Below are 115,343 nucleotides of genomic sequence, written 5' to 3'. Positions count from 1 at the left end.
AAGTCCTTTACAGTTCTGATGCACCTCAAGCCCAAGAATTTTTGCGCTCCTGTTTTCCTGAAGGAATTGTACCTCTAAAATCAGAGTTGGGGATTAACTACAATTCTTTGCAACAGCTACTAGCTGTTCAAGACTTCCAAGCAGCCGATCGCCTCACCATCGAAAAAATGTGCGAACTGTCAGGGCCTACGGCTGTACAACGAAAATGGTTGTACTTTACTGAGGTAGAAAATATTTCGGCTGTTGACTTGCAAACCATTAACAACCTCTGGTTAGTCTACTCGGAAGGTAAATTTGGCTTTTCAGTGCAGCGAGAAATTTGGTTAAGTTTGGGTAAAAATTGGGAAAATTTCTGGCCGAAAATTGGCTGGAAAGCAGGTAATAACTGGACGCGATATCCTAACGGGTTTACCTGGGATTTGAGTGCGCCTAAAGGTCACTTACCCCTCTCTAATCAACTCCGGGGAGTACGAGTATTTGCTTCTTTACTTTCTCACCCAGCTTGGTTGAAGAATCCAGAAAAATGATTTTGAGCCTACGGACAAACAGATTATGATCGATCCCACCAACCGAGAATTCTACGTCATCATTGAACGAGATGAAGATGGTTACTATGTTGGAGAAGTTCCTCAGCTAAAAGCCTGTTACAGTCAGGGAGAAACAATTGATGAGTTGATGGCTAATATGAAAGAAGTAATTGAACTTTGCTTAGAAACAAAAAGTGATGAAGAAATACCAGAATTTATAGGTATTCAAAAGGTAGTAATTTAATGCCAAAATTACCAGTTTTAACAGGTAAAACAGTTATTAACGCCCTTGAAAAAATAGGTTTTCAGGCGGTACGTCAAAAAGTATCTCATGTAAAATGCAACATGAGGATGGGCGGTTAGTAACTATTCCTATTCATGCTGGTAAAACAATAGGTAAAGGATTACTACGCAAAATACTACGCGATATTGAACTTACAAGGGAAGAGTTTATAGGTTTGCTGGAATAATAGAGTTGGGAAGTTTTCCACTAATTCCAAATCCACAATCTTAAATTAGATAATGGCAAATGTTCGTCTAGAAGATATTAAACGTAGATTCAATAATGTCACTGCGATTGAGGACATTACTTTTGAAATTCCTGATGGCGAGTTTTGGGTTTTAGTTGGGCCATCTGGTTGTGGTAAGTCTACAATTTTGCGAACGATCGCCGGTTTAGAAACCGCTACATCTGGCAAACTCTACATTGGCGATCGCTTGGTAAATAATATTCCAGCCAGACAACGGGATGTGGCGATGGTGTTCCAAAACTACGCTCTCTATCCTCACATGAGTGTGGCCCAAAACATCGCTTTTGGCTTGCAAATGCGGAAAGTTGACCGAAAAATTATTCAAGAACGAGTAATGAATGTGGCGCGATCGCTTTCTCTGGATCATTTGCTGGATCGTAAGCCGAAACAACTTTCTGGGGGGCAGCAACAAAGGGTAGCATTAGGGAGAGCGATCGCTCGCGAACCCCAAGTCTTTTTACTTGATGAACCTTTATCTAATTTAGATGCCCAACTGCGCGATGATACCAGGGCAGAATTGAAACAGCTACATCAAGAGTTAGGCATTACAACAATTTACGTCACTCACGATCAAGTTGAAGCCATGACTTTGGCCGATCGAATTGTCGTGCTAAATCGCGGACGGATTCAACAAATTGGCGATCCTCAAACTATTTATGCAAATCCTGCTAATCAGATGGTGGCAAGTTTTTTGGGCAGTCCGCCAATGAATATTTTACCTGCAATCTATGAAAATAATGGTTTCGATGTGAGCGGACAGTTATTAGCAATCCCAGCAGTTGTGAAAGGAAAATTACAGTTGCGTCAAGGACATAGTTATGATTTGGGGATTCGTCCAGAGCATATAAAAATAAACACTAATTCAGAACGGGCTGAACGCCCAGTTACCGCTAACAGTACTCAAAACTCAGGATTATTATCGGTTGAAGTTAAAGTTGTAGAACCTTTGGGAAGAGAAACTTTGATTCGTGCTGGTTTACCCGGTTCGGCGGTGATGCTGAATATTCAAGTAGGCTCTGATGTGCGTTTTCGTCGAAGCGATCGCCTTTCTCTACAGCTGGATTTAAATCAGTTATTTGTATTCGATCCCAAAACTGGGGACAGAATCTTATAAAGAGTTTCTTAAACTGCCAGAAATAATCGCTAAATTCTAATTTTTTGTAGCCAGAATCTAAGAAAATAAAAACTGCAATAGATACTTCATGGATTAGCTGCAAAAACTTATATGACTATTAATCGACGCCATTTCTTGTTTTTACTGACATCAGGTGCCGGTGTTTTTGCATTAGACGCTTGTGCATTGGCAGAGAAATCTCCTGATGGAAATACTGCAACACCAAATACAACCGCAAATACAACACCCAATATAACAGCAAATACAACAGGGGCTATCCAATTACCACCTTTACCTTATGCCTACGAAGCACTGGAACCACACATCGATACCAAAACGATGCAATTTCACCACGATAAACATCACGCAACTTATGTGAAAAACCTGAATGCAGCCTTAGAAAAACATCCAGAACTCAAAGGTAAAACAGTTGAAGAACTGTTGCAAAAACTTGACAATGTACCACAAGATATTCGCAAAACAGTACGTAATAATGGCGGTGGTCATGTGAACCACTCAATGTTCTGGCAAATTATGAAGCCAAAAGGTGGGGGAGAACCAACAGGAAATATCGCCTCCGCAATTAATCAAAATTTTGGCTCTTTTGCAGCTTTCAAAAAACAGTTTAATGAAGCTGGCGCTGGTCGTTTTGGTAGTGGTTGGGTTTGGCTAGTACGTAACAAGGGTGGCAAGTTGGAAGTGACAACTACAGCTAACCAAGATACTCCCTTAAGTGCAGGTAAATATCCTATCCTGGGTAATGATGTATGGGAACATGCATATTATCTCAATTACCAGAATCGCCGCGCTGATTATTTAGATGCTTGGTGGAACGTGGTTAATTGGGATGAGATTAACAAGCGGTTTGCAGCAGCAAGTAAATTTGCCTGAAACCAGACAAAAATTTAGAGTTATAGGCGCTTAAAAATTGGCGACAGAAACAATATTCTGTTGCCAGTTTTATGATGTAATAATCTAATTATTATTCATCTTTTGAAAATAATTTGCTTTAATAATTATTCTTCAATTATTGCAGGTATTTTTTTTCTTTTTTGAGATTTAATATAGCTTGATTTTCCGTTAAAAATAAGAATATATCTCAATAAATCTTGTAACTGATCTTACTTTTATAGTGCTAAACTACTGATGTTGACAAAATTTATATAAGATTGCAATTTCAAATTTCATCATCACAGTACATGAAATTTAGAACCTTTCTTTAAATGTCGAATTTGAATTTGAATTTGATTATAAGGAGGATGTTCTTATGAAGATTGGTTGCAAATTATTTACGGTTGCTTTAACTGTTCCATTACTTCTTGGAATTTTAAATTTTAAAGCACAAGCTGAAGTGACTAGACAATGGGGTGTAGGTGGCGATATTCCCGTTCCTGGCGATTATGATAATGATGGTAGAACTGATTATGCAGTCTGGCGACCGAGTAATGGAACTTGGTATGTGATTAACAGTTCAACAGGTGTAGCAGTTACTAGACAATGGGGCGTCGGTGGCGATATTCCCGTTCCCGGCGATTATGATAGCGATCGCAAAACTGATTATGCAGTCTGGCGACCAAGTGATGGAACTTGGTATGTGATTAACAGTTCAACAGGTGTAGCAGTTACTAGACAATGGGGCGTCGCTGGTGATGTTCCTGCACCTGGGAGATACGATAATGATGGTAAAACTGATTATGCAGTCTGGCGACCAAGTAATGGCACTTGGTATGTGATTAACAGTTCAACAGGTGTAGCAGTTACTAGACAATGGGGCGTCGGTGGCGATATTCCTGTTCCCGGCGATTATGATAATGATGGTAAAACTGATTATGCAGTCTGGCGACCGAGTAATGGCACTTGGTATGTGATTAACAGTTCAACAGGTGTAGCAGTTACTAGACAATGGGGCGTCGGTGGCGATGTTCCCGCCCCTGGCAAATACGATAATGATGGTAGAACTGATTTTGCAGTCTGGCGACCAAGTGATGGAACTTGGTATGTGATTAACAGTTCAACAGGTGTAGCAGTTACTAGACAATGGGGCGTCGGTGGTGATATTCCTACCCCTGGCAATTATGATTTCTCTATTAGGAATGACTTCGCAGTTTGGCGACCGAGTAATGGCACTTGGTATATTTTTGGGAATTAGGGCTAATACTTTGTCCTTTTTCCCACACTTACCCCTCAAAGAGGCTTTTGAGTCGGTACACCTACAGCACGAGGAAAATTAGCTGGAGTGGTAGCTACCTTACGCAAATACACACAGTGGCGGATGCTGTGACTCAGAGGTGTCGTAAATTGTTCGATTGATTCAATCACGCCACCCAACTGGTTCACAGCATTCTTTAAAGCAGCTGTTTCATCCTCAGTCCAATTACCGCGATAAATTATAGCTAAACCTCCCTGTTTGAGCAGTGGTAGGGTATATTCTGCACAGACAGAGGCTGCCCCTACAGCACGGATCAATGCAATATCATAAGCTAGTCGATGCTGGCGGTGCTGACCGATTTCTTCAGCCCTACCAACAAGAGTTTTGGCATTGATAAGGGCAAGTTCAGTTAATATATTGTCGAGAAAAGTAATTTTTTTCCGAGTGGAATCGAGAAGAGTAATTGTGCAATTAGGTACTGTAATTGTCACTGGAATACCTGGAAAACCTGCACCTGTACCAATATCGATGATAGTAGGGGAAGCAGGGGAGAAATTTGCTGATAACAGAGGTGCAATTCCTCGCAGAGAATCCCAGAGATGTTTTTCCCAAAACTCTTGAGGTTCAACGATCCGAGTTAAATTTTGTTGGCGATTACCTTCTAGGATTAACTCATAAAGCTTTTGAAATTGCGCTTGTTGTTGAAGAGTTGGTTGCCAATTGAGAGTTTTCTGCCAGATTTCTGCCATCTCAGGCAATAAGTTTGTCATTTGTCATTTGTCATTAGTTATTCTCCCCTGCTCCCTGCCTCCCCTGCTCCCCTGCTCCCCATGCTCTCACACCGTTGGTAGAGGTTCTTTAACTTTGGATTCTAGTGACTTTGGGTCTACTGATTCTAGTTCACCGTGGTTGAGTGTCCAGCAACGGTCTGCGATTGCTAACAGATCCCCAGCATCGTGTGTCACAATTAACAATGTCCAATCTTGTTTGAGTTTTGCTAATAAATTTATCAATTGCCGACGCATTGACCAATCTAAACCAGCTGTTGGTTCATCCAATAACAGTAAATTTGGCTGGCGAATTAATTGGACTGCCAAAGCTAAACGTCGTTGCTGACCACCACTCAAAGCATAAGGGGCAGCAGAAAGCGATAAATGCTCTAATCCCACTTCACTTAGCGCCTGTCTGACTCTTTCTGACCCTAACTCAGGATGTCCTAAACGCAATTCTTCTAAAATCGAACCACCGCAAAAGTGCCGCTCTGGAAACTGAAATACTAACCCGGCTAATTGTTGTAGCTGTTCGGCTAGAAGTTCTTGTTCCCGCCAGAAGAGAGCGCCAGTAGTGGGTTCGGCTAGTCCCGACAAAATTTCTAGTAAGGTACTTTTACCGGAACCACTCGGGCCAATAATCAGACCTAGCTGCTGGGGTGCTAATTCTAAATTGATCGATTTGAGAATCGCTGTTGGGCACGCTGTGGGATGATAATTTACATTTCGGAGATAAAGCATTTGTTAAGATTACCAAAAAGTCAGCAAATTACTGATTAGCTACACTGAGAGTGTCTGGAAAATTCTAGAAAAATTTACAGCGTATTACCTGAATTAACAGCTTAATTTAGCAGCAAGAATTATCCACTTTTTCTCCATTGTGGCAGACTAAGCCTGAAATAATGGCTAGAGCAAGCCTGGAAACATGGAAAGATTACCAATATATAAGAAAATTTTGGTTGAAGCAAAGGCAAGTTGAAATTAACCATTTTTGCATTCTAAGTAACACATACAACTATTTCAACCGCAATTATTCTGAGGGTAAAAATGATTAAAAGGTTTTTTTCGCCTCAATTCGTAGTGTCTGCTCAACTCACTACCCTTGCTCAGACTGCTTTTGCAGGTGCGTTCGCCTTTGGCGTTGCCCCTTGGGCAATCGCACTTAATGTCTGGGTAAATCCTTCTCTGGCTGGCGATCCGTTTCGCAATAGCGAACCTCATCAAATTGGCGACCAAACAGAAGCAGCTTTTAAAGCAATTTTCCAACAGGGCAACTATCCAGCAGCACAGCGTTATCTGGAACAAGCACTATCCAAAGAGCCAAATGAACCTCTAGCTTATGCCATGAGCGCATCTTTAGCATACGGAAATAAGGATTGGGCTAAACTAGATACCTACAGCCAAAAAACTCTAGAAACTGGACAAAAACTGATTTATAGCGATCCATTGCGTGGTAATTTATACACTGCTGTTGGTCATTTTTTAGAAGGTGCAACAATTATCACCCGTGAGGGTACAGTCAACGGTGTGCCGCAAGCCTTTAGTCGGTTGCGGCAAGTTTATGAATATTTAGACAAAGCCGAAGCAATTTCTGCCAACGATCCAGAACTGAATTTAATCAAGGGTTATATGGATTTATTGTTAGCAGTTAATTTGCCTTTTGCTAGCCCAGATCAGGCAATTGGACGCTTAGAACAAAATGCTGCTCCTCAATATCTAGTGGATCGGGGTATTGCTCTTGCTTACCGCGATTTAAAACGGTATCCACAGGCGCTAGAGTATGTCAACCGGGCGATTAAAACCACATCCGATAATCCAGAAATTTATTATCTTAAAGCCCAAATACTGAAGCGACTGGGGCAAAGAGAAAAAAGCCAGCAGATGATCCAGGAAGCGATCGCTAATTTTGACAAAGCATTGACTAAAAAATCTCAACTCCCAGGCGATTTAGTCAAACAAATTGAACGCGAACGCAAAAATGCTGTTAGCCTTAACAATCCTGGGTAATTGGGCATTGGCGATTAGGTTTTTTTCTATCCCCTATGCCCCATGCCCCATGCCCTACTTTGATATGCTTATTCGCAGAAGAGTACTGGAGATATTAGACCAAAATGGAGATTCAGTTCCGCGAAATTAATCCTTTTGATATGTGGATTTGGCTGAAATTCAGCACAAATCCTTCTGCGCGTGAAAAGCAATATGTAGAAGAAGTCTTCAATTCCTGGTTTTATTTAGGTAAATTGGGCGCATTTAATGCAGAAAACCTCCAAGTGCAGGATACTGGACTCGATATCAGCTACATGAATTATGATGCACAAGGGTATGACAAAAGTCTACTAGCACTGATGCATAACATGGGTGAGTTTGAATATGAGGGTCAGTGGGGGCGTTGTTGGTTTGACTTAGGAACCAGTGATGCGATCGCATTGGATATTTTAATCAACGCTCTCACCCAGCTAAGTCAGGAATATGTCACCATTGAAGAATTGTACATCGGTGGTGAAAATCCAGATTGGCCTATTGAGGATAGCGAAAGTCGTCCTCAGTCTATTTATGATAATTAGTTATAAAAATGAATAAAGCTGGCGAAATTCGGGTAATAGCCTTGGGGTTAATTCGGAATGGCGAACGCATATTTCTTTCTGAAGGCTACGACCCCGTAAAACAAGAAACATTTTATCGAGCTTTAGGCGGTGGTGTCGATTTTGGTGAAACCAGCCACGCCGCCTTAAAACGGGAATTTCAAGAGGAAATTCAGGCAGAATTAACCAATATTAAATATTTAGGTTGTATAGAAAACCTATTTATATTTAATGGTAGGCAAGGTCATGAAATTATTCAGCTTTATCAATGTGACTTTGCTGATTCAAAATTTTATCAACTAGAAAGTTTAGTTTTTTCCGAATCACCACATCATAAACATAGAGCCTTATGGATAGATATCTCTCGCTTGAAATCTGGGGAATTACGATTAGTACCTGAAGTATTTTTTGACTATTTATAACTGAAGATTTAAATAATATTCTAAGGATGGCTTCTCAATCTGCTGGTTCTTCTGGTTCAGTGTCTTCATCAATCCACTCTTCTAAATTTAATAGCTCAACTATTTGCTGTACATAGACTCCTTTAACTTTTTGTCCTCCTGTTTTGGGTACAATGATGGTTTTACCTTGGGTTGGGAGTCTCGGAAGCTATGATGGCTACCTTTAGACCTTTTACAAGCGAACAAAAATGGGGTTATTGGGCATAAAAAACCTTTGAATTTTCTTAAGTGTCTTAACTGTCCTTGCTTTTACATGGAAACTATGAAAATATGCAAATGACAAATTGACAGAAATAAATATGTCTATTTCAAATGGGAATTACATTTTAAATACGGGCGGAGCCAACACGTCGGCGATCGAGAGCAAGGTATACGCAGTATTACTTGAAGAACCGCCCGTAGAGAAATGGCTGATTACCTCCATCCCCGCAAGTGGCGACGATGTGGTGATTATCCAGACGAATGATGGATCAAAGGCTTGGGCTGCTCCGAGTCAGGTAGAAGCTCAAGTCACGGTTGAGCCTTTGAATCCTAATTCCCCCGCACCAAACCAACTCTTTCGCATTGTGCCAGAAGATCCTGACGAAGAGGGTCAGTACTTCATACAGTCGAAAAGCTCTGACAACATTATCGGGAGATATCCTATAGAAGATAGATCCTTAATGCCCAAACGTATCGTATTAATTCCACAAGGCTTACAGACCTCGCCGTGGATTATAAAAAAGGCGTAGGATTGTAGCCTACATAGAGCGAAATAGGTGACTGCTGTGTTGCCTCTTTACCTATCGAGTCCATCATGCTGAATCCAGCGTGGTGGTTTCGCCAGAAGTGTAGATTCTGAGAACTAATTGTAACAGCGATCGCAGCAATCTTATCCTTGCTGCTGGCAACTTCAAGCCAACCTTCAATAGCATCCTTTAAATTAGCGATTACCTCTTCTCTGGTGTCTCCTTCAGTAATACAACCGGGAAGTGCGGGAACCTCTGCCCAATAGCCGCCTTCTTCTGCTGGATGAATGATTGCTTTGATTTTCATAAATATGTTGAGCTAATTTGTGAGAATATGCTAATAAGCATACCTATTTGCTCGTAACTGTGGCTATTAAAATTAATATTTTCCACTGCAACAGAGTGTTAGAGTACTCTAACTGACTGCCTACACTTCTCTTTAAAGTTCAAGTATATCTAGCAGATTATAGTCATTTATTCTCCCTTTTTTTAAATCTAAATATTCTTGATATGTTTTGAGATTGTGTTGCTCAACTTCTCTAACAAATCCTTTTTTCTCACTGTTAATTTTTCTCATCAAAGTTATCGATCCAGAACTGAGGCAGAAATCAATCTCTCCAATTTGAGCAACTTTCTCAGACAGCCCACCTTTACGGTTTACCTGCTTTAATTTCCCGCTTTTAGAAAGATGGTTTAACTTCAGAGATAGAGTCTCCTCTTCTTCCCCCAAAAAATATTCACAATAATGATAAATTCTAAATCCATAATCTTCTATATCTACAGATGAATCTTCTAAATTATTATGTTGTTTGATCCTCTGAATGCATTCATCAAGTAAGTCTGCCATACGATCGCAAACAAACTGACATATATCTACATATTCAAGTCGATTTTTTGGAAAGTAGTCAATCTGAGAACGAAAAGAAACTGCTGAACCAGATATTCGATATCCCCAAACAACAACTTCTCCCTCATCCTCCCAAGAATCAGGACGCTTAATTTGATTTCCGTACATATCCGTGCTATCAAAAATACCCTCAATACCAAGGTATGTTGGGCCAATGTGAAATTTTTCTTTTTCCATTGTTGGTTGTCCGTGCTATAGAAACTTAGATGCCTAATCTCTCACAGACAAAACTAACTCACCACCGAAATTACACAGATAACAGCGATGTCTACGACTGGCTATGCCTACACACACACTTTGCTTTTTACTCAAAACGTGTCAGTGTCGGGTATCTATTAACGTGTGTAGGGCTGTATCCTCTGTAAGTTTGGTTCTAAATTGATGAAACTTGAGCAAAACTGATCAAACAACAGCAGCCTCTGGAATCGCACCTTGCATTCTCCCAAAAGCATCAATCAAATTTTGCAATTGTTGATCTGCTTTAAAAACTCCTAATCCGCGTACTGTCACTTTACCAGGAGAATACACAAAGCGCGTTTTGAGATTGTCTGGTAAATTCGCCGCCAACAAGTTCCAAGCGGGTTCTTCCATCGGCGTTTCTAAAACGACGTGCTGCTTGTTTTCTGGTTTAATCCGGCTAAATCCGAGTTTTTTCGCTAGCTGTTTGAGTTCCATGACTCGCAAAAGTTGATTTGCAGGGACTGGTAAACTACCATAGCGATCGCTCCACTCGGCTGCAATCTGCTTTAATTCTGATTTAGATTTAGCTGTCGCTACCGCCCGATATGCACTCATCTTTTGATCCAAATCGGTGATATAGTCCGCCGGAATAAATGCTGTCAAGTTGAGGTCAATCTGGGTATCCTCCACTTTCGGAATTTCTTGTCCGCGGATTTCCCGAATTGCTTCTTCAAGCATTTCCATGTATAAATCAAAACCGATGGCATCCATTTGACCGGATTGTTCTGCACCTAGCAAGTTACCCACGCCTCTGATTTCCATATCGCGCATCGCTAGCTGATATCCAGAACCTAGCTGAGTAAATTCCTGAATCGCTCGTAATCGTTGCCGTGCTGCATCAGATAATGCTCGTTGCTTCGGATAAAATAACCAAGCATGAGCTTGGATACCTGCACGCCCCACACGACCGCGTAATTGATACAGTTGTGCTAATCCAAAGCGGTGAGCATCTTCAATCAAAATCGTGTTGACTCGCGGAATATCTAAGCCAGATTCAATAATTGTCGTACAAACGAGGATATCTGCATCGCCATTACTGAAGGTGAGCATGGTTGATTCTAACTCGCTTTCATCCATTTGACCGTGAGCGATCGCAAACCTAGCTCCCGGTATCACTTCTCGTAAATTGGCTGTTGTCTCTTCAATGCCATCTACTCGTGGAACTACATAAAATACTTGCCCACCTCTGTCTAATTCTTGACGAATCGCAGTGCGGATACTTTCGGAATTTATTGGCGATAGATGAGTTTTAATCGGTCGTCTGGTTGGGGGCGGTGTGGTAATCAAACTCATTTCCCGAATTCCCGACAATGACATATACAAAGTTCGGGGAATAGGTGTGGCTGAGAGGGTAAGCACATCCACTTGAGTTTTCAAGCTTTTAATTTTCTCTTTCTGGTTTACCCCAAATCGCTGTTCTTCATCTACTACCAATAGTCCTAAATCCCGGAATGTCACGCCTTTACCTAAAAGTTGGTGTGTACCAACCACTACATCTAATTCACCCGTTGCCAATCGCTTTTGAATATCGCGGCGTTCTTCAGCAGAACGAAAACGGTTGAGCAAACCGACATTTACCGGGTAGGGAGCAAAACGTTCTTTGAGTGTATGGTAATGCTGCTGTGTTAAAATTGTCGTTGGCGCAAGGAGTGCCACTTGTTTCCCGGCGGTGACTGCTTTGAAAATAGCACGAATCGCCACTTCCGTCTTTCCGAAACCGACATCGCCACAAACTAAGCGATCCATTGGGCGATCGCTTTCCATATCGCGTTTTACATCTTGTACAGCTTTAAGCTGATCCGTCGTGGGTTGGTAGGGGAAAGAGTCTTCCAATTCTTCCTGCCAAGGCATATCACTTGGAAAGCTAAAACCTTGTTGTTGCGATCGCGCTGCATACAGTTTCAACAAGTCCACTGCCAATTTTTTAATCGCTTTGCGGACTTTGTTCTTGGTGTTTTCCCAAGCTTTACCGGTCATTCGGTTGAGTTCCGGTGCTTTATCACCTCCGGCGCGGAACCGGGATAAAGCACCTACTTGATCGGCTGCGACTCTGAGTAACCCATCAGCATACTGCACCACTAAATAATCACGGGTTTCGTTATTAATCGTCAAACTTTCCAGCTTGACAAATTTACCAACACCATGATTTCTGTGAACCACATAATCGCCTGGACGCAGCTTATTGGGATCGACTTGCTTAGAAGTAGCTTTGTGGCGCTTGCGGATATAGCCGGGAGTCGCCAAAGAATGCTGCCCAAAAAATTCCCGATCTGTGACGATTACGATTCGGTATGTAGGCAGGATAAAACCTTCTAATTCCGCCAAACCAGAATATTTTAAGGCTATAGGAGTATGGTTGATTTGCAGCTTATCTATTGCTTGGTAGTCGCGGGGATTGGGGATAAACTGAGCCGGACAATCATGTTCTTGTAACAGCGAGACAGAACGGGAAGGTTGAGCAGAAAGTAGCCAGATCGAGAAATTGCGATCGCGTTCTTGGCGGATAGTTTCAGCTAGTTTAGCAAACTGGTGTGGCGTAGCTGGAACAGGACGGCTGGCAAGATTGATCCCATCATTTTCCTCTGACAGTTCCGACAAATATAATGTTTTAAATCTGGCAACATCAGCCAAACACTCATCAAACGAACGGTGAATTTTCGGCAATGTTAGGGGAGTTGATTCTTCCCCATACGGCATTCCCCATTGTTCCTGGGCATTTTCTACCCAGCGATCGCTATGAGCATGACACTGTTCTGGCTCATCAATGGCAATCAAAGTATTTTCTGCTAAGTAGTTTAGCAGAGATGCTGGTTGCTCGAATGCTAACCCCAAAAAACGACGGCTACCTTCAATCAGCGATGAGTGCTGAGTGCTGGGTGCTGAGTTAAATTCTGACTCAGCACTCAGCACTTGGAACTGGGCACTATTTTTCAGTGCAGCCATCACGATGGGAGTAAAGCTAGTGGGGGTAAGAATTAACTGCTCAACTTTGTCAAGGGCGGAACGTTGGGTTGCTGGGTCAAATTCCCGCATTTGCTCGATTTCATCACCAAACCATTCCAACCTGACTGGAAATTCCGAGGAAACCGGGAACACATCAACAATATCGCCCCGCCGACTCCATTGCCCTTCCATTTCCACCAAAGGAACTCTTTCATACCCCAAAATAGTTATTTTCTCACTGAAGCTATTCAGGTCTAATTCCATACCTTTTTTTAGGGTAAGACAGAATTGCCCAAAAGCTTCTGGCGGAGGTAAATGAGGTTGCAGCGCCCCTTGAGTAGCCACAATCGCTAAATTTGTTTTTTGTCCTACCCTGCGGGAAGCCGCTGGCGCGTCTATGTCCTTTGTCATTTGTTTTTGGTTTGTTTCTAATGACAACTGACTAATACTTCGACTACGCTCAGTACAAGTGACTAATGACTCTTGATTTTTGAGTAAATCTGCCAATACCTGCATTTGCCCCCAACTCATTTCAGTTTCCGGGTCAAAAGGTTCGTAGGGAGAAGCCTCGGAGGTGGGGTAAAAATGTACTGTTTGCCATCCCATTGCTTCCAGTTGTGCGTAAACGCGTCCAGCTTCTTCTAGGGTGGCGCAAACCACAAACAAATCTTTACCCTGAGACTGCGCTAATGCCGAAGCCACTAGAGTCTTGGGCAGCCTGGGAATGCCATTTAACCGCAATTCTTGTTGTCGATTCAGCTTAGAAATAAATTCACTGGTGAGCGGCGATCGGCCTAAGGCACGCACAATAGAAGAAAATGACATAAGTACTACTAGCGATGAGAGTCTTTGTGGATCAGCAAATCTTGAGGCAGTTTATGTCAACTATTTTAAAAGTGTTAACAGCTTTCTTATTCTTGCGGTAGAAGAATAATGCACAGTGACTAATAAACTTAAGAACTATAACTACTACTTTGTGTATAGTCAAAGTATTTATCGAAGCACCTTTAATACTAGATACTAGGTATTGAGCTACATTCGCTCTGATAAGCGGCAATTTTAAACATGTCCCCCATCACTTTTGAAATTTCAATCATTTTGGTGCTAATTATTGCCAACGGCGTGTTTTCTATGTCTGAGATGGCGATTGTCTCGGCACGGAAAGTAAGGTTACAACAGCTTGCCAATCAAGGAGATGCCAAGGCAATGGCAGCATTGAAATTAGCAGAGTCTCCCAATCATTTCCTGTCAACTGTTCAAGTGGGTATTTCCTTAATCGGTATCTTAACTGGTGCTTTTGGAGGAGCAACAATTGCCAACCGACTGGCAGTCTATGTGCGACTTGTACCTTTGTTAGCACCTTATAGCGAACCGATATCTTTTGGAATAGTGGTTTTGATCATTACCTATTTGTCACTCATTGTTGGCGAATTGGTACCAAAGCGTCTGGCATTAAATAATCCAGAAAGGATTGCCTCGATTGTAGCGATTCCGATGCAAGCCTTGGCTGCGATCGCTTCTCCAGTAGTCTTTCTTTTAAGTGCTTCTACAGATTTGATCTTGCGAGTGCTGGGAATTACAGCTTCTACTGAGCCGCAAGTCACCGAAGAAGAAATTAAAATCTTAATCGAGCAAGGCACTGAGGCGGGAACCTTTGAGGAAGCTGAACAGGATATGGTAGAGCGAGTCTTTCGTTTAGGCGATCGCCCTGTTAGTTACTTAATGACACCCCGTCCTGATATTGTTTGGCTAGACTTAGACGACTCTGCCGAAGAAAATCGCCTTAAAATGGTTGATAGTGCTTATTCTCGGTATCCAGTTTGTCAGGGGGGACTTGACAATGTGCTGGGTGTTATTCCTGTCACTGACTTATTAGCCAGGAGTTTCCGAGGGGAACCACTAGACTTGACCATCGGATTGCGACAGCCTGTATTTGTGCCAGAAAGCACCCGTGGCTTGAAAGTTTTGGAATTGTTCAAGCAAACTATCACTCACATGGCGCTGGTAGTGGATGAATACGGCGTAATTCAAGGATTAGTTACTCTCAACGACATCATGAGTGAAATCGTGGGTGATGTTCCTTCAACGGATGGACAAGATCAACCACAAGCTGTACAACGCGAAGATGGTTCCTGGCTTTTGGATGGGATGTTGCCTGTAGAGGAGTTTTTGGAACTTTTTGGTATGGAAGAATGGGAATCTGAAGAACGCGGCAGTTATCAAACATTAGGCGGTTTTGTGATTACCCATTTAGGTCGTATTCCTGCCGCAGCAGATCATTTTGAATGGCAAAGTATGCGAATTGAAGTGATGGATATGGATGGTAATCGCGTTGATAAGGTGCTAGTCGTACCGAAGGCAGTTAAATCAGCAGATACGAAAAAATCTGATTAGCATTGGGCATTGGGCATTGGGTATTGGGCATTGGGCATTGGGCATTGATAATTATTGTCTCCTATTTCTCATACGCCATAACCAATGCCCGATCTATGCATATCAAGTGCGAGATAGACGTTTGACAGCTTCACCCGCCAACAAATGATGAGCTTGTTCCAGAAGTTGGGGGATTTTTTCAGCGTAGGGATTATGGACGAGACATTGCCGCAAGTCTAATTCATCTAGCCGATCGGCTTTGTTGCCGGGGAACCAGTGGCCGCCATTACCAAGCAGATTGTAGCGCATTTTAGCGTAGTCTACTAAATCGTAGGCGATCGCTAAATTCCGCAGCCACAAAATCACCCGAATATTTACCTCACCAGGGGTTTCGTCAAAATTTGGTAGATTTGTTTCCCAAGATTTTACCCAATTTTCTCCCAAAGTAGCGATCGCTTCTTGTTCCAATCTTGATAAAATTGGCGGCAAAATTTCTGATGCTCGATCTAGTAATTCTAAAGTCTTCAGATGTTCATCAAAATCTTGTGGTTTTGCTGCTCCCAAACTTAGGGTATGTACCTCTTGATGACTCAAACAAAACAAATCATTAAACACCATTGGACTCAATGGAGCGCAAAGATTGACTAATTTTTTGGGAGGCTCATACAACAAACCTCCTTTATTAGAAGGGCTAATAATAAACACCCCCATATCGTGGCGTTTAGCTGCTTCGATTGCCGCCCAATTCCATTGATTAATGTAGTACCAGTGCAGGTTCACGTAATCAAATTGATTGGTATTAATTGTCTGCACAATTATATCTGTCGAGCCGTGTGTGGAAAAGCCGATAAATCTAACTTTTCCTTCTGCTCGCAACTGCTGCGCTACTTCCAAACAGCCGCCGGGACGGATGCTGTCCTCTAACGACTCAGGATGATTAATGCCGTGCAACCCTAAAAGGTCAACATAATCTAGTTGGAGATTTTTCAAAGATTGTTCGAACGTCTCTCGGAATTCTTTCGCATCTGCCTTTGGATTGATTTTCGTCTGAACAATCAACTTTTCGCGGGGAAATTTGGGTAATATTCTCCCCAATTGCATTTCAGAAGTGCCATAACCACGAGCAGTTTCAATATGATTAATTCCAACTTCGACTGCCCTTCTAATAGTCGTTTCCAAATTTGCCTGGTTATCAGCAGGAATTTCATGATTGGGAACATCTTCCCATTTGAACTGATATCTCATGCCACCGCAGGAAAACACTGGCATCTGTAATTCTGTGCGCCCAAATCTTCTATATAGCATCAGTGGATTGTGGATTGCTTACCAACTTAAAATCTAACAACGATAGTCATTTCAGCTTTTAGTGCCACAATCATTTCCTCTGTTCAATCTGTGACACTAGCAATATTCATCGCATTCTTAAATCGGTCAGGTCTTTTGGTTATTGGATTTTTACCTACCAATATTCTAGTTCCACAGAATAATTATCTCATACTGTTAGTCTGTCAGGGTTGAAACGAGGGACAGAGTTGTTTAAGCTTAATGCGTGCATCAATAGTTGTAAAACGCCAGTTTGCTAGAGCATTAGTTTCTCAAGAGTTGCTAAGTAAGCTTCAGGATTTCGACGGAATCGTAGTTGTTCAATTTATTGCCTAAACGTGTTTATCGAACCAATCCTAGAGTTATCAAAAAACCTGTATCAAAGTTCGCTCAAAAAAGCTTAAACACCGAAGTATTAGTACTAAAACGAATCCTCCTGTTTTCCTTGTTATTAGCACTGCGTAGTCCTAACTGAACCGTATTGGGCTATAGTTAGGCGATTTTTATGGGCTAGCACTTTTTCAACTTCTCCTGAAACCACTCAAATGATAAAAGTCCCTCGTCTTTTATTTGAGCGTTTAAGAGATATTGCTGTTTACTCTGCTTGATTGAATCAAAAATGGATAAATTCAAGCTTAGGCCGTTAGAGAGATAAAAATCGACAGCAAATCTATTACCAATAAATAAACAGTAGCAAAACTGGCATTTTACTATTTTGGTGGGTATGGATACAATAGTGGGACTGTGCAGCACGCAGGGTTGGACAGCACAGCTTGTCATCGCTCAAGAATTTACGGCTTCAGAAGATGCTGCGCTTTTCTTCTCAGGCACTCAAGGTTTTTTAGTCTTGATAGCTGGACTGTTGCTGGCCTTTGCCTTTCAGCTGCTGCTAGCTAACTTTTTCATTGCCTTGGGAATTTCATACTCCACTCCTGAGCATGAATCAGATACTAACAGCCAAGCATTGATGGACGATAAGATTAATCAAGTTGGGATAATAGTTGGGTTGCGAACCTTAGGAACTGTAAGCATTACATTATTTCTTGCTTGTTTTCTAGCGGTGAAACTTTGCCCATTACATGACCCGCTATTGGCAGCAATTATTGGTCTGCTCATTTGGGCAGCCTACTTCTTTTTACTGGTATGGGTCAGTGCTACTACGGTAGGCTCGGTACTCAGTTCTGTTTTAGATCGGGCAACTTCTGGCTTGCAAGGCATTATTGGTACAGCAACTATAGCCTTTGGTGCGAAGACGATCGGCGATCGCGTTGTTTCCACAGCAGATGCAGCGGCAACCGCAGTTCGTAACGAACTGGGTTCAGCGGTAGATCGAACCAGTATCCGCAAGGCAATAGACAATTATTTAAACCAGCTACAACTATCTCAGGAAGAGCGACTAGAAATTGAAGATGAGTTTGAAAAATTAGTCGCCCAACCAGAAATGCAATCTCTCAGTAAGGAGAATTACTTACGCAATATCGGTCGTAAAACCTTTGTGGATATAGTCGATAGTCGTACAGATTTGTCAAAACAAGACATTAATTGGTTTGTAGACTCTTTTGAAGGCTTTTGGCAGCAGATTTGGGGTCAGCAACCCCAAAAAGTGCAAACTAATGGATTGCCGATCGCTCTAAAGTCTGGCGAACCAGACGAGCTAAAGCCCGAGCGACTGAGTGCCAAGCTAGAGCAATTCATTAACCAAATTAGCCAGCAGCAAGCTAGACAGCAAGCGGAAGCTACCCAAAAGGTGGCAGAAACTGCTGCTTGGTGGCTGTTTAGCACGGCTTTTTTCTCTGCTGCTGCTGCTGCAAGTGCTGCTGCGATTAGTGTAGCTGTTTAATTTTCTCCAACCAAGCTAATTAAAACGTATACACCAGCCCAGAGCGCTTTTGCCATTCGTGGTAAACGGTTTCTAGTAGCACCACAGCAACAATAGAATCCGTTGCCATTTAAATTTTTGACTATTTTGCATTGTGGTTTTTCATTTTAATTCTTTGTAGACTGAGACTGCGCCTGAGTTAAGCAATTTCTCAATTTTTCAGCTAACACTTGTACATGAGGTTCTTTAAGTATGTCAAGGTGAGATCCGGGAATGTAATCGATATCTAATCCTCCAACTACTATGTCACGCCAGCCAAATTGAGGATCGTATTCTATGCCTATAGCTTCGTCCCGATTTTTATCCTCTGTCCGCAAAAGAATAGCTCGACCAAGATAAGGTGAAAAAATATAGTCACTAAGAGCTTGAGTGTTAGTATCTATAATCTTTAAATGCTTGTCAGTTTCAGGTACATGAAGTACGTCTTCCAAGTAACGGTTATATGTATTTTGCAGTTCTCGCTTACGCCAATAACTCCATCTCACAACTTTTTGCCAAAGGTAGTTAGGCCCTTGTTGAACAATATTATTTAAATGCAAAAACACTCGCTTGAGAAATGGCGCTTGCCAGCTATAACCTATACGACAACTATCAAGCATAACTAAAATGCCAACTTGTTCGCCTTGCTTTTGGAGTTGTCGAGCCATCTCGAAGGCAACTGTACCCCCAAAAGAATAACCTCCGAGAAAATAAGGGCCATGAGGTTGAAGGGTTTGAATTTCTTGAATGTAGTGCGCTGCCATATCTTCAATGCGGGTATGGAAAGGATGTTTTCCATCTAATCCCCGTGGTTGTAATCCGTAAAATGGTTGTTCTGTCCCCAGATGCAATGCCAATTCCCGGAAACACAAGACTTCTCCACCCAGCCCGTGAATACAGAAAAAAGGTGGCTTGGAACCGTTGGATTGAATTTCTACTAAGGATGACCAAGATTTTGATTGGTCTAAGGTATTTACTAAAACCGAGTTTTTTGTTAAATCTTCTTGGCAAATTATTTTGGCTAGAGCCTCTATAGTACCTGACTGGAAAAGAATAGCAAGCGGCAGGTTTTTATTAAATGTCTTTTCAATTTGCCAAAATAGTTTTACTGCTAGGATAGAATGTCCTCCTAGCTCGAAGAAGTTATCCTTAACACCAATCGGTTGGACGCCTAAAATTTGTTCCCAAATCTGGGTTAATTGACGTTCCACTTGATTGCGGGGAGCAACAAAGCTGGCTTCTGGCTCTTGCCTTGATAAGTCTGGTGCTGGTAGAGCGCGACGGTCTACCTTGCCGTTGGGGGTTAAGGGCATGGTGTCCAGCACAACGAAAGCCGAAGGTAGCATGTATTGTGGCAATTTTGTCAACAGGAAACCCCGGATATCAGTAATCGCAATTGCTGAGTCTTGATTCGGTATAATGTAAGCCACTAAACATCTCTCGCCGCGAACATCTTCACGAGCAATCACTACAGTCTGGAGTACATCTGGGTGTTGGGCTAACACCGTTTCAATTTCCCCTGGCTCAATGCGTATCCCCCGGATCTTGACTTGATGATCTTGACGACCGAGAATTTCTAGAGAGCCATCTGGACGATAGCAGCCGCGATCGCCTGTATAATAAAGCCAATCGTGGCGATCGTTCCGAAAAGGGTTCTTGACAAATCGAGAACGGTTTTCTTGCTGGGCATTGATATAGCCCAAACTGCGGAATGGAGTTCGGATTACAATCTCGCCCGGTTCGCCAATACCGCATGGTTGGTTATTTGATGTGAAAACCAGTGCTTGGGTTTGAGGCAGCGACAATCCTACTGGCTGTACGCCAGGGCTACACTCAACAGGTACTCGGTAATAACACTTTGCCAAGGTTGTCTCTGTCGGGCCGTAAAGATTAACTATTTCACCAGATTCAGGAAAAGCATCCCGCCAGCGAACTACAAGGGTTTCCTTCAGAGGTTCTCCAGCCAAGAACAACCAGCGTAAGTTACGTAAAGAGACTCCTGACGGCACATTCGCTAACCATAATTGCGCCAGCGAAGGAACTGTATGCAGTACAGAAATTTGCTCATTTTCCAAATAACGCAGAATTCTCGTTGGTTCTAGGTTATCCTCTTCTTCTGGCAAGCATAGGGTTGCACCACTAGTTAAAGGTAAAAAGATATCTCTAAGAACGACATCAAAAGAAAGACCAGTTAATTGAGCAACGCGGTCTTGCTGATTAATTTCAAAGGTCTGTCGCTGCCAGTTGAGAAAATGCGCCAACCCTTTATGACACCCCAGCACTCCTTTGGGTACACCAGTAGTGCCGGAAGTAAAGAAAATATAAGCTGCATCGTCGGCAGCGATGTCAGGTAAATTTACCGCTTCAATCCTCTTTTGGAAATTTATAGCTTCTCCTGTGTCTCGGTTAACACAGATGCTAGTTAAAGACTCCCCTATATTTTCGTCTTCTGGACGCTGACCATCAATATATAATATGTATTTAGCTTTAGCTTCTTGTAGCATCAAGCGCTGGCGATCGCTAGGAAGTTTCGGATCGAGGGTGAGCAACACACCACCACTCAAGAGTACGCCCAGCATACTGGCAATTAGCCCAAAGCTGCGTGTACCATATACGGCTACGACATTTCCCGGCTCTACTCCGTGAGATAACAAAACCTGTGCTAAAGTTTGAGCTATTTTGCCCAATTCCCCATAATTCCAAGTACGAATTCCTTGACGAAGTGATGAATGTTCTGGGGTACGATTTACCCAAGAGGTAAACATTGTTGTTGTCAATTCATACTCTGGTTCTGGCAAAACTGCCCTTGGCTCTGGCAGCAAAAGTTGTGCTTTTGGTGTCACCAGAGAATATAAACTAATTTTCCTTTCTGGAGCAGCAACAATTTGATTTAGCAAATGATGGAATTGATGAAGCATTTCCATCATCCGTTCTGAAGTAAACAGATCGGTGTTGTAAACTAAATCAAGTTGGATTCCTTGATTTTGTTCTGTAACGTAAAGGGTTAAGTCGAACTTAGAAGCTGTTTCTAGGATCGAGACTGGTTCGATAGCCACTCCAGGTAGTTCTAGTTGGATGTCCCTTAAGTTGAGCATATTAAACCACACTTGAAACAGTGGGTTGCGACTGGTATCTCGCTCTGGTTGCAGTTCTTCTACCAGTTTCTCAAAGGGCATATCTTGATGGGCATAAGCAGCTAATGCCATCTGGCGGACTCGATTTAGCACTGAACGAAAACTGGGGTTCTCGGTAAAATCAGTCCGTAAAACAACGGTGTTAATAAAAAATCCAATTAACTCTTCAATCTCAGAACGGTTACGTCCGGCAATGGGAGAACCAATAAGAATGTCTTCTTGCCCTGTGTAGCGGTGCAGTATTGTCCCAAAAGCTGCCAGCAATGTCATGAATAGAGTGACACCCTCTTGATGCGAGAGTTCTGTGAGTGATGCACTCAAAGTCTGCGGTAGCATCAGAGATTGAGCTGCTCCTTGGTAAGTTTGCACTGGCGGCCGTGGTCGGTCGGTGGGCAATTCCAGTACAGTGTTAGCACCTGCTAATTGGGTTTTCCAATAGTCAATTTGCTTGGAAAGTACCTCACCTGATAGCCACTGGTGCTGCCACACAGCAAAATCTGCATACTGAATGGGCAATTTTGCTAATGGGGAAGGCTTACTACTCAAAAATGCTTTATAAAGGGCTATTAACTGCTGCCAAAGAATACCAATTGACCAACCATCTGAAGCGATGTGGTGCATCATTAACAAGAGTATATGCTCCTGCTCGTCTACTTGGAGCAAAGTAGCACGCAGCATCAAGTCAGATTCTAAGTTGAAGGGGCGTTGCACCTCTTGATTGAGAAGAAATTCTACTTGCTCTTTTGTTACCTGAATGATTTTAAGTTCTACTGGCCGAGGCGTGCCAATTACTTGTATGGGGCTACCATCAAGTGATGTAATAAAGTTGGTTCGCAATGCCTCGTGATGGACAACGATCGCATCTAGTGACTGTTGTAATATACCCAGGTTTAACTTGCCCGTTAAGCGTTGTGCATTGGAGACTATATATGCTCGGCTGTTGGGTTCCAACTGCTCCAAAAACCAAACTCGCTGCTGGGCAAAGGATAGAGGTGCTGATTGCCGATTGGCTATTTGAGGAATAGTCTGATTTTGGGGATCGTTTTCTGGAGTTTGGTTTTGGGCGTTCCCGCTTCGGGTTGCCGTAGGCATCGCTTGAGCTAAAGTAGCGATCGTGGGATTCTCAAATAAGAGTTGCAACGGTATTTCTATTTGAAAAGCTTGACGAACTCTAGACATCACTTGAGTGGCCAGCAGTGAATGCCCTCCCAATTCAAAAAAATTGTCATGGATGCCTACTTGTTCCAGACGCAAAACTTTTGCCCAAATGCCAGCCAAGACTTCTTCTGTCGAATTCTGAGGTGGAACAAAGTTAGTTGACAGCTTAATATCAGATGTATCCGGTGCAGGTAAGGCGCGGCGGTCTATTTTACCGTTGGGATTTAATGGTAGGGTGTCCAAAAATACAAAGAAACTAGGCACCATGTATTCAGGCAACCGAGTTTCCAAAAAGCGACGCAATTCAGCCTGGCTAGGAATTTGCTCTGGACGGGTAACAATATATGCTACTAGTCGCTTGTCCCCAGGAACATCCTCTCTAGCTATGACTAAAGTCTGTGTCAGTGCCGGATGTTGAGCTAATATAGCTGCAATTTCTCCTAATTCAATTCGGAAGCCACGTATTTTAACTTGATCGTCAATGCGACCGAGAAATTCGATATTACCATCGCTCAAATAACGTGCTAAGTCCCCAGTTTTGTAAAGGCGCGCCCCAAGTTCAGAGCTAAAGGGGTTAAAAATAAACTTCTCTGTGGTCAATTCTGGACGGTTAAGATAGCCTCGCGCTAGACCAATACCGCCAATATGCAGTTCACCTGATTCACCAATAGGCACTGGCTGCAAGTTGTCATCAAGGATGTGAATCTCTGCATTGGTAATCGGACGGCCAATAGGTGAAGTAGCATAATTACTGTCTCGTTGGCAACTCCAGAAAGTAGTATCAATAGAAGCTTCTGTCGGGCCGTAACAATTATGTAAAACATTGTCCAAATTCAGTTGGGCAAAGAAGCGTTCTATAAGTTCGCCAGGTAAAGCTTCACCACCGCAGGTAATGTGTCTGATAAATCGACAATTCTCAATTCCCTTCTCTTCCAATAAGACACGCAGTATGGAAGGTACTAAAGCCAAAACTGTGATTTGCTGCTCAGAAATCACCTTCACAAGGTAGGCTGTGTCTTGATGTCCACCAGGGCGAGCCATAAATAATTGCCCCCCAAAGCACAATGGCCAGAATATCTGCCACACTGAGGGATCAAAGCTAAAAGAAATAGTCAGTAAAACTTTGTCTGCGTGAGTTAATCCAAAAGTTGTTTGCTTCCAGTGGAGTTGATTGCAGATACCACGGTGAGGGATCATTACACCCTTGGGCTGTCCTGTAGAACCAGATGTGTAGATTACGTAGATGAGGTTATCAGCCGTAGTTTGGTTGACAGGATTTTCTTGACTATTTTGAATATTCCCTTGCCAGTCTAAGTCCAGACAAATCACTTGCGCCTGATGCGGTGGTAAGTTCTTTACCAATTTTTCTTGGGTTAACAATACTGGTGTCTGGGTGTCTTCCAAGATAAAAGCTAAACGTTCTGAAGGATATGCCGGATCTAAAGGCACATAAGCGCCTCCAGCTTTGAGAATGCCCATTAGTCCTACAATCATCTCTAAAGAGCGCTCTAAGCATATACCTACAAGTACTTCCGGCCCAACGCCTAAAGAACGTAGGTAGTGCGCTAGTTGATTCGCCCGCTGATTTAACTGTTGATAAGTAAGTTGTTTATTTTCACATACTACTGCAATGGCTTGGGGCGATCGCTCTACTTGCATCTCAAACATTTGATGAATGCACAGATCCTGACTATCAACTACTTGGGTATCATTTAATTCTTGTAAAACTTGAGTGTCGATGATATTAGTTAAGGTATTTAAGGTAATATTTTGCTTATATTCTGATGTCTTACTATTTATCTGCATTTTCTATATTAAGTTCCAGTGGGCATAAATAATTAAAGGTTTATGACTAAAAAAGATATGAGCAAATACAGCTCTCTATCTCTAGAAAATGAGCAGAATCTACTAATATCACATAACCAACATATAGCAATCTTGAATGATACAAACACTAGGAGCACACACATATGTTGTGCGCCCCTACTAATTATTTTTACTCCAAATAATTGCAAATAGCTATAAAACTTATCAAACTAAAAAGTTGCTCTTTAGTTTTTGACTATTACCAGTGCCTTCATTTCAGCATTGAGCAGAGGTTGATGATAATTTTTTTGCAGGTCTGGCACAGGTTTCCCATCTACAATAACCTTGTAGATTTTTGCGTAGCAGTTGCTAGGTAAGTTATCAAGAATTCTTGTTTTAAATGCAGCAGGACTATAAGTTCTAGCAAAGCCTTCATATGCACCCCATCCAGCAAAGCTTGCAGTATTGTCAAAAATTGTGATTGCTTTGTCAACATTGGGCTTCTGAATTCGTTTATTGTTCCAGATTTCCGCATATTCGTTAGTTAAAAATAGCGGTGCAATGACAAGTTTTCTGCCCGCTTTCAATAAACGTACTGCCTCTTTAATAAACTTAATATCCAAATCATCTCGAAAATGTTCAAAAGAGTGATGACAGCTAATTCCATCTAAAGATTCATCTGGGAGAGGGATTGCATCAATAGATCCACCAATGTACTTAATTCCATCTGTGACTTTTCCATCCAATAAGGAGTCTTGACAGTAAGCATTCAATTTGAACTTTGAAACTGCCATTAAAGCCTTTATATATTCAGCTTTTTCACCACCAGCAGCATCTAGTATTTCATCACCTTCTTTCAAATCTAATAGAGTCATTGTCGTTAGATATTCAAGTGGCTTGGAATGGATGTAATCAAGTTGATTATATTTAGTTAATACATCCGAATTTATAAAATCCCTATAATCTTTTTCAGAAAAATATAAATTGTTTATTTCTATTTTTACTTCGCCTATCTCCGAATCATTTGTTGCTCGTAAAATTTTATTAACTTTTAAATTGTTTAGACGCAAATTTGTCAACAAACGCCACTTTTTATTGTTTAAAAACCTGCCCAATCGATCTACTATATCTAATTTAATAGTCACCATACTTTCACCCTGTGTTTTATTGATTGAAATGAAACTCGAAATTCTTACAGTTGAATCCCAAAAATTAAATTTCTGTTTTACCGAATAAATACAAACACTTACACGTAATTATAAAGGTACATTATCCTATCTCAGTAAAATCTACTTGATGAAAGATAGTTTTTACAAAATCTTCATTTTGCCTTGAATTATATAAATTTAATGTAAAGTCATAATCTTATTTTTTTGGATAATTCACGCAACCCTATAAAACCCAACTATGTTTGTAACATCAGTCTTCTAATCTAAACTACAGCCTCATCGTTAAGGTTGCTGCCCTTTTAAGACTTCATTTAGAAATGTTTTTGAAACTGACTTGAGTCAACAATGTAAAGTTTTGTTGCAAAATTCAAATTTTTAATGCATTTTGTTATAGGTTATGTAATATAATTTCTAATCAGTAATTATGCGTAAAAACAACAGATATAATAAGACAACTTTATATTCAAAGCTGAATTAGTCTAAATAAATATGCTAGAGTAATTTCTGAGGTTATATAAATAATTGTATACCTCGAAGAAAGAAGTGAAACTCTCCAAGATATCTGCGATATCCATAATTAAGCTGATGTATTAGCGATCTGAAAAATCATCATACTTTATTTTTATTTTGCCTACTTGCTTGATTTTTAACATCAGCAGTTTTGTTTAACTACTAATAATCTAAATTGACCAACAAATCTTTTTTTCATTAATTTTTACAGACTAAAATGTGATTATATACTGCAACTAAACCAAGGTATCTCGGTAGTAAAACAGTACTAAAACCGACCTAGAGAATATTTTTAATCGAGAACTTAAAGTTACTCCAAAAAAAATGGTTAAGACCAAGACTAAAAAGTCAAGTTTTCTTTGCAAATAAAAATAGTGAGATAGCCAAATTGTCTTGTATATTTAAGCTCCTATCAGATTTTACCTACACCAAGTGTTCCTACTTATGAGTCATCAAAGCATTACAACAAATAAATTCAGTGAAGTACCTTTGGATTTACGTGCATCGACATTTGTCACGGTACGTAAGGGTTCGTGGTGGTTGAGATTAACAACATTATTCTTAGTAGACTGTACTCTTTTATTTCTAGCTTGGGTTTTAGCAGCATATCAATCTACTTACGGACACTTTAGTTGGTATACAACGAGTCATTATCTACCGATTTTAACAGCTATTGGGATTCAAATAGGATCGCTAGCTGTCGAAGGTATTTATCGAGAAGGTCAAAAACGTTATGACTATTTCAATATTATCAAATCGCTAACTTTTGCTCATGGATTAATACTATTAGTTAGCTTTTTGTATAAACCAGTTATTGATATAACACGTCCAAACTTAATATTATTACCTTGGTTGCTAAGTATATTTTTTGTTTGTACTGGTAGATATGCTGTAAATATTACTCTAGAATATCTACGCAAGCAAAAAAAATAGTTCGTTCTTCTGTTTTCATTATTTGCGATCCTCAAGATCGCGAGCAAATTGAGAGTTTTATAAAAAAAGAAAAGCATTACATTATATCTGGAACTGCGAATGCCAATTCACTAGACAGATATCAGCGTCAGCAAACATTGACTCAGCTTAATCAACTAGGGGTGACAGAAGTTTTTATATCTTGGGATGCGCTAAAAAATAGAATGTTTTTGTGCTGGTTATTTCAAGCATCTGGAATACAAGTACATATTTTACCGATGGAATTAAAACCAATTTATAAAAACGTACAATTCAACAAAATAGGGGGAATGCCTTGTCTAAGTTTGGATTGTCCGATAATTACAGGTAAGGATTTTTGGATAAAGCGTAGCTGTGATTTCTGTTTTGCGACTTTATTTGTAATGTTATTCTTCCCCATTTATATAGCTATAGCTATAGCTATAAAACTTGACTCTCCAGGTACAGTATTCTACAAACAAACGCGTATAGGTTTACATAGTCAACAGTTTAAAGTATGGAAATTCAGAACAATGAGGTCTGACGCAGAAAAGTTACAAAAAGAATTAGAAGCATTAAATGAAACAAAAGATGGGATTATCTTTAAAATTAAAGATGATCCTCGCATTACCCGTGTTGGAAAATTTCTCCGTCGTTACAGTTTAGACGAATTACCTCAACTTTTTAACGTTATCCTTGGAGAAATGAGTATAGTAGGACCTCGCCCTTTACCTACTAGAGATGTTGAAAAGTTTTCTGAACATCATTTTATTCGACATGAAATATTACCTGGTATTACCGGTCTTTGGCAAGTTTCAGGTCGCTCAAATATTTTAGATTTTGAACAAGTGATTCATCTCGATATGAACTATATCGAAAATTGGTCACTTAAGTTAGACTTTGAAATTCTCCTTAAAACAGTTATGGTGGTTTTGCGAAAAGATGGTGCTTACTAACGAGGAAAAATCTATAGCTGGGCAGCTATGATTAAAGAATTTCCTTTTCGGATAAATCAATAAATTTATTGCAGTTTCAGTTTAATTTGTGGCGGATTCAATTGAGATTTTTTTACATTACACTGAGTAATTAGTTACTTGTTTTGCTTGAAAACACTCTAGAAAAATCTATAAGGATGTATCCGAAAAAATCATGGTGACTCCAAATAAAAGAATTAAGCTGAATTAAGAATTATAAGAATGGTAGAAAAGTACAAATTCATAAGTAATTCCTTCTCAATGATACTCAATCGGTTAGTACAAAGTGTTACAGCCTTTGTGTTAACCGCTTCTATTGCTCGTACTCTAGGAGCCGAGGCTTTAGGACAGTATCTACTAGCATATAGCTACTATTTTATTTTTGTAGGCATTGCTTCACAAGGGCTAAAAACATTGTTTACTAGAGAACTAGCTCGTGAACCACAAAAAACATCAGTCTATTTAATGAGTGGTACTTGCTTACAGCTAATATTTAGTTTTTTCAGTTATGGAGCATTGGTGATTGTAGTATTTTTACTTCCCTATAGTACCAAAACCTCAATTGTTTGTTACATAATGGGTTTAACGATCATCCCCTTTGCGCTTTCTAATATCACAGAGGCAATTTTTCAAGCGAAAGAAAAGATGCATCTGATTGCGATCGCTACAGTGCCAGTTTATATTTTACGCCTAATAATCATGATTTGGGCGATGCAACTAAAATATGGAATTGAATATTTGGGGGCGATCCTAGTTTTTTCTGAAACATTAATTTTGGTAATTGAATGGATTTTTATCGCTCGCTTAGTAAAAATTAAATGGCAAATTGATAGGGATTTTGTCTTAAATACAATCAAAAATGCGCGCACATTTTTTGCTATTGAAGCAATAGCTGTAGTAATTGGCAGAATTCAAATACTGATCCTTTCATTATTAGGAAATGAGTTTTTAGTAGGTTTATTTGGCGGAATAACACAATTATTACAACCCTTTATGATTATTGCTAACAGTATGAGTTTAGCAATATTTCCAAGGCTTTCAAAAGCAGTAGAACTAGGAAGAGAAAAGCAGAAGCAGATAGCTGAAAATATTATCGAAATCTTACTCATCATCGCACTGCCCTTGTTTCTTGGGATATTATTATTTGGCAAAGATTTATTAGTTTTTCTCTATAATGCTAGCTTTGCTGAAGCAAATATAGCTCTTACGATCAGCGCCGCGTCACTGATTTTTTTGCCGTTTACACGCTCACTGACTTATTTACTGGTAGCCAATGGTTTCGAGATAGTGAACTTACGTGAAGTAGTTATTACTAGTACATTAGGGAGCTTAGGAGGTGTGGTATTAGTTTCGCGCTATCAGTTACTAGGTGCAGCTTTAATGGCATTATTGATGACTATTTCTGGTTTTAGCCAGTATATTTATTTCACCTATACTCGCCTATTTTCATTAAATTTATGGCGAATTGTACGCCGACCATTAATAATAACTATTGTGATGCTACCTATATTAATATTTTTACAAAAACTTAGTTTAAACTTTATATTAACTCTAATTATTGCAACTTGTGTTTATACTTTATTTGTGATTTATTTAGGTATTCGTGCATTTGGAGGGTTTCGGTTTTTATGGTTTAAATTGTTAAGGTCTCAGTAATTAGTTTCAAATAAATTATTATTAACTCATAAAATAAAATTATAAAAACTGATGAAATAAATAATCTAAGAGGAAGGATGTAATTTTAATTATGATTAAAGTTGCTTTATTACATTTTAGCTTTGAAGATTACACCATTGAATTAGCAAACAGTCTGGTTAAATATGTTGATTTAACGCTAATTCACCCGGAAAAAGTTTCAAATGTTTGTAGCAATGTTCTCGATCCTAACATCCGCGTAATTAGCTTTAAAAAACCACGGATTCGCGACCCACGCAACCTATTGTCGATGTACGAGATGATGCGTATTATCAAAGACATACAGCCGGATATCTTGCATGTGCAAGAAACTAACGATCCTTGGTATGATTGGACTTTGTTACTCAACAAAATGCCGCCATTGGTGACAACTATCCACGACATATTCCGTCACCCAGGAGATAGCATGGCTGTATTCGGTTCAGAGTATACTAGGCGTATTGCCTTCTATCGTTCCCAACAATTGATTGTCCATACTCATCAACTAAAAAAGATTCTAATTGAACAATTTCATATACCTCAAGAGCGAGTCAATGTTTTACCACATGGGGAACTTGGTAGTTTGTATCAGCGTCGGGGTACGAAGTATAGTCAGACTCGCGAGCCAAATACGTTACTATTTTTTGGCCGCATCTGGCCATACAAAGGATTGAAATATTTACTTCAGGCTATGCCTTTAATTGCTGAACGTATACCTGAAGTCAAACTGATTATCGCTGGACGGGGAGAAAATATCAAACAATATTTCCCTAATGGTTATGATGAGAAACGTTACGAAATTATCAATGACTTTATCCCCCTTGAAGAAGTCAGTAATTTATTTCAACGCAGTACGATAACAGTTCTACCATACATAGAAGCCTCTCAAAGTGGAGTGGCAGCCTTATCTTATGGCATGGGAACCTTGGTTGTAGCCTCTGAAGTAGGGGGATTAAGTGAGATAATTCAGCATAAAAAAGATGGGTTGTTAGTTCCACCTCGTGATGTTCAATCTTTAGCTGATGCCATTATTTATTTGTTAAGCGATCGCGATTTGCAACAACGTATGCAAACTGCAGCATTAGCTCGCTGTCAGGAAGATTTAAATTGGTCAAATATTGCCGCTCAAACAGTCCAAGTTTATTATAAAGAACTGAATATGCAAAATAAATAAATATTAGTTAATTTATTATGAAAAAAATACTAATTTTTGAACAGGTATTCACAATTATGAGCTTGCTGATGTATTCAGGGGCAGTTTTTGTTGTTGTACTGTCAGGAGGAGCAGGACAGGGTGATTTAGTAGAATATGATAGCTCTGTGATTCGGATTATTTATTCTTTCATCTACCTAGTTACCTTAGTACTACTAGTTTTACGTTGGAAGAAAACTCTTTATTTCCTTAGGAAAGACTTTTGGCTTTATTCTTTAATTTTATTGTCAGCTGTTTCTATTATTTGGTCTTTTGAACCCTCAACAACATTAAAAAATAGTTTTTCCCTGATTAATTCCAGTTTATTTGGACTATATTTTGCTTCGCGATATAGCTTAAAACAGCAGTTACATTTACTCGCTTGGAACTTTGCAATTATTATAATACTCAGTTTTGTTTTTGCCATAGCTTTGCCTAAATACGGAATACAGAGCGATTTGGATGGTTCAAAGTGGCGTGGAGTATTCACACACAAAAACGGTCTGGGAGCAAGAATGGTAACAAGTAGTATGACTTTTTTTATACTTGGTTATCAAATTCAAAGACGTAGTTGGCTTTTCTGGGCAGGGTTTGGCTTGTCACTACTACTCTTACGGCTTTCTGCTTCCGGTTCATCTTTAGTTAACCTATTAATCATAATATTGACATTTTTTGCTTTTCAAATTTGGCGTTGGTCTTACCAATTCATGGTACCAACCCTAATAATGATAGCTACTATCAGCCAAAGCTTATATTTTTGGTTGTCTAGTAATGCGAATGTCCTGTTCAATGCAATTGGTAAAGATGCGACGCTAACGGGTAGAACAGAGTTGTGGCCATTAGTAATTGATAAGATTTGGAAACATCCTTGGCTTGGTTACGGTTATGGTGGATTCTGGCAAGGATGGAATGGCGAATCTGCCGATATTTGGCTTGCAGCTGCATGGACGCCAAGCCACCCCCACAATGGATATCTGGCTCTTTGCCTAGATTTGGGTCTTTTGGGCTTAGCAATCTTCTTTTTTGGATTTTGGCGCAATTATCTGCAAGGATTTGCTTGGGTACGTAGTAGCAAAACAGCATTTGATATTTGGCCACTTATACACATGACATATATACTTTTATCTAGCCTCACTGAGTCTAACTTAATGGAATCAAATAGTTTGACTTGGATACTGTATGTGGCGGCATCTCTCTCAGTCAAAATGTAAAAAGTCAGATGATTAATCAATATACTTGTAACCAGCTAATAACAGCAAAATTGATAGCTGTCATCATGTGTATATGCATATTTATTACTTAAGCCAGTTTCGCCAAGTTATGAATATAAGTTCCAGAAATAAGGTATATTTTAGACTTGACAACTGAGTGTTTTACTAAAGTAGCGTTTCACATTTACCCTGCCTATACTCATAAATTCAGGGTTTCAACCATTTTTCCGAGTAAGTGAATAATTACTTACTAAACTAATTAAAAATTGAAATTATTATGGCATCACCGAAAAAAGTACTAATTATTGTTGAAAATCTCCCAGTCCCCTTTGATAGACGGGTATGGATGGAAGCAACTACTTTACAAAAAGCTGGGTATGAAGTTAGTGTAATTTCGCCTACGGGTAATGGCTTTGAAAAAGATTACGAAATTATTGAGCAGATTCACATTTACCGTCATCCCCTACCACCGGAAGAAAGTTCTGTCATTGGCTATCTTCGAGAATACAGTTGGGCAATTAACTGGCAATTCCGTCTAGCTCAAAGGGTATGGCGAGAGCGTGGTTTTGATGTCATACATATTTGTAATCCGCCCGATTTACTTTTCTTGGTAGCAGTATGGTTTAAATTATTTCATGGTATATCTATTATCTTCGATCATCATGACCTCAGTCCAGAAATGTATGAAGCTAAATATCGTCGGCGCGATATTTTTTATTATGGATTACGGTGGGCTGAACGCTTAACCTATGCCACAGCAGACATGGTAATTTCAACGAACGAGTCACACCGAGAGGTAGCTCTTAAGCGTGGGCACAAGAAACCAGAGAACGTATTTGTAGTTCGTAGTGCGCCGGATCTTTCGCGCTTTCGCCGAATGCCTCCAAACCCCAATTACCGCAGAGGTAGAAACTACTTGATAGGTTACATGGGTGTCATGGGAGAACCAGAGGGTATTGATTATCTATTAAGAATGGTATATTACATTGTCCACAAAAAAAATCGCTCTGATATTCACTTTATGCTAATTGGTAGTGGCCCTATGGCAGAAAAGCTCAAGGACTTATCCAAAGAGTTAAAAGTGAATGAGTTTGTAGAATTTACAGGGTTTAAGCAAGGTGAAGAACTTTTAGAGCGGCTTTCCAGCTGCGACGTGTGTGTAGAACCTTCTCCAACATCTGCTTATAACGAAAACTGCACTATGAATAAAATCCTTGAATATATGGCAATGGGAAAAGCAATTGTCCAGTTTGATTTGCGAGAGGGAAGACGTTCTGCACAAGAAGCGTCTCTTTATGCAAAGCCTAATGACGAAGTAGAATTTGCCGAGAAAATTTTGGAACTTCTAGATTCTCCTGAACGTAGACAAAAGATCGGAGCCGAGGGCCGACGCAGAATGGAGGAAATTCTTGAATGGCAATATCAAGCTCCAAAACTGTTAGATGCTTACGATAAAGTTTGGCAAAGTAGGTAGCTACTTCAACTTTCAGAATTACTATATTAAGTAGTAAGTAAGTTGAGTAATAAGTAGATGTTTGCGATCAAAAATTACAAAATGACAAAATAAAGAATTTTTTACTTGACTTTGAAATTTTTGCTTTAGCTAAGATATTTCATATGACAAGGAATCTAGCCGTATAATATTCAAGGAAAAAATCAAGTCTTTGATAATCCAGAAATAAATTTGAATGAATATTAGTGGTTGATGGCTAATGCAGAAAAAATTTTTAATTGAACCTCCTGTTACTAAAGGGTTGATTTATGGTAAGGCAGTTATAGTTAGAACGTAGTTAACTCACCTGAAATCCCAAAAGTAACAAAAGTTTTGCTCAATAAAGGTACCAGCACCGTTACACATCTGCACTCAATGGAGACTAAATTTTTACTTAAAAATATACTATAATACATTTCATTTAAACACTTCTTGCTTCTTTGGCGGTTTCGTTAAAAAAAGGATTTCGATAAAGAGTAAAGCTTTAACTGAACCGTATTCGTCTATAGTATATTTTATATTGTAAAATTATACATAATCGGTATTGTCAATTGCACTGGTTTGTGACTGTTATAAGTCAATTTTGAGTTTCTTGCTTAAGACCTGTACTTTGGAAGATTTATGTCAGAAAAATCTATGGAATCTAGAGAATCTATTGATTTAGACCTTAATCGTTACTTATTGATATTGAAACGCTGGTGGTTGCCTGCTTTCAGTATATTTGTGGCGACAGTTATTCTGAGTGCTATATCTACACAATTTCTGAAGCCAGACTATGAAGCAGAAGGAAAACTGTTATTCAGAGTTCCCAGTTTTAAAGTAGCAGGCAATAATCTTTCCCCTACTGCCTCTGAAGGAGGAGACTCAGGAGATTTGAAACCATTGGTAGCAACTCAAAATCCCATAAGCAGTCAGATAGAAGTTATTTCTTCCCCAGCTTTATTACAACGGACAATAGACAAACTACAACTCAAAGACAACGAAGGTAAACCTTTGGAGGTGAAAGCACTACTAAAAGCCCTGAACCTAAAAATTATTGGTGGGACAGATGTATTGCGTATTACTTATAAAAGTCACGATCCTGAAGAAGCAGCGGCAGTAGTCAACACAATTATGAGGTTTTATTTAGAAAATGATATTCTGACAAATCGCTCTGAGGCAGGAGCAACTCGTCAGTTTATGGCCAAGCAACTTCCTACAACTCAAGCTGCTGTTAATAATGCAGAAGTAGCGCTACGTATATTTAAACAAAAGCATCAGATTGCAGATTTATCAGAGGAGACAAGGTCAGCTGTTGCGACTATTGGAAATCTAGACAATGAGATGAATACTGTCAAGGCTCAACTGGATGAGGTAAATGCCCAAACCAATCAACTACGGCAGAAAGTAGAGCTAAATTCTCAGGAAGCGATCGCTGTGAGTGCCCTTAGTCAGTCACCAGCAGTACAGGGAATTCTTACACAACTTCAAGAGACCGATCGGCAGTTGGCAGTTGAGCGCAGCCGTTTTCTAGATGACAACCCTATAATTATTAACCTAGAAGCAAAAAAAGCGAATTTAAAATCTCTCTTGCAACAGCAAGTTGGTCAGACTATTGGCAATCAAACACAAGTTCCCCAGAACCTATTGCAGATTGGAGAACTCAGACAAAGCCTGATACAAAACTTTCTGCAATCAGAAATACAACGTTTTGGCTTAACTCAAAGACTCTCGTCCTTATATAATTCTCGTGCCAGCTATGAACAGCGGGTGAAACTCATACCCCAGTTGGCACAAAACCAGCGGGAGTTAGAACGGAAAGTTGAAGTTGCAGAATCGACCTATCAAACTCTATTGAAAAAGGTTCAAGAATTACAGTTAGTTGAAAATACAAATACCCCTAGTTCCCGAATTATTGCTCAGGCTTTAGTGCCTGAAGATCCTACATTAACCAAAAAAATAATTGTTTTGGTGCTAGGAGTCATGTTCGGTTTGTTTTTTGCTACCACAACTGTACTTTTTCTCGCGATGAGAGATAGATCTCTAAAAACACTTAAAGAAATTAGAGATGTATTTGGATATACTTTGCTAGGAATTGTTCCTTTGTCTGTTAAAAAGCTTCGTTCCCGTGATTCAAATGCAGAATCAACGTCTCAAACAGTTGCCGTCAGAGATACTCCCCACTCTTTAACGAGTGAAATGTATCGGATGATTCAAGCAAATCTGAAATTCTTAAGTTCAGATAAATTGCTTAAAACCATTGTGATAACTAGTGCAATTCCTAAAGAAGGCAAGTCTACAGTTTCAGCTAATTTGGCAGCAGCGATCGCTCAACTAGGACGTCAAGTTTTATTAATAGATGCAGATATGCGAGTTCCTTCTCAACATCATCTTTGGCAATTAACCAATGAGGTTGGTTTGAGTGAGGTTCTCGTAGGTCAGGCTGAATTTAACATTGCTGTATCTAAGGTAATGGACAACCTTGATGTTTTAACTGCTGGAGTTAGGCCTCCCAACCCACTTGCTTTGCTTGACTCAAAACGGATGGCATCACTCATTGATAGTTTCTCATCCCAGTATAAGTATGACTTTGTAATTATTGACGCTCCTCCACTGCTTTTGGCAGCCGATGCTTTGACTTTAAGCCAAATGACTGATGGTATTTTGTTAGTAGCTCGACCCGGAGTCATTGATTCCAACAGTGCTAATGCTGCTCAAGAGATATTAGAGAGATCCAATTACAACGTTCTAGGTTTAGTAGTCAATGGAGTCATTGATAAAAATGAATCTAGTAGTTATCGATATCATTCTCACGAATACTTTAACCCAAGAGAGTTGAAAAAAGAGCTTAAGGGACTAGCGAAGAAATAAAGCTTCTAAAAAATTATTTTAGGAGTTACATCAAGTCCGGATAAATATTTATTAATAAAGATTGAGGTAAAGACGCCATAAGTTTTAAATAATAAGTAATTAACCGGACTAAGAATTATTGATATAGCGCTCCTAGATCGGATAAGAGATATCTTCACTGTTTTGCTTTGTGGCTCTTGCTGGCCTTCTCCAATTGGGTTGTAGACAAAACCTATATATCAATAAGAACTTTATCCTACAACCCAATGCCATACTTTTAACTGCTACCGATTTTCGTATGCTCCTCTATCAGGTGCATAACCGGACACACGAGAATTGCCTAGAAAATCGGTTTTCAAACTACTCCATTTTAAACCACTATTAATAGCCGGACTTGTTGATTTCAATCTAAAGTCACGAGCCGAGGCATTAACAAACTGTGGATCTGCAATCATATCGTTAGGTCCTGTAATCTTGATCGTCGAATTATTGCGATAAACATTGTAGTCATAACTGACGTTGACATTTTTCATATTGCTATTCACAGCATTACCAGGGGAAGCATACATAATGTTATTGAAAATTTTGACATCAGACGAATAACCCGCATAAATTTCGCCTTTTCCCTTTTTTTGAACTTCTGGACTTTGCTGATTCAAATATGCCGTATTGTTGATAATATCGATATGCTGACTCTCATGGGAATGAATACCTGAACCGCCATTATTGTAGGTGAGATTGTTCGCAATTAAAATCCGTCCTCTATATCCTTTTGAAACATCAACAATAATACCATTACCGTCTGAAATCGTTCCGGAACCAATCCAAGGAACGTACATTCGATTATTGTAGCTTCTGTTATTGGTCACAAATATCTTGTATCCCTTGTTATTGTCAGAACTCCAATTATTAAGCATGGAAATGCCACTGCAACCATGAACTGTGTACCAAGCGTTATTGTATACAGTGTTATTATCCACTTTCACATAATCAGCTTGGATTGCTGAGATACCTGCTCCTCCACAATCATGCACTTTGTTGTTTAGAATATTTATGTGATGGGAACGGCCTTTATTTCCTCCCTCAATGCTTATGCAATTTCCGCTAGTAAGCGGATTTGATGTGTTATATTTCTGACTTAACGCATAATCACGGGTGATATTAGCATTGTTCCCTATAACCTCCAGCCCGTTAATCTCGATGTATGAAGCTCCATTTGAAATCGAGATCCCATTCCATGTATTGTGCTGAATTTTTGGAGAATGCCCAGGATATGCTTCAAATTTAATCCATGCATTTGCAGTTCCAGAACGTTTAATACTTAGTACAGCACCGTTTTTGGGCCCATTCTTGTATTGCCCGTTCATAATAAGTACCGTGTCGCCAGGATTAGTCAGGTTTGCTGCCCTTTGAAGTGTCCTAAAAGCAGATGAGGTAGAGAGTCCGCTATTTCTGTCGTTTCCGTTACCACTAACATAGTATGTTGTCTCAGTTGAAATACCACTGATCAGCTTGCGGTTAGGTAGTGGTGTTTCCTGAATAGTGGATGGCTGAGGAACATCTTTAAAAAAAGACTCTGTTATTCTCTGTCCTTGAACCAGACCTGTTAATGCCCAGGGAAGTACAAGAGATGCGCTCAAACTGAGAAAACCGAAACCATGAATCATCATAGGGAAAAAATAGGGTATGTTGCAAAAACTCAATCGTTAACGGTTAGTAACTCTAGCCTTAGTTAATAACCCAGTATTGGATACGGTCGTATCACTGCCACTTGTAAGTTTATACACGGTTTTATAGGTTTAAACCTGCGCATTTTCGCGTAAATATGGCTGAACCACCTTTTGAGCTTGTGTTCCAAAAAATCGCAAACATCTGATAAAATCACTGAATAAAAAATATCAGTATCCAGAGTTACCCCATTCATGAACACCAAGCAACCGTACAAATGGCGTCATTTCCAATTCGACATCATTCTACTGTGTATACGCGGTATCTGTGGTTAAAATAGTATATCTGTCATCAATTAGTTGATTTACTTAAATAATTCTTATGATAATAATAATCACTGAATAACTAAAAATCAGTGATTAACTAGTATTTACGAAATCTGCTTTCTAAAAGATTCTCATTATCATAAGAAATCCGAGTACCTACAATAAAGATTTCAAAAATCTATCAATGCACATTATGAATTTACAGTAAGAGTTTTAAAGTTTACAGTATTTCTTTATGAGTAATATTACTTAAAATTATTATAATGACGGATATATAAAAGTGGTCAGATAGCTTAAAACATTGGCAAATCAGAAAAGAGCGGCTGTCAAAGTATTTATAGCAGACTTGTCCTAACCAGGATCGCAGCATTTAGAAAACGCAATTTGGAAGGAGCGATGTCTTGTGAAGCGTTTGTTATGTGTAACTTGTTTTTAATCAAAGGATAGTGCAATTTTAGGGACGAAGAGGGTTGACCAACGCCCCCAATTTACATCTATCTCTTAAATTAGAGTCCGAATAAGTTCAGAAGATTAAGGATAATACCTAGAGGTCCAGTTACAGTGTTGACGGTATCGCCAGTCTTAGCTGCACCAGATCGGTTTACTACTACAACGTCATTATTGCGGAGTATGGGATTAGTTTGCTCATTAATCCCAGCAGAGAAATCCACTTTTACTATACGTTTAGTGACAGAACCATTAGGATTGAGGCGAATTAAATCAACAGCACTACTACTAGCTCTGGCATCATTAAATCCGCCAGCAGCGAGTATAGCTTGATTTAAAGAGCTATTTGGTTGAACGTCTGTTAGACCTGGTTTTTTAACTTCGCCAACCACACCAACCTGAATTCGTGTAGGAGACAAAGTAGTGGTAGCTAATTGAGTCGCTTCTGCGGGGTTAATTTCAGTTGCCGTCGGAATAACAATTGTGTCTCCGTCTTGCACAATGATGTCTTGATTAGCATCACCACTCTGTAACAGTTGCCAAAGATTAATATCTATAGATTGTTCTGAGCCTGTTCTTGTAGGTCGGCGTAGCTTGAGATTACGCACATCAGCTTGTGCTGTAATCCCGCCAGCTAATTGAATTACCCGTGTCACATTTGGTAAACCAGTGGGACTGGCAGTGCCACTGTTAGGGGTTGCGCCCACTTGGCTATCTGTATTTCCTGGGGTGACAAGATACGAACCAGGACGGTTAACTTCACCAATAATTGTTACTGTGCGGGGTGTGGTTTGACTGGCAGCAAAGTTGGATGCAAATATATTGCGAGATTCTGCAACGTTGAAGTTGGTTGCTGTTGGCACAACTATAGTGTCTCCATCCCGCAAGGTAATATCCTGCGATAACTTGCCTGTTTGAATGAGTTCTTTCAAATTGAGGGTGACAGATTGCTCTGAAGAACGTCCGATTCTACGCCGTAATTGAACTTGAGTCACATCCGCAGCTAAAGTTACCCCCTGCGCTGTTGTTAATGCGGCTAATACAGTGGGGTATTGTACGCCTGGATTGTTCCCGGCGCCTCCGCTCAAGTTTAGAGTGTAAGCTCCAGGACGTGTTACCTCTCCAGCAACAAAAATATTTATAGGACGAGGAGACAAGAGATTGACTGAGATCAAGGGACGTTTGAGGAAGCGAGCATATCTTCTAGCTATTTCGTCAGAAGCTTGTTCAGTTGTTAGCCCTAATACCGATACACTACCAATTAAAGGTAGGTTGATTGCTCCACCGGGGGGAATTTGGTATTCACCTGTATATTCAGGTACTTCAAATACATTTACACGGATGAGATCGCCGCCTCCTAATGAATAATTAGTATCTAATTGTGTTTGTGTAATTGGTGGTTGTGTTGTTGGTGGTAACGGTTGTCCCTGAGCTAGACTGGCAGATGACACAGCGGCATTGACAGCAGTTAACAAAGCCATACCTACAGTTGGCTGAATTAGGAATTTAGACAAACTTTTGTTAAGCATATTTACCTGAGATTCTGAAACTACAATCAATAAAGTACTGTCTAAACATTTTTATTTTGACTATACCTAAATATTCAAGTTCCCCGACACTCTTATTTTCCTAGAAAAGTGTTATTTTCCGGAGGAAATTTGTTTATTGAACTTAAATTTTTAGTGAAGTTAGCTTAAAGTTAATGTTGCTTGAATAGAGTAATATCAAAAAATGTAGGATTTACGCAATTAAATCCAGTTTCTACAAGAAATTGTCTGTTAGCCAACAATCAAGTAGTCGCGAATAAAGTTTTATTGTCAAAGTTAATTTGATGACATTTAAAATCTGCAATGAGTAGTAAGGGACTACTAAAATTAGGAACAAGTTCATTAAATAAATACAAATAAGCTTGAAAAGATGTCGGAATTTTATTTTTTGTGGATTGTGTTGGGCAAAGGAACTTAAAAAGGCAGAATTTTGGGTTTTGTTCTTCAAGCCAGTCGACAATTTACTACTTGGCAACAAGACTAATTCAAGGGGTTGTTTTTTCTTTGGATCTGTTGAATAAAAAATTCTTCTAGGGATTGACGTGACAAGTTAATGGCGATAATTTTACCTTCCATAAGACGAAGACTGGCAAGAAAATCATAGTAACCATCTTGTAGTGTACCGTGCCAGGAACCATCAGGCTCAAATATGAGAGTGGGTATCCATTTTTTAAGAATTTCCCAGTCACCACCTTGACCTTTTACTTGATATGTGTCATTTACGCCTAAAAGTTCATTGAGGGAACCAGAGCAAATTAGTTCACCTTGAGCGAGAATGGCAATGCGATCGCAAATCTGTTCTACTTCACTAAGAACGTGGCTGTTGAAAAAAATCGTTTTACCAGCAGCTTTGAGCGCCAGAATAATTTCTCGCATTTGGTAGCGCCCCACCGGATCGAGACCAGACATAGGTTCATCCAGAAAAACTAAATCTGGCTCGTTAATTAGTGCCTGTGCCATCCCAACACGCTGTAGCATTCCTTTGGAATAGCGGCGCAGCAGTTTTTTACGGGCATCGGCTTGGGATAAACCGACCAATTCCAGTAGTTGGGGAATGCGCTGGCGTTGGACACTTTGGGGAATTTGGAATAAGCCAGCAGCAAGCTGTAAAAATTCCCAACCAGTGAGATAGTCATACAAATAGGGATTTTCCGGCAGATAGCCAATATGTTGCTTAACACTGCGATCGCCTATTGGTTTACCTAACAACGATCCGCGTCCGGAAGTGGGATGAATAATTCCCAGCAACAATTTTAAAAGGGTAGTTTTCCCAGCACCATTAGGCCCCAACAAACCAAAGGTTTCGCCTTTGTAAACCGTTAAAGAACAGTTTTTGAGAGATACGACTTTTTGATTTAGCCAAAAACCAGTGCGATAGACTTTTCGCAACTCAGAAGTTAGGACTACTGGTGGAATGTCTGCCGTATTAAGTTGAGAATTAGAGTCATCTGCAACAGATTTCATCTCGGTTAAATCACTATTTATCAGCTTGGCATCAATTAAAAATTACCCGGTAGGCTGATAATAACCATCAACAACTCGTGTGTCAATTATCCGAAATGGGGGACTGGGGAAGAAGCAGGGGAGCAGGGGAGCAGGAGAGCAGAGGAGAAGAGAAGTTGTAGTAAGTTTTCTCCCCTCTGCCTCTTTTCAATGCCCAATTTGACTCTTTTCATAGAACTCCCTTAGAACTGGGAATTAAGCCAGCACGTCGAGGGTCAATTTCCACTGCCTGCCGTGTTGCTCTTGCAAAGGCTTTAAATGTTGCTTCAATGATGTGGTGAGAATTAATGCCATCCAATTGTCGAATGTGCAGTGTCATTTGGCTATGGTTAACCAAAGCCACAAAAAATTCTCGCACCAGTTGGGTGTCATAGGTTCCTACCCTGTGAGTAGGAATTTGCAAGCCGTAGCTGAGGTGAGGCCGTCCAGAAAAGTCTAGCGCTACCTGAACTAAGGCTTCATCCAGTGGTGCAAGAAAATTACCAAAGCGGACAATACCTTTTCTGTCGCCTAGTGCTTGGTTAAAAGCTTGCCCTAAAGTAATGCCTACATCTTCGTTGGTGTGATGATCGTCAATTTCCCAGTCTCCCTTGGCTTGAACATCTATATCAATCAGCCCGTGGGAGGCAATTTGATGCAACATGTGATCCAAAAACGGAATACCTGTTGCTGCTGTGCAAGTTCCTCTACCATCCAGATTGATGGTAACTTGCACATTAGTTTCACCAGTGGTGCGGTGAACAGTGGCAATGCGAGGGGTTTGGGTTAAGCGATCGTAGTTTGAATTAACTTGGCGATTGGTTGTTTGCATGGGGAGTGGAAAGAGTTAAAAGTTAAGAGTTATCAGTTAGGAATTAAGAACTATGAGTTATGAGTTATAAATTTTTAACTCTTAACTCCTCACTTCTAACTCCTAACTTTCTTACTCCTAACTTTATCGCGTCACATTCCCATAATTTCATATCCTGCATCTACATAGAGAATTTGTCCGGTAATGCCGCTGGACAAATCACTACACAAGAAAGCCGCAGCGTTGCCTACTTCTAACTGAGTGACGGTGCGTCGTAGAGGAGCTACTTCTTCTACATGATGAATCATATCCAAAATCCCACCCACTGCTGAAGATGCCAAAGTACGGATGGGACCTGCGGAGATGGCATTCACACGAATATTTTGCGGCCCTAGTTCAGCAGCTAGGTAACGCACACTCATTTCTAAACCCGCCTTGGCAATTCCCATAACGTTGTAGTTGGGGATTGCCCTAACACCACCTAAATATGTCAGAGTGACGATGCTACCTCCCTCTGTCATCAAAGGTTTGGCTGCACCACTTAACTGCACCAATGAGTAGGTACTAATTTCTAAGGCGGTGTTGAAGCCAGAACGAGAGGTTTGGCTAAAATCTCCACTTAAATCGTCTTTGCTGGCAAAGGCCAGACAATGGATCAGGATATCTAGCTTTCCCCACTGTTCGCGGATTGTCTCAAAAGTAGATTTAATTTGGTCTTCATCTTGGACATTACAGGGAAGAAATAAGCTGGGGTTGAGAGGTTCTACCAATTCCGCAACTTTTTTCTCCATCTTGCCACGTTCATCCGGCAGGTAGGTAATACCCAGGTTTGCTCCGGCTTTGTGCAGTTGTTGGGCAATGCCCCAAGCGATCGAGCGGTTATTGGCAATACCTGTAACAAGGGCATTTTTTCCAGTCAGATTTAGCATATAAATTGTTAATGCGATCGATCATTAGGAGCATACTAGAATCTGAGGCACGTTTAGTCTTTGTTTTATACAGGATTGACAAAAATGAATATTGCTAAGGGTGTTTGCCGTGACAAAAATCTTGATTTTTTATAAAGATATTCTCAAGATATCTTTATTTGTTCTTCAAAAAACCTTTTAAATATAGTTATTGGAACTACTTATCAACAATTAGTAGCTGAAAGGATCAACAATTATGTATCATTATAAACAAAGAGTTATGAAGAGATTAGTTTGAGTATAGGAAAGTACAGAAAGGTTGACGGTGCTTTATTCATTTTTCGGGTGTATTCTTAGGTAATCAGTTTTTGTTTTTCCGGCATTGGGTAGGGGAAGGGAGATGATCGTGACACAAGATAAAGCCCTAGCAAATGTTTTTCGTCAGATGGCGACCGGGGCGTTTCCGCCAGTTGTGGAAACGTTTGAACGCAATAAAACGATCTTTTTTCCTGGCGATCCTGCCGAACGAGTTTATTTTCTTTTGAAAGGTGCTGTTAAACTTTCCAGGGTGTACGAGGCAGGAGAGGAAATAACGGTAGCGTTGCTGCGGGAAAATAGTGTTTTTGGTGTATTGTCATTGCTGACAGGAAATAAATCGGATCGGTTTTACCATGCGGTTGCATTTACTCCTGTAGAATTACTGTCGGCACCAATTGAACAGGTGGAGGTAGCACTTAAGGAAAATCCAGAATTATCAATGTTAATGCTGCGAGGTCTGTCTTCGCGCATTTTACAGACAGAGATGATGATTGAAACTCTTGCTCACCGAGATATGGGTTCTAGATTGGTGAGTTTTTTGTTAATTCTTTGTCGGGATTTTGGCGTTCCTTGTGCGGATGGGATCACAATTGATCTGAAGTTATCTCATCAAGCGATCGCAGAGGCAATTGGTTCAACTCGTGTTACCGTTACTAGGCTCCTGGGAGATTTGCGTGAGAAAAAAATGATTTCTATCCACAAAAAGAAGATTACTGTGCATAAACCTGTTACCTTAAGTAGGCAGTTCACATAAAAACAATTGGAGAAAGGGGAATCGGCGCGTGTTCTATTTTGAAAAATGACACTAATAGCTAGAGGTAAATCTAAAATTGAATAATTTCAGCTATTGCCAATTCCCACTTCTTTCCAGACAATGCTTAAAAGTAGTAGGCTGTATCTGGAAGGATTTCGGTAGCTAAAGATGACCACCGGATACATCCTCATCGCAGCAATTTTGATTCTGGGAGGCGTAATTGCCACCGTGGGCGATCGCATCGGCACACGAGTTGGCAAAGCCCGCCTCTCACTTTTTAAGCTTCGTCCGAAAAACACTGCTGTATTAGTAACAATTTTTACTGGTGGTTTGATTTCAGCATCAACTCTAGGGATTTTATTCGCTGCCGACGAAGGTTTGCGCAAAGGAGTCTTTGAGTTAGAAGATATTCAAACAGACCTCAGACAGAAGCGGGAACAGCTAAAAACCGCAGAAACGCAGAAAAGTCAGGTAGAGGGTGAGTTAAATCAAGCAAGAATTGCCCAAGCAAAGGCACAACAAGACTTGCAGGCAATTAATCAATCCTTGCAGGCGGCAAACGCCAAACAGAGGGAAACGCAAGCCCAGCTGAACCGCACCATTAGTCAACAAGCCCAAACCCAAACTCAACTCCAACGCACTCAAGGTCAGCTAGATCGAGTTGTAACTCAATATCAAAAAGCCATAGCTGAATTGCAAAGCGTTTACGACCAGAGAAAGGAACTACAGGCGGCAGTTGAACTGTTGAAGACAGAACGTCAAAGACTTTATGCAGAAGCGAAAAAAGCCATTGACGAAGCCAAAACAGCAATTGAAAAACGCGATCGCGAACTTGCTAACCGTCAAGAAGCCATAGAAGCGCGCGATCAAAAAATTGCTCAACTGGATCAACTAATTCAAAAACGTAATCTAGAAGTTGTAGCACGAGAGCAAGTGATTGCCAAACGGGAATCGCGCCTCAAAGAATTGGAAGCACAACAGGAGGAACTAGAACAGGAAGTTGCCAGACTGGAAAAATATTATCAGTCCTACCGCGACTTGCGTTTGGGTAAGCTGGCCTTAGTTCGCGGTCAAGTTCTGTCCGCTGCTGTAATTCGTGTTACTCAACCTGCCGCCGCTCGTCAAGCAGTGGTACAACTTTTACAAGAAGCCAATCGCAACGCCAACCTCGAACTAAGCGAACCTGGTGCAAATTCGGCAAATTTAGAGCTGTTGCGCGTGACCCAGGATAGAGTCGATCAATTAAGCAAGCAGATTGAGGATGGTAAAGAATACGTCGTGCGAATTTTCTCTGCTGGTAATTACGTCAGGGGAGAAAAGCAGATAGAATTTTTCGCGGATACAGCCCAGAATCAACTGGTTTTTTCGGGAGGCGCGGTGTTAGCCACGACTACTGCTGATTCCAAAACCATGACATCTTATCAGTTACAGCAGCGGCTAGAAATACTGATTTCTGCTTCCCAATTTCGTGCCCGTAATGCCGGAATTGTCGAAAATGTGCAAGTAGAGGGGACTTTTCTGCGCTTTGTCAGCCTACTAAGACAGTATAATCAACCCTTGGAGATCAAAGCGATCGCAGCAGAGGATACTTATACAGCCGGACCATTGAGAGTAAAATTGGTGGCGATAGTTGACGGAAAAATTATTTTTAGTACTTAAAAAATTATTTGCACACTGTTATTAGTAAGATTTAAACACATTGAACAGCAGTCAAAATAGTTGCTGTAGCTGCATTTTTTATCTAGCAGATACTATACGTAGCAAGATCCTTGTAAGGGTACATTTCTAATTTTTAATTAATTATGAATCTCCGTGAATTTTCACCAACGCAACCAGTCATCTTGGGGTTTGATCCAGGTCGAGATAAGTGTGGTTTAGCGGTGATGGGACTCGATCGGCAACTGTACGATCATCAAGTTGTGTTAGCAAAAGAGGCGATCGCTAGCATTGAGACACTGCGCCAAAGGTTTCCGATTTCTTTGATGGTCATGGGCGACCAAACTACAGCCAAACAGTGGAGACAGAGATTATATCAAGAATTAACAGAACCGTTGAGTATTATTTTAGTGGATGAGCGCTACACAACCTTAGAAGCACGCGATCGCTATTGGCAAATGTTCCCGCCCAAAGGGCTAATCAAGCTATTGCCACAGGGTCTACGACAGCCTCCAAGACCCATAGATGACATTGTTGCCATCCTCTTAATCGAAAGATACTTAAATCGCCTTACTGAATGAGCAGCCAGCCAATTTTAGATTTTTTCTTCAATCCAAAATCTAAAATCCAAAATCCAAAATTGAATAACTCTTAACTTTTAAAGTTCCGCCCGAATCGTAAAAGCATAGTCTCCTCCAGGCTCTAGCTGGTAATCTTGTTGCTCTAAGAATCGACCGAGAGGTTCTTTGATTAAGGCGCGACCTTGGGAAGGCTTGACGGCAAGTTCTCCCCGACGAAAATGCCACTGGAAATGCCACTCAAACTCACCCGCACTCACTTCACCCTCAAGGAAGCCGTGTTGCCAGGATTGACGGGTAATTCTGACATGGGCAATGGTTTCTGGCAGACGTTTTGCACTCACAATGCTTTATGTCAAGTGTGGAATAACAGCCGATAATGTAGGCTACTTATTTTATTTACCAAACATATCTCAATTAGACAAACTGACAAAGTGGGTATTTGTAGTTAACTGTCTGGCAAGTCAACAATGCTTGGTGAGGGCTGGGGAAAGGGGAAAGGGAAAAGGGTAAGGGATTTAAATCCTTTCCCCCTTTACCCCGCTTGCGTCACGAAAGCGAACTACTAGTACAGTACGGCGTCAATAAACCGCCCCTGACGCTCGGTCGCTCTTAGCGTCTCCTAGAGAAGCGTTAGCGAGTTTTACTTCGAGGGTCATAGTTCGTCATAGATATTGGAAAATAAATCAAACGAGAAATGCTAATTTTTTCGTTGCTTCTAGCGATCGCATTTCAACTACTGGTACATTTCAGAAATCGTTTCCACTCGCAATGTGAAGCAGTCTTTAGCGTAAATACCCAAATAGCAGTGTCTAACACTCCTATGATAATTGTGTTGCTGAAAGTCTTTGTTGGGAATCCACAGTATATTTCTGCCGCAAGATAGCTGTTTTTTGAATCTATATGTACTCTAAATGTTGGGCAAAAGTATCTAAAGTGTACAATAAATTAAAAACTACAGATAAAAAGATTTCGTGAATTACGCATAGACGCTTGTACAATCGAGCAGTCTTACTAAAATAACTATGTCTAACATCAATGCCTAAAAAAGCAGCGTAAATGTCTTGTGGAGTCCTCATCACAAACTCAAAAATGCTTTTTAAAAGTTAGTAGTTTCTCAGTGGATTTTCATAAAAAGCTTTATATGTTTTTGCATTTTATTTAGTTTTACGTCCTTAATAATTTGTCAATAATGATTTAGATATAACTATTAGTTATTACTATTTATGTAATGCTCAATTCCCTAACTCAAGTAAGATGTGCGCTCACTATCAAAATCGATATTATATTTCTTAAAGGTAAATTTCAGTTTCCGTAACGAGGTAAATAATGGCAATTAAATTGAAAGTTCCCAATATTAAAGGTAATGAGTGCGCCCAGAAAATAACTAAATCTATTCAGACTATGGAATCTGATGCCAAAGTAGATGTGAACGTTGAGACTAAAACTGTCACTGTAGATGCTGCCGCTTCTGAAGAGTCAATTAAACAGATAGTTCAGTCTGCTGGTTACACTATAGAGGGCTATTAACTAAATCTCTAAGTTTTCTAAGAAATTTAGAGGAAATAATTTAGTCAACACAATTGTCTAAGGATATTTACGTCCGTTTGACGGGCGTAAATATTAATATATTACTCTACTCGCTCGCAATTATTCTTTCTCTGACAGCAGGGCAAAAAATCTAAATATTGGTAAGCATCAATAAGAATTAAGTTTGCCAAGACCACAATCAAATATAACTTTCAGAGAATTAAATCTTAAATCTCATATTAAAAATTCTTAGGTCGAAATTAAAGGATGTTTTAAAATTTATTTAGTCGGTAACAAAACGTTTTAGTTCTCCATAAATCCCCCTTATTCAGGGAGGTTAGGGGGCATATAGAAGTGCCTAAATTACAGTTGAACGACATTCCTGGATGGTACAAGCCCCTAGATTCATCTATGGAGTTAATCTAAAATCTAAAATTCGCAAGCCCCTAGATTTATCTATGGGGTCAACTGTCAATCCAAAATCCCAAATCCCAAATCTAAAATCCAAAATTGTCTGACCGACATTCCTGGATGGTACAAGCCCCTAGATTCATCTATGGAGTTAATCTAAAATCTAAAATTCGCAAGCCCCTAGATTTATCTATGGGGTCACTGTCAATCCAAAATCCCAAATCCCAAATCTAAAATCCAAAATTGTCTGACCACTTTTAAAATATCCTCAGTCTATGAGGATTGTCTGTTAAATAATGTGGTATTTTCACACATAGCAGAAAGAAGAATTACATTCACTTATCCTCAAGTCTAAGTACTAGGGAGGATTTCTGATGAATAACTAACTGATAGATAATTGAGGCAGAAAGCTATAGCTAGAATCATGGAAACCAAACAGCTAGGAAAAACTGGTATCTTTGTGAGTGCAATTGGTTTGGGTGGTATGCCGATGTCAATTGCTAATCGTCCTCCTGAATCGGAATCAATCCAAGTTATTCATCGTGCCTTGGATTTGGGTATTACATTTATTGACACTGCCGATGCTTACTGTAAAGATGAGTCAGATAAGCACCACAATGAGCAGCTAATTCACAAGGCAGTTAGTAGTTACAAAGGCGATGTTAGTCAAGTAATTGTAGCAACTAAGGGCGGGTTGATGCGTCCCAATGGCAGCTGGACAAGCAACGGCAACCCAGAACATTTGCGCCAAACAATTCGAGCCAGTTTTGAGGCTTTGGGCGGTGCTAAACCCATCGATGTTTGGCAATATCATTCTCCCGATCCTAATTACACCATTGAAGAATCTCTTGCGCCAGTTAAAGAAGCAGTGGAGGCTGGTTTGATTCGGTTTGTAGGAGTTTCTAACTTTTCCGTTGAACAAATTAAGCGGGCGCAGGATATTGTCGATATTGTTTCGGTGCAGAATCAATACAGCCCTTGGCAGCGACAGCCAGAAAATGACGGCGTATTAGAATATTGCGAACAGCAGGGATTGACCTTTTTACCTTGGAGTCCCTTTGGTGGTAGGCGTCGCCATCAGGATTTGCAAGATATTTCTGCGATCGCTAAATTAGCTAAAGAAAAAGGCGTGTCGGTGTACAATATCGTTTTGGCATGGTTGCGTTCCAAGTCGCCTATTATTTTGCCTATTCCTGGTGCTAGCAAGGTTTCCAGCATTGAAGACTCAACACATGCTATCAACGTGAAATTATCTGACGAAGAAGTGCAAAAAATCGATCGGGCAACTTAATTATTCGGCGTTACTAATTCAATTTATGAATCTGAGTGTAAAGACGTTGCCATGTAACGTTTTTACAAAGATTTTTAAATCATGCAAAAGCATTTTCATACCTGAATTCAGCAACGTCAATTATTCCACTGGCTAATGAAAATATGGTAGAACTTGCCTATAAAAAAAGACATGATATTAGAAACACACCGCTTGCTAATGCGTGACTTTATAGAGACAGATTTGCAGGCGGTTTTTGCCTATCAATCCGATCCTTTGTATTTGCGTTATAACTACTGGACACAACGCACACAGAACGATGTTTGTGAGTTTATCCAGATGTTTATCGATCAGCAAAAAGAGCAACCCCGGACTAAGTTTCAGTTAGCTGTTGTCCTCAAAAAAGAAAATCGGCTGATTGGCAATTGTGGTATCCGTGTAAACGATCCAGAAATGCGGGAAGCAAATATCGGCTATGAACTAAATACTCAATATTGGGGACAAGGTTATGCAACAGAAGCGGCACAGGCAATTTTAAAGTTTGGCTTTGAAGAATTGAGAATGCATCGTATCTGGTCTTGGTGTGTTTCAGAGAATGTTGCTTCTGTAAAGGTATTAGAAAAAACTGGTATGCGTCGTGAAGGTCATCTGCGAGAAAAAGAGTTAATCAAAGGCAGATGGTACGACAACTTTCTTTACGCTATCCTTGACCACGAATGGAAAGCAAAGTAATACTGCTTCTATGAGCTACCTCAGAGACAATATCATAAATTACTGAGAAATTGAGGGTAAGACAAGTTCAGAGGGCCGCACAGATGACCAACCCTATCCTCAATTTCCAAACAGCTACGGAACACGAAGTATTAGCAGCAGCGGGTAAAAAGTATCTGCGTTCTGGTAGACGAATAGCTACAAATAAATTATCTCAGGGGGCAAATCAGCCTGGAAGATTATCAACTTTTATTTACAGTTCATAATCCTAAAGTACTATGAATTGGTGTTTTTGTCTTGATATCTACTAATGCACCTGATGCTTGAAAGATTGAAGAAAACCTGACATTTTTGCTCCCCATCTCAGAGAAAGTCACAGATAAAAATTAGTTAATTTTGGATTCTAAAAAAATGCGATCGCTACTTTTAACTTTTGCTGAAAATTTAAATTTTTCTGAAACTCAGTTGGAGGAAATACTCTCACAGCCTCTAACTAAAGTTCTCAATTCACCTGAATTGCAACAAGAATTAAACAGCTTAGATACCAATTTGCTTAAGGAAACTTTACCCACCGCTGGAGGAGTTTTAGCTAAGGAATTACCACCTTTTTACAACTGGCTAAAAAATGAGTTGGGAGTCAAACGGGTTCCTGATAGTCCCGATCACACTACAAGATGGGTAATTGGTTTTGTCCATAATCAAGAAAGTTTAACTCATTTGGTTGAGTTACACCGTCCAGTACCTCGTCTGGCTTTAGAAGCTTCTATTCCCCGCTTGGTAGGGTTGTTTGAAGGTGTCGAAGACGCGCAAGTTCGGCAAGAATGGCAAAAAGCGATCGCAGCTCTATGTCTAGTTTTAGTTGTGGCTGCACGCGAGCAAGATAGAGCAGCTGTAGCAGTCTGAATTGCTGTCCCCCGCGTGTAGTGGCGCACAGATGTGCGCCACTACTAATCTATATCTCCAGATGCGATGCCTGCGGCGGTAAACTACGCATTCAATTTTTCAGCATCAAGGATCGTAATCTCCAGATGCGATCGCATCCAATTTTTCAGCATCAAGGATCGTAATCGTCCCACCCCGACGATAAGCAATTACTAACTTGAGACTTTTAATTAATCGCACGCATTCTTCGTAAGTAATGCCGCTACTTCGAGCCATCCGATAATAAGATAATTTAACTTTTAAACACTCGCCTTGTGGACTAGATTCAGTTCCAGATTCAACAACAAAATATTGAATTAATCTCGCAAGGCGAACAATCGCTCTTTCAGAAACTAATCCGTGGACTGTTTCATGTAATTGCTGAATCCGACTGTTAAAAACCATCAGCATTCGTAAGGCGATTTCAGGATTTTCGTCAATAGCTTTTAACAAAGCATCTCGCTCTACAGTAAGAATTTCACAATCAGATTCAGCAGTGACAGTTGCCGGAGAAATCCCATTTCCCAACAAAGCAGGAGCCGCAAAAATTTCCCCAGCAGCTAAGGCACGGAGAATTGTTTCTTTCCCGGTTGTTGCTGTTTTGGTAACTTGAATCGATCCACTGACAACAGCATAGAGTTTTGCTGGTAAGCGATCGCCTTCATGGAGAATAATCTCTCCTTGACGATAGCCTTGCACCTGAGTGTAAGGTTGCAAACCTATCTTCTCTGCCGTTTTTAAACCTGCAAGCACAATAATTTGCGAAAGTTGTTCCAAGGATGCCTGCACGATCAGCCTGATATTGCCCAGGCTGGACGATGATGAATCCAAGGATTAGCCGCTTCTAATTGTGCTGCTAGACTGATGATTGTGGCTTCAGCGGCAGGTTTACCAATTAGCTGCACACTGATAGGTAAACCCTTACTATCAAAGCCAACAGGAATGGCGATCGCAGGTTGTCCAGTTGCATTCGCAGGCGGACAAGGGGCAACCCACTCAATAATATTTTGGAATGTCTCTTCTGGACTGAGCGAAGCCCATTCCCCAACACGGATAGGTGAATGTAGATAAACTGGCAATACCAGCACATCCACGGTATCGAAAAACGCCACAATCTGACGTGCCACTACCTGCATTTGGGAAACTGCTTGCAGGTATTCTCCAACGGAACCTGTGCGTGCAAATAGCCAGCGATTCAATGGCTGCAAAGCTTCAACAGGAAGTCCCGATGCAGCTACCCCAGCTTGCCAAACGATTTGAAATGGTTCAACTAAACCACTAAAATCTGGGGATTTTTGTTCAACGTGGTGGCCGAGTTTTTCTAATAACTGGACTGTTTGGCGGACACCTTGCTGACAGTTGGCATCAGCTTCTCCCAAAGGAGAAATACTAGTGTCAAAGGCAATTCGCAAAGCACCGAGTTTTGTCCCAGTTGCCGCAAGAAATGATGGTTCGGGATCTGGCAACCAGTAAGGATCGCCTGTCATGTAACCAGATATGGTATCCAAAAGGGCAGCAGCATCAGCGACAGTCCGGGCGATTGGCCCGTTAACGGCAATTCCAGCGAGGCGTTCGCCTACGGGTGCTTTACTCACCCTACCCCTAGATGGTTTAATTCCCACCAAACCACAACAAGCCGCAGGACCCCGAATTGAACCACCACCATCAGAACCTTGAGCGATCGCACACAATCCCGCTGCTACCGCCGCCGCCGCACCACCACTGGAACCGCCAGGGGTGTATTCTAAATTCCACGGATTTCTGGCTGGGGGAAAACCCATAGGTTCGCTGTAGGGAAAAGAACCTAATTCGGAAGTGGCTGTTTTACCAAGAATAGTAAATCCAGCCTGCTTAATCCGCGTTACAACCCCATCATCATAATTAGGGATATTGTTCAGTAATGCTGGATTTCCATAAGTACAGGTAACACCTGCTACAGCATTGAGGTCTTTAATGGAAATCGGCACGCCAAAAAATGGCGGTAGTTCTGAGGTAGTTGTTAATAATTCTGTTTTGGCTTTGGCATCTGCGATCGCTAATTCTGCCGTCACCGTAAAATAACTTCCTAATTGAGGATTTAATTGCTCAATCCGTTCTAAATATATTTCTACCAACTCTAGCGGTGATATTTCCCGGCGACGAATTAATTGCGCCAACTCTAGTGCTGGGGTAAATGCTAAATCAACTTCATTCATAGGTTAGTGAATGGGTAATTTTGTCTTTACTCTGGGATTTTTAAACTGAAATTGTTACTTTAGCAGGATTTCGGGGAACTATACATTTTATAGCTCCTGAGATTTGCCACTCATTTAGGATACTCAGATGCAATAGGCGTGGTTACGTTCTTACTCAAGCCATTTTAATTGTTCTGCATAAACTTTCGACAAATCCCTAAAGGGTATTTATGGCTAACCTAGAAATACTTGTTAGTGAATTGCCAACATTGATTCAGAGTCTAAAACTTACTATTGGCGATTCTAATCAAATCATGGAACAAATTATCCCGATTAATAATGCTCAAGAACAGCTACGGAATATTAAAAAATTAATCGTTCAAGAATTGAGACTTGAGAACGTCAAAAATTCTGCGATCGCTACACTTCCTCGAATAAGTACTGTAGGTGTTTTATTTATACCTGGTGTAGGATTAGTAGATCCAGCGATCGCAGATAAATTTGGAAATTCAGAAACTAAAATTTCATTGACTGATTTACAATCAAAAATTGATGATTGGCTTGAATGGGGTTATTTTTTGCAAGCAATAGCCGCTGATATTCTTAGCGATATTCAATTAGTAAATCAGCTAAATTCTGATATTATTAATTTAAGTATCTCCAATCAATTTCAAACCTTAAATAACAGCTTAAAAATTGACTTAGCCTTAGCTAAATCTAATATTTTAAAACATCAAATTGAAAAAACTAGCGATTCTAAAAAACAACTATTAGAGTTACAACAAAAACTAAATTATATTTTTGATACTATTAAAAATAGTCGCAATTTATTAAATATTTTATTAGGCGTATCAGCTTTTTATGGTAAATCTGGTTTTGCTCTAGAGTGGTTAGATGATGACCATGAATTAATCATATCAAGTGAGGGAAGATTTCAAGAATTGACAGATATTCTCAATGATTGTGATTATTTCCAACAACAAATCGCTGCTTTAATTCTTCAAGGTGATACTTTCAGTCTACATGCAGAACAAGCCTTGAAAAAGATTGAAGAGGAAAGTAGTAAAGAAGCAACCAGTAGCCAGAAATTAGGAATATTACCAAAGTTTTCAACACCCAAGATAGTATGTTCAGCTTTGATTATCGCTTCAAGTTTATTAATCTTAACTTTTGCGGGTTTGAAAATTAGAGAGCAAAATCTAAGTTTAACTCAAGAAAGAAGCGCTTATGCTAAGTTTAAATCTGCTCAAAAACTCGGTATGGAGGCTGCTTCTCTCGTTCAAAAGCCACCGCATCCTCTAAAAGTCTGGCAACAAGCAGAAACCAAATGGTATCAGGCAATAATTTTATTAGATAACATTCCTGCTAAAACATCAGTTTATGACCAAGCAAAGAATAAATTATCTTACTATCAAATTAACTATAAATCTATCAGTAAAAGAGTGCTAATTGAAAAGAAAGCTGTAGAAAATTTAGAATTAGCTCACAAGCTAGCAACAGAAGCTAATTTATTTGTTAAAAATTCACCTCATTCACAACTAAGTCGAAAGCAAGCACAAAATAAATGGCGGCAAGCAATTAATTTGTTAGAAGCTATTCCAAAGAGTACGTCTGTCTTTGTGCAAGCTAAAGAGATGCTTTCTATTTACAAAACTAATTATGCAGGGACTAATCAACAGTCCTAAATCATTTGTGAAAAATTAGATAGGATTGCTATATAGCAGTTATTGAATGTTTGACAAATTGTGTTAAAAAGGTAAAGAGGTAAATCGCCCTCTTTCAACGCTTTACCTCTCTCAACAACAAATAATTACAACTGACAATTACAGCTTAGAACGGTCAGTCAAAATCTCATAACCAGTCTCCGTTACCAACACTGTATGCTCAAACTGAGCAGACAAAGAATTATCCATAGTAACTGCTGTCCAACGGTCAGATAATGTCCGCGTGTGTCTAGAACCCGCATTTAAAATTGGCTCAATTGCCAGCGTCATCCCTGCCCGGAGTTTAACATTTGGCATCTCACGAGTACGGTAGTTGAATACTGAAGGTTCTTCATGCAGATTACGACCGACACCGTGGCCAGTAAACTCTTCAACTATACTAAAGCCGTTAGCTTTCACATGATCTTCAATTGCTCCAGCTAAGTCAAGTAGGTATACACCAGCCTTTACTTGTTCAATACCCTTGTATAAAGCTTCTTCTGCTACGCGAATTAATTTAGCCGCTTCTTGCGTCACTTCACCCACAGCAATTGAAATGCAAGAATCACCGTGAAAGCCTTGGTAATAAGCGCCCGTATCTACTTTTAATACGTCCCCGACGCGAATCACTTTTTTGGGACTAGGAATGCCATGCACTGCTTCATTATTAATACTGGAGCAAATAGAACCTGGAAAACCGTGATATCCTTTAAAACTTGGTGTTGCACCCATTTCGCGGATGCGTTTTTCTGCATAAGCATCCAAATCAGCTGTTGTCATTCCTGGCTTTACTAGCTCGGAAATTTCTTTGAGGACAGTTGCTACAATTGTCGATGATTGCCGCATGATTTCAATTTCACGCGGCGATTTAATTTCAATTCCTCGGCGCTGTTTTTTCGCAGGTGCAGGTTGAGTCGCTTGAGAAAGTAAGTTACTGAAAATGTTCATGGGAGATTAATAATTACTGGTGCTTTAACGCTGAAGTATGAATGCTTTCTCTAGATTAATTGAGAAATAATATCTTTAATTTAACACTATGGGAGTTAGTACAGTTTAGTCTAAAATTGTGATGAATTGAGGTTTCAAATTTAAACGCAAAGGGGCGCAAATTTAAGGGCAAAGGTACGCAGAGAATTTAATCACCTGAATTCAATGTTGTATTTAGCTCAATTATTTTTAATTTTTAATGGCAATCTCTCCAGTCATACCTGCTTCTCTATGTCCTGGTATTGTACAACGTAAGCCATAAGTACCAGATTTCAAGGGCACAAACACCCATTCGGCTTCAGCACTGGGTTTGAGTTCCAGTTCGTGAATGGCTCCTTTGATTTCTACTTTGCCTGCTTCAACTTTTTGTGTCCAGATGCCATCGGCAAAATCTTTAGCAGTAAAATAGTGCTTCAGTTGACTGGGATTAGTAAGCCGTAGTTGATAGCGTTTGCCAACCTCAAATTCCAAATGATTTGGCTCAAATTTGAGTTCGTTAGCCGTATTACCCAAGCTAACTGTAATTTCTGTAGCTGGTTGCTTGAGCAAATCAAAAGACTTATTCGCCGCCATTACTGGAGTAGCAGCGATGAAATTTAGAGCTAGAAGCAATATTAATATCACGTAGTTACACCGTAATATTTGTACCCAAGTAGGAATTGTGAAAGTAAGGGATTTAATTACAACTTCGTAAAAATAGTTATAAATTGTCATTACTAATTCTCAAAAGGCAATGCTGATGAGCAATAACGATTGATAGGTAGCGGGGAAAACCACTTTACCTATTCTTTATATTATCCATGCCCAGTGCCTATCTCTACCTAATACTTTTCTGTGCTAACACAGATGGGCCAGCAGTAACGACTACGATTCGATCTGGGTGGAGTAACTCACGAGCCGTTTGGTTAACTTGGGCAAGAGTAACTTTCTGGATTTTATCAGTGAAGGAGTGCAATTCTTCTTTATCTAGTCCGTACACCTCATTCATTAGAATTCTATCTGTTAATTCCTCTGGGTTTGCTAAGGAAACGTTGTAGTTGCTCGTCAGGGTGCGTTTAGCTGTTTCTACTTCCAGCGCAGTGACGCCTTGTTGATGGATTTGCTGTAGAATTTGGCGGGTACTAGCGATCGCTTTACTGCTATCTTCAGGACTAGTCTGCATCTCAATCAAAAATGTCCCTACATTCTTAAGAGTCTGGAAGGAGCTATAAATTCCATAGGTCAAACCTTGGCGATCGCGCACTTCTGCACCTAGTCTACTAGATAAAGTATCGCCTCCCAATATCTGGTTCAATACTAAGGCTGCATGAAATCGAGGATCGTAACGGTTAATGGCTGTGTAACCCATATAAGTTACAGCTTGGGCTTTATCTGGTAAAACTGGGTTGACACTGACGATTTTCTGTGGCATTGCTACCGGGGGATATTTTAATGTGGGTGCTTGACCGCTAACTTCCCAGTCTTCAAACTTATTTTTAATCAGCGATCGCACTTTGTCTAGATCGAAATCTCCCACCAGCGCTAGCACTGTTGTATCTGGGCGATAATGTTTAGTTTTGAAATCAATCACATCCTGGCGCTGAATCTGCTGTAAACTCTCCTCTGTGGGGAAGGTATGTAAGGGGTGTTTTTTCGGATAAATTGACTGAACAAATACTCTTCTAGCTACTTCTGATGGCTCATCTAATTCCTGTTGCAAATCAGTTAAAGTTTGTTGGCGATGCAGTTCTAACTCTTTGCTGGGAAAGGTACTATTTTTCACAACATCTGCTAATATCTCCAGGAGTATCGGCAAATCATCTGCTAAACTATCACCTTCAATATGCACACCTTCGCGGTAGGTTTGAAAGTCTAGACTTGCCCCTCGTTCTCCTAAGACTTTAGCAATAGTTAAAACATCCTTGCTCTTAGTACCATTTAGCAAATTATCTGACACAAAAGCAGCCAATCCAGCTTTGCTCTCTGGATCGAATTCTGTCCCAGCTTGAATATAACCGCTTAAGGTAACGGTGGGAGTACTCCGATCGGGTAACAGTAATATCCGCAATCCGTTAGTCAATTTAAATTCCTGGGGTAAGACTTGGGCAATCGCATCTGTAGCCAAATCCACAGGTGGTAAGTATTTCATCACCTCAGAAGGAAGCACAGGTGCGCCAGGAGAGAAATTTTCTGTAGTTTGGGCTGATGAGTGTGGTTTGTCAGCAACTTCTGTTATCCGCTTCTGGGTTGGTTCAAAAAATCCTACTGTCCGCGCTTCTTTTGTCAAGTATTTGTTAATCACAGCAACAACATCCGTCGGCTTCACCAGACGAACAGCTGCCAAATAGCGGTCTGTGTAGCGATAATCACCAACAGTTGTCTCATCAGTGCCCAATCGCATTGCTTGAGAGGTGATATCACGATTACTCAAAATTACATCTGCTGTTAATTGAGTTTTAGCTTGTTCTACTTCCTCAGATGTCACACCTTTTTCTGCTACATTGGCGATCGCACTACTCAACATTGAGTCAATTTTTTTCAAATCTTGTTTAGCTCCAGCCGTTACCAACAACTCATACCAGCCAGATTCTCGCAAACTGGTGACGGATGCCGTAAGTTCACTAGCTAAACCTGATTCCACCAATGCCTGATAAAGTCTAGAATTCCGTCCCTCTGTCAAGATGTAATCCATCACATCCAGCGTCGGCACATCTGGTTGATTTGCATCCGGTAGCGGATACACAACTTGTAACAGCCGTCCTGCTCCCGGTTCTCGTAATACGATGGGAGCGCTGAGTGCTGAGTGATGAGTGCTGAGTGATGAGTGCTGAGTGCTGAGTGATGGAGATGAGGGAGAAATAACTCCTGCCTCCTGCCTGGGTAATTTACCAAACACTTCTTTAATTGTTTCGAGAGTATTTGCTGTTTGAAAATCTCCCACAATCACTAAGACAGCATTATCGGGACTGTAAAAATTGCGGTAATATTTTTCTACCTGCTCAACTTCAAACTTTTCGACATCAGCTTTAGTGCCACCTACAGGCAACCCATAAGCATGATTGGGAAACACCGCTTGCATGAGGGCGCGGTTGAGGCGATATTCTGGACTATTTTCGTAACCCTGCAACTCGGAAATTACTACCCGCTTTTCACTGGCTAATTGCTCCGGCTCAATCTGGGAATTTCGCATTCTGTCTGCTTCCAACACCAAGAGCGCTTTCAGCTTGTTTCGTTCCACAGTACCGTAATATGCAGTTTGGTCATAGCTGGTAAAAGCATTGGAATCACTACCTAAAGCACTAAACAAACGTCCAAATTGAATTGGACGGTTTTTTGTACCTTTAAACATCATGTGTTCCAATTGGTGGGCAATGCCGTTCACGCCTGGTTCTTCGTTACGCGAGCCAACCTTGTACCACACCTGCACTGTCACCACTGGCGCAGTATGCACTTCCTTTGTCAGGACAGTTAGACCATTCTCCAGCACTGTCTTGCGGACGTTTTCTGTCAGTGTTGAGGGCATTATTCTTTTTGCTAGCAAGGTTGACTGATATTTTTCTTTGTTAGTAAATATAACTGGATGTTGGCTATGAGCAGGTCGATCGCTCAACAAAAAAACAGCTATTAGCCATAAACTTAAAAGTAATAACGGCAAGGGATATTTATAAAATTTCGAGTAAAATTTGGAACATCCATACATGTATTTAGCAGATATATCTGTAAATTAAGTTACATAGTTAGGCGTTGCATATTTGTCGGATGATTTTGCTAGTTTTGTGGGATGGGTATCTTGCCTGTCCCTTGTATCTCAGGGCGGGCGAGACGCCCACGCTACAAGAATCATCCCTTGATTCAGCAACGCCCATACTTATTTTTGTGAGTGACCACACTTTAATCTGGCGAAAAAATCTGTGACTTCAGTAACAATACAGAAAAACAATATATTAGCAACAAAGCTAATAAAAAAGCTAAATTACGGGAGTTTTGCTAAAATCCGAATGAATTCCAGAGGTAAGCCATCAGTATCGGCGATGAAAGCCACTTCGTAAATGCGATCGCCTATTTGCTGTTGTGTCGGTTCTAAAAGCACCTTCAACGGTTCTAATCCTTCGGGTTGACTCTCAGCAGCTACTAATGCACGTTCTTGCAAATTTGTCAACCAGCTAGGTAAATCTGGTGTAATCTCAGTTAAATCGAACGAGAGATGATAATATCCCACATAATGTTCGTCAGCAAAGGCATCTGGGGCTGGTTTTGGTTCGGGAATTTGGATCAGTTCAATTCTGCCGCCCAATCCTTCTATCCAGCAAGCTAGGGTATAGCCTGTGGTAAAGCGTTCTGAGATTGTAAACCCTAAAAGTTCGTAGAAAGCGATCGCTCGATGAATATTGGCAGTCCGAATAGAAGCGTGGTGCATAACAAAAGTTAGGAGTTAAGAGTTAGGAGTTAAGAGTTATGAGTTTATGAATTGAATTTAGCTCTTAATACCAATTCTTTGTGAAATTGCACAAAATCAAGCTTAGTCAGACAAGGTGCTTGAGCAAGTTGTTAGGGAGCAACCTCAGATGTAATCGGTATAACTCCTAACTCTTAACTCCAAACTCCTAACTCCTAACTTTACTCAAACAACCTGAAATAAGGGTAGCGTACAGGGACACCAGGCTCTTTTTCCAAGTCAAAATTAATCACTTCCCAACAGGCATCATCTGAGTTATCGGGGCTAAACTCCACGGGTAAACCGTATAAACGCGCCGCAGTAGCTTCTGGTTGTCCAGAACGCCAAGGCGTGCTGCGTTCTAAGTAGCCACTCATCAATTCCTGATAGCGTCGAGCAATAATTACTCGTGTTGCTCGAAAACCTTGGGTATAGAGCTTGTCTAATGCTTCGTGAATTTCAAAGCGAATACCATCAGGATGAGTATGTTGTCTATACCATTCATTATTCCACCTCCGCCAATGACGCCCCGATTGCAAATGGATTAACTCTCCATTTTTCGGATTAGCTTCAAACGCGCCATGACGCGGACACAGATAGGTATCTGTGAGTGTCAACGCCGGAATAGTCTGGCGACAATGGGGACACTGTATTTCCGGCCCAAACATTGGGTACTGCAAACCTGGATTCATCATGAAGTGCGTACAAACATAGTTTTGTCTTCACCAGCACTAGTGGGTTGGATTATACACTTCGGCTCAACCACTTTGGGTTACTTGCTCGCTGCTGCATAGACACGGTGTTGCGGCAGGAACATTGTTCACTAGTGTTTTCCTCAGCGTAGAGGCTTGACGCTGTGATATCCTGGTTGTGCAACCAGCCTCAAAGGTTGGAGTTTCTCCAGTGTTCCTGGGTACCATATTCATATTCTATCGTGTCTACCGCTTCTTACTGGACATCTCCTGATTTTTCTCAAGCTGCCTTCATTGCGGGCAATGCTGTTGTTATGGGTTCGGTAAATATAGCAACAGGAGTGAGCATTTGGTATGGAGCAGTGGTGAGGGGAGATGTAGAACAAATTGAAATTGGCGAATGCACAAATATTCAGGATGGTGCAATTTTACATGGTGATGCTGGTTTTCCAACAATCTTAGAAGATCATGTTACTGTAGGGCATCGCGCTGTAGTACATTCTGCTTACATTGAGCGTGGAAGTTTGATTGGCATTGGCGCAGTGATTTTAGATGGGGTACGAGTGGGCGCTGGTAGCATTATTGGTGCTGGCGCAGTGGTAACTAAAAATGTACCGCCTTTGTCTCTAGTTGTCGGTATTCCAGGTAAAGTATTACGGCAAGTAACAGATGTTGAAGCCGCAGAACTGATTGAACACGCTAAACGTTACCAAAAGTTAGCTTTAGTTCATGCTGGTAAAGGTACTGATATTGGTTTTAGCAAGGCTTAGAGAATGGGGACTGGGAAGAAGGCAGGGGAGCAGAGGGGACAAGGGGGAATTATTGAACAAGTCTCTCCCAAGTCTCCCCTCTCTACCTTGTCTCTTCTTCATCCCCAATGCCCAATGCCCCATAATTTAAACATTCTTTACATTTGGATTTGGAAAAATTGCCCACTTCAGCTAAAAATAAAAATGAGAGCTGTTGACAAAACTTTAATTTCTACTTAAAAGAGGGGTTCTTAGATATGGATATCGATTTTCGTATAGCAATCGTTTTAGCACCAGTAGTCATTGCTGCTAGTTGGGCAGTGTTTAATATTGGCGCTGCGGCTTTAAGACAATTTCAAGGCTTTTTCGATAGAGAAGCTTAAATTCATTAATGGGGCATGGGGACATTAGGCATTGGGCATTAGGAGTGCTGCTAGCGAAAGCGGGGCGTTGAGCCAGTGCTGAGTTAAGAGTTAGGAGTTAAGAGTTAGGAGTTTTGTTTATCTCCTTGTCCCCTTGTCCCCTTGTCTTCCCTATACCCTTGTGTCTTATCCTGCAAGAAGCTAAAGCTACATCTTTCCCAATCTTTTGATTCAATTTTGAATTTTGAATTTTGAATTTTGAATTGATTTCTCCCACTCCCATTCCTTGGATATCGATTCTGTAATACAACCCCTGCAACGCTTTGGTGTCCATTTGGGACTCGATCGCATTGTCAACCTATTGGCAAATCTCGGCAATCCCCATCACCAAGTCCCGGTTATTCATGTTGCTGGCACTAATGGCAAAGGTTCAGTCTGTGCCTATATTTCCTCAGTACTCACAGAAGCTGGTTATCGTACAGGACGCTACACTTCACCCCATCTAGTTGATTGGACGGAACGTATTTGTCTGAACGAACAGCAAATTTCCTCTGAGGAATTGAGTCAATTATTAGAAAAAGTCCAAGCGGTTATTCGTCATCAGGACGAATCGGCAACTCAGTTTGAAGTAATTACAGCGGCTGCTTGGTTATATTTTGCCCAGCAGCAAGTTGATGTGGCTGTGGTAGAAGTCGGACTGGGAGGGCGCTTAGATGCTACCAATGTCTGCTTGGAACCTTTGGTTACACTCATTACTTCCATTAGCCGGGAACACTGGCAACAACTTGGCCCTACCGTCGCTGACATTGCTAGAGAAAAAGCAGGTATTCTCAAACCTGGATGTCCCGTTGTGGTTGGACTATTACCACCAGAGGCAGACAAAGTAGTGCGATCGCGCGCTTTAGAATTACAATGCCCGATTTTTACGCCTCAACCTGCCCGTGAAATCGCTACAGGATGGGCAGAATATCAAACTATTCAAAATTCAAACTTAATTAAATACCCTTTGCCATTAGCCGGACAAATTCAATTAGCAAATTCCGCTTTGGCAATAGCTACTTTAGAAATTCTCCAACAACAGGGTTGGCAGATTTCAGAAGAAGCCATAATTAACGGTATGGCCAAAACTAAATGGCCGGGGCGGATGCAATGGATTACTTGGAGTAACCATAAATTATTACTTGATGGCGCTCATAATACCGCCGCTGCCGAAGTTCTTCGCCAATATGTTGATAGCTTAGACGCAGTTAACCATAAGCCCGTCAATTGGGTTGTGGGAATGTTTGCCGATAAGGATCATGCTGATATTTTTACCGCCTTACTGCGACCAGGCGATCGCCTTTATTTGGTGCCAATACCAGTAGAACCCTGGCCCGGTAGAACTTCTGCGGATCTAGACTACTTATCAAATCTAGCTTACAGCCTCTGTCCCGAATTAAGCGATCGCCAAATCCATCCAGATTTATTCACAGCACTAACAGCCGCCACTACAACCGCTACCACAGAAGATTTAATCGTTTTGTGTGGTTCTCTTTATTTAGTCGGCGACTTTTTAGCAACCACCAATATATTTCATAAATCATAATTACGAATTATGAATTACGAATTACGTTAGCGTAGCGGTAGCGACGCAGGAGCGTCATTACGAATTTACCTCTGATTCCATTCTTGCGCCGCATCTTCAACAGCTTTATCTACAGTTTTCTGCCCTAACATTGCTGCTTGCAAGTTTTCGTAAACTGCCTTTTGCAGTTTATTAAAATCCTTCAATGTCGGGGTCAATATTTCTGCCTTTGGCAGTTCTTGAGCACTCATTACTCGTGCTTTTTCTATTGTTGAAGCATTAGCTGGAACATCTTTAAAGTAACTATCAGACAATGCTTTGATTGTAGAAGGCAGAACATTTGCAGCTTTAGCAAAGGCTAACTGATTTTCGTTATTGGTGACAAATAAAGCAAACTTCACAGCGCCATCTGGTTGTTTGCTATCGCGGGGAATAACTATGTTCATCACCGCGACATTTTTCTTACCTGTGTCACCAGTGAGTTGAGGTGCTATTTCCGAAGCTTGAGCAATTTTCGGGGCATTATTAGCGATCGTTTTTAGGAACTCTGGCCCAGAAGCTAGAAACGCAGTCTCTCCAGATTGGTATAAATCGATCGCGTGGCGATGTCCTTGGGTTAAAGCCTCTTTAGGAAGCAAACCTTTTTTATACAAATCTACCCAATACTGAAACGCGGCTTTTCCTGGCGCTGAATTAAACGCCGCTTTCTCCTCAGCATCTATTAAGGTGACTCCCATTTGCACGAAAGATTCCAGCACTTCACCAGAATCTTGCGGTACGAAAGTTACAAAAAAGGCATATTTTCCCGTCTTGTCTTTAATTTGTTGCGCTGCTTGTGCTAATTCTGCGTAGGTTACGGGGACTTTATTGATACCTGCCTGTTTTAATAAATCAGTGTTATAAATGGTTAACCGTGTGGTGAGATACCAGGGAATCCCAAAACTCTTGCCATTAAGCGTGCTTGCTTTCCAGATATTTGGCAGATAGGAGGAACGTACATCATTCGGGACTTTAGCATCCAAATCTAACCAGGCATTTCGTCCGGCAAGTTGGGAAGCAAAACCCGGATTCAAGTTAACTACATCAGGTGGCGTTTTTGCGGAGACAGCTGTTAATATTTTGTTCTCCATTGCTGCCCAAGGTACATCAACCCAGTTAATCTTTATACCTGGATTTTGCGATTCAAAATTCGCAATTAGGCTTTTGAAGTAGTCGGTAAATTGAGGTTGGAGTTGCATTGTCCAAAACTCAACAGTTCCCACTCCTGAAGTAGCTTGTTTTGTACTTGTATTAACATTACCTGTGCTGCAACTGATAACCCAACTGGTTATTAAGCCAAGCAGTACAAAAGCAACAAGTTGTTTAAATTTTCGCAATTGAATCATTTTCCCAGTATTTTTACGCTTGATCGGTGTGAAAAGCTTAGACAGAATTGTTGAGATTATAGGCTAAATAAATTACCCGTAAAGACGTAATATATAACGCCTTTACTGCAACAAATTTAAATTTTCAATTTAGCAGTCCAGCGGGCACAACTGTGGTAAAAAGCTTCAATAGTCTGTTTGGCAAATCGAAAAAAGGAGTAGGCATTGAGCTTGCTCCCGAACGAGTGAATGTAGTTCAGCTACGCAAGCAGGGTCAAGGCTTGAAATTAGAAACCTATACATCGGTAGCAGTTCCAGAAGGGATAGTTATCGATGGTCAAATCAATGACCCTCCAGCAATGGCGCAATTAATCCAGCAAGCGCTAGCTGAGAGCAAAATCAAAACTTCTCACGTTGCTACTGGTGTACCAGGACGAGATTCTATCGTTCGGATTATACCAGTGCCAGCAGAGTTAGATGATAAAGAACTGCGAGAAATGGTGCTGAACCATGAAGCAGGTTTGTACTTACCCTATCCTCGTGAAGAGGCTGATGTAGATTATCAGAAACTTGGGTATTTTGTAGATGAAGATGGCATTGAAAAGGTACACGTACTCCTAGTTGCCACCCGCAAGGAGATCACGGATACCTATATAAGTACCTTCGAGCAGGCAGGATTACAAATTGATGTTTTAGAAATTAACAGTTTTGCTCTAATTCGGACTATTCGCGAACAACTGCGACAATTTGGGCCGCAAGAAGCAGCAGTACTAGTTGATATCGAGTTCGATAGTACAGAAATAGCCATCATCGTTAACGGAGTGCCGCAATTTTCGCGCACAGTCCCCATCGGGACTTATCAAATGCAAACTGCCTTAGCAAGGGCAATGAGCTTACCTACATCACGAGACATGGAATTGTTACACGGAATGGTTATTCCTGCAACTCCCATAGACGGAGGTAAAACTGGCGTTACCGAACTCGATCCTGGCATGGCTGCCATCTTGAGAGTCTTGGGAGAACTAACGGATGAGCTGCGCCGTTCCATCGATTTTTACCTGAATCAAAGTGAAAATTTGGAGGTAGCGCAGATTTTATTAGCCGGACCAGGAGGTGGACTTCAACAGCTAGATGAATTTTTTACCCAACGATTGAGTTTGCCAACTACCCAAATAGATCCAATCGGATCTTTATCTTTGGAAGTTGACACTGATAAATATCCACAGGTACAACGCTCTGGCTTGGCGATTGTACTAGGTCTAGGAATGCGGGAGGTGTAATAAAATGTACAGCCTAGATGTTAACTTTCTTAAAGACCGCCCAGCATACCAGAAAAAGCCAGAGAAACAACGAGGAATAGCCCTAAAACTTCCTACGGGGGATTTGACACTACTGTATGTAGGAGTTGCAGTAGGTATAGGTCTTCCGGTTTTATTTGGAGTTGGTTGGTGGTTGCTGCAAGGGAAGATTGTTGAATTAGATGGTCAGATTGCACAACTAGATCAAGAAAGCAAGAGGTTAGATACAGAAATAGGAAATATTAACAAAATCAAAGACGAGACGAAGGCAATTAAAGGGGAAACCCAAGCTTTAGTAACTGTATTTGACCAGATTCGTCCTTGGTCAGCAATGCTGCAAGATTTGCGCGATCGCATCCCAACGGCAGTGCAAATCGAAAATATCAAGCAAATCCCACCCATTGCAGTAGCAGCAGGTCAGCCGCCAAATAATCCCGCGGGGGGATTAGAAATTAACGGATTGGCTCGTTCCTTTAATGATGTCAATGATTTCTTATTGAGTTTACAACAATCTCAGTTTTTAAAGCCTACAGAAACCAGAATTCTGACAGCAGCGTTAGTAGATGCTCCCTTAACATCAAGTGCGAGTCAATCTTCTAATAATGTCGTAATTAAGCCACCTCAAGTAGTTAAATACACTATTCAATCGAGCATGAACGACGTTCCAGCGTCGGAATTAATTCGAGAGTTGGAAAAAAAAGGCACAGTGGGGTTAGTAACTCGAATTCGTAATATGCAACAAACAGGAGTCATTTCAAAATGACGCTGAGTGATGATTTAAATTTTGCCGAACAAGGTGGGGAATTCGATCCGGCAACGCCAGCCGCACCTGTGGTATTTGGTATTGCCTTCACACCAAAAATTATTGGGATCTTGGTAGGGGTAGTTGGTTTAGCGGGAGCAGCTTATATATTTTTAAATCTGCTGATGCCAGCTTGGGAAAGCTATCAGCAACAGCAAGCTAAAAGCTCTGAACTGCAAGCGCAAATTGAGCAAAAAAAAGCCAATATCAAACAGATTGACAAAGTTAAAGACGAACTAGCACAGGCAAAGCAGCAAAAAGTTCAGGTTTTAAGTTTATTTGCTAACGAAAAAACCTTAGATACATTACTGTTGGATTTGAACCGCTTAATTGAGTCTGGCAATAGTGCAACTTCTATTAATGCAGTCAGAGCCAAACTGAAGAGATATGTGCCGATTTCTCAAAAACCAGAACCGATTACCGATGGAAGTCTAGGAGTAGGGGTTGACGGCAAGCTGCAACGCAGTACGATCAGCGCTGAGATTACAGCAACTTATGAACAAACACAATCGATAATTCGTAACATTGAGCGGTTACAGCCTTTGTTAATAGTTAAAGATTATCAAGCAACTTTGGCTCCAACAGAGACAAGATCCCCATTAGATAAAACGCCGATGCAGGTAGGCCCAGCAGCGATTAATACATCATTCCAGTTACAGGTATTGATGCCACTTAGCCCAGAAGAAATAGCGGCAGCAGCGAAAGCTGCCCCGAAAAAGTAGTCAAATTAGAGCTAGGACGAATAGAATTCGCGGCTACACAAGCGTAGACAAACCCTTCCCACAGACTAAGGAAATAATTGAGGGTTTTGAAACTCACGTTCGCCCTTGGCCTTCCCGTAGGGTAGGTGGGCAAAGTCTCGTGTAGTTAAGCCAACATGGTCTTTTCCAAAAAGGAGAGGCTAGCGCCAATGGGGAAACCCCATAAGCAATTGGCGTGTGGTTTCTAAGTGCCTACTCAAAATTGTTTGTAAACAAGGTTTTATAAGGTGAGGAATGAACTGTGAAACAGCTTCACGGTAATAGTTTTATTTTAGCTACTGCTGCTTTTGTATTTTTGGCAGCTCAACCAGTTTGGGCACAAATTAGTCAAGTTACTGATGTCAAGTTAAATCCCGTTAATGGTGGAATTAACGTCGCTTTGAAAACTTCTTCCGGATCGCGCGCCCAAGTTTTCACTACAAAAAGAGGCAAGGCTTTAGTTGCTGATGTTATCAACACTCAATTACGATTACCACAAGGTAATAGCTTTCGTCAAGATAACCCAGCACCAGGAATTGCCTCTGTTGAGGTTAGTCAGCTTGATGCTAATAGTGTTCGGGTGACGGTAACTGGGAGCAACGATGCACCTGGCAGTCAACCTGTGATGCGATCGCCAAATGGAATTACACTCAGCTTTAGCCCTTCAACAGGCACTACAGCATCAGCACCAACGCCAACAGCGCCAACAGCCCCAATATCCACATCCACAGCACCACCTGTTACAACTCCAGCCCAACCTGGTCAAAATCCAGGTGTTCTCATTCCTAACCCGCAAGTCACCATTGACGGACAACCTGCACAAGCTGCTGGCCCAGGTCAACCTCTGAGTCAGGCTCCACCCTTCTTACCTCGAGCCGTCGCCCCCCCAGTGGGAGATATTGCTATTTCGGCTACCGATGCTTCTCCTAGCACTGTTGACTTAGCAACTCAGGAACGTGTACCTCGTTTAGTACTGCGAGATGCCCCAGTACGTGAGGTTTTGTCACTGCTTGCTCGTGCTGCTGGTTTGAATCTGGCTTACGTAGGAAGTGAGCAAGGTGGTGGAGGTCAGCCTGGTGCCGGTGCTAATGCACCAGCAGTTTCTCAAACTATTTCTTTAGACATAGAAAACGAGCCAGTGCAAGATGTGTTTAACTACGTTTTGCGCTTGAGTGGTTTAGAAGCTAATCGCAGTGGTCGTACAGTTTTTGTCGGAGCCAAACTACCTAATGCGACCCGTGATATGGTTATGCGTAGTATGCGGCTCAATCAGGTTACGGTAGGAGTCGCCCTCAATTTTTTGGTTGGCTTAGGAGCAGAAAGTGCCGTCAGCCGCGAACGACAAATTACCAGTGTTAGTGCTGTAGCCGTGGGTAATGCGGCTGCTCCCATCACTCAAACTCAGACGACAACGGAAACTCAAATTCAACCTCTACGCGTTGATTTTAAAGACTCTAGTCCATTATTAAGAGGTTTACAGGCATTAGGAGACGAGCGCACCAATTCCCTGACCTTAATTGGCCCTCCTAGACTGATTGAGATTGCGATGGCTCAACTAACTCAGCTTGATATCCGCCGTCGTCAAGTGGTAGTCAACGTCAAGATTATTGATGTTAACCTCTCGAACATTCAGGACTACAACAGTAGCTTTTCTTTTGGGGTTGGTAACAACTACTTTAGCAATGATGGTGGTATTGCAACTCTAAATTTTGGCGGTGCTAGACCACCTACTAGTAGTGAAGTAAGAAGTAGCGTTACTAGTACACCAACAATTCTAGATCCAAGAGCTGCTTTGACTCCTGCATACAGGTTTACCAAATCTCTTCTCACTAGCTTGCAGGCTCAGGTTACAAATGGCAATGCCAAGATTTTGACCGACCCAACCTTAATTGTCCAAGAAGGTCAACAGGCTCTGGTCAATCTTACCCAAGAAGTAGTAGGAAATATAACCCTCCAAACAACAGATACTTCTGGTGGTTCTAGGACAGAAAGAACAATTGAGAAACAAAAAGTGGGCTTAACCTTGAACGTCAAAATTGAGCGGATTGACGATAATGGGTTCGTTTCTCTATCGGTTGCTCCTACTGTCAGCGCTCCTTCCGCCCCAGCAGATACAGGAAATGGACAAATTGTTTTAGTGTCTGAGCGCTCTCTTACTTCTGGCTTAATTCGCTTACGAGATGGTCAAACACTAGTCCTGAGTGGTATTATTCAAGACCAAGACCGGACAGCTGTCTCCAAAATTCCTATCTTAGGCGATCTTCCACTGATTGGTTCGCTATTTAGAAGTACAAACCGACAAAACCAGCGTCAAGAGGTGATTGTGTTACTTACACCTCAGATTATGGATGACTCTGAGAACTCCTCCTACGGCTATAACTACACTCCCAGCCCAGAAGTACGGCAAATCCTTGAGCGTCGAGGGTTGAAGGTTCCTGGCAGGTAATTAAAGATAATTAGTAGGTGAATCACCTCTGCTAAAGGCTCAGATCCCCGACTTCTTTAAGAAGTCGGGGATCTTCTTGTTCGCAAGTAGGATTAAATTTAAATACTACTCGTGCTTTTCGGGCTTGGGTGCAACAAAAAATTTCTGCTAAGGATTGACTCACTCCGGCATTTTTTTTATAAATTCTTTGTAAAAAATAAATAATCTCAAAGTATATGGAGACAGTTAAAGGCGTAACGGATGCACCAGAAAAAGTTGTTGCAGCGTAGTGTACCACCGTAGGCATCGCCCCACAAATGTTAAGAAACATGTGACTAATGGATAGCCTTCTAGGGGAAAAGCTTTAATTTTTCCTCTTCGCTACAAAAGAAGCTTGCTATGGGGTTAAATTTCGTATTGGATTTTCCATATCAGATAAAAAGTGAGCAAAATCTGCGATTTTTTAGAGAAATCGGGAATCTGAGCCTTCAATTTCCATAAAAATTGCTTAATCTCAGCAATAACTCTTCAACATCGGTAATGAATGCCAACAAACATTGACCATCTCTTCCCTGTTTTCTTGGCAATTGCGGGATTTACTAGGTATTTTTTCCTACTTTTGGGTTGATTTTTAGTGAAACAAGTACCCTAAAATTACAAAAAATCCTGAAATCTATATAAATTAATGGTTTCATCTATCCACATCAGGCTACTACACCTTAGAATGATTCATTGAAAAGTCGAGCCGATGGGATGTACAGCCGTTTTGAGAAAAAATACTCCCAAAGGATGATTTTTGTATTTCCACGAACAAAGATTTCAGTACGGATGTATTAATCTGCATCCGTACTTAAATCTCAAGTAAACCTTCAGGAGTTTGACATGAACAAAGGTGAATTAGTTGATGCCGTAGCTGAAAAGGCTAGTGTTACCAAAAAACAAGCGGATGCAGTTTTAACTGCTGCTTTGGAAACGATTATTGAAGCGGTTTCCTCTGGTGATAAGGTAACGTTGGTGGGATTTGGCTCATTTGAATCACGGGAACGTAAAGCCCGTGAAGGTCGCAACCCGAAAACAAATGAAAAAATGGAAATTCCAGCGACGAGAGTTCCTGCCTTCTCCGCAGGAAAACTGTTTAGAGAAAAGGTAGCACCCCCAAAAGCATAGGTTCTGTCTTCGGGAACCCTTTTTTAATGCGGCAACCTGCACACGGGGGAAATTTAGCCTGGGCAGCAGCACTGGCTGGCTGTCCCCCTGATGCTATTCTGGATTTTTCTGCTAGCATCAGCCCGTTGGGGCCTCCAAACAGCGCGATCGCTGCTATTAAGTCCCAAATTGGTAATATTAAGCACTATCCAGACCCAAACTATAGTGAACTGAGACTAGCTCTCAGTCACTTCCATAAATTGCCGTCAGAGTGGATTCTGCCGGGTAACGGCTCCGCAGAATTACTTACTTTAATCGGTAGGGAATTAGCTCAATTAGCCGCGACAATTTTAATCACTCCAGCCTTTGGCGATTACTACCGAACCTTGGCAGGGTACAACGCTAATGTGCTGGAGTGTCCCCTAATTAGTTATGAGCAACGAGTGCTAAGTGCTGAGTTACCAGTTTTACTCAGCACTCAGCACTTAGCACTCAGCACTCACTGTGGACTATTGCTGAATAATCCGCACAACCCAACCGGAAAACTATTTTCACGGGACTCTATTTTGCCCTACCTGGAGCAATTTACTTTGGTTGTGGTGGATGAAGCATTTATGGATTTTGTGCCGCCCAATGAGGAACAAAGCCTGATTCCGGTGGTGCAGGAATATCCGAATTTAGTAGTATTGCGATCGCTGACCAAATTTTACAGTCTCCCAGGACTACGATTGGGATATGCGATCGCACATCCTGACTGTTTAGCTAAATGGCAGCTATGGCGAGATCCTTGGCCTGTAAACACGCTAGCGGCAGCAGCGGCAATTGCGGCACTCCAGGATACGGAGTTTCAGCAGCAAACCTGGGCATGGCTACCACCTGCACGAAACCAACTGTTTCAGGGTTTAGCTGAAATCCCAGGATTGCAACCCCAAGCAAGTGCTGCTAACTTTTTACTGGTTGAGTCCCAAGAATCTACTTCCCAGTTACAGCAACAATTACTCAAGTATCACCAGATTTTAATCCGCGATTGCCTTAGTTTTAAAGAACTAGGCGATCGCTTTTTCCGGGTTGCTGTACGTCAAGAGTCCGATAACCAACGCTTACTAACAGCGCTAAACTCAGTGCTGAGTGGGGAGTGGAGAGTAGGGAAATAGGGGAAATGAGGTAATTTTCATTTTCACCCATACCCAATGCCCAATACCCAATGACAAATGACAAATGACAAATGACAAATGACTACGATGTTGTAATTATTGGTGGCAGTCTTGCTGGATACTATGCTGCACTTGCTGCAACCCAACTACGTGCTACAGTTGCCCTGGTACAAACCAAAGTAGACTACGGGTTTACTCATCACCATGCTCTGACCGAAATTGGTAAACTAGCGCAGAAGTTGAAGGATGCGGCTGGTTTTGGTATTCATGCCACACACACTGATACCTCAGAAGAATGCCAGATATCTATGGCATGGCAAGAAGCGATGCTGTATGCTCAATGCGTCGCTTCAAATCTCCAAGAACAGTATTCCCCAGCCATTCTAGCTGCACAGGGAGTCGATGCGATCGTTGGCAGTGGTCAGTTTCAATCTTCACCTCAGTTGGCTTTTGCCGTTAACAATCGCCTACTACGTGCCCGTACTTATTTGCTAGCCAGTGGTTCGCGTCCAGAAATTCCAGAGATTGAAGGATTACAAGCCACTGGCTATCTAACCCTTTCTAATATTTGGCAATCCTTCCAGGGAGCGACATTGCCTAAAAATTGGGTAATTATCGGTGGAATTCCCCAAAGTATTGAAATTGCTCAAACTTTAGCAAGGTTTGGTTGCAGTGTGACGCTGGTAGTCAAGCATCCTTATGTTCTTCCATATCTAGACCCTGAGATAGCCACATTGCTTCAGGCGCAGCTAGAAGTCGAAGGTGTGCGCGTACTCACCGAAAAACCAGTAACTCAGGTGAGGGTAATTGAAAATAAAAAGTGGATTCAAGCAGGAGATAAGGCCATTGAAACTGATGAAATTTTAGTGGCGACTGGCCAACAGCCGAATCTTGAATTTCTCAATTTGGCAACAGTAGGTGTGAAATGGCATCGGCGTAGCTTAGTAGTAAATGATAAACTGCAAACCACTAACCACCGCATTTATGCTTGTGGAGATGTAATTGGTGGTTACGACTTTGCCAATATTGCTAATTATGAAGCAAAAATTGCCCTGAACAATGCACTATTTTTCCCTAGATTACGAGTAAATTATTCCTCACTTCCTTGGGCAATATTTTCTGCGCCAATGCTGGCGCAAGTGGGTTTGACAGAGGCACAGGCAAAACGCCAATTTCGTCGAGATGAAGTTTTAGTTTTGCGACAGTATTTTAAAACAGTGGCCGCAGCCCAACTTCGGGATGAAACCACTGGTATGTGTAAATTAATTGTGCTACGCAATGGGGAAATTTTGGGAGCTTCGATATTAGGGCCAGAAGCTGGAGAATTAATTAATTTGATTGCCTTAGGAATATCACAAAAAATAAAAGTTAAACATATAGCAAATTTATCTCCTGCCTACCCCAGTTTCTCAGAAATTCTGGAACGAACTGCAAGAGAGTGGAGTAAGCAAAAGTTAAATACCAACATTCCTTTGCAAGAGTTTTTAGAAGGCTTCTTCCATTTCCGCCGCAATTGGAATTAGCACTTACGCACGCAGTTGTCACTATAATAACTTAAACAAGGTACTGATATAGGACTCCAATTTGATTTCTGAAAACATCTTGAGACTGAAAAGCCCATTTTATAATAAGGGTTTTATCTAAGGGACTTCCAACACAAAAAATATCCGATCTTGGTGTAGGTAGGGGAGCAGGGAGCAGGGGGCAGGGGGAGAAAGAAAAATACGCTCTGAGTAAATTGGATAATTTATTTTCTGGAAGTCCCTAAAATTTCGTTTAAAAATCAGATATGAGTCCTATATCATTACTGACTTCCACAAGGATACTGACTTTACAGTTCTCGCTGCCTTTGCCAATCTTGACAGCACCTCGATCGCAAACGCAACGTCATCAGAATTGGGGAGCATCCCTCAAAATTGAGCTTATTATTTTTGTTGAAGTGCAAATTTGAAATCTGTCAACTCTAATTCTCCTCCGGTTGTTGTTAATACTAAATTAATGCCTAAAACACTTTTTCCTGTAGATGTATAGTTAGTTGGAAGTATTTGCTTGGTCAAATCAAAATTTATAGTACTTTCATATCTTATTTGATATGGAGTTGGTTTGTCGCCAAGTAAAAATGATGTAATAGCTACTTGTGCTGGTGCTTTCTTGACTACACCTTTTACAGCTAAAGGCACGAGTCTAAATTGCTTTTGAGTATTAGAGGTATCAATTCTAATGATACATCTAGCCCTTGATGGTTGTGCCTTTACAGTTATAGGAGCGCGAAGCGTAAACTGATTTATTTGCGGATTGAAGCTTATATTACATCCCCTATTAACCGAAAATCGCGGCTGGGTGTTTACTGGAGTAGCAGTGCTAGATGAATTGGCATCATAACAGAAGAAAAACAAGCACATTAATATGAAAAAATTACGTGCATCAGTCAATCTCAACATAACTTCCTCTCCATCAACAGAAATTTGTAATTTTAAAGAAGAATACATTCGGTAGATTCAATGAGTGGGGGATTTAGACTCACCACTCATTGAAGACCACCAAATTTGGAATTTGGTATGGTGTATTACCATTTATCCACAGAATCGCTAAAAGCAACTACTAGCAACGCTTTAGGTCAAAAGAAAGTATCACATCCCCAGCATTGATATCGGCTGTATCAACGAAAATAGAACTTCCTGCTGAGGATTGTGCAGTCAGATTAATACCTAATAATCCTTGTCCACCACCACTACATAAACCTGTAGCAGCTAGAACAGTAATCTCATCTTGCTCCGCAAATGCTTTACTAGATGTAAACTTGCTAGTTTTAGGGGGAGCTACAGCTTGACCAAGAGCACCACCACTAAAGCTATAAGTTCTGCTTAAGCTGGTACCTTTACTCTTGGTATTAATATCAGTAGTTCCTTGGTACAGTACTTGTACATTTTGGACGATGAAACCACTTGGAATAAAACTTTGAACGCGTAAAATACACTTTTGACGCTGACCATTGAATGCACTAAAGTTATCCAAGATCAGCGATAAGGTTCTACCATCCTCTCCAACAAGCTGATCGGCAACCTTACATCCACCAGACCCAATTGCATCTCCAAAAGTAATACTAGGCTCATCAGCCAAAACCTTGGTCGCGATCGCGTTGAGTCCAAGAATTGTAGATATAGACAGTAATACACCAAATTGTTTAAAGTTCATATTGATTGTACCTATGTTGCTAGAGTTGTTTTTTGATGAAAAATGCATTTAGAAGCTAGAAGGTACGAGGTATGAAGGCATTTTTGCTTTAATCCCACGCTTAAAAGCATGAGATTGAAGCAAGAATGCTTTATGTCTGGTGTTACATATCTCGACACAATTTTGTTTTAGTAATGGACAATCACCTACTACTAAAGTTTTAATTGATACTTACAGGCTTCTGCCTTTTTCAATTGTGGGAAATCCTTTCAAGTATGCTTTGACAATTTCTGCTCAATCAGAAAATGAAGCATAACTGTGTATCGCTGGAGTTAATAGGAATAAGATGGAAGTCAGGTTACAAGATGTATTCTTGCTGTATGTCCATGTGGCCAAGATCATATAGTTGTCTCGATCAGAAAATATGTGTTCTCGATCACAAACATATTGTGTTTCTGAACACTGCCAACTTCAAAATAGTAGTATTGTAGTATGAAGTAGCAGTACTCCAAAGTTAGGTGCTCAAAATAAGGGGTATAAATCGCCGAATTAATAGTGCGATACCGATAGCGCAGCCTTAGTGAGGCGTCGAGCGTCACAGCCTGCTGCAGATATCGCAGTGAAATAGCTATTTTTATTGAGAATCTATATTATAAGTGGCTGAAATTCTAGTTTTAGACTGAGAACGAGGTAATTGGAAGTGCCTTAAAAACACTGCATAAAAATCCAAACTACTCCCGCTGCTGTTAGAGGTACGCTGAGGTTATCTGTGCCGTGGGGCGAGACTGCCTCTGCGAGGGTTGCAAAAGTAGCAGTTACCACTGCCGTCAACAATGCCCATCCGAAACTTAAAGGCTTTGCTAGGGGACTTAGCAAAGAACCAGGTAGCAATAACAGCACCAAGAAAATCACTACTGTACTCGTTATAAACATTGCTGCTGAACCTTCCCAGGAACGCACAGAACTTCCAACTTGGTATTTATGCTGCCCAAAACGTTTACCGATTAATGCTGCTAGTGCGTCACCCCAGGTCATCGCCATTATCCCAGCGACAGCGATCGCAACGCTATCTACTGGCCCATCTGGTCGCCACAGTAACCCGAACAGCAGTGTCACTGAGATAGCGAAATAAACCGTACCGGGTGAGCTATCCTGGGTATCCATTGCGCCGATGATTCGGTAGCGGTAAAATAAGTAGTTCAGTCCGATAAAGGTAGCAAAAGGTATAATTCCGATTTCCCAATTCTTAAACAGTAGCAGGACTCCGAAAGTCCACATCCCTGCACCAATATGGATTACTTTGCGGGTCAAATCCGGCTTTACACCTAATAGCCTACGTAGTCCCTCGCCAATCACGAGCAGACTGATAGCGTAAACATACGAAATTGCTAGTCCGATAAAGTGATTTGTCATTTGTCACTTGTACTGAGCGAAGTCGAAGTATTTGTCATTTGTCATTGGGCATTGAGTATTTATCTATTGTTATTCCCCTTCATCTCCCGGTTGGTGAGCGTAGTCGAACCACATCCCCCTGCTCCCTGCGCCCTTTGCCCCCCTGCTTCTTCATTTGGGTCGATCGCTATTTCGTCTAAAGTTCTTTTCTACTGACGAAACGCTACCAATACCTTGAAGAATACCACGACCGATTAAACCTAAACCCCGACCAACTATTTGGGTAAGGATAAAAACTATACCGCTACCTAAAAAAGCTAATAGTGATTTTAAACGCGGTGCGATCGCATCACTAAATTCTAGGAGCAATGTCACTACTAAGGGAATATTAGAAAGTTTTACTAACTCCTGATTTCGAGGGGCATAAACTGAAGTATTGGCAATGCCACGAGGCGCAATTACAAATAGCTCATAGCGACTTTCAAAAACTGCTTTTGGCTCGTTTATATAATTTTTTAATCTATATTTCCACGACAAATCATTTCTAAATCGTTCAATTTCTCTTGTAGAAATCAATTGGCGTCCATAAAAATTTTGCTTAATCTCTTCTACATCTGCTAAATAATTTAACAGTGGTTGCACTACTCCATTCGCTACCTGAATCAATAGGTTTTCTAAAATCATTAATGCTTGAGATTTAGCTTCGGCGCTCACTACTGGATAGGAGGTATTATCAATGTTCAATTCTGTTTGAAATAAAAGATAAGAATAAAGTTCACAAACTAGCGGAATTTGATTGAGAATCTCTCTCTGTAGAACCTCTGTATTTTTCAGCAATAAATTAACAATTTCTATATTTTGATTAACTATTTTAATCCGAGAAAATTTTCCAAAAAAATCTGTAATTGCTGCTTGCCATAAATCACACAATAAAGTATTTTTTAGTTCATATAATTGATTTATCTCTATTTGAGAAGTACGCAGTTCATCCAACTGTTCAGCTATTTTTTGTAGGATTAGATAAAGTAATTCCCGTTTTTTATCTTCACGAAAGATATCAATTTCTAAAGGTATATCTGTGACATTTCGTAAAGAAAATTGAAGTTTAGTAGTACAAGATGTAAACAAGGCAGATTGTAGGGTTCCCGGACTCAGTAAGGGTGATACAGTTTGCCTTTGCTGAATCACACCACTTAATAAAGGAGTCAAAGGTGGCTCATCAGCAAGCGGAATCTGTTCCTCTTGCCTTTCTTGTGATGAAACCAACAACCGATTTAGCAACCAACGAGCCGCTAGCAGTTCTCGCCGCTGTCCAGCTAGAATGGCTCGATCTAGTACTGGTAGTCCAGGAGTTTGTAATTGTGCTGTTACTGCGGCTAGGGTAGCATGAATGTTAGCGATTCCTGACAAACGTAAATTATTTCGCAGTTTAAAAAAGGGCTGTGAAGAGTGGGGAGTAGAGACGCGATTAATCGCGTCTGTACAGGAAGGAGTTATTACTGCTTCTGTGTCCTGAAACCAGTAAGAACCACCATCAGCAACTTCTTGGATGGCGGCGACTAACTCAGGAAGTGGTGTACCTTTTGGGGAGTAGCCATTGATACCAACAGATTTCGCAGCTAATAGCAGTCCTTGTTCTTGAATAGAACTGAGGAGCAGGATTGGTAGGTTAGGATATAAGGCTTTGAGTTGCCGACAGAATTGTAAACCTAGCTGTTGACTGGTGGTAGAGCGACCATTGCCAAATTCTAAAACTACCAGATTTACCTGGTTAGGGTCTTTTTCGGCAATTTCTGCTAGAATCTGCAAGGCAATGGTATCAGTTTCTACTGCGATCGCTTCTAGGTTAGGAATCGCTTCTAGGGCTATCCGTAATCCCAGACGAAAAATCGGGTCTTGGTCGATTAACAATAATTTTAAAGGGCGATCGCTCATAGTCCACTCAATTAGATCGGCACTGTTTTTTACCAATCAGAAAACAACTTTGATATAAAACTTTGTCTTCCCCATTGTCACCTGTTTTCGCAAACTGATAAATCGATCGTAATTGCCATAAACAGCTTTCACTGTGTGATTAAATGAACCTGAGTATTCGGCACTGGTTGGCAGAACGCCATATCGCAATCAATCAAATCAGAGAGTTTTCTGAGGGGCAATTGGCAGGTATTGCCTACCGTATTGTTCAGGATATGGAACTCAAAAGCCTGATGCCTTTTGATCTCTGTACCTTGGTAGAGGTTTTAGAACTACCCTTAAGTATTGTTTGGGAAGAAATCAGTATCATTTCCCTGTTGACAGAAAAACTGTTGCGTAGTCTCAGCCAAAAAAAACCGTTAAAACGTAACGAAGGAACGTGGCTAGCGTTTCAAATTGCCTATCTTCAAGCTTTGCAAGCAATTCTAGAGCAGGAAGCAAGCTTACAAAAACCGTGGTTAGACCGGGCAATTATACCCATACAAGCACACATACTTAAAGAGGACGTGGGTAAATTCATCCTCCAAGATCCGCAACTACAAGGATTACTGAAAACTCTCAGTCCAGGTAAATTGACTGATACTCAAGCTGAACAAGCACTGTCTTCGGTTACAGATTCATTGCTAGTGCAACAAATAAATAATGCTGCGATCGCTTGGTTAATTGCCAATGGTGCAGAGGAACCGGAAGCGAAACTTTTAACGCAGCGTTTAATCAACTCACTTCCTGGTGACATATTAGTAGTTGTCACCGAGAATGCTGCACCTTTAGCCCAACTACAAAAATTTTTCCGTTTGGGGATTTCATTATCTCCCAGTTTCATCAGTCCAGAAGTTGGTTCTACAGTCAGTGAAAAAATTGATTTGCACCGAGAACATTACCGTGCAAGTTTGATTAAAAATCTCAGTATCCCTTTGCTAATGGAATCCTTTGCGCTTAAGGATATCTATGTGCCACAAAAAGGCTTACCAATAGAAGAAAATATTTCTGAGCAAGATAAAAAAGTTGGTTTACCAGTTGATTTAAAAACATGGGCGCAGCAACAGTTAACTGATTTAGAAACGATCGCTGTCATTGAGTCAGAACCGGGTTATGGAAAAACTAGTTTTTGCCAACTTTGGGCAGCACAGGTAGCACAGGAATTGTACCCTACTTGGATACCTATAGTAATTAGGTTGCGAGATGTAAAATATGGTAAAACTTTAATCGAAACTCTAAATTCTGCCTTTGCTGTTAATCTTTCAACTTGGTTAGAGCAAGAAAATCTCCCTTGTCTGTTGCTGCTGGATGGTTTGGATGAATTGCCCCATTCTGCTCAGGGTATCAGGGCACAAGCAATTTTTATTCAACAATTACTGAACCTTCAATCTCAGCACCGCCACAAAATTGTGTTGACAAGTCGCTCAACGACTTTACCAGAAATCGTCTCGGAACTACCGCTATTGTTGAAGCGAATTATTATTCAGCCATTGGATGTAGACGAATTTAAGCAATGGTTTCAACAGTGGGCAAAAGTGCAATCATTACCGATTGCTCAAAATTTCTTTACATTATTAAAACAGGCAGGGTTATTTGCTAACCAATCAAAGTTAAGCGAATTATCTCCCCTTATCCGTCAACCCTTAATGCTGCATTTGTTGGGCCTCTTGCACCGCGAGGGATTGCTAGATGATGAACTATTGCAGTTAGCAGCTAATACCCAAAAGTCTTTTCTATTATGGGAAATTCATCATCGTCTGAGTCGATGGTTGTTGGGTTATCCGCTAATTGGTGGGATCAAGACGATGTTACTGCGTTCGGGTACGGCTCATATTCATCGGACTCCAGAAGCGATCGCTAATTTACTCGCTAATCGTCATCCCCAAGATTTACTCGAGCAGATGCAAGCGATCGCTCTCAAAATTTTACACTCGCAACGTCATCAAATTAATCTAGCTGGTGAATTTAATACTTTACCAGGGTTTTATTTTAAAATTTGGGATGTAGAAAGCTCAGGCGAAAGCGCAGCAAAAAGTAGTTTAATTGAGTTTTCGCATCTCAAGTTAGGAGAATCTCTTTGTGCAGATGCTGTTGCTGCCCAACTTAAACTTCTGACTCAGTACCAAGATGAGGCTTATGGCACGCCCACTTTTGTACTCGATCCCAGTAGCGTAGCCCAGAATATTTATAATTTACTAGGTTACGGGATACTTAGCCAAGAAATTGAAGAACTAGCGATCGCCGGATTGCGTCGCCAGCAAAAACACAAATTTTCGTTTGAAGTTTTGTTTCAACGTCTTTTATCTTTCTGGCGTGCTTACTGTCAAGGACGTTGGTTAGATGAGGGGATAGCCCACAACGCTTTGACTAATTTTCATGCACTGCAAAACCCTGTGAATGTCGAACAGGTAAATGCTGCGGTGGGACTGAATGTATTTTTATTGCTTTGTGCTTGCTACCGAGAAACAAAAGTTCCATTTTGGCCTTGTGGGAATCCAGTCAATTTAACAGAATTCAACCCAGAAGTGCTGAGTGTGCTAATTGCTAGGACAATGGTTTTGCATAAAAGCGCTTTTGCAACCCGAATCAAGTCTCTGTCTGGACTCAATTTATCGGGAGCCTCTTTATCGCAAGTGATGTTAACCGGGGTAAATCTTGAGCAAACAAATTTATCTAATGCGGAGTTAACAGGTGCGAATTTGGTTGGAGCCAATTTGCAACAGGCGAACCTCGCAGGCGCGAACTTACAACACGCAAATCTCGCAGGAGCGAATCTACAACAGGCAAATCTCACAGGTGCAAACCTGCAACAGGCAAACCTGATCGCGACAAATCTTAATTCTGCCGATTTCACCAACACCTGCTTATTTGAGGCCATCCTTGCTGCGAGTGACAAAAAATTGGCCGCTGATAATGGAGCCTTGTTCTCTAAAGAGTTGTTTCAAAAACTGAAATATTTGCGATCGCAGCAGCCCTTTTTAAACACTGTAAAAATCACGCCAAACACAAACCTTAACTGGAACAAAACCCCTGCGGTTGGACTAATTGAAAGCTGTGAAGGCGCAATTTTGTCAGTAGATTTAGATGATGATGTCGATGATGAGACAGTTTTTGGTAATTAATTTGATTGGGCATTGGGTATGGGGCATTAGGCATGGGGCATTAGGCATGGGGCATTGGGCATGGATAAGAGACAAGGTAGACAATGAAGAGGGGGGAGACTTGTTCAATAATTCCCCGCTGTCTCCCTTGCCTTCCTTTTCTCCCTTGTCTCCCTTGTCTCCCTTGTCTCCCCTGCTCCCCTGCTCCCTTGCTCCCTTGCTCCCCAACCCCAACCCCTACCCCTCCTCCGGATTGCGGTAGCCAAAAAAGTTAATACTGTAGTCAGTAATCCGCACTCCTGTTTCTTCTTCAATTTTGCGGATCAAATCTTCTGGTAGTTCCACATGAACATCAAGAATTTGATTTGTATCCACACAGTTTATGTGACTGTGAGAGTCGCTAATGTTGCCGTACAAACGCCCATCACAGCGTTCAATACACTCAATGATTCCTTGACTGGATAATGCTTCTAAATTTTGATAAACAGAGGTATGACCGATCTCTTTGCCTTGTTGGTTCAAGCGATCGTAAATCTCTCTTGCAGCAAGATGTTCATTCGCTTGCCAAAGTAATTCCAGAATAAAGCGACGTTGACGACTAACGCGCATACCCAGGATTTGACAGCGCTCAAGTGCATCTTCTAAGGAACGAATTGGTCTTGTAGTAATTGTTTGTTTTTGCATATTACAGCTTGTTAACTGTTGGGAGAATTTTCCCGTCTAAATGTTTATTGGTTATTTAATATAGGACTCGTATTTGATTGCGTGAAAAAAACTCAGTACACATTTATTCCTTCTTCCTATTCCCTATTCCCTATTCCGTGTTCCCTCCCTACGCAAATAATTTCTCCAAATCAAAGCGGATTCCTATATATGCAATGATATTGCGCACCGCTGTCTCACCTGTACTTATGTTTTGGCTTTTGATGCTGTGAAAGTGACAGGTGGCGATTATGATTTTTTTTGCTTGTTGACGGCTACTTTGTCAGACCTTCATCTAAAACAAACTCATTACAACTTTAACTTAAAATTACTGTAAATGTCCACCTTGGGGCAGGGCTTACCCAAGTAGACTAATTCTAATGGCATACCATATTAATAGTGTAGTAATTCTTTAGTTATATATTAAGTAATTATCTCAATGACAAAAGTAATATTTGATTTTAGTAAACATCGGTGAAGTGAGTCGCGTAGGCGAGCATTTACCGCAGCCATCGCTAGTGGCTCATATCAAGGCTATTAATGGATGTATATTTGTGATAATCAACGAAAATTAAGCAAAAGTATCAAATAAATTTGAGCAAGGTCAGACTTGTGTTTAAACCTTATATGAGTTGACGAAATTATTAGCAAAAAGTATCAGTAAATACTAATTGATTTATGAAAAAGACTTTGTGCGATCCAAAGTCAATGTAGCGTCAATCCCTGAAAGCTGCTACTGTATATTCTCGATCCTACAGTTGAGCATCAAGAAGGTGGCTGCTAAATCAATGACAATTGCGATCGCACTCAATAATGACTTTATTAACAATCTGGATCTGTCCCCTGCATCAGGGGTGATTGAAAAAATGCTGCAAGATGGGGTTGCATCCCACGAACAGCAGCTACGCTTTGATGTCAATTACGACCTCCAGCTTGGCGACCCACGGGAACTCTCAGAAATTCCAGAGGTGCGTCTGTGGTTTGTGCGTCTAGATGCCAAATATCCCTGGTTGCCATTTTTACTAGATTGGAAAGCTGGGGAATTTGCCCGTTATGCCGCCATGCTTGTACCACACCAGTTCAGTTCTCAAGAAGGTATTCAGTATAATCCCGAAGCCTTAGAGATATTTTTGATGCACAAAATCTTTATTTTAGGTGATTGGCTCAAACAACAAAACATACCCAGCCTCTCGCGCTTAAAGTCTATGGCGCAAATTCTAGGCTATGAATTAGATGATGCTTTTTTTGAAATATTTTAAATAGCTAATAGGTGATGGAAGAATTTTGAGAAAATTTTCTTCGTTTGAGTGGACTGTGTGAGGTTATTCTTCTTAGATTGCAATATTGTTCAGTTAAGCCCTAAATCCTCTGTAGAGAAGCGTTAGCGCCTCGACACAAAGGATAATTTTGGGTCTCTATTTGCCGAAATCAATACTAAAAACTTAACTGAATCGTATTAATGCATACTATATTTTGCGATATTTAAAACATCCTCTAAGGATGAAATTTTTATCTATCTAAAAAGATATTTTTTAAATTAACCATAGCAAATATGCTGAGAATAGAAACCTGTTTCTTATATAGTAAGAAATCAGGTTTTATTTTATACTGTTTGATTAAAACGTTTTCAGTAGTTCGCAAGATCCTGAAAGAGCAATTTTGTAATCAAACAAGCTTGATAAAATGAGGGTTTGAGAATGACAAATTTAGTACCTGAGCGTGCAACATCTGAAGAAGAACGTTTCCAAGATGACTATTATTCTTACTTTGAATCCCCGGAAAATGTCACTCGATACACACCGACAGGTGGTTTTTTAAGTAACGCTTTTCCTGAAAAATCATTCTCTTTATTAGATTTAGGATGCGGTAATGGGGCTTTAAGCAAATATCTTCCGGCTCGATGTGACTATCTAGGAGTCGATCACAGTGAATTAGCTATTGAAAAATGTATAAAAACTTACCCAAATAGGAATTTTATTACCAAAGATTTATCGCTTTTCCTGTCTGAACTTGTTGAAGATAATCAAAAATTTGATGCAGTCGTGCTAGCGGGTTTGTTATTTCACAGCATTAACAAAGATACCCAAGAAAAAAAAGACGATCAAGAAATTATTCAATTTTGCTTGAATAAAATACTAAACGACAAAGGATATCTTGTTCTGATAGTACCTTTTTGCTACGGCGATCATCCATCTCACACTTTGTTTGTTCGAGCAGAGTGGCTACAAAAATCAATAGAGAAAATGCTAGAAATTGCTAATGCAAAAATTGTTCACGAGAATATATCTCTACAAATTGGTTTGGAAAAGAGGGTTCGAGAGCAGAAAGCGACTCCTGATTGGTTTGTTTCCAATAGTAATGCTGATTATCCCAGTATATTTGTGGGAACATATATGGCAAGCTGGACATTTATTGCTTGCCTCTAATTAATACCATTTTGGATTTTAGATGAGGAATTTGACCTGTAGAGATGCGAAATTGTACTTTATCTTGCTGAGTTAACGCATCTCTAAAGATTTTGCATTTAACTGTTATAAAGACGCGAGAAATCGCCGTCTCTACAGGAAATTTACCGGTCAATTAGTTCTTGACATACTACTAGAATAGATAAATTTATCTAAATAAAAACTGAAAGCCGTTCCCAACTTGTGACAACGGCTGAGTGATAAATTATAGAGCTTTTCATTTGTATGCAATATACATTCACCTCTCTCCTGTAAAGAGAGAGGTTTTGAGGCTTACTGTCTGTTCTAGGTATCTAAGTTTGGGAAAACTACTGGTTTAGCCACCCCAAATTTTCTCTAAAACTGTGTTTGGTGAAATATCCGCCGTTTTTCCCGTAAGGGATTCAATAGCTAGGAATTTATCGTTTTTCGGCAACAACTTAGCTGGATTGCTGGGTCCAAAGATGGCAATGGTATAAGTTTGGACTGCAACACTTAGCTGTAGTGCCGCGCTATCAGTAGATAACATCAAATTTGCCCCAGCAATTATGGCAGTTAACTTACCAATATCATCTGGGGCAGTCACCTTAATATCTGGAGAAGACTCCAGAAGCGATCGCACAAACAGCTCATCATCAAGTCCCTTAATAACCACCACAGGCAGATCGGGCTGCTTTTGTTGGAAGGCTTGAATAATTTGCTGCCAATTCTCGACAGGGTAGATTTTATCTAGTTCTTTAGCCTGTAATAACTGGCCAGAACCGCCATAAATCAAGATATAGCCTGTTTCATGAACCCCTAAACGTTTTTGTTCGTTTTGTGCCCACTCAATATCTGGTTTTGGTACATTTACTGCTAACTCTGGGACAGGGCTATTTATTTCCAACGGTTGCAGCAAGTCGTGATATACTGCTGCCACATATTGGGATGGTTTAAACGGCACAGTATGGGTAAGAAAACCCGATCCTTTGCCTTGGTAGCCAATACGTATAGGAATTCCCGTCAACCAGAGTAAAAGACCTACCAACCAATTTTGCTCAACAATAATAGCAACATCGTATTCGCGATCGCGAATCGTCCCCACTAAATTACCCCAATCTGCCAGACTGTTACGGTCATTAAAATCAAAGTTCAGCACCTCGTGAACTGATTTGCTCACTCGGTAGGCAGCCTTTGACCGGGGTTCAACAACGACATCTATCTGAGCATCAGGGTAATGGCGCTTCAGGTCATCTAGAGTCGGAAAGAAGAGAATTTGGTCGCCAATTCCGCCAGATACAAGGGCTACTACTCGCATAATATTTATTGACGCTTACTCGCTCCCTATTTTAGGGGAAAATATATAGCTTAAAGATTGAGGAATTCTGTGTATTTACTAATTCCAGCTGCGGGAATCGGAAAAAGAATGGGGAGTAACCGCAATAAACTCCTTCTAGAAGTGCGATCGCAACCAATTATTGCTTGGACTTTATTAGCCGCAGAAGCCGCCAGTACAATCAGTTGGATCGGGATTATTTCTCAGTCTAGCGATTGGCCAGAGTTCAAAGCAATTATTGCCGATCTAAAGCTGACTAAACCAGTAGAATTAATTCAAGGCGGCTCCACCCGCCAAGAATCTGTTTACAATGGCTTGCAATCTCTGCCAATAGCCGCAGAACAAGTGTTGATTCACGATGGTGCTAGATGCCTGGTAACACCAGATTTATTTAACTCTTGTGCCGAGGCCATTCGCCACTGTCCCGGTTTAATTGCTGGTGTACCCGTCAAAGACACCATCAAAATTGTTGATGAACAAGGCATAATTCAAGAGACACCCGACAGACGACAACTATGGGCGGCACAAACTCCCCAAGGATTTGATGTCAAGTTGTTGAAACAGTGCCATGCTGAAGGAGTCCGTCAAGGTTGGGAAGTAACCGACGACGCCGCCTTATTTGAAAAGTGTGGCATCGAAGTCCGAATTGTCGAGGGAGAAGAGACAAATTTAAAAGTGACCACTCCACAAGATTTAGCGATCGCAGAATTTATTCTCACCAGTAGAGGCTTATGAAGAGGCAGAGGGGCAGGGGGCAGGGGGCAGGGGGCAGGGGAGACAAGGAAGACAAGGGGGACAAGGGGCAATTTATTGAACAAGTCTCTCCCAAGTCTCCCCCCTCTTTCTTGTCCACCTTGTCTCTTCTCCATGCCCAATGCCCAATTTGAAATAGTCAAAAAATATTTTGACAATTTAGGATATAATGCCACACACTTGTTGATTGTTAGTTGTCATGTACTAATGACCAATACTTCGACTACGCTCAGTACAAGTGACTAATGACTAATGACTAACGACTAATGACTAAATGATTACAGCCACAGCGACGAAGATAGAAGCAATTCTCTATTTAAAGGGTAAACCCTTGTCGCTCGGCGAAATCGCCGAGTATGCCGCGTGCGATCGCGCCACTGTCAAAGAAGGCATAATTGAACTAATGGACAACTATGCCCACCGAGATAGTGCCCTAGAGGTAGTAGAAACCCCAGATGGTTATAGTTTGCAACTCCGATCTGATTTTCATGACTTAGTGCAAACGATGATACCAGTAGAATTGGGTGTTGGTGCATTGCGAACTTTGGCAGCGATCGCCCTTAATAGTCCCATACTCCAAAGCGACTTGATTAACCTACGCGGTTCAGGGGTATATCAGCACGTTCCAGAACTCGTTGAACTTGGTTTCATCCGCAAACGCCGAGACAGCGATTCTCGCTCCTACTCACTCCAAGTAACCCCAAAATTCCATCAGTATTTCCAAATCGAACAACTTCCACAAATACTTTCTACAAGTCAGAAGGAAGAACAATTAGAACTAGAACTAGAACTAAAGGCAGTGGCAAGTAGAGAATAGGGGATAGGGGATAGGGGATAGGGGATAAGGGATAGGGGATAGGGAATTGGGAGCACGGGGAAAAAATAAAAATTACCTCTTTCCCCCCTGCCCCCTGCCCCCTGCCCCCTGCCCCCTGCCCCCTGCCCCCTGCCCCCTGCCTCTTCTGCCCCACTCCCCTCCTCTAGACTTATACCCGTGGTGAATGCGCTACTCTTGTACTATGGTTTAGAGTAGAGTTAGCAATTAAGCTAAATAAAACTGCCAATGGTGTTTAATCCTGACTTTTTGAATGACAACTCCGAGGAACACCCTAATCAACTTCTTTCCGACCACTCTGAGGAATACCCTAATCAGTTACTCAAATATCTACAGCATCAGTCTCCTGATGTTTTAGCTAGGGTTGCTCAGTCCGCCAGCCCCGAAATTAAACAAATCATCTCGCAAAATGTCCAAGGGCTAGTGGGAATGCTCCCGGCAGAAAATTTCAACGTGCAAATCACAACAGATCGGGAGAATTTAGCTGGACTTCTAGCGTCGGCAATGATGACGGGGTATTTTCTGCGCCAGATGGAACAAAGAATGCAGTTAGAGCATTTGTCTAATGGTCAATAATTAATAGTCAGTAGTCAAAGATTTTGGGATTATTGACCAAATAATGACTAATTCGTAATTCAAAATGACGCTCTCTATGAATTACGAATTATTTTGACTACTTCTTTTCAGGATAAGCTCCTGATTGTACTTTGAAGGTTTGAACTTTACCGCTGCGATTGACTTCAATCGCTATTATGTCTCCAACTTTGCTCGACTCTACCAGCCTCTGAACTTGGGCTGAAGTTTTGACAGGTTTCCCGTTAATTTTTTGAATCACGTCTCCAGGAAGCAGTCCTCCACGCTTTGCTGGGGAATCATCTGTGACTCCTTTAATCACAATTCCAGCATCCTGTTGAATATTTAGCTGATTTTCTTGATTAATCTGCTGTTTTCTGATAGGAGAAAGGTCTGCCATTTCAACACCCAAGAAGGGATGTTCTACACGCCCTTTAGTAAAAAGTTCATTAGCGATGCGGGCGGCGGTTTCAATGGGGATGGCAAAACCAAGTCCTTGAGCATCAGCGCGAATGGCAGTGTTAATGCCAATCACTTCGCCTTGGGCGTTTAATAAGGGGCCACCAGAATTACCAGGGTTAATTGCAGCATCAGTTTGGATAAAGCTGACTCGCTTATCGGGGACACCAACTTGAGTACTAGTGCGATCGGTAGCGCTGATGATACCGATAGTGACAGTATTATCTAAACCCAGAGGATTGCCAATAGCGATCGCCCATTGTCCCGGTACCAGGTTTTGCGAATTGCCCAATTTGACTGTCGGTAAATCATTCGCTTTTATTTTTACTACCGCCACATCTGTCACAGAATCAACTCCTACGACCTTACCCTCTAGACTCCGACCATCCTTGAGGGTGACTTGTACTGTATCTGTATCTGCCACAACATGAGCGTTGGTGAGTAATTCTCCATCTTCGCTCAGAATAAATCCCGATCCTGTACCGCGCTCAATACGTTCTTGAGGAATTGGTTGGTCATCCTCTCCAAAGAATCGCCGCAGGAGGGGATTTTTCAAAGCGTCAGAGATAGGATTGGCTACTTTGCGAGTCGCATTAATTCGCACTACAGCCGGGCCAACTTTTTGCACTGCCGTCGCAATAAAATTCACGTTATCGCCACCAGTAGCCCCAATAGCTCCGTTAGGAGAATTCGGAACTACGGATTCTGGAGGCGAAGCCATTGTTACATTCTTTAACTGTTGGAACGAGCGATTTTGTGGAATGAGATAGCGACTGCCAAACAAACCTGCACCACCGCCAATTACCAGTAAAAATACATAAACCGCCAGTTGCTTTAAGGATAACTTCATAATTGTTTTGCTCAAGAACAGCAATGCAGTTGCTAATTTCTAAGTGTAGTCAAGCGAACGGCAAGTGGACAGATCAATTTACGAGAAATTAGGGATTGGGCATTTGTCATTTGTCATTTGTCATTTGGCAGAAGGCAGGAGTTATTATTCTCCCCCTGCTCCCCTGCCCCTCTGCTCCTCTGCTCCCCTGCTCCCCTGCTCCCCTGCCCCTTGCTCCTCTGCTCCCCTGCTCCCCAATTCCCATTCTTCCCATCTAAAATCTAAAGTTAATGCGCTATTGACCTCTATACATGACTTTATCCTTTCGTCAACTGTTTCTCTGTAGCTTAGTTAGCGCCTTGGGCCTAGTAAGCATACTGCCCTACTCAAACTCAAACAGTGCTAACGCTGCTGTGGGTGGTTGCTCGACTCCAGCCTTATCTCGCTTCCAACGTCATAAAGTTGTTCGTGGCGAAACCTTGGAGAGCATAGCGCAGCGCTACAATCTCCTACCTACAACAATTATTGGTATGAATCCAGCTTTGCAGAATGGTGCACCTGCCGCTGTTGGTAGTGTGCTTCAAATTCCTCCCTACAATGGGATTGTAGTCGAAGTACCTCGCAATCAAACTTGGCGAGAAGTGGCGGCACAATACAAAGTTCGTGCTGATAGCCTTTTTGAGGTGAATGGCTGCCAAAAAAACCCTAGAATCGTGTTTGTTCCGGGGGTAAATTGGTCGCCTAATGGTGTTGTAACTAAGTCCCCTTTACCTACTGATGCAGGTACACCAAACCGTGCATCTTTGTCTGGATATCCCTTAGCACAAGTAGCAACTGTAGGATTAGCTTACGGCTGGCAAATAAATCCTGGGACAGGTGAAGTTTTCTTTCATAGTGGTGTTGACTTATTAGCACCTGTTGGGAGTAATGTGGTAGCGATCGCCCCTGGAACTGTAGCCTTTGCTAGCGATCAAGGTTCTTATGGCAAATTGGTCATTATTAACCACGCTGGCGGACTCCAAAGCCGCTATGCCCAGCTTGACAGTATCAAAGTTACTGTTGGTCAGCAAGTGAAAAAAGGAGACTTACTAGGAACAGTAGGAACTAGTGGAAAACCAAGTTCCACTCAACCGCATCTCCATTTTGAAGTGCGTTCTAGCTCATCTCTGGGTTGGGTAGCAGAAGATCCAAAGGGCTATTTGAAAAAATGAAGTTCGTTTTGAAACGCAGAGGAAATCTCTGTGTTCCTCTGCGAAACCTTCTCTACGAGACGCTTTGCGAATGCGATTCTTTGCGTTAAAAAAAAGATGCTATATTTTCGCTAGATTTGACGATGTGCATTCCTGCCTCTGTAAACCTTTTAAATGCTGCATCTGCCTGTTCTGTGTAGTCCACAACACCGGGGACAACAACGGGGGAAGTGGAATCTTCTAACAGATAGATTTTTTTGGCAAGGGTAGCATCTACCTGTTTAATTTCTGTTAATAAATCGTCAATTGTCCAAGCGACACAGTGACTTTTAGCTTGACCACCAATAATTACTGCATCATATTCTAAAAGTTGTTTAATCAGGCGCGTGTTCTTTTGAGCAAGTGGACGTTGTTCAAAATCTTCCAACACTTCTGGACGTAAAATGGAATAGTTTTCGGTTAAAGGATTTTCACCTTTGACTTCAAATTGCGTTTGACTCTGACGCGCAATGCCGTGGAAAAATATCGCTTCTTCTACCGATGAAACTAAAGCATGACCAATACCACCCAACATAGAATGATAAGGCCAAACTGTGAGGGGATATTTCCCATCTTGACTAAGTTTTTTAAGGTAATGGTAAGCGTGTTTTTCTAATAATTCATAATCTCCATTAGTAACACTGTTAGCAACTGCTGGGTTTACCTTCCAGATACCTTTTTCAATATCTGCTGGTGTGATACTAGTCGCTGCTGGAGTTGGATGTTCTCCCGTAGCGTTCACCCAAAAGATCGGATGGAAAATTTGCGTTGCACTGTGAGTATCTAGGGTTGGTACAATTTTCGTGATGATTCCCAAGTTTCGATAGATAAACTCAGATAATCTGACGTTATCATCCACCGCCGCATGACCGGATTTTCCACCTACAAATAATTCAAATCCAGGGATGCAGAAGGTGTTTTGGACATCAATTAACAGTAGGCAAATACGAGTTTTATCTAAAGATGTAGGTTTGATATCGTGTTGTTTTGCCCAAATTTCACCTTCGGCGGCACGTTCTTGGTAAGGTACGCGCCAGACTTCGCCGACTTTATCGGGGTTAAAGTGTGGAGGAATTGGTAGTTGGGGTGTTATTTGGGTGTTCATAATTACAGCCGCTTTTATTCTGTAATAACATCTATGATTTCAATTCCCAAATTTTCTTAAGTCTAGTGTTACCTCAGTAACATCATCATGAGAACCTAAAGTCAACAAAGAAATTACTAATTCCCCAGAATCGGGATGAGGAACAAACTCAAATAGAATCCGGTTGTTGTAGTCTATGGAACAAGCCCATGTACCCAATAAATCCCCTTTAAGTTTATGAGTACGCAAGCTAGGGTAAAACGGATCTTCAGCAAGCTGTTGTAATGTTTGCTCAACCAAAGAGCGTAATTGCGGGTTTCGACGGGCTAAACGCTTAAAATCTCGAATAAATCTTGCACTCCAAAGCAGTTGCATCAATCATCTAACTCCGCCATTAAATCAGCAACAGTTCCACTACGTACTTCACCTTTAGCATAGGCTTCACGAGCTTCTGCAACCGCCTTTAATAAGTCATGCCGTCGCTGTTGTTTAAGGCGCTTTTGGATAATATCTACAAGAATAGCCTGAGCTTCTGGATCTAATGCTTCTACCGCTTCTATGGCTTTCTGGAATGTAGATGTTTTTTCTAGCATTGGCGTCAAAGAATTTGATGATAAGTCTAATTTAGCTGGCAGTAGGAGCGATCGCTCCTCATTTTCCTGACTTAATAGTATATTTGTATTATAAAAACCTAAATTTAGCGTTAGCAAAGCTTAACGAAGCGATCGCTCTTATGAACCGAGATGAATTACTCAAACGCTATGCCGTAGGTGAGAGAGACTTTTCAGGAGTTGACCTAAGTGGTGTCAACCTAAAAGGTGTTGAGTTGTATGGTGTCAACCTCAGCAAGGCAAATCTCAGTAATGTCAAGTTAGGCTATGCTGACATCACTTGTAGCAACTTGCAAGAAGCTAACCTCAGTGGAGTAAACCTAGATCATACTCGAATTGATGAATGCAATTTAACAGGTGCTAACTTGAGAGGTATCGATGCATTTCAGTCATCTTTTGAAGGTTCTAATTTAACTGGTGCTGATTTGAGTCAAGCTCTATTAAGAGGAATCGGGTTGCAGGGTGTAAATCTCAGTGATACTAATTGGGAAAAAGCAAATATTGATAGTTGGTTTGTAGTCAAATTTAAGCATTATCTGAAAAAAGTTTATCTTAAGCGTACTGTTTTATATGTTGACGATACCAATGAAATAAATAACTGTGGAGCAAATTTAACTGACGCTATTTACTATAATTCTGATGGTTTTAAAGACACAGCAGCAAATGATCCACCAGGTGTAATTCGCATATATCCCGGTGCTGACTTAAGTAGACTAGATTTTAGCGGTTGTAATCTCAGGAATCTTGACTTGCAAGGTGTAAATCTGAGTGGCAGTAATTTAAGAGGTGCTAACTTAATACACACAGACTTAAGGAATGCTAACCTCACAAATACAGACTTGCGAGATACTTATTTGAGATATACAGACTTGCAGGGCGCTATTTTCTGCAACACTATCATGCCAGAAAAGAGAATTGAAGAAAATCAACTACATAACGTTGAAGATCCTGAAGAGATTGATTATATATTAGATTTAGATAATGACGAATTAACTTTTGATGATGACGATCAATAATTTATTCACCATTTGTATTAATTTCCATCACTTACACCTATGAGGCTTAGGAATTGGATACTCACAGAGTATAGTTGTAATTAAAGCTGCACTATCAGGAATTGAGTGAATTACAAGTATTGCAGATTGGGTCATGGAGTTCCTAGATTATAAGTAATATTGATAACTCAGTAATAAGGCGATCGCTTCCTTAAGCTTTCCTACTGAACGTTGCGCGATCGCACTCAAGCTACTCAGCTAAAAATCTTTTGAGTAATATATCTTTACAAAAGAGCAAAACTCCTCAAATGCTCTTGATTTCTTTGCCTGTATTATTTTCCATTTTTTTCTATAGTAATCGTCCAAAAAAGCGCTAGCTGTGGCAATCTGGGAAACAGAGATTTATTAAATCTGATATTTGAGCAACAGCAAATTTACCTAATCAGGTTATGCAAACTCTGCCCACAGTAAACACTTCAAGCATCACATCAAGTCAAACCACCTTTGATACAACTATCAAGCGGCGTAAAACCCGTCCTGTAAAGGTAGGAAATGTCACCATTGGCGGTGGCTACCCCGTTGTAGTGCAGTCGATGATTAACGAAGACACCCTTGATATTGATGGTTCCGTGGCTGGTATTCGTCGTCTGCACGAAATTGGCTGCGAAATTGTCCGCGTCACCGTGCCGAGTATGGCTCATGCTAAAGCTTTAGGAGAAATTAAACAAAAATTAATTAAAACTTACCAAGATGTGCCCATTGTGGCTGATGTCCATCACAACGGGCTAAAAATCGCTGTGGAAGTTGCCAAGCACATAGAGAAAGTACGGATTAATCCGGGTTTGTATGTGTTTGAAAAGCCCAACATCAATCGAACTGAATATACTAAAAGCGAATTTGACGAAATTGGCGATAAAATCCGCGAAACCTTAGAACCTTTAGTAGTTTCTTTGCGCGATCAAGGAAAATCGATGCGAATTGGGGTAAATCACGGTTCTCTTGCTGAGAGAATGCTATTTACTTACGGTGACACCCCCGAAGGAATGGTGGAATCTGCCATAGAATTCATTCGCATCTGTGAATCTTTGGATTTCCGCAACTTGGTAGTTTCCATGAAAGCCTCACGAGTCCCCGTGATGGTAGCCGCCTATCGCCTCATCGCCAAGCGTATGGATGAACTGGGGATGGATTACCCGCTACATTTAGGCGTTACAGAAGCCGGTGATGGCGAATACGGGCGAATTAAATCTACAGCTGGTATTGCTACCTTACTTGCTGATGGCATTGGTGATACAATCCGCGTCTCACTCACAGAAGCACCAGAAAAAGAAATACCCGTTTGTTACAGCATTCTCCAAGCTTTGGGATTGCGAAAAACGATGGTGGAATACGTCGCTTGTCCTTCTTGTGGACGCACTTTGTTTAATCTAGAGGAAGTACTGCACAAAGTCCGGGAAGCCACTAAACACTTAACTGGACTAGACATTGCAGTTATGGGTTGTATTGTCAATGGCCCCGGCGAAATGGCAGATGCCGACTATGGTTATGTTGGCAAAACACCTGGTTATATTTCTTTGTATCGTGGTCGAGAAGAAATTAAAAAAGTCCCAGAAGATAAAGGTGTAGAGGAATTAATTAACCTCATTAAGGCAGATGAACGCTGGGTAGATCCATAAAGGGGACAAGGGAACAAGGGGACAAGGGGAAATTATTGAACGAGTTTCTCCCTTGTCTTCTCCCTCTTCCTTGTCTACCTTGTCTCTTCTCAATTCCCAATCCCCAAAAACTTTGTATCTTTTAACCATCAAGGTCGCCGGATTGTCAAGTATTTTGTTTAAATTAAGGATACATACTCGGTCTGTACAGTGGTAGCCTGTGTTAGATTGAGCATACTGACTATATTATTTTCCCTCTGACGCAGCTGTCATTATGGTGATTACAAAAAGTAGGCTTGTTTTGGGTGCTACGGCAGTTACACTCTCCACGATCGCTGTTACTAGCCTTGGCATTCACTCACGAGGTCAGGCTTTATTTAAAGCAAGTCCCAAAGAATTAGTAGATGAAGTTTGGCAAATTGTTCAACGCCAATATGTAGACGGTACTTTTAATCAGGTAGATTGGCAGGCTGTTCGTAAAGAATACCTGAGCAAGTCCTACAGTAATCCGCAGGATGCGTATAAGTCCATTCGGGAAATGCTGAAAAAGCTAGATGACCCATACACCCGGTTTATGAGTCCAGAGGAATTCAAGAATATGCAAGTGGATACCTCTGGAGAATTGACAGGTATTGGCATCACAATTAGTCAGGATGAAAAAACCAAGCAATTGGTTGTAATTGCGCCAATCGAAGATACACCAGCCTTTAAAGCTGGTGTTTTGGCAAAAGATATCATCCTCAAAATTGACGGCAAAGATACTAAGGGGATGGATACTAATCAGGCAGTGTCCTTGATTAGGGGTGAAGCAGGATCGAAAGTCAACTTGACTATTCAACGCGACAAGCAGATAAAACAATTTGATATTACACGGGCGCGAATTGAAATCCATCCAGTTAAGTTTTCTCAAAAGAAAACCCCAGCCGGAAATCTTGGCTATATCCGCTTGAACCAGTTCAGCGCCAATGCTGGTAAAGAAATGCAAACTGCCATCAAAGATTTAGAAAGTAAAAAGGTCGCTGGATATATTCTGGATCTGCGTGGTAATCCAGGCGGCTTACTCTTCTCCAGTGTAGATATTGCCCGGATGTGGATAGATAAAGGTAAGATTGTCTCCACTGTTGAACGCCAAGGAGAGGCAGAAAAAGAAGAGGCAAACGGAAAAGCCTTGACAAATAAACCGTTGGTGGTGCTGGTAGATAAAGGTTCCGCTAGTGCCAGTGAAATCCTCTCAGGGGCTTTGCAGGATAATAAGCGTGCCACTCTGGTCGGTACTCAAACCTTTGGTAAGGGACTAGTGCAATCGGTGCGTCCCCTAGAAGATGGTTCAGGATTAGCGGTGACAATTGCTCATTACTATACCCCCAATGGTACAGATATCAATCACAAAGGCATTTCGCCAGATGTGAAAGTGGATTTGAGCAAAAAGCAGATGGAGGATTTGTGGCTGCATGAACGTGACAAACTCGCGACTCTTGCAGACCCTCAATTCGCTAAAGCGGTGGAAGTGATAGGTAAAAAAATTGCTGAAAAGGGCACACCTACGGCAGAAAAATGAAGAGTTAGGAATAAAGTTAGGAGTGAATAGTGAGGAGTTAGAAATAAAGACCGTCACTGTTAACTTCTAACTACTAACTTAAACTGGTTGGCACTTCCCAGCCCTAATGAGTCCGACACGTCGAGCGATCGCTTCTTCTTGCGAACTAAAAGGCCCCCACTGTTCTATAATTTCTAGATTATCGTTGCCAACTTGCTCGCTGGGGATAATTTCACAGTTTCCAGCAGACCGCTTGACAATATACCAAGTTTCTGGATTGTTCATATTTTAAATAAAAATCTTGTTTTTATAGAAGAAAGACTAAATCTATCTCTCACCAAAATCCATATTTTTTTGTTTTATAACCTCGCTGAGTTTACTCAAAGTCTTAGGTCCAGCAGTCCCATCAATAGGTGTTACTCCATAGTTTTCTTGAAAAGCGCTAATTGATTGTGCTAACTCTTCATTAAACTCTTCATCCATTACACCTTTATAGAATCCAATTTTTTGGAGCATTTTCTTCAAATCTGCTATATCCATATATATTTTATTCAAATGAAAGCGGGTAGACTTTTTTTGCTCTTTTAATCTCTCTTCAGAATTAAGTTTTTTTAATCTATCTGCGTACTTTTGATATCGTGATTCTCTCTTGGTCTTATATTCTTCTGGCAAAGATTCTTCACGCTCTCTTACTGATTCAAGACCAAAAATTAAACTTTCCTTTAATTCCTCAGTTGTTTGCTCTATAAGACTTTTATTCTCCTCTATCTTTTGTGATATCTCTTGTAATTGTACTTCAATATCTTTAATTTTTAATTGCTTAACATTCGGAATAATTGCTGCTACAAAAGAAGCAGTAAACCAGTAGATTGCCTGTTGTTTTAGTTCTTTTTCAGATGAAAATAAAAGCACATATACGAATACTAAAAAAGATATTATAGAAAAAGAATACCCAAAGAACTTTAATCTCTTAGCTTCTTCAGCAATATTTTCTTGAGTACGATAATTTTGAGTCATATTTTGATCTCCCCCTGGTATGCCAAATAAGCATAGAATTTCACTAAGAGGATTATTTTACCTTAAGCTGTTTCACTCATATACCCTTTATCTAAAGATGGGATAAGGAAACTTCTATAGAATCATGACAAAAGTAACCTATTTCTTAATCGAGGTGGACAAAATTTTTGTAGTCCCCTCGATTTCTCAGATAAATTTACCTTTAGTTAGTACTTCCGCTCTTTTGGCTCAAACATAGTAATCGCCACCGGTCGATATTGAATGTCAATTCCGGCTGGTGAATAATAAGCCATTGTGTGTTTGAGAAAGTTTGTATCATCTCGCTGGGAATAATCTTCGCGGAAATGAGCGCCACGACTTTCTTGACGATTTAAAGCTGATGCCAAAATAGTCTGCCCTACTACCATCAAACTTCGTAATTCTAAAGCTTCAACGAGTTCCGTATTCCAGCAACTACCTTTGTCATCTAAATAAATTTGCGGGTATTTTTGTTGTATTTCTTCTAATTTCTGCAAACCTTCAGTCATTAATGCCTCAGTGCGGAAAACACCACAATACTCAGTCATGCAATCCTGAAAAGCTTCACGGACTTGGTTAATGCGGTACTGTCCTGGTTGTTCTAGCAAAGCTTGAATTTGTTGCTGGGCTTCTGTTAGATACCGTTGCTCATCTACAGAAGGTAACTTCCGTTTTTGCACAAATTTGGCGATCGCAGCTCCAGTTCTTTTACCATAAACTACACACTCCAGCAGTGAATTACTCCCCAAGCGATTCGCCCCATGTACAGAAACACAAGATGTTTCGCCAGCGGCAAAGAAAGCATCAACTAAACCATCACCACTGCTACGGACTTGTCCATCAGTATTAACTGGGATACCACCCATACAATAGTGAATTGTTGGGCGGACTGGCATCGGTTGAGTTACTGCATCAACACCTACCAAACGATGGGCTTCTTCCCAGCAGAAGGGAACGCGACTCATAATTTTTTCTTTGCCCAGATGGCGCAGATCCAAATAGACAAAGGGGCCACCAGCACTGCCATTGAGATGAATACCACGTCCAGCGCGAATTTCGTAAGCGATCGCTCGTGAGGTAATATCACGAGGAGCTAGTTCCATGCGACTGGGGGCATAGTTCGCCATAAAGCGATCGCCTTCACTGTTAATTAGATACGCCCCTTCTCCCCGTACCGCTTCTGAAATCAACACGCCTACCGGATATAAACCAGTGGGATGAAACTGCACAAATTCCATATCTTCCAGGGGCAAACCTGCGATCGCAGTCATTGCCAAACCATCACCCGAAGAAGCGTAATCATTAGAGGTAGTGTTATAAACGCGACCATAGCCCCCTGTAGCAAACATCACCGCCTTAGCCCGCACCACCTCTATATGTCCATCCAAAAGATGGAACATAACCACACCCTTCGCCTCATTTTCTTCCAAAATGAGACGCATCACGTACCACTCTTCATAAACTTGCACCCCATAACGCCGCAAATTGTTAACCAATTCGTGCAAAATCGCGTGACCGGTTTTGTCAGCGGCGTAGCAAGTGCGGTTGTGAGAATGTCCGCCAAAAGCTCTTTGGGCAATGCGCCCATCGGGTAAGCGAGAGAACAAAACGCCGAGATGTTCCAAGTCAATTACCACATCTGGCGCTTCTTGAGCGAGAATTGCCACAGCATCTTGGTCTGCCAAGTAATCAGAACCCTTGACAGTATCAAAAGCGTGTGCTTCCCAACTATCTTCGGAATCAACATTTTTCAGCGATGCAGCCATACCACCTTGAGCTGCCACCGAGTGTGAACGAATTGGGTGGGTTTTGGCAACGACAGCAATATTTAAACTAGGGTCAGTGCGGGCAATTTCTACAGCAGCGCGACATCCCGCCAATCCGCCCCCGACAATAATCACATCGTGTTCCAGCATAATTAGCCCTCTGATAGCAAACCACTGCTGTTCTATTGTAGAGATGTGATTAATCAGCTAGTGCGTTGTAACAATAACATCTGTACAAAAAATCCCTGCTTCTATACAGGGAGGTTGTAACAAATTTTGAAATTAGGAGTGAAAAGTTAAAAACAAAGAGTTATGGCACAGGTAGAGTGACTCATAACTCTTGTACAGACGCGATTAATCGCGTCTCTACTCATAACTCCTAACTCTTTAGCTAGTTGCTTGTACAGGTTGTTGCTGAGAGACATTACCTGGTATGGGTTCCATTTTGGTTCCTGGCCCTACAGGACTGACTTCAATATGATTTAACAAGGTAGTGACAAACGCGAACAACAAGAAAGGTAGCGATAGCAGAACAACGAGACCCGCTGTTGCTAAAGCGTACACGGGTCGCTTGGCACCCATCAACGCCAAGGCTGATGCCAAACTTAGGGTAATTGTAATCAACCAAACAATTATTTGACCGTAGATATCACCGAAAGTCAGGGTACAGACAAACCGGTACTTTTGAATATTATTTTCGCTCATCACATTTGCCTCAAGTCTCTCCTAATAGGTTCTACGTTAGAACTATGTTTGCCTTGTAGGCAATTTCTAAATATTTTTGAAAGCTTTGTAATATCACTTCACAATCTAACTACCTTTGGCAACAAAGCAGTTATACTAATAAACTTCTTTCGTTCATGGAATAGATGGCAATCGCGTTGGCGCAGCCCGCCGTAGGCATCGCCTCCTTAACAAACACTATCTTAATTTTAAGCAAAGAGACTATTTGTCATCTACCAAATTCAGGATATTTCAAATAAATATATCAATTCTATTTAATTTGTGAAAATTGCCACCCACAAATCCACGATTTTGTAAAAGTCGTTGGATATCTTGTTTTTCGCGAGTTATTCAGGATTACTATAAAATTTAATTTTTTGCTAATAAATATTAACTAGAGAAATCAAGTAAGGTCAGAATGCAAAAACCGATTTTTTGATGTTAAATTTTGAATATTGCCCGAATTTGTTGACTAAAATCAACAAAATCTTTGTTTTTCGCGGCAACATTGTTTTAGGAGTGAACGTGAATACTATTTTTCTTCGTAAAGGTGTTTTTTGGTTGCCAAGTTTAGCTACTCTTGCATTCGTGAGTAGCGGTTTATCTGCAAGCGCCCAGACAGTAAACAAGTTGAGCGATCGGGCATTAACTGAACCTTCCGCAACCATAGCGTCTCCCAAAGAGTTTAGCCAAAACCTCTCTACAGAAACAACTGAAACTTTTGCAGTCACAAATTTAACTCAGGTAGAGCAATCGCCTAACGCTGCCATACAAGAAAACGCCAGTGTAACACCCATACCTGTTCCAGGCACAGTGGCAACCTCATCTGCAACGCTAACCTCTGAACCTGTACAACCGACTTCTCAAACTCCTGCTCAACCATCTGCTACCAAAGTGGCGCAATCAGATATTGATTTAGGTAGAACTACCAATGGTGGTAGTAGCTATCTGGGCGTCGCTGCTAACATTGGTTTGAGTGGTGGTGACACGTCTTTGGGCGACGGTAACTTTGCGGTAGTTAGCAAAATCGGACTGACAAATTCTATATCAATACGACCCTCAGCCGTATTTGGAGATAACACCACAGTTCTACTTCCGATCACCTACGATTTTACCTTTAAACCAGCAGATGCTTTTAGCGAACCATTAGCGATCGCACCTTACGTCGGAGTGGGTGCAGCTTACAAAACTGGTGATGATTCGCAATTTGCCTTTTTGGTGTCTGGTGGGATAGATGTGCCTCTAACTTCTCAATTTACGGCAACAGCTGCTATCAATGCCGGATTCTTCGATCAAACTGATGTGGGCTTGTTATTAGGAGTTGGTTACAACTTCAGTGGGCTTTAAAAGTTAAGAGTTAGGAGTTATGAGTTAGAAGTTAAGAGTTCGTAATGTTTCACTTATAACTCATAACTCTTCACTCCTAACTCCTAATTCTTAATTCATAATTCATAACTCTTCACTCTTCACTCCTAATTTCTACTTAGGGGTAACTTTGTCAATCACCTTGATTGTGCCATCGTCTCCTACTGTCCAAACATCGTATACACCGACGACATCGCCGTTAGCATCAACATCTACGTTGCCGCTAGCTCCTTGGTAGTTAATCTTTTTACCATCTTTAAGTAACTTCAATCCCTCGCAGACATCAGTAACTTCTGTGCCAGGGCCATCAGCAACTTCCCGGATTTTGCTGGCTATACCAACGCCTGTATTTTCCTTAGCAGCTTGCGCCGCTAATGTTAATAAAGCAGCTGCATCCCAAGCTTGAGGAGCGTATTCCCCTGGCGCACCACCTTTTTTATCCTTCCACAGCTTGTTGAAAGCTTCTAATGCTTTACCATCGGAACCCGGTACTGTACCGATCGCTCCTGTTAAAATATATTTACCATCACCGCCTTTGCCAACTTGTTCGGGAAAAGTAGGTGATTTTACCCCATCTGTCAGCAGAATCTGTACTCCCTTGGCCACACCTTGTTGATAAGCGGCTTTCAGGAACAGACTACCAGTTTCCGCATACATTACAGCCAAGACTGCATCTGGCTTCCCAGCAAAAGCAGCAGACGCTTCTGTATCAAATGTCTGGGCTTTCGGGTCGTAGCGGACAGGCTTATCTTTATTAACTATAGTTCCACCCAATTTTTCAAAAGTTTGCACAAATGCTTTTTCAAAGCCTACGCCATAATCGTTATTAATCACGACTGTAGAAACTCGCTTGAAACCTTTTTTGTTAGCAAGTTGGGCTAAGGCTAGTGCTTGATAGGTATCGGGGGGAGCAGTACGCGCCCAAAAGCCTTTAAAGTCGCCTTTTTGTGCCTTTTCGGTAAACACGGTACTGGTACTACCAGGGGAAACCAGCATGACTTTATTCGGTGTGGCAATGGAGACTGCTGCACTAGAAACGCTACTGGCAAAGGAACCAACTACACCTGCTACTTTATCTAAAGTTGCTAGTTTGGTCATACCGGCAGCTCCAGCTTTCGGGTCGGTTTGGTCATCTACTTGCACCAAAGTAACAGGTTCGCCATTTACCCCACCGCAAGCGTTGACCGTATCGACCAGTAAAGGGATGGAACCTAGCATTTGCTGTCCTACAGAAGCCAAGTCGCCTGTCGTCGGTAACAGAGAACCAATTTTTAGCCCTTTAGCACTGCTTGTAGTAGTTGAGTTTGCTGCTGTGGTAGCGGTAGTTGCGTTGTTAGCTGTGCCATTGGGCGTACTGCTATCACCACAAGCTCCAACTAGAAACCCAGTTGCTAGGGTAGCTATACTTAAAGTTAAGGCGGCACTAAATTTTTTCATAAATTGCTTATACTCCTCAGATATCTAGGAAGCCTAAAACTTAAGAGTCAAACTAGGTTTCTAACTAGCTGGATCTTAGCAAGACTCCAAAGCATAAATCATATCATCCATCTTTGGGAGTAGAAGTGTTTACGTCTGGATTGGTATTTATTTTTAAACACGGAGTTTATTCCGTGTATCAAAACTTGAAAAACGGAGAGGGAGGGATTCGAACCCTCGGTACGGAGTTGCCTGCCGTACAACAGATTAGCAATCTGCCGCTTTCGACCACTCAGCCACCTCTCCATGACTCACGAATATCAATGTTACCAGACTTGCCATTAAGAGTCAATAGTCATTTGTCATTGGTCATTAGTCATTAGTCATTTGTAAAACACTAAGGATTAAGGAGTAGGGACAAATGACTAATTTTTTAAAGGACTTGCGATCGCATCCAAGCTATGGGCAAGCTGCGTAACTTTTTCCACTGGGGAACGAAAGCCCGCTGACTGAATACATCGTAATCGTTGCGTTCAATCGCCTCCAAAATTTGACCGTACAGCATTGATGCTGCCCATACAGGCCAACGGGCATCGGATGCTAAATAGGTAATTCCCTGGTCGGATGTGGTGTAAAATTGGCGGGCGCGGTCAATTTGAAAGCGCATCAATGCCCGCCAACGATCGTCTACCACACCTTTGAAGAAGTCTTGCTCGGTATAGTTAAATTTTGCCAAGTCTTCCAGGGGAATGTAGATCCGTCCCCGTTTGGCATCTTCTCCCACATCCCGCAAGATGTTGGTGAGTTGATTGGCAATTCCGAGAGCGATCGCTTCTTCTATGGGAACATAAGGTTGTTTGTTCTGTTGCCACGGTGCTGCATATATGGTGTTATCCACACCCATAACGGATGTTGACATTAAGCCAACAGTGCCAGCAACGCGGTAACAGTAGAGGTATAAATCCTCAAAGGTTTCATAACGACTGCGATATAAGTCCATGCGCTGACCGGCAATCATATCCCGAAATGGTTGAATGTCCATCGGAAAGCGCTGGAGGGTATCAACTAAAGCTACATCGTAATTTTCTAATGGACGCCCCGCAAAAATCGATTCCAGCTGCTGTTCCCATAGGTCTAGGGTTTCTGGCGTGGTAATAGCAGATGCGGGACCATCCACCAATTCATCTGTACGGCGACACCAAGCGTATATTGACCAAATAGATTGACGTTTTACCGGACTCATCAGCAAAGTACCCAGGTAAAAGGTCTTGGCATACTTTGCTGTGAGATGCCGACAAAGTTTGTATGACTCGTCTACAGAGACCAGCGTTTTCATGCGCGGCGGGGAATCAGGCAGTTGCAGCATTCGTTGCGGGCGGTCGGGTGAGCGTTTGCAGGTTTGAGGAATTTGCTACCGGGAGGGCCTCAGAAATCGCCTGCGCTGTCAGCTTACCAGAAAGTACGGCACCTTCCATACTGGCTAAGTAGCGTTGCATGGTGTAATCCCCGCTAAGATAGAAATTACTAATGGGAGTTGTTTGCGAGGGACGGTACTGTTGACGACCAGGGGTCGCTTTGTAAACTGAACGGGGCGTTTTCACCACATGAGATTTCAGCAATGTTGCTGGATTGTCTCCCCCAAAGTGGTCGGGGAAGAGTTTTTCTAACTCGGCAATAGTTGCAGCCACAATCTCCTCATCGGATTTGGCAATCCAATCTTTTGCCGGGGCTAGAACTAATTCCAGCATCGAGCGATCGGGGTTGGCGTATTCACGGCAGGTATTGCTCATATCAGCATAAACGCTTAGGAGGGGCGATCGCGAGAATAGCAAGTGATCAATTTGCGTAAGTTTACGATCGAACCACAAATGCACGTTAATTACAGGTACGCCCTCCAACCCGTCTAGCTTTTGGAAAAACTCCATTTCTTTCCAAAGTGCTGGCAAAATCACCTTCAGAGGATCAACTGGTATAGCCGATACATACAAATCCGCTGTGAAAACTTCATCTTCGTTTCCATTCAACCCCCGCATCAAGTATCCTTTGACGCTACCATCGGCGTTTAGCAAAATCTCTTTTAAAGGGGCATTCAACCGGACTTCTCCACCGCGTTCGGTGATGTAATCTACTATCGGCTGACACAATCGTTCTGTTGGCGAGCCATCCAGAAAGGCCATTTTCGAGCCTTTTTTTTCTTGGAGGAAACGATTGAGGGCAGTTAAAAGAATGGTTGCTGAAATTTCATCTGGCCCGATGAAATTCAGCGACTTGGCCATGGCAATAAAAACTTCTTTATTGACCCGTTCTGGAATTTTGTGTTTACGCAGCCAATCTGTCCAGGAATATTTGTCCATTTCTTCAACGTACTTTTGCCCCTGAATCATGGCCGGCAATAATCCGATGCCAAAGCGGATTTTTTCTGGCCATGTCAGCATGTCGTTGTTTCGCAGAATTGCCACTATACCATTAATTGGTGCTGGCAAATCTGGGAAATCAAAGCGACTGTAAGTACCTGGTGCATCTGGCTGGTTGAAGATCATTGTGTGTTCTTTCCACTGCAATCGATCTTCAATGTCTAGTTCTTTGAATAACTGCAACATATTGGGATATGCGCCAAAAAAGATGTGCAGACCTGTTTCGTACCAGTCTCCATCAGCATCTTTCCACGCGGCCACTTTACCGCCTAGAACGTCTCGACGTTCCAAGACAATGGGTGTGTGACCTGCATCTGTAAGATATTTCGCGCAGGAAAGTCCTGCTAGTCCCGCTCCCGCGATCGCTACTCGCATGTAACCCTACTGCTCTTCAATATTTCTTAACCGTTTTATCGTTTTCATTATACGTTGCAATCCGTTACATTTGGCAGTTGTTGTGCGATCGCTTCCCCAAAAAACTTTTGCCAAAGGGAATTTTACCTACGCGCACCTGCCCAAACAAATTGCCAATACCATTGTTGGCAATAGCTTTGCGGCACGCACTTTATCTATATTTACATGCAAGTGATTTCGGGAAACAAAAGTATTTCCTTTGACTGAAAATAGCTAATTTTAAAAGTTGTCTTAAAGTAGTTGATTTCTTGGCTAATTTGTGTATTTGCTCTCAGAAAATATCTGGGGCATTACTTAAAAGAAAACTTTCCTCTCCCTATAAGGGTGTAGGATAAATGTTTATGTCCTCTAGGTTGAACAACCAAGTTGTTTACCGCACAACTTAATAGGTAAAAGATTATGGGTGTATCGCAGGAGCTAAAGCGCTTTGGACATCACTTAATTTTAGGTATTTCCGGCACTACATTAAGCGATGACGATAAACGCGCACTCAATGAATTAAAACCGATCGGGGCTATTTTTTTCGCTAAGAACTTTTTGGATGGCACCCCGTATCAGCTTTGGCTGGAAAGCTTCAAGGATTTAAACAGGCAGATACGAGAATATACTGAACGTGATTCCATGTTCCTCACTCTCGATCATGAAGGAGGGCGTGTAATTCGTACACCACTGCCAATTACCCGCTTTCCTCACGCTTATTTGCTGCGATCGCACGCTTACGAAGTAGCAAAAGCCACAGCAGTAGAACTCAAATCATTGGGAATCAATTTATCTTGGGCACCTGTAGCAGATATTTTTTCCCATCCCGATAACCCTGTGATTGGGCCGCGCGCCTTTGGTAACACTCCCGAAACTGCCACTCAAGGTGCCCGTGACTATTACCTTGGACTTCGAGATTCAGGAATTTTGGGATGTGCTAAACACTTTCCCGGACATGGAGACACCAGCAAGGACTCTCACATTGAGCTACCAATACTGAATTTAACTCTAGAAGACCTGCGACTTCGAGAACTTATACCCTTCAGAGCTTTAATCGAAGTACAGATTCCTTTGATTATGACTGTCCATATCTTATTTCCCAAAATAGATCCTGATGTGCCAGGAACGCTTTCTCAGACTATCCTCAAAACCATACTTAGAGACGAACTTGGCTTTGAGGGAGTAGTTGTATCTGATGATTTGGATATGAAAGCGATTTCAGATATGTTTATGAAGGCTGGTACTGTAGCGCGGTCATTTAATGCAGGCTGCGACTTGTTTATTGTGTCTCGTAATATTAATTCATCATCTATTGAAAGAACTTATCGGATTGCTGAAGATTTTGCTGATTCGCTCAGTAACGGTAGCTTAGATGAAGCAGTCGTAGAAGCAGCTAGAGAAAGAATAGAGAAACTACTGGCAGTAACACCGCAATATCCTATACATGCTTTGGATAAAGATGTATTATTGCAACATGCTCAACTAGCGATCGCTAGTTCCTATTCATAACCCAACGCGCATTCAAGTTGCATATTAGCTAATAGCTAGAATGGCATTCCGTAATTTTGAATTTTGAGTCGCACCTTTGGTGCGCTAGAAGCGCAACTTGAATTTTGAATTGTTTAGTGGGTGGTATAGGGGTCGAACCTATTTCTGCGGGTTAAAAGCCCGCTGCACAGCCGGTATGCCAACCACCCTAGTTAATTTAAATAAGAAATGAGTTGGTGCGATTTGTAATACCAACATTTAGATATAAATCCACCAGGGAGGTACTGCCCCTCCTATTTCTGTGTTATCAGCACAGCGCCTCGCTTTTCGGCTCCAGGTGGATAGGTGGAAGATGGAGGAATCGAACCCCTACAGTTGCCCATACCCTGGTTTTCAAGACCAGTTGCCGTCCATTCAGCGGCATCTTCCATTCAGGGGTGCCTGACGGGGCTTGAACCCGCTATGACTGGTTCCACAAACCAGCGCCTCGACCACTTTGGCTTCAGACACCATCATCAGTGGAATCAATGGGAATTGAACCCATAACCTCCTGCTTGCAAGGCAGGCGCTCTAGCCATTTGAGCTATGACCCCATCAAATAAGTAAAAAGAGCAAAGTAAAAACTAAAAAGAAAGAAAAATATTAAATTCATTCTTTTGACTTTTGACTCGTTAAGGCGGGAGTGGTAGGACTCGAACCCACAACTTTCGAGGTAGAAGCTCGAAGCTCTATTCCATTGAGCTACACTCCCAACATTTGGTAGTCCTGGCAGGATTTGAACCTGCAACCTCTTGCTTGTAAGGCACTTGCTCTACCGTTGAAGCTACAGGACTACGCAAGCGAGTGGAGGGACTTGAACCCACGCACTGAGTATGGCGTACTCAGATGCTACCGATTACATCACACCCGCAAATTTTTAAAGCGGATAACGAGACTTGAACTCGTGCCTAGAGTTTGGAAGACTCAGATGCTACCGTTACACCATATCCGCATTCTGGAGCTGGTAACAGGAATTGAACCTGCAACCTACTGATTACAAGTCAGTTGCTCTGCCAATTGAGCTACACCAGCACTATTTTTGGTGACGGGGGCAGGAGTCGAACCTGCCGATGTTCAGGTTATGAGCCTGATGAGCCACCGTTGCTCCATCCCCGCATATTCACCAATACCCCTGGCTGGATTTGAACCAGCAACCTCTTCGTTCTAAGCGAAGCGCCTCTTCCGTTGGGCTACAAGGGCAAAGTCTGAGTGGTAGGGATTGAACCTACGACCTGGAGTTCCCGAAACTCCCGCGCTCCCAACTGCGCCACACCCAGATATTTTGGTACTCCCGACAGGATTTGAACCTGCAAAAAACTAGATCCTCGGTCTAGTGCGTCTTCCGTTCCGCCACGAGAGCTTAGTACCCCTGACAGGATTTGAACCTGCAAAATCTGGACTCTGATTCCAGCACGTATACCAGTTCCGTCACAGGGGTATATCGGGATGGCAGGATTTGAACCTGCGACTCCATGCTCCCAAAGCATGGCTTCTGGCCACTGAATTACATCCCGTTGGTACTCCTGGTGGGAGTCGAACCCACAACTAAACAGATTTTAAGTCTGCCACCTCTTCCAATTGGGCTACAGGAGCAAGTTTTGGTACTCTTGGTGGGAATTGAACCCACAACATACCGTTTTTGAGACGGCAGCCTCTTCCAGTTGGGCTACAAGAGCAAGTTTGACAGCCCCACCAGGGGTCGAACCTGGAATCTTCGCCTTCAAAGGGCGCTATGTTGCCAATTACACCACAGGGCTTTATTGCCAGGGCAGGGTTTGAACCTGCAACCTCATCGTTCAGAGCGATGCGACTTACCAATTCGTCCACCCGGCAATGAATGGCTGCCTCAGTAGGACTCGAACCTACAACCGCGCGGTTAACAGCCGCTTGCTCTACCATTGAGCTATGAGGCAACGAAGCCCCCCAGGTCGGAATCGAACCGACGACCTCCTGTTCTTCAGACAGGCGCTAACTACCAACTGAGCTACCGGGGGATAAGGAGGAGAGATGGGTTTTACCCAGTGGACTGGTTTAATTCAACTCGAATCAGCCACTCCATCATCTCTCCCATGTAACGAGAGTGGAGGGATTTGAACCCTCACGTCTTCAGTTTCGTAGACTGAGATGTTATCCAGTTACACCACACTCTCAAAACGGAGAGAACAGGATTTGAACCTGCGACGGATATTAACTACCCGTTTCCTCTTAGCAGGAGGACGCTTTCAGCCACTCAGCCACCTCTCCACAGTGGGTCGAGCAGGATTTGAACCTGCGTGCAAAAAAGAACAGTTTTACAGACTGTCGCCTTCAACCAGACTCGGCCACCGACCCAAAATGATTCCCCTGACGGGACTTGAACCCGCAATTTCTGCTTTGAAAGAACAGCGACTTAACCATTCGTCCACAGGGGCATGATTGACGCAGGGACTAGGATTTGAACCCAGAACATCGGATTTGGAGTCACGAGGTGTTGCCGTTACACCATCCCTGCATTTGGTGGCAGCAGCGGGATTTGCACCCGCATATACCAGGGTATGAACCTGGGGCTTTGCTGATTAAGCTACGCTGCGACAGAGGTCAAGGCGGGATTTGAACCCGCGCTAATCGGTTTTGCAGACCAACGCCTTACCAACTTGGCTACCTGACCATTTGGGAGTCCCGACGAGATTCGCACTCGCAATCTTCAGCTTGAGAAACTGACGGCTTAAACTATTCGCCTACAGGACTGCAACCAGGGTGACGGGACTCGAACCCGCAACATTTCCGCAGACAACGGAACGCTCTAGCCAGTTGAGCTACACCCCGATTTTTGAGAATCTGTGCCTAAAATTTTAGGTTTTTAGGCACAGATTTTGTTGGTGAACTTGCCCATTTCTTATTTAGTTTTCAAGGTTCAGATAATTGACTTTTAACTGTTAGGAAAACAACCGAAATTCTAGGTAGTAAACCTGTTGTGTATTACGGATGTATTCAGTGGTTTTGATGAGTGCAAACTTAGAACTTTTTTCGTTTATTGCCTCTACTACCGATGGTTTGCAAGTAGGAGCAGTTTTGTTGACTGGGGACTCTGGTTTATTCCAACGCCTGTCCTTTAGTTGGATGTAGAACATAAATTTGACTCTTGAGAAGCTTTGTCTTTCGCCTCACTACAAATATACTACAAAATACTACAAAAGGTGTCAAGGGGTTTTAGAAAGTTTTTTTGAAATTGTCTATAAAAGCTGCTGCACTTATATTTGAGCTTGCTAAACTCTCTGAAAAATCAAACTACAGTTTATGATTGGGTGAATCTTTAAAAGCCTGACGTGACAGACAACTACCTCAAGCGACAACAGATAATTAGTATTGTCGCGATCGCCTCTAGTATTACAGCTTGTAGTATTGCTCCAGGTATCTCCCCACAATCGGGATTGAACCAGCCAATAAGCAAAATCCATACTGCACTTCAAGATCCAGCAAAGGGCCAAATTAATGCCCATCTACCGCCATCAGTCAAAGTAGAAAACCCTACCTTTACAGTCCCAGATAAATTTCAGGGAAAAACAGTTTATAAGGTACAACCCAATAACAACGAAAAGGTTATTGCTCTCAGCATTGATGATGGGCCCTGGCCAAAAACAACCCTAGAAATGCTGGATATCTTGAAGCAAAATGATGTTAAAGCAACATTCTTTTGGGTAGGACAAGCTTTAGAAGCAAATCCAGACTTAGCCAAGCGTGAAGTAGCCGAGGGACACGCCATTGGCAACCATACTTGGCATCATTGGTATCGGCGAATGGATGAAGCCACAGCCAAGAGTGAAATCGATCGCACAGCCGATCTGACATACAAAATTACAGGAGTCAAAACTTCTCTGTTTCGTCCTCCTGGAGGCTTTTTAAATAACGGACTAGCCGCTTACGCCAAAAGCCGGAAAGATGCTGTAATTATGTGGTCGCTAACTTCAGCTGATACCGATCCTCACGCCAAACCGCAGGCATTTGTAAATAATGTCTTGAAAGGCGCGAAACCTGGTTTCATTGTTTTAATGCATGATGGTGGTGGCGATCGCCACAGAACTGTAGAAGCTTTGCCACAAATCATCAACGGACTCAAACAGCAAGGCTACCGATTTGTGACAATCCCTGAACTACTCAAAATGGCGCAATAAAGGGTGAGATATTCTCCTCACCTGATTTTAGATTTTAAATTTGGGATTTTGGATTACTCAATCCAAAATCCCAAAATGTTTGTTCTCGCAGCGTCTCCAAGAGTTACCCCCGAATTTCAACGTGAGAACAAATCTAAAATCCAAAATCCAAAATTGAGTCACCCGACTATTTCGTTTATTCACTCATGACAGACGCACAAGATTGAGCTTCTTGCCAAAGTTTGTGCAAAAAGAACTCAGCGCGATCGCTCATCGTGGTGACAAACACACCGACAGAATCCTTAGAACTAGCTGATAGCCAAGAACCCCGTAGGGTAACTTCCATATATTCGGCATCGCACGCACACAGAGCAATGATTTCTCTGTCATCTCTTTTTACCTCAGACCTCAGTATTTCTACTCCTGGCAAATCAACAGGAAGCAAAAAGGAAGCGGTACTCGGTTCAATGCACAAACTTTGCCCAACTCGCAGGGCTAAAATCACTCGTTGCCCTACCCATTCTTCTAGCGACAAAGTGACACATTCCAAATCAAAACTGCTTTCAGTGTAAGTTAATTTCAGCATTCCTTATGCTCTCCTGTTATTCCAGGTTTGCTTGCATATCTATCCAAAACTGTTCAGCAAAAGAAATCGCGGGGTGGATTGGCGCTTTTGGTTTGGTACGCAGTTGCATACCAGCTTCAAACAGAGTGCGATCGCCTTTACGGGAGTTACATCTTTCACAAGCTGTGACTACGTTATCCCAAGTGTGAGAACCGCCTTTAGAACGCGGCATCACATGATCTAGCGTTAGATGTTTGCCACTACCGCAATATTGGCAACTGTGATGGTCTCGCCGCAACACTTCCCGCCGATTAACTGGCGGAATTTTCCACATCCGCTCATTAGAAGTGATTGTCAAGCGAATGTGTTTTGGTACATCAATTACCAAATTGGGTGAGTGAACTTGCCATCCGCCTTCTGTGGTAAAACCCAGCGGTTGCGCCTTGTTCGTTACTAACAGCACAATCGCCCGCTTGATATTGACCCGACATAGTGGCAAGTAATTTTGAGAAAACACCACCACAGATTGCTCTAACACTTGCATTGCGTTCGCGCCGCGCATGGAAGATATCGTCACAGCTTAACTCCTTATAAAAAAACCCCCGCTTCAAGTTTTCGGTGAAGCGGGGGTTAGAATTGACCGGAAAATTTTCTGGTCTCATATCGGTACAGGATTGGTTTGCCTGTACCCCCCGCTTTTTTGATTTAGTTGTGGTTTTGCAATTAGTGCACTAATGGCTACATACTTATAATCATCATTACCTTCTGTGATTTGCCTATGATTTTGGCTACCATCGCCCATAAATAAATACTCCACTTCCATAGCAGCTGATTCCCAATTGGTTCGGCAATTGGTAGGGCACAAAATTGAAGTAGAGATGGGGTAAATAGATTTCACAGAAAATTTCACCTATTGAACATTCCTTTAAACATACTACACTTGTATTACTATCCTGTCTATACCTTCAAGGAGAAAAACTGATGCATACGATCGCTCGCACTCCAACCACCGATATGGAAGTTACCAGCATTCGTCTAGAGCGGGAGCTCAAAGATAAGCTCAAAGAAATAGCTGGGAATCAGGGATATCAAGCTCTAATCCGAGATATCCTTTGGAATTATGTCCAGCAAAAATCAGGTGAGTGGAAACCTCGATTTTCGCGATCCGACATTCGAGCTAGCATAGCTGCCACAGCTCAACAAGAAGAACGCTGTGTGCTTACAGGTCAACTAATTCAACCCCAAGAACCGATGTTGTTAGGACTAACGAGGAATGGGGATATGGTTCCTCTGAGTGTCGAGAGCTTGGCTGGATAAACTTCGTCTATTTTGAAACCTGGTGTAGGGAGGGCATCTAGCTCGCCCTACCAGCAGGGAGTACAAAATGCTCTTACTACTTTAAAAAATATACTTCTGAAAATAGATGTGGTTTTTTTTATATTCAAACGAATGCAGCCTAGTTATTTTTACTAATAACTGGGCTGCATTCACAATTTAGCTAGAACTGCCGCAAGCCCTAGCGAGCAAGAATTTATTTAAATTTAAGCTCTACTCCCAATACTTGTCGGGTTTTGGGGAAAAGGGGAAAGAAAAAACCTTTAACCTAAACCCAGTAACCTTTTCCCCCAAATCCAATTCCGAGTTAAAAATCCAAAACCCGACAAGTATTGGCTCTACTCCAAATTTCTGCCATAGGTTGGAAACAAGACGCTTACGAACTCGCTACCATAGTTACGCTATCAATGTAGATCGGGTCTGAACACAAGTGCGTCTCGTTGATGCAGCCTCTCCTAGAGAAGAGAAGCCTACACTGCAAGAACAACCTCCTCGTGTTTCCTTTACTTTTATTGATATTTTACTGAGAGTTACGGA

Annotated in this window: 95 protein-coding genes, 31 tRNA genes and 1 pseudogene (1 of these 127 cut by a window edge); 53 read left to right on the top strand and 74 right to left on the bottom strand. The window is 41.5% G+C overall.

Annotated features, from left to right (window positions below):
- From ACR5KR_RS26035 to ACR5KR_RS26005, 7 genes are all read left to right on the top strand, one after another.
- Positions 1–527: the 3' portion of a GUN4 N-terminal ARM-like repeat domain-containing protein gene (locus ACR5KR_RS26035; RefSeq protein WP_445629862.1), read on the top strand. The gene continues 202 nt to the left of window position 1, outside the view; only the last 527 of its 729 coding nucleotides appear in the window; its start codon lies beyond the left edge, outside the window; it ends in the stop codon at positions 525–527.
- A gap of 25 nt (positions 528–552) precedes the next feature.
- Entirely contained in the window at positions 553–771 is a 219-nt protein-coding gene (locus ACR5KR_RS26030; RefSeq protein ID WP_445629863.1) for a type II toxin-antitoxin system HicB family antitoxin, read from the top strand.
- On the top strand, positions 771–890 hold the full coding sequence (locus tag ACR5KR_RS26025) for a type II toxin-antitoxin system HicA family toxin (protein WP_448270436.1): 120 nt from the start codon (positions 771–773) through the stop codon (positions 888–890). Before ACR5KR_RS26030 ends, ACR5KR_RS26025 begins: the two co-directional genes overlap by 1 nt.
- Entirely contained in the window at positions 866–997 is a 132-nt protein-coding gene (locus tag ACR5KR_RS26020; RefSeq protein WP_448268510.1) for a type II toxin-antitoxin system HicA family toxin, read from the top strand. The genes ACR5KR_RS26025 and ACR5KR_RS26020 overlap by 25 nt, the downstream gene beginning before the upstream one ends.
- Before the next feature lie 52 nt (positions 998–1,049).
- The gene (locus ACR5KR_RS26015; RefSeq protein ID WP_448268509.1) at positions 1,050–2,171 is read left to right on the top strand and encodes an ABC transporter ATP-binding protein; all 1,122 of its coding nucleotides are present in this window, start codon (positions 1,050–1,052) and stop codon (positions 2,169–2,171) included.
- 111 nt (positions 2,172–2,282) lie between these two features.
- Positions 2,283–3,062 carry a superoxide dismutase gene (locus tag ACR5KR_RS26010; protein WP_445629865.1) on the top strand — a complete coding sequence of 260 codons (780 nt, stop codon included), beginning with the start codon at positions 2,283–2,285 and terminating at the stop codon, positions 3,060–3,062.
- Between the two features lie 376 nt (positions 3,063–3,438).
- A complete protein-coding gene (locus tag ACR5KR_RS26005; protein WP_445629866.1) occupies positions 3,439–4,320 on the top strand; it encodes an FG-GAP-like repeat-containing protein in 882 nt (293 codons plus the stop codon).
- A 35-nt stretch (positions 4,321–4,355) separates the two neighbouring features.
- Here the strand turns inward: ACR5KR_RS26005 and rsmG are convergent, their stop codons facing one another.
- Together rsmG and ACR5KR_RS25995 are read right to left on the bottom strand one after the other, a co-directional pair.
- Complete coding sequence (gene rsmG / locus ACR5KR_RS26000; protein ID WP_445629867.1) at positions 4,356–5,090, bottom strand: 16S rRNA (guanine(527)-N(7))-methyltransferase RsmG; 735 nt, start codon at positions 5,088–5,090, stop codon at positions 4,356–4,358.
- Between the two features lie 66 nt (positions 5,091–5,156).
- The gene (locus ACR5KR_RS25995) at positions 5,157–5,831 is read right to left on the bottom strand and encodes an ABC transporter ATP-binding protein (RefSeq protein WP_445629868.1); all 675 of its coding nucleotides are present in this window, start codon (positions 5,829–5,831) and stop codon (positions 5,157–5,159) included.
- A 306-nt stretch (positions 5,832–6,137) separates the two neighbouring features.
- Between ACR5KR_RS25995 and ACR5KR_RS25990 the strand changes: the two genes are divergently transcribed.
- From ACR5KR_RS25990 to ACR5KR_RS25975, 4 genes are all read left to right on the top strand, one after another.
- Positions 6,138–7,097, top strand: coding sequence for a Sll0314/Alr1548 family TPR repeat-containing protein (locus tag ACR5KR_RS25990; protein ID WP_448268508.1), 960 nt, complete (start codon positions 6,138–6,140; stop codon positions 7,095–7,097).
- Positions 7,098–7,201: 104 nt separating this feature from the next.
- The gene (locus tag ACR5KR_RS25985; protein WP_322701327.1) at positions 7,202–7,654 is read left to right on the top strand and encodes a DUF3531 family protein; all 453 of its coding nucleotides are present in this window, start codon (positions 7,202–7,204) and stop codon (positions 7,652–7,654) included.
- Between the two features lie 8 nt (positions 7,655–7,662).
- Positions 7,663–8,094 carry an NUDIX hydrolase gene (locus ACR5KR_RS25980; RefSeq protein WP_448268507.1) on the top strand — a complete coding sequence of 144 codons (432 nt, stop codon included), beginning with the start codon at positions 7,663–7,665 and terminating at the stop codon, positions 8,092–8,094.
- Positions 8,095–8,432: 338 nt separating this feature from the next.
- Positions 8,433–8,864: an I66 family serine proteinase inhibitor gene (locus ACR5KR_RS25975; protein ID WP_448268506.1), complete on the top strand. Its 432-nt coding sequence runs from the start codon at positions 8,433–8,435 to the stop codon at positions 8,862–8,864.
- 121 nt (positions 8,865–8,985) lie between these two features.
- Here the strand turns inward: ACR5KR_RS25975 and ACR5KR_RS25970 are convergent.
- The 3 genes and pseudogenes from ACR5KR_RS25970 to mfd form a co-directional block, all read right to left on the bottom strand.
- Positions 8,986–9,168 (bottom strand): annotated as a pseudogene (locus ACR5KR_RS25970) (type II toxin-antitoxin system HicB family antitoxin); the annotation flags it as partial.
- Positions 9,169–9,300: 132 nt separating this feature from the next.
- Positions 9,301–9,945 carry a hypothetical protein gene (locus ACR5KR_RS25965; RefSeq protein WP_448268505.1) on the bottom strand — a complete coding sequence of 215 codons (645 nt, stop codon included), beginning with the start codon at positions 9,943–9,945 and terminating at the stop codon, positions 9,301–9,303.
- A gap of 225 nt (positions 9,946–10,170) precedes the next feature.
- Entirely contained in the window at positions 10,171–13,776 is a 3,606-nt protein-coding gene (gene mfd, locus ACR5KR_RS25960) for a transcription-repair coupling factor (protein WP_448268504.1), read from the bottom strand.
- Between the two features lie 240 nt (positions 13,777–14,016).
- Between mfd and ACR5KR_RS25955 the strand changes: the two genes are divergently transcribed.
- Positions 14,017–15,345, top strand: coding sequence for a hemolysin family protein (locus ACR5KR_RS25955; protein ID WP_445629876.1), 1,329 nt, complete (start codon positions 14,017–14,019; stop codon positions 15,343–15,345).
- 102 nt (positions 15,346–15,447) lie between these two features.
- Here ACR5KR_RS25955 and ACR5KR_RS25950 read toward each other — a convergent pair whose 3' ends face one another.
- Complete coding sequence (locus tag ACR5KR_RS25950; protein ID WP_448268503.1) at positions 15,448–16,629, bottom strand: aldo/keto reductase; 1,182 nt, start codon at positions 16,627–16,629, stop codon at positions 15,448–15,450.
- A 742-nt stretch (positions 16,630–17,371) separates the two neighbouring features.
- On the opposite strand from ACR5KR_RS25950, the gene ACR5KR_RS25945 reads away from it, so the two are divergent.
- A complete protein-coding gene (locus ACR5KR_RS25945; protein WP_448268502.1) occupies positions 17,372–18,487 on the top strand; it encodes a hypothetical protein in 1,116 nt (371 codons plus the stop codon).
- Between the two features lie 146 nt (positions 18,488–18,633).
- On the opposite strand, the gene ACR5KR_RS25940 is transcribed toward ACR5KR_RS25945, so the two are convergent.
- Together ACR5KR_RS25940 and ACR5KR_RS25935 are read right to left on the bottom strand one after the other, a co-directional pair.
- Positions 18,634–24,603: an amino acid adenylation domain-containing protein gene (locus ACR5KR_RS25940; protein ID WP_448268501.1), complete on the bottom strand. Its 5,970-nt coding sequence runs from the start codon at positions 24,601–24,603 to the stop codon at positions 18,634–18,636.
- Positions 24,604–24,848: 245 nt separating this feature from the next.
- Positions 24,849–25,751: a methyltransferase domain-containing protein gene (locus ACR5KR_RS25935; protein ID WP_448268500.1), complete on the bottom strand. Its 903-nt coding sequence runs from the start codon at positions 25,749–25,751 to the stop codon at positions 24,849–24,851.
- Positions 25,752–26,726: 975 nt separating this feature from the next.
- Here ACR5KR_RS25935 and ACR5KR_RS25930 point away from each other — a divergent pair.
- From ACR5KR_RS25930 to ACR5KR_RS25900, 7 genes are all read left to right on the top strand, one after another.
- Positions 26,727–27,215: a hypothetical protein gene (locus ACR5KR_RS25930; RefSeq protein WP_448268499.1), complete on the top strand. Its 489-nt coding sequence runs from the start codon at positions 26,727–26,729 to the stop codon at positions 27,213–27,215.
- Positions 27,167–28,168: a sugar transferase gene (locus ACR5KR_RS25925; protein WP_448270336.1), complete on the top strand. Its 1,002-nt coding sequence runs from the start codon at positions 27,167–27,169 to the stop codon at positions 28,166–28,168. Before ACR5KR_RS25930 ends, ACR5KR_RS25925 begins: the two co-directional genes overlap by 49 nt.
- A gap of 240 nt (positions 28,169–28,408) precedes the next feature.
- Positions 28,409–29,842, top strand: a complete 1,434-nt coding sequence (locus tag ACR5KR_RS25920) for an oligosaccharide flippase family protein (protein WP_445629882.1) — start codon at positions 28,409–28,411, stop codon at positions 29,840–29,842.
- Between the two features lie 91 nt (positions 29,843–29,933).
- Positions 29,934–31,034 (top strand): glycosyltransferase family 4 protein, encoded by a 1,101-nt coding sequence (locus ACR5KR_RS25915; protein WP_445629883.1) that lies wholly within the window; start codon positions 29,934–29,936, stop codon positions 31,032–31,034.
- A gap of 17 nt (positions 31,035–31,051) precedes the next feature.
- Complete coding sequence (locus ACR5KR_RS25910; protein WP_445629884.1) at positions 31,052–32,263, top strand: O-antigen ligase family protein; 1,212 nt, start codon at positions 31,052–31,054, stop codon at positions 32,261–32,263.
- Between the two features lie 277 nt (positions 32,264–32,540).
- Positions 32,541–33,737, top strand: a complete 1,197-nt coding sequence (locus tag ACR5KR_RS25905) for a glycosyltransferase family 4 protein (RefSeq protein ID WP_445629885.1) — start codon at positions 32,541–32,543, stop codon at positions 33,735–33,737.
- A gap of 639 nt (positions 33,738–34,376) precedes the next feature.
- Positions 34,377–36,605 (top strand): GumC family protein, encoded by a 2,229-nt coding sequence (locus ACR5KR_RS25900; RefSeq protein WP_448268498.1) that lies wholly within the window; start codon positions 34,377–34,379, stop codon positions 36,603–36,605.
- Positions 36,606–36,868: 263 nt separating this feature from the next.
- Here ACR5KR_RS25900 and ACR5KR_RS25895 read toward each other — a convergent pair whose 3' ends face one another.
- The 5 genes from ACR5KR_RS25895 to fabI all read right to left on the bottom strand — a co-directional run bounded on the left by ACR5KR_RS25895 (position 36,869) and on the right by fabI (position 43,794).
- Positions 36,869–38,254 carry a choice-of-anchor Q domain-containing protein gene (locus ACR5KR_RS25895; RefSeq protein ID WP_445629887.1) on the bottom strand — a complete coding sequence of 462 codons (1,386 nt, stop codon included), beginning with the start codon at positions 38,252–38,254 and terminating at the stop codon, positions 36,869–36,871.
- A gap of 830 nt (positions 38,255–39,084) precedes the next feature.
- On the bottom strand, positions 39,085–40,554 hold the full coding sequence (locus ACR5KR_RS25890) for an SLBB domain-containing protein (protein ID WP_445629888.1): 1,470 nt from the start codon (positions 40,552–40,554) through the stop codon (positions 39,085–39,087).
- Positions 40,555–41,052: 498 nt separating this feature from the next.
- Entirely contained in the window at positions 41,053–42,036 is a 984-nt protein-coding gene (locus ACR5KR_RS25885; RefSeq protein WP_445629889.1) for an ABC transporter ATP-binding protein, read from the bottom strand.
- 208 nt (positions 42,037–42,244) lie between these two features.
- Entirely contained in the window at positions 42,245–42,886 is a 642-nt protein-coding gene (gene hisB / locus ACR5KR_RS25880) for an imidazoleglycerol-phosphate dehydratase HisB (protein ID WP_445629890.1), read from the bottom strand.
- Between the two features lie 131 nt (positions 42,887–43,017).
- Positions 43,018–43,794 carry an enoyl-ACP reductase FabI gene (fabI, locus tag ACR5KR_RS25875; RefSeq protein WP_322671731.1) on the bottom strand — a complete coding sequence of 259 codons (777 nt, stop codon included), beginning with the start codon at positions 43,792–43,794 and terminating at the stop codon, positions 43,018–43,020.
- A 379-nt stretch (positions 43,795–44,173) separates the two neighbouring features.
- On the opposite strand from fabI, the gene ntcA reads away from it, so the two are divergent.
- The 3 genes from ntcA to ACR5KR_RS25860 all read left to right on the top strand — a co-directional run bounded on the left by ntcA (position 44,174) and on the right by ACR5KR_RS25860 (position 47,082).
- Positions 44,174–44,845 carry a global nitrogen regulator NtcA gene (gene ntcA, locus ACR5KR_RS25870; RefSeq protein WP_292854711.1) on the top strand — a complete coding sequence of 224 codons (672 nt, stop codon included), beginning with the start codon at positions 44,174–44,176 and terminating at the stop codon, positions 44,843–44,845.
- A gap of 168 nt (positions 44,846–45,013) precedes the next feature.
- Positions 45,014–46,504, top strand: a complete 1,491-nt coding sequence (locus ACR5KR_RS25865) for a DUF3084 domain-containing protein (protein WP_445629891.1) — start codon at positions 45,014–45,016, stop codon at positions 46,502–46,504.
- A gap of 143 nt (positions 46,505–46,647) precedes the next feature.
- Complete coding sequence (locus ACR5KR_RS25860; protein WP_448268497.1) at positions 46,648–47,082, top strand: resolvase; 435 nt, start codon at positions 46,648–46,650, stop codon at positions 47,080–47,082.
- 77 nt (positions 47,083–47,159) lie between these two features.
- Here ACR5KR_RS25860 and ACR5KR_RS25855 read toward each other — a convergent pair whose 3' ends face one another.
- Positions 47,160–47,423 (bottom strand): DUF3146 family protein, encoded by a 264-nt coding sequence (locus tag ACR5KR_RS25855; protein ID WP_069070640.1) that lies wholly within the window; start codon positions 47,421–47,423, stop codon positions 47,160–47,162.
- A 985-nt stretch (positions 47,424–48,408) separates the two neighbouring features.
- Between ACR5KR_RS25855 and ACR5KR_RS25850 the strand changes: the two genes are divergently transcribed.
- From ACR5KR_RS25850 to ACR5KR_RS25830, 5 genes are all read left to right on the top strand, one after another.
- Positions 48,409–48,609, top strand: coding sequence for a heavy-metal-associated domain-containing protein (locus ACR5KR_RS25850; protein WP_292785349.1), 201 nt, complete (start codon positions 48,409–48,411; stop codon positions 48,607–48,609).
- 835 nt (positions 48,610–49,444) lie between these two features.
- A complete protein-coding gene (locus ACR5KR_RS25845; RefSeq protein WP_445629893.1) occupies positions 49,445–50,311 on the top strand; it encodes an aldo/keto reductase in 867 nt (288 codons plus the stop codon).
- Between the two features lie 171 nt (positions 50,312–50,482).
- Positions 50,483–51,022 (top strand): GNAT family N-acetyltransferase, encoded by a 540-nt coding sequence (locus ACR5KR_RS25840; protein WP_448268495.1) that lies wholly within the window; start codon positions 50,483–50,485, stop codon positions 51,020–51,022.
- A gap of 83 nt (positions 51,023–51,105) precedes the next feature.
- Positions 51,106–51,267 carry a hypothetical protein gene (locus tag ACR5KR_RS25835; RefSeq protein WP_448268494.1) on the top strand — a complete coding sequence of 54 codons (162 nt, stop codon included), beginning with the start codon at positions 51,106–51,108 and terminating at the stop codon, positions 51,265–51,267.
- A 145-nt stretch (positions 51,268–51,412) separates the two neighbouring features.
- The gene (locus ACR5KR_RS25830; RefSeq protein WP_445632020.1) at positions 51,413–51,904 is read left to right on the top strand and encodes a hypothetical protein; all 492 of its coding nucleotides are present in this window, start codon (positions 51,413–51,415) and stop codon (positions 51,902–51,904) included.
- A 105-nt stretch (positions 51,905–52,009) separates the two neighbouring features.
- Here the strand turns inward: ACR5KR_RS25830 and ACR5KR_RS25825 are convergent, their stop codons facing one another.
- Entirely contained in the window at positions 52,010–52,711 is a 702-nt protein-coding gene (locus ACR5KR_RS25825; protein ID WP_445629895.1) for a Crp/Fnr family transcriptional regulator, read from the bottom strand.
- Positions 52,712–52,713: 2 nt separating this feature from the next.
- Positions 52,714–54,117, bottom strand: a complete 1,404-nt coding sequence (locus ACR5KR_RS25820) for an amidase (RefSeq protein ID WP_448268493.1) — start codon at positions 54,115–54,117, stop codon at positions 52,714–52,716.
- Between the two features lie 209 nt (positions 54,118–54,326).
- Here ACR5KR_RS25820 and ACR5KR_RS25815 point away from each other — a divergent pair, with 209 nt between their 5' ends.
- Positions 54,327–55,781, top strand: coding sequence for a hypothetical protein (locus ACR5KR_RS25815; protein WP_448268492.1), 1,455 nt, complete (start codon positions 54,327–54,329; stop codon positions 55,779–55,781).
- Positions 55,782–55,919: 138 nt separating this feature from the next.
- On the opposite strand, the gene map is transcribed toward ACR5KR_RS25815, so the two are convergent.
- From map to ACR5KR_RS25790, 5 genes are all read right to left on the bottom strand, one after another.
- Positions 55,920–56,747 carry a type I methionyl aminopeptidase gene (map, locus tag ACR5KR_RS25810; RefSeq protein ID WP_448268491.1) on the bottom strand — a complete coding sequence of 276 codons (828 nt, stop codon included), beginning with the start codon at positions 56,745–56,747 and terminating at the stop codon, positions 55,920–55,922.
- Between the two features lie 228 nt (positions 56,748–56,975).
- Positions 56,976–57,500, bottom strand: coding sequence for a plastocyanin/azurin family copper-binding protein (locus ACR5KR_RS25805; RefSeq protein WP_448268490.1), 525 nt, complete (start codon positions 57,498–57,500; stop codon positions 56,976–56,978).
- Positions 57,501–57,603: 103 nt separating this feature from the next.
- Positions 57,604–60,465: a M16 family metallopeptidase gene (locus tag ACR5KR_RS25800; RefSeq protein WP_448268489.1), complete on the bottom strand. Its 2,862-nt coding sequence runs from the start codon at positions 60,463–60,465 to the stop codon at positions 57,604–57,606.
- A 273-nt stretch (positions 60,466–60,738) separates the two neighbouring features.
- On the bottom strand, positions 60,739–61,182 hold the full coding sequence (locus ACR5KR_RS25795) for a VOC family protein (protein ID WP_448268488.1): 444 nt from the start codon (positions 61,180–61,182) through the stop codon (positions 60,739–60,741).
- A gap of 200 nt (positions 61,183–61,382) precedes the next feature.
- Entirely contained in the window at positions 61,383–61,892 is a 510-nt protein-coding gene (locus ACR5KR_RS25790; protein WP_445632021.1) for a TIGR02652 family protein, read from the bottom strand.
- Between the two features lie 242 nt (positions 61,893–62,134).
- On the opposite strand from ACR5KR_RS25790, the gene ACR5KR_RS25785 reads away from it, so the two are divergent.
- The 3 genes from ACR5KR_RS25785 to ACR5KR_RS25775 all read left to right on the top strand — a co-directional run bounded on the left by ACR5KR_RS25785 (position 62,135) and on the right by ACR5KR_RS25775 (position 64,588).
- On the top strand, positions 62,135–62,662 hold the full coding sequence (locus tag ACR5KR_RS25785) for a gamma carbonic anhydrase family protein (RefSeq protein ID WP_322710647.1): 528 nt from the start codon (positions 62,135–62,137) through the stop codon (positions 62,660–62,662).
- A gap of 236 nt (positions 62,663–62,898) precedes the next feature.
- Entirely contained in the window at positions 62,899–63,024 is a 126-nt protein-coding gene (locus tag ACR5KR_RS25780) for a photosystem II protein Y (protein ID WP_322671746.1), read from the top strand.
- A 265-nt stretch (positions 63,025–63,289) separates the two neighbouring features.
- Positions 63,290–64,588 (top strand): bifunctional folylpolyglutamate synthase/dihydrofolate synthase, encoded by a 1,299-nt coding sequence (locus tag ACR5KR_RS25775; RefSeq protein ID WP_448268487.1) that lies wholly within the window; start codon positions 63,290–63,292, stop codon positions 64,586–64,588.
- Between the two features lie 65 nt (positions 64,589–64,653).
- Here ACR5KR_RS25775 and ACR5KR_RS25770 read toward each other — a convergent pair whose 3' ends face one another.
- Positions 64,654–65,952: an ABC transporter substrate-binding protein gene (locus tag ACR5KR_RS25770; protein ID WP_448268486.1), complete on the bottom strand. Its 1,299-nt coding sequence runs from the start codon at positions 65,950–65,952 to the stop codon at positions 64,654–64,656.
- Positions 65,953–66,104: 152 nt separating this feature from the next.
- Between ACR5KR_RS25770 and pilM the strand changes: the two genes are divergently transcribed.
- The 4 genes from pilM (at position 66,105) to ACR5KR_RS25750 (ending at position 71,217) form a co-directional block, all read left to right on the top strand.
- Positions 66,105–67,211, top strand: a complete 1,107-nt coding sequence (pilM, locus tag ACR5KR_RS25765) for a type IV pilus assembly protein PilM (protein WP_445629905.1) — start codon at positions 66,105–66,107, stop codon at positions 67,209–67,211.
- Between the two features lie 4 nt (positions 67,212–67,215).
- Positions 67,216–67,992, top strand: coding sequence for a PilN domain-containing protein (locus ACR5KR_RS25760; protein WP_322710651.1), 777 nt, complete (start codon positions 67,216–67,218; stop codon positions 67,990–67,992).
- A complete protein-coding gene (locus tag ACR5KR_RS25755) occupies positions 67,989–68,753 on the top strand; it encodes a pilus assembly protein PilO (RefSeq protein ID WP_448268485.1) in 765 nt (254 codons plus the stop codon). Before ACR5KR_RS25760 ends, ACR5KR_RS25755 begins: the two co-directional genes overlap by 4 nt.
- A 280-nt stretch (positions 68,754–69,033) precedes the next feature.
- A complete protein-coding gene (locus tag ACR5KR_RS25750) occupies positions 69,034–71,217 on the top strand; it encodes an AMIN domain-containing protein (RefSeq protein ID WP_448268484.1) in 2,184 nt (727 codons plus the stop codon).
- 31 nt (positions 71,218–71,248) lie between these two features.
- Here ACR5KR_RS25750 and ACR5KR_RS25745 read toward each other — a convergent pair whose 3' ends face one another.
- Positions 71,249–71,527, bottom strand: coding sequence for a hypothetical protein (locus ACR5KR_RS25745; RefSeq protein WP_448268483.1), 279 nt, complete (start codon positions 71,525–71,527; stop codon positions 71,249–71,251).
- A 551-nt stretch (positions 71,528–72,078) separates the two neighbouring features.
- On the opposite strand from ACR5KR_RS25745, the gene ACR5KR_RS25740 reads away from it, so the two are divergent.
- The 3 genes from ACR5KR_RS25740 (at position 72,079) to ACR5KR_RS25730 (ending at position 75,019) form a co-directional block, all read left to right on the top strand.
- Positions 72,079–72,363: an HU family DNA-binding protein gene (locus ACR5KR_RS25740; RefSeq protein WP_010998076.1), complete on the top strand. Its 285-nt coding sequence runs from the start codon at positions 72,079–72,081 to the stop codon at positions 72,361–72,363.
- Positions 72,364–72,389: 26 nt separating this feature from the next.
- Positions 72,390–73,496 carry a threonine-phosphate decarboxylase CobD gene (gene cobD / locus ACR5KR_RS25735; RefSeq protein WP_448268482.1) on the top strand — a complete coding sequence of 369 codons (1,107 nt, stop codon included), beginning with the start codon at positions 72,390–72,392 and terminating at the stop codon, positions 73,494–73,496.
- Positions 73,497–73,567: 71 nt separating this feature from the next.
- On the top strand, positions 73,568–75,019 hold the full coding sequence (locus ACR5KR_RS25730; RefSeq protein ID WP_445629910.1) for a dihydrolipoyl dehydrogenase family protein: 1,452 nt from the start codon (positions 73,568–73,570) through the stop codon (positions 75,017–75,019).
- Between the two features lie 402 nt (positions 75,020–75,421).
- On the opposite strand, the gene ACR5KR_RS25725 is transcribed toward ACR5KR_RS25730, so the two are convergent.
- From ACR5KR_RS25725 to ACR5KR_RS25710, 4 genes are all read right to left on the bottom strand, one after another.
- Positions 75,422–75,985: a hypothetical protein gene (locus ACR5KR_RS25725; RefSeq protein WP_448268481.1), complete on the bottom strand. Its 564-nt coding sequence runs from the start codon at positions 75,983–75,985 to the stop codon at positions 75,422–75,424.
- 112 nt (positions 75,986–76,097) lie between these two features.
- Positions 76,098–76,691 (bottom strand): DUF4360 domain-containing protein, encoded by a 594-nt coding sequence (locus ACR5KR_RS25720; protein WP_448268480.1) that lies wholly within the window; start codon positions 76,689–76,691, stop codon positions 76,098–76,100.
- A gap of 684 nt (positions 76,692–77,375) precedes the next feature.
- Positions 77,376–78,083 (bottom strand): diacylglycerol/polyprenol kinase family protein, encoded by a 708-nt coding sequence (locus tag ACR5KR_RS25715; protein ID WP_448268479.1) that lies wholly within the window; start codon positions 78,081–78,083, stop codon positions 77,376–77,378.
- A gap of 150 nt (positions 78,084–78,233) precedes the next feature.
- Positions 78,234–79,997 carry a DUF3685 domain-containing protein gene (locus ACR5KR_RS25710; RefSeq protein WP_448270334.1) on the bottom strand — a complete coding sequence of 588 codons (1,764 nt, stop codon included), beginning with the start codon at positions 79,995–79,997 and terminating at the stop codon, positions 78,234–78,236.
- Between the two features lie 143 nt (positions 79,998–80,140).
- Between ACR5KR_RS25710 and ACR5KR_RS25705 the strand changes: the two genes are divergently transcribed.
- Entirely contained in the window at positions 80,141–83,137 is a 2,997-nt protein-coding gene (locus ACR5KR_RS25705; RefSeq protein WP_448268478.1) for a pentapeptide repeat-containing protein, read from the top strand.
- A gap of 216 nt (positions 83,138–83,353) precedes the next feature.
- Here ACR5KR_RS25705 and ACR5KR_RS25700 read toward each other — a convergent pair whose 3' ends face one another.
- On the bottom strand, positions 83,354–83,800 hold the full coding sequence (locus ACR5KR_RS25700; RefSeq protein WP_322710661.1) for a Fur family transcriptional regulator: 447 nt from the start codon (positions 83,798–83,800) through the stop codon (positions 83,354–83,356).
- An 806-nt stretch (positions 83,801–84,606) separates the two neighbouring features.
- Here ACR5KR_RS25700 and ACR5KR_RS25695 point away from each other — a divergent pair.
- Positions 84,607–85,077 (top strand): CRR6 family NdhI maturation factor, encoded by a 471-nt coding sequence (locus tag ACR5KR_RS25695; RefSeq protein ID WP_445632023.1) that lies wholly within the window; start codon positions 84,607–84,609, stop codon positions 85,075–85,077.
- A gap of 438 nt (positions 85,078–85,515) precedes the next feature.
- A complete protein-coding gene (locus ACR5KR_RS25690; RefSeq protein ID WP_448268477.1) occupies positions 85,516–86,244 on the top strand; it encodes a class I SAM-dependent methyltransferase in 729 nt (242 codons plus the stop codon).
- 355 nt (positions 86,245–86,599) lie between these two features.
- Here ACR5KR_RS25690 and ACR5KR_RS25685 read toward each other — a convergent pair whose 3' ends face one another.
- Positions 86,600–87,559, bottom strand: a complete 960-nt coding sequence (locus ACR5KR_RS25685) for a glycosyltransferase family 9 protein (protein ID WP_448268476.1) — start codon at positions 87,557–87,559, stop codon at positions 86,600–86,602.
- Positions 87,560–87,628: 69 nt separating this feature from the next.
- Between ACR5KR_RS25685 and ispD the strand changes: the two genes are divergently transcribed.
- The 3 genes from ispD (at position 87,629) to ACR5KR_RS25670 (ending at position 89,741) form a co-directional block, all read left to right on the top strand.
- Positions 87,629–88,312, top strand: a complete 684-nt coding sequence (ispD, locus tag ACR5KR_RS25680; RefSeq protein ID WP_445629917.1) for a 2-C-methyl-D-erythritol 4-phosphate cytidylyltransferase — start codon at positions 87,629–87,631, stop codon at positions 88,310–88,312.
- A 292-nt stretch (positions 88,313–88,604) separates the two neighbouring features.
- A complete protein-coding gene (scpB, locus tag ACR5KR_RS25675; protein ID WP_322710665.1) occupies positions 88,605–89,147 on the top strand; it encodes an SMC-Scp complex subunit ScpB in 543 nt (180 codons plus the stop codon).
- Positions 89,148–89,393: 246 nt separating this feature from the next.
- Positions 89,394–89,741 carry a DUF760 domain-containing protein gene (locus ACR5KR_RS25670; RefSeq protein WP_094347414.1) on the top strand — a complete coding sequence of 116 codons (348 nt, stop codon included), beginning with the start codon at positions 89,394–89,396 and terminating at the stop codon, positions 89,739–89,741.
- 97 nt (positions 89,742–89,838) lie between these two features.
- Here ACR5KR_RS25670 and ACR5KR_RS25665 read toward each other — a convergent pair whose 3' ends face one another.
- The gene (locus ACR5KR_RS25665) at positions 89,839–91,047 is read right to left on the bottom strand and encodes an HhoA/HhoB/HtrA family serine endopeptidase (RefSeq protein ID WP_448268475.1); all 1,209 of its coding nucleotides are present in this window, start codon (positions 91,045–91,047) and stop codon (positions 89,839–89,841) included.
- A gap of 290 nt (positions 91,048–91,337) precedes the next feature.
- Here ACR5KR_RS25665 and ACR5KR_RS25660 point away from each other — a divergent pair, with 290 nt between their 5' ends.
- Positions 91,338–92,237: a LysM peptidoglycan-binding domain-containing M23 family metallopeptidase gene (locus ACR5KR_RS25660; protein ID WP_448268474.1), complete on the top strand. Its 900-nt coding sequence runs from the start codon at positions 91,338–91,340 to the stop codon at positions 92,235–92,237.
- 85 nt (positions 92,238–92,322) lie between these two features.
- Here ACR5KR_RS25660 and ACR5KR_RS25655 read toward each other — a convergent pair whose 3' ends face one another.
- Genes ACR5KR_RS25655 through ACR5KR_RS25645 form a run of 3 tightly spaced genes read right to left on the bottom strand, consistent with a single transcriptional unit; the run spans position 92,323 to position 93,932 of the window.
- Positions 92,323–93,360 carry an isochorismatase gene (locus tag ACR5KR_RS25655; protein WP_448268472.1) on the bottom strand — a complete coding sequence of 346 codons (1,038 nt, stop codon included), beginning with the start codon at positions 93,358–93,360 and terminating at the stop codon, positions 92,323–92,325.
- Positions 93,361–93,399: 39 nt separating this feature from the next.
- Positions 93,400–93,714: a type II toxin-antitoxin system RelE/ParE family toxin gene (locus ACR5KR_RS25650; protein ID WP_448268471.1), complete on the bottom strand. Its 315-nt coding sequence runs from the start codon at positions 93,712–93,714 to the stop codon at positions 93,400–93,402.
- On the bottom strand, positions 93,714–93,932 hold the full coding sequence (locus ACR5KR_RS25645) for a hypothetical protein (RefSeq protein WP_445629922.1): 219 nt from the start codon (positions 93,930–93,932) through the stop codon (positions 93,714–93,716). Before ACR5KR_RS25645 ends, ACR5KR_RS25650 begins: the two co-directional genes overlap by 1 nt.
- Before the next feature lie 83 nt (positions 93,933–94,015).
- Here ACR5KR_RS25645 and ACR5KR_RS25640 point away from each other — a divergent pair, with 83 nt between their 5' ends.
- The 3 genes from ACR5KR_RS25640 (at position 94,016) to ctpC (ending at position 98,158) form a co-directional block, all read left to right on the top strand.
- Positions 94,016–94,966: a pentapeptide repeat-containing protein gene (locus tag ACR5KR_RS25640; protein ID WP_448268470.1), complete on the top strand. Its 951-nt coding sequence runs from the start codon at positions 94,016–94,018 to the stop codon at positions 94,964–94,966.
- Between the two features lie 428 nt (positions 94,967–95,394).
- Positions 95,395–96,621, top strand: coding sequence for a (E)-4-hydroxy-3-methylbut-2-enyl-diphosphate synthase (gene ispG, locus ACR5KR_RS25635; RefSeq protein WP_448268469.1), 1,227 nt, complete (start codon positions 95,395–95,397; stop codon positions 96,619–96,621).
- A gap of 253 nt (positions 96,622–96,874) precedes the next feature.
- Positions 96,875–98,158, top strand: coding sequence for a carboxyl-terminal processing protease CtpC (ctpC, locus tag ACR5KR_RS25630; protein ID WP_448268468.1), 1,284 nt, complete (start codon positions 96,875–96,877; stop codon positions 98,156–98,158).
- A gap of 78 nt (positions 98,159–98,236) precedes the next feature.
- On the opposite strand, the gene ACR5KR_RS25625 is transcribed toward ctpC, so the two are convergent.
- From ACR5KR_RS25625 to ACR5KR_RS25610, 4 genes are all read right to left on the bottom strand, one after another.
- Positions 98,237–98,422, bottom strand: a complete 186-nt coding sequence (locus tag ACR5KR_RS25625; RefSeq protein WP_448268466.1) for a DDE transposase family protein — start codon at positions 98,420–98,422, stop codon at positions 98,237–98,239.
- A 42-nt stretch (positions 98,423–98,464) separates the two neighbouring features.
- Complete coding sequence (locus ACR5KR_RS25620; RefSeq protein WP_448268465.1) at positions 98,465–99,154, bottom strand: peptidoglycan-binding protein; 690 nt, start codon at positions 99,152–99,154, stop codon at positions 98,465–98,467.
- A 206-nt stretch (positions 99,155–99,360) separates the two neighbouring features.
- On the bottom strand, positions 99,361–101,088 hold the full coding sequence (locus ACR5KR_RS25615) for a succinate dehydrogenase/fumarate reductase flavoprotein subunit (RefSeq protein ID WP_448268463.1): 1,728 nt from the start codon (positions 101,086–101,088) through the stop codon (positions 99,361–99,363).
- 237 nt (positions 101,089–101,325) lie between these two features.
- On the bottom strand, positions 101,326–101,643 hold the full coding sequence (locus ACR5KR_RS25610; protein ID WP_099102821.1) for a hypothetical protein: 318 nt from the start codon (positions 101,641–101,643) through the stop codon (positions 101,326–101,328).
- A 543-nt stretch (positions 101,644–102,186) separates the two neighbouring features.
- On the opposite strand from ACR5KR_RS25610, the gene ACR5KR_RS25605 reads away from it, so the two are divergent.
- Positions 102,187–103,008: a hypothetical protein gene (locus ACR5KR_RS25605; RefSeq protein ID WP_448268462.1), complete on the top strand. Its 822-nt coding sequence runs from the start codon at positions 102,187–102,189 to the stop codon at positions 103,006–103,008.
- 132 nt (positions 103,009–103,140) lie between these two features.
- Here the strand turns inward: ACR5KR_RS25605 and ACR5KR_RS25600 are convergent, their stop codons facing one another.
- From ACR5KR_RS25600 to pds, 4 genes are all read right to left on the bottom strand, one after another.
- Positions 103,141–104,463, bottom strand: coding sequence for an ABC transporter substrate-binding protein (locus tag ACR5KR_RS25600; RefSeq protein ID WP_445629930.1), 1,323 nt, complete (start codon positions 104,461–104,463; stop codon positions 103,141–103,143).
- Positions 104,464–104,656: 193 nt separating this feature from the next.
- Positions 104,657–104,748: transfer RNA gene (locus ACR5KR_RS25595), tRNA-Ser, on the bottom strand.
- A gap of 127 nt (positions 104,749–104,875) precedes the next feature.
- On the bottom strand, positions 104,876–105,808 hold the full coding sequence (crtB, locus tag ACR5KR_RS25590) for a 15-cis-phytoene synthase CrtB (protein WP_448268460.1): 933 nt from the start codon (positions 105,806–105,808) through the stop codon (positions 104,876–104,878).
- A complete protein-coding gene (gene pds, locus ACR5KR_RS25585) occupies positions 105,792–107,231 on the bottom strand; it encodes a 15-cis-phytoene desaturase (protein ID WP_448268459.1) in 1,440 nt (479 codons plus the stop codon). The genes crtB and pds overlap by 17 nt, the downstream gene beginning before the upstream one ends.
- Before the next feature lie 438 nt (positions 107,232–107,669).
- On the opposite strand from pds, the gene ACR5KR_RS25580 reads away from it, so the two are divergent.
- Complete coding sequence (locus ACR5KR_RS25580) at positions 107,670–108,758, top strand: glycoside hydrolase family 3 N-terminal domain-containing protein (protein WP_448268458.1); 1,089 nt, start codon at positions 107,670–107,672, stop codon at positions 108,756–108,758.
- A 117-nt stretch (positions 108,759–108,875) separates the two neighbouring features.
- Here ACR5KR_RS25580 and ACR5KR_RS25575 read toward each other — a convergent pair.
- The 31 genes from ACR5KR_RS25575 to ACR5KR_RS25425 form a co-directional block, all read right to left on the bottom strand.
- Positions 108,876–108,946 (bottom strand) — tRNA-Lys (locus tag ACR5KR_RS25575).
- Between the two features lie 137 nt (positions 108,947–109,083).
- Positions 109,084–109,166, bottom strand: a tRNA-OTHER gene (locus ACR5KR_RS25570).
- Positions 109,167–109,173: 7 nt separating this feature from the next.
- Positions 109,174–109,247: transfer RNA gene (locus ACR5KR_RS25565), tRNA-His, on the bottom strand.
- Positions 109,248–109,256: 9 nt separating this feature from the next.
- Positions 109,257–109,330 (bottom strand) — tRNA-Ala (locus ACR5KR_RS25560).
- An 84-nt stretch (positions 109,331–109,414) separates the two neighbouring features.
- Positions 109,415–109,488, bottom strand: a tRNA-Arg gene (locus ACR5KR_RS25555).
- Between the two features lie 6 nt (positions 109,489–109,494).
- Positions 109,495–109,570, bottom strand: a tRNA-Val gene (locus tag ACR5KR_RS25550).
- 5 nt (positions 109,571–109,575) lie between these two features.
- Positions 109,576–109,647: transfer RNA gene (locus tag ACR5KR_RS25545), tRNA-Gly, on the bottom strand.
- A gap of 10 nt (positions 109,648–109,657) precedes the next feature.
- Positions 109,658–109,728, bottom strand: a tRNA-Gly gene (locus tag ACR5KR_RS25540).
- 4 nt (positions 109,729–109,732) lie between these two features.
- Positions 109,733–109,808: transfer RNA gene (locus ACR5KR_RS25535), tRNA-Thr, on the bottom strand.
- Positions 109,809–109,816: 8 nt separating this feature from the next.
- Positions 109,817–109,893: transfer RNA gene (locus ACR5KR_RS25530), tRNA-Met, on the bottom strand.
- Positions 109,894–109,903: 10 nt separating this feature from the next.
- Positions 109,904–109,976, bottom strand: a tRNA-Leu gene (locus tag ACR5KR_RS25525).
- Between the two features lie 4 nt (positions 109,977–109,980).
- Positions 109,981–110,053: transfer RNA gene (locus tag ACR5KR_RS25520), tRNA-Pro, on the bottom strand.
- A gap of 6 nt (positions 110,054–110,059) precedes the next feature.
- Positions 110,060–110,136 (bottom strand) — tRNA-Leu (locus ACR5KR_RS25515).
- A gap of 4 nt (positions 110,137–110,140) precedes the next feature.
- Positions 110,141–110,214, bottom strand: a tRNA-Leu gene (locus ACR5KR_RS25510).
- 3 nt (positions 110,215–110,217) lie between these two features.
- Positions 110,218–110,290: transfer RNA gene (locus tag ACR5KR_RS25505), tRNA-Pro, on the bottom strand.
- A 1-nt stretch (position 110,291) separates the two neighbouring features.
- Positions 110,292–110,369, bottom strand: a tRNA-Leu gene (locus ACR5KR_RS25500).
- A gap of 6 nt (positions 110,370–110,375) precedes the next feature.
- Positions 110,376–110,452 (bottom strand) — tRNA-Leu (locus tag ACR5KR_RS25495).
- A gap of 8 nt (positions 110,453–110,460) precedes the next feature.
- Positions 110,461–110,533, bottom strand: a tRNA-Gln gene (locus ACR5KR_RS25490).
- 3 nt (positions 110,534–110,536) lie between these two features.
- A tRNA-Gln gene (locus tag ACR5KR_RS25485) sits at positions 110,537–110,609 on the bottom strand.
- Positions 110,610–110,614: 5 nt separating this feature from the next.
- Positions 110,615–110,689 (bottom strand) — tRNA-Asn (locus ACR5KR_RS25480).
- A gap of 6 nt (positions 110,690–110,695) precedes the next feature.
- Positions 110,696–110,770 (bottom strand) — tRNA-Phe (locus tag ACR5KR_RS25475).
- An 81-nt stretch (positions 110,771–110,851) separates the two neighbouring features.
- A tRNA-Arg gene (locus ACR5KR_RS25470) sits at positions 110,852–110,926 on the bottom strand.
- Between the two features lie 4 nt (positions 110,927–110,930).
- A tRNA-Ser gene (locus ACR5KR_RS25465) sits at positions 110,931–111,020 on the bottom strand.
- Positions 111,021–111,024: 4 nt separating this feature from the next.
- Positions 111,025–111,107, bottom strand: a tRNA-Tyr gene (locus ACR5KR_RS25460).
- Between the two features lie 7 nt (positions 111,108–111,114).
- Positions 111,115–111,186 (bottom strand) — tRNA-Glu (locus tag ACR5KR_RS25455).
- Positions 111,187–111,195: 9 nt separating this feature from the next.
- Positions 111,196–111,267 (bottom strand) — tRNA-Trp (locus ACR5KR_RS25450).
- A 3-nt stretch (positions 111,268–111,270) separates the two neighbouring features.
- A tRNA-Met gene (locus ACR5KR_RS25445) sits at positions 111,271–111,346 on the bottom strand.
- 4 nt (positions 111,347–111,350) lie between these two features.
- A tRNA-Cys gene (locus ACR5KR_RS25440) sits at positions 111,351–111,423 on the bottom strand.
- A 3-nt stretch (positions 111,424–111,426) separates the two neighbouring features.
- Positions 111,427–111,503: transfer RNA gene (locus ACR5KR_RS25435), tRNA-Glu, on the bottom strand.
- Positions 111,504–111,507: 4 nt separating this feature from the next.
- Positions 111,508–111,581, bottom strand: a tRNA-Asp gene (locus ACR5KR_RS25430).
- 110 nt (positions 111,582–111,691) lie between these two features.
- Entirely contained in the window at positions 111,692–111,886 is a 195-nt protein-coding gene (locus tag ACR5KR_RS25425) for a hypothetical protein (protein ID WP_448268457.1), read from the bottom strand.
- A gap of 195 nt (positions 111,887–112,081) precedes the next feature.
- Between ACR5KR_RS25425 and ACR5KR_RS25420 the strand changes: the two genes are divergently transcribed.
- Complete coding sequence (locus tag ACR5KR_RS25420) at positions 112,082–112,927, top strand: polysaccharide deacetylase family protein (protein ID WP_448268456.1); 846 nt, start codon at positions 112,082–112,084, stop codon at positions 112,925–112,927.
- 175 nt (positions 112,928–113,102) lie between these two features.
- Here the strand turns inward: ACR5KR_RS25420 and ACR5KR_RS25415 are convergent, their stop codons facing one another.
- On the bottom strand, positions 113,103–113,492 hold the full coding sequence (locus tag ACR5KR_RS25415) for an alr0857 family protein (RefSeq protein ID WP_448268455.1): 390 nt from the start codon (positions 113,490–113,492) through the stop codon (positions 113,103–113,105).
- Positions 113,493–113,508: 16 nt separating this feature from the next.
- On the bottom strand, positions 113,509–114,015 hold the full coding sequence (locus ACR5KR_RS25410) for an HNH endonuclease (protein ID WP_445632024.1): 507 nt from the start codon (positions 114,013–114,015) through the stop codon (positions 113,509–113,511).
- Positions 114,016–114,452: 437 nt separating this feature from the next.
- Between ACR5KR_RS25410 and ACR5KR_RS25405 the strand changes: the two genes are divergently transcribed.
- Entirely contained in the window at positions 114,453–114,788 is a 336-nt protein-coding gene (locus ACR5KR_RS25405; RefSeq protein WP_094347436.1) for a hypothetical protein, read from the top strand.
- Positions 114,789–115,343: the final 555 nt, after the last annotated feature.

It is taken from the genome of Nostoc sp. DSM 114159, from assembly GCF_053470285.1.
This window is presented reverse-complemented; position numbering and strand designations above follow the sequence as displayed.

Coding starts and splice junctions, on each gene's coding strand:
- ACR5KR_RS25800 (WP_448268489.1), bottom strand. CDS start 60,465: ATGTATGGATGTTCCAAATTTTACTCGAAATTTTATAAATATCCCTTG.
- ACR5KR_RS25990 (WP_448268508.1), top strand. CDS start 6,138: ATGATTAAAAGGTTTTTTTCGCCTCAATTCGTAGTGTCTGCTCAACTC.
- fabI (WP_322671731.1), bottom strand. CDS start 43,794: ATGCTAAATCTGACTGGAAAAAATGCCCTTGTTACAGGTATTGCCAAT.
- ACR5KR_RS25685 (WP_448268476.1), bottom strand. CDS start 87,559: ATGCGAGTAGTAGCCCTTGTATCTGGCGGAATTGGCGACCAAATTCTC.
- ACR5KR_RS25670 (WP_094347414.1), top strand. CDS start 89,394: ATGGTGTTTAATCCTGACTTTTTGAATGACAACTCCGAGGAACACCCT.
- ACR5KR_RS25700 (WP_322710661.1), bottom strand. CDS start 83,800: ATGCAAAAACAAACAATTACTACAAGACCAATTCGTTCCTTAGAAGAT.
- ACR5KR_RS26005 (WP_445629866.1), top strand. CDS start 3,439: ATGAAGATTGGTTGCAAATTATTTACGGTTGCTTTAACTGTTCCATTA.
- ACR5KR_RS25645 (WP_445629922.1), bottom strand. CDS start 93,932: ATGCTAGAAAAAACATCTACATTCCAGAAAGCCATAGAAGCGGTAGAA.
- ntcA (WP_292854711.1), top strand. CDS start 44,174: ATGATCGTGACACAAGATAAAGCCCTAGCAAATGTTTTTCGTCAGATG.
- ACR5KR_RS25845 (WP_445629893.1), top strand. CDS start 49,445: ATGGAAACCAAACAGCTAGGAAAAACTGGTATCTTTGTGAGTGCAATT.
- map (WP_448268491.1), bottom strand. CDS start 56,747: ATGAACATTTTCAGTAACTTACTTTCTCAAGCGACTCAACCTGCACCT.
- ispG (WP_448268469.1), top strand. CDS start 95,395: ATGCAAACTCTGCCCACAGTAAACACTTCAAGCATCACATCAAGTCAA.
- ACR5KR_RS25770 (WP_448268486.1), bottom strand. CDS start 65,952: ATGATTCAATTGCGAAAATTTAAACAACTTGTTGCTTTTGTACTGCTT.
- ACR5KR_RS25830 (WP_445632020.1), top strand. CDS start 51,413: ATGCGATCGCTACTTTTAACTTTTGCTGAAAATTTAAATTTTTCTGAA.
- ctpC (WP_448268468.1), top strand. CDS start 96,875: ATGGTGATTACAAAAAGTAGGCTTGTTTTGGGTGCTACGGCAGTTACA.
- ACR5KR_RS25865 (WP_445629891.1), top strand. CDS start 45,014: ATGACCACCGGATACATCCTCATCGCAGCAATTTTGATTCTGGGAGGC.
- ACR5KR_RS25955 (WP_445629876.1), top strand. CDS start 14,017: ATGTCCCCCATCACTTTTGAAATTTCAATCATTTTGGTGCTAATTATT.
- ACR5KR_RS25425 (WP_448268457.1), bottom strand. CDS start 111,886: ATGTTCTACATCCAACTAAAGGACAGGCGTTGGAATAAACCAGAGTCC.
- pds (WP_448268459.1), bottom strand. CDS start 107,231: ATGCGAGTAGCGATCGCGGGAGCGGGACTAGCAGGACTTTCCTGCGCG.
- ACR5KR_RS25885 (WP_445629889.1), bottom strand. CDS start 42,036: ATGAAATCTGTTGCAGATGACTCTAATTCTCAACTTAATACGGCAGAC.
- ACR5KR_RS25755 (WP_448268485.1), top strand. CDS start 67,989: ATGACGCTGAGTGATGATTTAAATTTTGCCGAACAAGGTGGGGAATTC.
- ACR5KR_RS26020 (WP_448268510.1), top strand. CDS start 866: ATGCAACATGAGGATGGGCGGTTAGTAACTATTCCTATTCATGCTGGT.
- ACR5KR_RS25975 (WP_448268506.1), top strand. CDS start 8,433: ATGTCTATTTCAAATGGGAATTACATTTTAAATACGGGCGGAGCCAAC.
- ACR5KR_RS25820 (WP_448268493.1), bottom strand. CDS start 54,117: ATGAATGAAGTTGATTTAGCATTTACCCCAGCACTAGAGTTGGCGCAA.
- ACR5KR_RS25980 (WP_448268507.1), top strand. CDS start 7,663: ATGAATAAAGCTGGCGAAATTCGGGTAATAGCCTTGGGGTTAATTCGG.
- ACR5KR_RS25615 (WP_448268463.1), bottom strand. CDS start 101,088: ATGCTGGAACACGATGTGATTATTGTCGGGGGCGGATTGGCGGGATGT.
- ACR5KR_RS25715 (WP_448268479.1), bottom strand. CDS start 78,083: ATGACAAATCACTTTATCGGACTAGCAATTTCGTATGTTTACGCTATC.
- ACR5KR_RS25760 (WP_322710651.1), top strand. CDS start 67,216: ATGTACAGCCTAGATGTTAACTTTCTTAAAGACCGCCCAGCATACCAG.
- ACR5KR_RS25895 (WP_445629887.1), bottom strand. CDS start 38,254: ATGATGATTCATGGTTTCGGTTTTCTCAGTTTGAGCGCATCTCTTGTA.
- ACR5KR_RS25580 (WP_448268458.1), top strand. CDS start 107,670: ATGGGTGTATCGCAGGAGCTAAAGCGCTTTGGACATCACTTAATTTTA.
- ACR5KR_RS25850 (WP_292785349.1), top strand. CDS start 48,409: ATGGCAATTAAATTGAAAGTTCCCAATATTAAAGGTAATGAGTGCGCC.
- ACR5KR_RS25910 (WP_445629884.1), top strand. CDS start 31,052: ATGAAAAAAATACTAATTTTTGAACAGGTATTCACAATTATGAGCTTG.
- ACR5KR_RS25945 (WP_448268502.1), top strand. CDS start 17,372: ATGGATACAATAGTGGGACTGTGCAGCACGCAGGGTTGGACAGCACAG.
- ACR5KR_RS25705 (WP_448268478.1), top strand. CDS start 80,141: ATGAACCTGAGTATTCGGCACTGGTTGGCAGAACGCCATATCGCAATC.
- ACR5KR_RS25780 (WP_322671746.1), top strand. CDS start 62,899: ATGGATATCGATTTTCGTATAGCAATCGTTTTAGCACCAGTAGTCATT.
- ACR5KR_RS25730 (WP_445629910.1), top strand. CDS start 73,568: ATGACAAATGACTACGATGTTGTAATTATTGGTGGCAGTCTTGCTGGA.
- ACR5KR_RS25415 (WP_448268455.1), bottom strand. CDS start 113,492: ATGCTGAAATTAACTTACACTGAAAGCAGTTTTGATTTGGAATGTGTC.
- ACR5KR_RS25655 (WP_448268472.1), bottom strand. CDS start 93,360: ATGAACACCCAAATAACACCCCAACTACCAATTCCTCCACACTTTAAC.
- mfd (WP_448268504.1), bottom strand. CDS start 13,776: ATGTCATTTTCTTCTATTGTGCGTGCCTTAGGCCGATCGCCGCTCACC.
- ACR5KR_RS25835 (WP_448268494.1), top strand. CDS start 51,106: ATGACCAACCCTATCCTCAATTTCCAAACAGCTACGGAACACGAAGTA.
- ACR5KR_RS25920 (WP_445629882.1), top strand. CDS start 28,409: ATGGTAGAAAAGTACAAATTCATAAGTAATTCCTTCTCAATGATACTC.
- cobD (WP_448268482.1), top strand. CDS start 72,390: ATGCGGCAACCTGCACACGGGGGAAATTTAGCCTGGGCAGCAGCACTG.
- ACR5KR_RS25915 (WP_445629883.1), top strand. CDS start 29,934: ATGATTAAAGTTGCTTTATTACATTTTAGCTTTGAAGATTACACCATT.
- ACR5KR_RS25790 (WP_445632021.1), bottom strand. CDS start 61,892: ATGAATCCAGGTTTGCAGTACCCAATGTTTGGGCCGGAAATACAGTGT.
- ACR5KR_RS25815 (WP_448268492.1), top strand. CDS start 54,327: ATGGCTAACCTAGAAATACTTGTTAGTGAATTGCCAACATTGATTCAG.
- ACR5KR_RS25710 (WP_448270334.1), bottom strand. CDS start 79,997: ATGAGCGATCGCCCTTTAAAATTATTGTTAATCGACCAAGACCCGATT.
- ACR5KR_RS25950 (WP_448268503.1), bottom strand. CDS start 16,629: ATGCTATATAGAAGATTTGGGCGCACAGAATTACAGATGCCAGTGTTT.
- ACR5KR_RS25890 (WP_445629888.1), bottom strand. CDS start 40,554: ATGCTTAACAAAAGTTTGTCTAAATTCCTAATTCAGCCAACTGTAGGT.
- ACR5KR_RS25625 (WP_448268466.1), bottom strand. CDS start 98,422: ATGAACAATCCAGAAACTTGGTATATTGTCAAGCGGTCTGCTGGAAAC.
- ACR5KR_RS25405 (WP_094347436.1), top strand. CDS start 114,453: ATGCATACGATCGCTCGCACTCCAACCACCGATATGGAAGTTACCAGC.
- ACR5KR_RS25995 (WP_445629868.1), bottom strand. CDS start 5,831: ATGCTTTATCTCCGAAATGTAAATTATCATCCCACAGCGTGCCCAACA.
- crtB (WP_448268460.1), bottom strand. CDS start 105,808: ATGCTGCAACTGCCTGATTCCCCGCCGCGCATGAAAACGCTGGTCTCT.
- hisB (WP_445629890.1), bottom strand. CDS start 42,886: ATGCAAACAACCAATCGCCAAGTTAATTCAAACTACGATCGCTTAACC.
- ACR5KR_RS25860 (WP_448268497.1), top strand. CDS start 46,648: ATGAATCTCCGTGAATTTTCACCAACGCAACCAGTCATCTTGGGGTTT.
- ACR5KR_RS25660 (WP_448268474.1), top strand. CDS start 91,338: ATGACTTTATCCTTTCGTCAACTGTTTCTCTGTAGCTTAGTTAGCGCC.
- ACR5KR_RS26010 (WP_445629865.1), top strand. CDS start 2,283: ATGACTATTAATCGACGCCATTTCTTGTTTTTACTGACATCAGGTGCC.
- rsmG (WP_445629867.1), bottom strand. CDS start 5,090: ATGACAAACTTATTGCCTGAGATGGCAGAAATCTGGCAGAAAACTCTC.
- ACR5KR_RS25935 (WP_448268500.1), bottom strand. CDS start 25,751: ATGGTGACTATTAAATTAGATATAGTAGATCGATTGGGCAGGTTTTTA.
- ACR5KR_RS25745 (WP_448268483.1), bottom strand. CDS start 71,527: ATGTTTCTTAACATTTGTGGGGCGATGCCTACGGTGGTACACTACGCT.
- ACR5KR_RS25410 (WP_445632024.1), bottom strand. CDS start 114,015: ATGCAAGTGTTAGAGCAATCTGTGGTGGTGTTTTCTCAAAATTACTTG.
- ACR5KR_RS26030 (WP_445629863.1), top strand. CDS start 553: ATGATCGATCCCACCAACCGAGAATTCTACGTCATCATTGAACGAGAT.
- ACR5KR_RS25795 (WP_448268488.1), bottom strand. CDS start 61,182: ATGCACCACGCTTCTATTCGGACTGCCAATATTCATCGAGCGATCGCT.
- ACR5KR_RS25695 (WP_445632023.1), top strand. CDS start 84,607: ATGACAATTGCGATCGCACTCAATAATGACTTTATTAACAATCTGGAT.
- ACR5KR_RS25930 (WP_448268499.1), top strand. CDS start 26,727: ATGAGTCATCAAAGCATTACAACAAATAAATTCAGTGAAGTACCTTTG.
- ACR5KR_RS25940 (WP_448268501.1), bottom strand. CDS start 24,603: ATGCAGATAAATAGTAAGACATCAGAATATAAGCAAAATATTACCTTA.
- ACR5KR_RS25905 (WP_445629885.1), top strand. CDS start 32,541: ATGGCATCACCGAAAAAAGTACTAATTATTGTTGAAAATCTCCCAGTC.
- ACR5KR_RS26025 (WP_448270436.1), top strand. CDS start 771: ATGCCAAAATTACCAGTTTTAACAGGTAAAACAGTTATTAACGCCCTT.
- ACR5KR_RS25690 (WP_448268477.1), top strand. CDS start 85,516: ATGACAAATTTAGTACCTGAGCGTGCAACATCTGAAGAAGAACGTTTC.
- ACR5KR_RS25805 (WP_448268490.1), bottom strand. CDS start 57,500: ATGACAATTTATAACTATTTTTACGAAGTTGTAATTAAATCCCTTACT.
- ACR5KR_RS25610 (WP_099102821.1), bottom strand. CDS start 101,643: ATGAGCGAAAATAATATTCAAAAGTACCGGTTTGTCTGTACCCTGACT.
- ACR5KR_RS25900 (WP_448268498.1), top strand. CDS start 34,377: ATGTCAGAAAAATCTATGGAATCTAGAGAATCTATTGATTTAGACCTT.
- ACR5KR_RS25725 (WP_448268481.1), bottom strand. CDS start 75,985: ATGTATTCTTCTTTAAAATTACAAATTTCTGTTGATGGAGAGGAAGTT.
- ACR5KR_RS25840 (WP_448268495.1), top strand. CDS start 50,483: ATGATATTAGAAACACACCGCTTGCTAATGCGTGACTTTATAGAGACA.
- ACR5KR_RS25985 (WP_322701327.1), top strand. CDS start 7,202: ATGGAGATTCAGTTCCGCGAAATTAATCCTTTTGATATGTGGATTTGG.
- ACR5KR_RS25620 (WP_448268465.1), bottom strand. CDS start 99,154: ATGACTCAAAATTATCGTACTCAAGAAAATATTGCTGAAGAAGCTAAG.
- ACR5KR_RS25965 (WP_448268505.1), bottom strand. CDS start 9,945: ATGGAAAAAGAAAAATTTCACATTGGCCCAACATACCTTGGTATTGAG.
- scpB (WP_322710665.1), top strand. CDS start 88,605: ATGATTACAGCCACAGCGACGAAGATAGAAGCAATTCTCTATTTAAAG.
- ACR5KR_RS25720 (WP_448268480.1), bottom strand. CDS start 76,691: ATGAACTTTAAACAATTTGGTGTATTACTGTCTATATCTACAATTCTT.
- ACR5KR_RS25650 (WP_448268471.1), bottom strand. CDS start 93,714: ATGCAACTGCTTTGGAGTGCAAGATTTATTCGAGATTTTAAGCGTTTA.
- ACR5KR_RS26015 (WP_448268509.1), top strand. CDS start 1,050: ATGGCAAATGTTCGTCTAGAAGATATTAAACGTAGATTCAATAATGTC.
- ACR5KR_RS25600 (WP_445629930.1), bottom strand. CDS start 104,463: ATGAAAAAATTTAGTGCCGCCTTAACTTTAAGTATAGCTACCCTAGCA.
- ACR5KR_RS25665 (WP_448268475.1), bottom strand. CDS start 91,047: ATGAAGTTATCCTTAAAGCAACTGGCGGTTTATGTATTTTTACTGGTA.
- ACR5KR_RS25740 (WP_010998076.1), top strand. CDS start 72,079: ATGAACAAAGGTGAATTAGTTGATGCCGTAGCTGAAAAGGCTAGTGTT.